Raw genomic sequence first — 115343 nt, 5'->3', positions numbered from 1 at the left:
ATTCTCTATCTTCTAAAAGATAAATGTCTCTTGTGTAGCTAATTATTGCTGGTATATCTGAAGCAATAAATGTTTCATCCTTTCCAAGACCTACAATTAACGGACTATCTTTTCTTACAGCCACTAGCTTGTCTGGTTCTGCTCCGCTTACTACACCTAGAGCATAACTACCTTCTAGTCTTTCAGTAGCTTTTACAACTGCTTTAAAAAGATCTCCTATTTCTTCGTAATAATAATGAATCAAATTTGGTATTACTTCTGTATCTGTTTGAGATATAAATTCATATCCTTGACCTTTAAGCCATTGTCTAAGTTCTATATAGTTTTCTATAATTCCATTGTGAACTACAGTAATATCTCCTTTTGAACTTTGATGTGGATGTGAATTAATATCAGATGGTTCTCCATGAGTTGCCCATCTAGTATGGCCGATACCAAGTGTTCCCTCAGCTTTGCCTTCTCCTAAATTATCAGTTAAATTAGTAAGACGGCCTTTGTGCTTTTCGATGCTTACCTTACCTTCATTAACTACTGCTATCCCTGCTGAGTCATAACCTCTATACTCTAACTTTGATAATCCATCTACTAAAAAGGATTTCGCTGATTTACTTCCAAAATATCCAACTATTCCGCACATATTTATTCTTCCTCTCTTTTTCGCATATTATTTAATTTTTATTCTCCTTTTAATTTCATCCTAGCAAAACAAAAAAGGGCATAATAATCCTAGAAATTAAAATTAAAAGAAAGGTTTTAACACCAGACTGAATTTGTGCTGCAAATTGCTTTACAGTTTTACCAGCCGTTTACGGTAGTGCGATACCGTGGGGCACCCGCCGAAGTTTCGATACTCCCCAACCTCGTCAACTTAAGTGAAAACCTAAATCTTTGATTTAGTAGTTTGAACTTACCCAGTATAATCGGGCAAGTGAGACTCCAAATCTATGATTTGGTCAGTCGAACTTACTCAGCGAACGAATGTGAGTCGAGTTTCCTTTAAAAAGATTTACTTAGATCTTCATGTAACTTTAAAGAAAAGATTACTTCCATCTAAATTCTTTTTCAAAAAACTAAACCACCAAAAGTTCACTTACCTTCAAACTTCACTTAGTCCTGGCGCTTTTTTTTCAATTTATAGCTTTAACTTTTCCTATATCATCGCCTCCATTTTTCCTTTTTTTATGCCTCTTTGACTATTTTATCATATATTTTTTAATTGTCTATATTTATATATATTTTAATTCTTACTTTTTAGTTACAAAAATATTATTATACAAAAATACTTAAGTAATTTACTAAAACCACTTAATTTATTTAACTTAAACAATCTAAGGCGGATTTTTTTTACCCGCCTTAGATGAAACTTTTATAATTTTAAAACATCTTCATATGCTTTTTCTATCTTTTCTAGTAATTCACTATCATCTATATTAGCAATTTCTGAAATAGCAGCTTTTATTCCTTTTTCCTTGATTAATTCTTGCAATTTTACACTCTGTGCATCTTCAGGATTATTGTAATGAAGAGCTGATCCTACACCTAATAATAAATTATCTATACCTAGATTAAATCTCTTAGCAGTCATTAATGGCTTGATTAATCTATCACTATCGCTTAATTTTCTAAGTGGTTCTCTTCCAACTCTTGATACATCATCTTTTAAATATGGATTTTTAAATCTTTTAATGATTTTATCTATATATTTAAAATGAGCATCTTTATCTAAATTATGTTTTTCTACTAATCCAAGTCCACTTTCCTTCATTGCACTTTTTACAATATTATATATCTTTTCATCAGCTATACTTTCATCTATTGTACTATATCCTTTTAAGTTACCTATATATGCTGTAATTGCATGACCAGTATTTAATGTGAATAGTTTTCTTTCTATATATGCCATTAAATTATCTGCTAAGTTCATTCCTTCTATTGATGGAATTGTTCCTTTAAATGCTTTTTCTTCAACATTCCATTCATAGAATTTTTCAACTACTACATCTAAAATATTTTCACTCTTAACTGGTGGAACTATTCTATCCACAGAACAATCTGGGAATCCAACAAACTCTTCTAAATAAGCTTTTTCATCTTCATTTAAGCATTTTTCAACTTCAGCTTTTAATTGAGAACTTGCCTTTATAGCATTTTCACATGCAATGATGTTTAGTGGTGCCTTAATTCCAGCCTCTTTTCTAAGTTGTATCCCCTTAGCTATTGTTGGTGCTATTCTTGGTAATACAACAAGACCTACGGCTGTTGTTATAATTTCTGCTTCCTTTATCTCATTTAAAACTTCATCATTTATTGAGATAACTCCACTTATATTTTCAACTACTACATCTTCACATTCTACATCCATAACATGTATTGTATATGTTTTATCAACATTTATTTTATCGATTATTTCTTTATTTACATCGGCAAAAACTACATGATATCCTGCTTTTGAAAGTAATGCACCTATGAACCCTCTTCCTATGTTTCCTGCTCCAAATTGAATTGCTTTCATATTACATCTCTCCTTCTTCTATAATTTCTATTATTTCTTCTGGAGTCTTTGCATTTCTAAGTCTCTCAACATTTTCTTCATATTGAACTGTTAGTGCTATCTTTGATAAAATCTCCATATGTTCATCGCCTTTTCCAGCTATCCCAATTACTATATATGCAGTATTTCCTTCACCGAAATCAACACCATTTGGGTATTGAGCTATAACTATTCCAGTTTCAAGGATTTCCTTCTTATATTCATTCATACCATGTGGAATTGCTACACCATTCCCCATGTAAGTTGTTACTTCCTCTTCTCTAGCTTTCATTCCCTCTATATAATTTTCTTTAACATAACCTCCATCTATTAAAAGCTTCCCAACTCTTTCTATTGCCTTGTCCTTAGATTCTGAACTTACATTTAATACTATTCCTTGTTTTACTAAGATTCCTTTTTCCATTTATTCTTCCTCCTCATTATTAATGATGTTAATTAGAAACTCTCTAATCTCCACCGCACTGCTAAATTTTAATACTTCAATAAATTCTTTTTTTTCTATTAATGAAACACTTATTTTGCCGAGAATCTTAAGTATATAATTACTTTCAGCATTCCTTGCAAACATGACTATAAACGTGTCTACATCCTCTACTGAAAATCCTATACTTCTCATAGCTAAAGGTTTATTTATTCTATATACTCCTACAAATGGTTCACTGATTTCATCACTTCTAGTGTGTATAAGAGCTACATTAGTTCCTGGAACAACTACATTTCCATTTTCCTCACGTTTAAAAATGAGTTTTCTTATGACTTCTCTATTTTTTCCAATATTTATTTTGTGAATATCTTCTACTATGAAATTTATTAAATCTGTGAAAGCTTCACTATTACATTTATTTACTTTAAGATTTTTAACCATAGTATTAGCCAGCTCATATTCCTCATCTGTAACTGTATTGTCAGGAGCTTCAGCAAATAATTTTAATTCTTTTTCATTATTAGCTTTAAACTCAGATATAAACTCACTGATTTTTTCCACATCTTCCTCATTCATGAAATGTGAAACTACAATTATATTATCTGCTTCTAAACTTACAGGAACTGTTGCTAAAATCAAATCATATTCGTTCCTTTTAACTAAATTATTTATATCATGCAAAGACACCACATCAATAGTTTTTATATCATTAAAGAGAGTTTTTACTTTATTGCATAATATTCTTGAAGTACCTATACCACTTGGACATACAACCAGCACCCTAATATCCTTAGACATTACCTGCCGTTTTTGTATAGCCACAACAATATGCATAGTTATGTACCCCACCTCCTCTGGAGGAATTTTAAAATTATATCTTGAAAATATTAGCCTACAAGTACTATTAATAATCTTATATATGTCTCTATAGTTTTCTTTTATTTCATTTATAAGTGGGTTTATTACTTTTAGCCCCAAGTTCAGCATGTAAAAGGTTTGTTTAAAATGTTGAGCAAGATCTTTTGTTAATTGCTCATCCCCTGTAATATCCACATTCATTTTTTTTGATACTTCTTCAATGACTTCTTTCGATATATTCTCATAATCAATATCTGATTCTATACGATACTTATTATTAAACAAATACTTATAATCACTCAGATATAAACATAAATAAACTAATTCATCCTCTGATATAAATATATTATTCTTCTCTAAGCTCTCGCCCAAATATTGTATTCGTTTGTATTCATCTACAGCTAAGATATTCGTTTTAATTTCCTTAGGTAAATATATACTTTCTCCATTTTGAGTCTTTTTTATTGATAGGAGTACTTGTATAAATAAACTTAGGTATTTTATATCGTTGTTTTTAAAATAATCTAATTCTTTATCCTTCAATACATTCTTTACTGAATTAATAATTTCATTTCCAAAAATAATATTAAAAAATACCTTAACCAACTGATCGACTTTTTCATCATAAAGAAATGCTAATAAGTCTTCGAAAGGTTTAAAATCAAAGAACAATTCTACTATGGCATTTCTCTTATTCCACTCTGATCCCTGAATACTTATTCCATAACTTCTCTTTCTGATAACGCATAGATTCTTTGAAATAAGCCTTTTTTCGATATTATCTATATCTAGACTTATGCTTCCCATTACTACATTAAATTTATGGCAAAAATATGATGCTTTTAAGGGCTCCTTACTAACCAAAAGTTCACACATAATTATGATTTGTCTTTGCTCCTTGCTAAATAACCAAGGAATCGGAATCATCTCTAAAGAGCTTTTGATTTCTTCTAGATTTTCCTTATTACCAGAAATACTTAAATTCATATCTTCATCATTAAATATAACTATACTACTTTTTTTAAGTTCTTTATTAATAGCATTTATTTCCCTTAATATGGTTCTTTCACTTACATCAAGGTCTTTACTTATGCTCTTTATATTAGAAGTACCTTCATTTAAGATTGTACTTAATATAAATTGCTGCCTAGGAGTTAAATTATTCATATACTTCACCCGATTTACTTTATTATTTTTTATGCACTTCTTAGGTTATCGCATCTTTTAGTAATGTAAAATCTTTTAAGATGAATTATCATTATATAGTCATTAATTTTTATAATTTAGAACTTTTCAAAAATAGGTTTTCCTATTGTCTAAGATTAAATACGATACTAAAATAAAGAAGTATTATAACTAGTTATTTTTATTTTAATAATAAGAATCGTTAATACCCATTATTAATTTTTAGTAAACGTTACCACTCCTTTGAATATTTGCATTTTTTTGCATATTCCTAATTATGGAGTTAATTGTCTTAATGTAAATTTTAATATGTTATTTATCAATATTGAATATTATTGTTTCTTTCACTTATTATCTTATACTACGTATAATACGTTTTCAATTTAAACAAGTTCAAAACTGTGGTGACTTTTCAATGACAAATTTAAAGTTCAAAATTAATTATTATTGCATGAATATATTAGTTATAAATCACAAAAAATAGTCTGGCTTTAAAAAATTTTTAAATATATTCATATAAACCACAATAAAGGACAATTAAACTCATTGTCCTTTATTGCTATTTCATGTTTATTGTAACTTAATTATTTTAATGTGTTTATAAAATCATCATATTTACTACGATCTAAGAAATTTTTAACTGTAATTATATTAGCCGATGCTGATGCTGAGCTTCTTGCTCTTTCAACTAAGTTTTCTTGAGTAAATATTACATTAGCTTCTTTTGGAATGCTGTCAACTGATGAATGTTTAACTTCTATCCCATTAATTCCAGCATCTTTTAGAGCCTTTTTAAGAATTGATTCTCCCATTGCTGAAGATCCCATACCTGCATCGCAAGCAAAAACTATTAATTTAACATCATCTTTTGATACATTAACAGCTGTTTCTTCAGTCTTTGTACCTTTGCTCTCTGCCTTCATATCTTTCATTTTAGCTTGAGCTTCATCAAGGTTTGCTTCCCCACTATCTTTTGATGCTTTAAGAATTATTGATCCAACTAAGAAAGATACAATTGTAGCTACTGCAACTCCTGCTAAAACAGATGCGTAATTACCTCTTGGTGTCATAGCCATTACTGCAAATATACTACCTGGTGAAGCTGGTGCTGCAAGTCCAGCATGAGTTAATACAAAAGTTAAGTCTGCACAAATTCCTCCAGCTATTGCTGCTAATATTAACATTGGTTTCATTAAGATATATGGGAAATATATTTCATGTATTCCTCCAAGGAAGTGAATGATTATAGCTCCTGGAGCTGATTGCTTTGCATTTCCCTTACCATAGAATGTATAAGCTAAAAGTATACCAAGTCCTGGACCTGGATTTGCTTCAAGTAAGAAGAATACTGATTTACCTACTTCTTGTGCTTGTTGTATTCCAAGTGGAGATAATATTCCATGGTTAATTGCATTATTTAAGAATAATACCTTTGCTGGTTCAATGAATATATCTATTAAAGGTAATAATCCCATGTTTGTAACTATTGTAGCTAAACTACCTAATGCATTTGAAAAACCTTGAACTACTGGTTCAATGCAAGTAAAACTTATAAGTGCTAAGATTCCTCCAAAGATTCCAGATGAAAAGTTATTAACTAACATTTCAAAACCTGTTGGAACTTTTCCTTCAAAGAATTGATCCACTTTTTTAATTACATAACCACCAACTGGTCCCATAATCATTGCCCCTAAAAACATTGGTATAGAAGCACCGATTACAACACCTATTGTTGCTATTGCACCAACTACTGCTCCCCTTTGACCATATACAATTTTACCACCTGTATATCCAATAAGTAATGGTAATAAATATTTTATCATAGGATCTACCATAGTGCCTAAATATGCATTTGGCATCCATCCTGTTGGAATAAATAAAGCCGTAATTAAACCCCAAGCAATAAATGCACCGATATTAGGTAATACCATACCACTTAAGAAGCTGCCTAGTCTCTGTACTTTTCCTTTTAGAGATGTTTTTTCCCCTGTATTAACAGTTTCCATAATAAAACCTCCTATTTATTCAATAAATTATTTTAGTATTAGTTCTTTCATTTATCATCTTAAACTATCGTGAATACCTTTTCAATTTAAACAACTTCAAAATTGTGCTACGTTTTCAATGACAAATTTAAAGTTTGAGTATAACCATTGATAATTCACATTTTTATTATGTTTTTTTCAGCAATAAAAAATACCTAATAGATAAAAGATATCTATTAGGCTCTTTCACATTTGTGCCATTCACAATTATTTAAATACAAAATTTCATATTAATACATTATTTTAACAATCACGATTACTTCTCCATAGCTTCTCTAAATGATTCAATTAAATCATCTATATCTTCTAATCCTACAGATACTCTTATTAATGTATCTGTAATTCCAAGTTCTTCTCTTTCTTCTTTTGGAATCGATGCATGGCTCATTTTAGCAGGATATGACACTATAGTTTCTACACTTCCTAAGCTAACTGCTACGGCTACATTCTTAACATTATTTAAAAATGTTTTAGTCCTTTCAAAAGTTTTAAACTTAAAGGATAAGACTGCGCCAGCGCCATATGCTTGTTCTAAATGCAATTCTCTTCCTTCCATAGAAGATAATCCAAGATAATATACTTTTTCCACTTCTTCTCTTGTCTCAAGCCATTCAGCCAATTTTTGAGCACTTTTTTGAAGTGCATCTAGTCTAACCTTTAAGGTTTTAATTCCTCTAACAAGAAGCCATGAATCTTGAGGCCCAAGTACAGCTCCAAAAGTGTTTTGTATTTGATAAATTCTATCTCCAAGCTCTTTCGTCTTCGTTACAACAAGACCTGCAATTACGTCACTATGTCCACCTAAAAATTTAGTCGCACTATGAAGAACTATATCCGCTCCTAATTCTAATGGCCTTTGAAGATATGGTGACATGAAAGTGTTATCTACTATTGTAATTGCATTATTCTCTCTAGCTAATTTGCTAGCAGCCCTTAGATCTGTAACCTTTAACAACGGATTTGATGGAGTTTCTAAATAAAGTCCTTTTGTATTTTGTTTAAAAGCCTTTTCTATTTCTTTAATATTTGATGCATCTACAAATGTAAAGTCAATATTAAATCTTGAAAATAATTTTGTAGCTGCTCTATAAGTTCCCCCATAAACATCTCCACAAATTATAATGTGATCTCCTGCTGAAAATATTGATAACACAGAACAAATTGCTGCCATTCCTGAAGCAAATGCAAAGCCACACTCTCCCCCCTCGAGTTCTGCTATTATTTTTTCTACTACATCTCTTGTTGGGTTTCCTGACCTTGCATAATCATATTTTCCGAAGTTCTCTATATCAAATTGATGAAATGTTGATGTTTGATATATTGGAGTACTTACAGACCCTGTTGTAGGGTCTATATCTCCACTTGCATGTATTAATTTAGTTCCAAAATTCATAATTACACCCCTCTTATTCAGTTAACAGTTAGCAATTAACAGTTAACAATTATTGATTAATTTGCTACGTAAATTCTTTAAATTTTAAAATTATGTTTTTGAAAAGCCGTCAGCTTTTCTTCCTAAACTCTTAATTATTAACTCTGAACTTAGTTAATTGCGTTGTCTAAGTCACCTATTAAGTCATTAATATTTTCTATTCCTACTGATAATCTTAATAGATATTCATCTACACCTAACCTTTGCTTTATTTCTTCTGGAATCTCTGAATGAGTTTGAGTAAATGGATATGTTATTAAGGTTTCCACTCCTCCTAAACTTTCTGCGAATCTTATGACTTTAACACTCTCTAGGATTTTAGGAACTAATGCTTTGTCCTTGACTCTAAAAGATAGTGTTGCTCCAAAACCTGTTGATTGTTTCTTATTTATCTCATATCCTTCTGAACTCTCTAAACCAACATAATAAACTTTTTCTACTTTAGAACTTTTCTCTAAAAATTTTGCTATCTTTATTGCATTTTCTTGAGATCTATCTAATCTTATATGTAATGTCTTTAATCCTCTTAAGACCAACCATGAATCAAATGGAGATAATGTTGCTCCTGTTGACATATGAATCTTTCTAAGCTTTTGCAAAATTTCTTCATCATTTCCAACTATAAATCCTGCCAATAAATCATGGTGTCCACCCAAAAATTTTGTTCCACTATGAATTACTAAATCAGCACCTAATTCCAATGGCTTTTGATAATAAGGTGTTAAAAAAGTATTGTCCACAATTAATAGTAGATTTTTTTCCTTAGTTATTTCTGCTACTGCTTCTATGTCTGTCACCTTCATCATTGGATTCGAAGGAGTTTCTATAAAAACAGCTTTTGTGTTTTCTCTTATAGAGTCTAATATATAATTAATGTTTGTTGTATCAACAAAAGTTACTGTTATCCCAAAATCTCTATAAATGTCATCAAACAACCTATATGTACCTCCATATAAGTCATCAGATAAAATTATATGATCCCCAGATTTAAATAAGTGTATACAGGCATTAACCGCTGCAACTCCTGACGAAAATCCTATTGCTGATTCCCCACCTTCTAAAACAGCTAGTGTTTTTTCGGCTTCTTCGCGTGTTGGATTTTGAGCTCTTGAATAATCATATCCTGTACTATTATTGAGTCCATGATGCTTAAATGTAGCTGACTGATATATTGGAAAACTTATTGCTCCGGTAACTTTGTCCCCACCTGATACCCCACTTACTGCAATTGTTTCAAAAGATTTTTTTAGTGCCATTTTCTTGCCTCCTTAAATTTATATCTTACTTAATGCTTTATTAGTTATTATTTAATATTTATTTATAAGTTATAACTTATCAGCTAATAATATTTTTATTATTTTATAGTAATAAAAAAAGTCACTTCTCAAACAAGAAGTGACTGCATAGTCATAAGTTCTAATAAGACTTAATTCCTCTCATTTTTCAAGATATTCTCTTGCAGGATTTAGCACCAACGAAAAAATTCATTTTAAAAATTTTCTCAGGTTGCCGGGCTTCAAAGGGCCAGTCCCTCCACCGCTCTTAATAAGATTAACTTATATAAATATTCTTTTATTAATATTAATTATACATAGTTAAAAATCCTTGTCAATAAATATCAGTAAATTTATAAGTTTTCTGTAAAATAAATTTTTAAAAGATGATCTTTTAAAAATAATTATTGAATTACTCTCAAAAATCACCTTTTATACATATATTCTAAACTTCTATTCATATCTTAAAGCTTCAATTGGATCAAGACTAGCTGCCTTTTTAGCTGGATAATATCCAAAAAATACACCAATTGCCATTGAAAATGTGAAACTTATTAAAATTGTTGGAATTGATATTGATATTGGTGAATTTAATACTATACAAGCAATTATCCCCATACTGATTCCAAGTACTATTCCTATTGCACCACCTATTGAACATATTATAACCGATTCAGTTATAAACTGCATTTTTATGTGGCTGCTTTTTGCACCAAGGGCTTTTCTTGTTCCTATTTCTCTTGTTCTCTCCGTAACCGATACAAGCATTATATTCATTACTCCTATCCCACCTACAAGTAATGCTATGGCCGCAATTACAGATATTCCCATAGATATCATTCCTAGTACTGAAGTAATTGATTCCGCCTCATTTTTAAGGTTAGAAACTTGTAACTCCCAATATTTATTACTCTTATACAATTTATCCGTGTATTTCTTTATATCTTTAACTAGTTTATCTGAATCAGCATTAGGACTAGGTTTAATCATAAAATAAGAATAATTTTTATTTGTTTGATTAACCTTGGCCGTTGTTACAGGAATATATACATCTGTCTGTATATCTTTTTCAGTTGCTGTAGATCCACCTCCCTCTAAAAATGATGGCGGTTCATACTTGTACACCCCAACAATAACATATGTTTCAATATCATCTTGTATATAAACCTTAATTTCTTTACCTAAAGGATCTGACTTTCCCTTAAATATATTATTAACAAGCTTTTCAGAAACTACAGCACTCTTTTTTATTCCTTTAACATCTTTATCTGAAATGAATCTTCCACTAAGCATCTTTATATTATTTACATCCTTAAAACCATCGTTTACTCCAACAGTTGTTACATTCGCATATAGATATCCATCCTTTACTTTACCACTTCCTTCTTGGGCTGATATACTTATACTGCTTATTCTATCAAAGAATGCATCATGAAGTGCATTTATTTGATCTAGAGATACAAGATCACTATCATCAGGCCTCTTGCTCGAACCACCTTGACTAGAACCGTCTATACTTTTTTCCCTTACATAAACCTGCATATTATTAGCACCTAACTTATCTAGTTCTCCTGATACCTTAGCAGTGATTGCACTTCCAATAGAAACAATGCCTATAACAGCGGATATTCCTATTATTATTCCAAGCATAGTTAATAAAGAACGCATTTTACTTGATTTTATTCCTGCTATTGCAAGCAGTATATTCTCTTTTATGAACATATCTCTTCACCATTTGGAAATCTCTTAATATACTTATCATTATGTCTTTCTGATACTATCTTTCCATCCCTTAATGTTATAATCCTTTCTGTTTCTTCTGCAAGTTCATAGTTATGTGTTATAAATACTATTGTCTTTCCTTCAACTTCATGAACCTTATGAAATAAATCCATAACTAATCTTCCTGTTGCTGAATCAAGAGCGCCTGTGGGTTCATCTGCTAATATGATACTTGGATCATTAGCCAAAGCACGTGCAATTGCAACCCTTTGTTTTTGTCCTCCAGATAATTCATTTGGAAGATGCTTCATTCTATCTTTCATCCCAACAAGTTCTAAGAGCATTTCTGCCCGATCACACCTCTCACGCTTATTCATTCCATAATAAAGCATTGGTAATTCAACATTTTTTAATGCTGAACTTCTTGGAATTAAGTTATAAGTCTGAAACACAAAACCTATTTGCCTATTTCTAACCTCTGATAAACCATTATCTGTTTTTTCATTAACATTTGTGCCATCTAAAATATAAGTCCCAGAGGTTGGCCTATCAAGTGCCCCTATAATATTCATTAAGGTACTTTTTCCAGAGCCTGATGCACCTACAATAGCTACGAACTCACCCTTATTTATTGTTATATCAATGTTTTTAAGAATATTTAACTGATTAGGAGTATTAACATAAAAACTTTTCACAATATTTTTCATCTCTATTATACTTTCACCCAATATACTCACCTCTGATCTATTCGTACTTTCTCCCCGACCTTGCAGACCGTAGGATCATTGATTACCATAACTCCATCCATAATTCCATCACCTGAAATTTCTACATTAAAATCAGATTCAAGCCCTATATTTATTGGTACTTCCCTAACTATATACTCATTTGGTTTTTTACCGCTTTTTTCTGCTATATATATACTTTTGTTGCCATTCTTTTCAACTATACTTTCTGATGAAACTGCATAAATATCAGATTTTTCACTTGTAATAATATTTACCCTTGCACTCATTCCAACCTTTATATTTTCATTTGCATCGTTTATTTTAACTTTTGCTTCAAAATCTCCATCAGAACTTGTTTGATCACTTTGAGAATCAGATTTATTCTGAGTTTGAGGTATACTTCCTTTTTGTGCTACCGGACTAACACTTATCACTTCTCCTGGAATAACTTCCTCTCCTGTTGCATCTGTTTTTATTTCTACTCTTTGTCCAGCCTTTACATTTGCTATATCAACTTCCTTAATAGGAGCTGTTATTTCTATATTATCTAGATCTTCGATTTCAAATAGTATTCCATTCCCTGAATTTCCTACAACAGCATTCACTCTTGTAACGGTTCCATCAGTAGTTGCTTTAATTGTACATGCTTCTAATTGCTGCTGCTGCTTTTCAATTCCAATGCGTTTACTTCTATCGCTGCCTTTAGCCTGTGCTGTTTCATAATTACCTTTAGCTGTGTTTAACTCTTCGTCTGCTTTGGTTTTAGTACTTTCTAGCGCTACTTTTGCTTTTTCATACTCTGAATTTGCAGTATCAAAATCTATTTTTGCTTTATCAAAATCACTTTCTGTAATTGCTCCTGAATTAAATAATGTCTCATTCTTTTCATATGTCTTTTTTTTATCATCAAGATTAATCTTTGCTACATTTAAAGCCTCTTCTGCATCTTTTACATCCGAATTCAAGTTATTATCATGTAAGTATAACTCTTCCTCATAGGTTTTTTGCGTGGTATCCGTCTGTGTTTTATCACTAGCTTCTTCCGCATCAGCTGCTGCTATTGACTGTTCAATATCCTTCTCTAAATCTGCTGAATCTAATATTGCTAATACATCCCCTGCTTTAACTTTATCTCCTTCTTTGACTTTTACATCTTTAATTGAGTTATTCATTGTACTATATATATTAGTGGAATCTTGACTCTTTATTTCTCCTAAAACACTTACACTATTTATCACTTCTCCTTTTGATAAAGCTGTACATTTAATAGCTACTGCTGGTTTAGGTATAACAAATTTCCATATTACTATAGCTACAGCTATTACAAATATTGTACTTAACACTACTATTTTTTTACTTGGTTTCTTTTTGAGCTTTAATCCTTTAAGGCTAATACCTTTAGGCCTTAAATTTTTAATATCTAACTTTGGCATCCTTTACTTCCCCCAAACTTTTACTCCATGAATAATAATTAATAGGAAGCTTCATTCCTTTTACTTACAATTCATGTATTTTACCCTTATCTTTCATCACATAATGCTTGTATATAATTTCCATGCGATGCCTTTAGTATATCATTGCCAATCTAATATAAGCCTTAACAAAACATTAAATTTTTCTTAAATTACAGAGGACTATCTTAAAATAAATTTTGTTTATTTTAAGATAGTCCTCTGTAATTACTTTACTATTTATTAATCTCTTATTTTATGTAAAAAAAATCATCCTTGATGCCATCATTTAGACTTGGTGATAACTTATTTAACGTTTCTAATATGTCTGTTCTATTTTCACCAGTTGCTAAAGTTGGGATATAATCATTTTTATCATTTCTTGAAGAAATCATGGCTGGAATAACTTTATACTCGAAGTTTATTAATCTATCATTCTCTATATTAGCCTTAAGTTGAAGTATAAATGTTCTTTTATCCGATGGATTTGAATTTCCACCAAAGCAGAAATTCCCCATTGAATATGCTATAAGCCTCCCCTTATAATTTTCCATGCTTTGAATCACATGAGGATGTGAACCTATAACAGCATCTGCACCACTATCAATAGAAAATCTGGCTAACTTTTGTTGAACATCATCTGGCTCATATACCCTTTCAATTCCCCAATGAAAATATGGAATAATTACAGTTGCCCCTTTAGCTCGCAATTCATTAATATCATTAACAATTTTTGCTTTTAATTCATCTGAATACTGCCAGCCAGTATATCCTATAAAACCAAATTTAACACCTTTTATGTCTCTTAAAATTTTATAACCCTCTCCACAAATATCAATATTATTTTCTTTTAATGTATTTATAGTATCATTTATCCCTTGACTGCCATAATCATAAATATGATTATTAGCTATTGTAACGCCATCGATATAACCATTTGTAAGAATCTTAGCATACTCTCTAGGCCCCTTAAAATTATAATATACTTCTCCTTGTTTAATAGTCTTAATATTAGAATCTGTAAGTGTAGTTTCTAAATTTACTAAGGTATAATCGTCCTTACTAAATACAGAAGATACATTTTGCATAAAATACGAATAATCTTTCCCACTATTTATAAATGCAGCTGGTAAGCTTCCATCATATGCAAATTTAGAATCTGTCCCTAATGTAAAATCTCCAGCAAAAGAAATTGTAATCTCCTTTTTTATTGGCTCTTCTTTAATATTTTCTTCTGTTAAATTAGTAATCTCATCATCGATTTCAACATGGGAATCATTACTTTTAACTCTTTGCATCTTCAAATAGTATCCTACTCCGCTTATGATTAATACACTTAAACAAATTAATATAGCATTTATTAAATAATTCTTCTTTCTATATCTTTCACTTCTTTTCCTCATAATATTATCCCCCAAATTTTTAGCTTTGAGTTATCTTTATGCAAATACTAACATATTATACGTCCTACTTCCATAAGTTGATGTATTATTTTGAACTATGGCAAATATTTTTTATTTATATATCCACTTATTGCAATCGATTGCGTTATTCTTGTCAATGAATACCGTAAGTTTACATTTATATGTAATTTAAAATGATGATCTTCTTATAAGTTTAGACTCAATAATATAATGATTTGTTGATGTTTCGTTATTCTCTAGAAAATCAATTAGAATCTTTGCAGCATAATACCCAAGTTCCGAAGCATTAATATCTACCGATGATAATGGAGGTGTTTGAAACTCAGCTAAGGGACTATTGTTAAATCCCACCACATCAATATTTTCAATTTTTCTTTCCTTAAGAACTTTAAGTGTCCCAAATGCTAGTACATCATCTTCTACTATTATAGCTGTTGGAATCATATTTTTTAATAATTTTATAGTTCCATTTCTACCCTCTTGCTCATTGAAATCATTAGCCATTATAACGCTTTTATTTTGAATTTTAATTCCATTAACTTCACATGCAGCTTTAAATCCTTTATATCTATCTTTTGTCACATTCCACTCTTTCTTAGCTCCAAAAAAGGCAATAGACTTATGTCCTTTTTTTATTAATTCATTTACTAAATTATACGTCGCCTGAAAATTATCATTATCCACCCATAGTAAGCTTTCTGATTCTTCTGGTCTTCCTATTACCACAAATGGAAACTCAGCATCTTTAAGGTATTTAATGCACTTATCATCTGTCCTTGCTCTCAATAAACATATACCATCAACTAAATTGCTTGTAATAAAATTATTTATATATTCTATTTCTGATTTTTCATCTTCACTAAATGCGTATGAAATATAATACTTTTTATTTTGAGCATAAAGGCTCATTCCTTTCATTGCCTGAATGAAAAATGTATTGGTTATTAAATCTTGAGCTTCACTTGGTAAAACTACGCCTAAAATTCTGCTTTTCTTGTTAGCTAAACTTCTAGCAATTGCATTTGGCTTATATTTTAATCTATTTATTGCATCTCTAACCTTCTCCTTAGTCTCCTCACTTATTTGTGAGCTATCCGATATAACCCTTGATACCGTCGATGGAGATACATTTGCTTCCTTTGCTACTTCCTTAATCGTAACCTTCATAATTCTCCCCTATTCTATCTTAATAATTTTAATATTAGCATATTTAATATAATGTTACAAATAATACATTAATTAGTATAATACTCTCATAAATAATGAATTTTCTACCTTATGGATGAGTAGCTCAAGGACTTGATTTGTTACTTGTGATTTTTAGATCATGCTATACTCAATTATAAGTTATGAGCTCAAGATGAAATCCTACCTTATAAGAATTTTAAATATATATATTTTTGAAAAGCCTATGGATCTTTTTCCAAAACTCATAACTTATGACTTTTAACTCATAACTAATTAAAGGTTTTTCTTTAGTCTTCCATAAATCTTAGTAACTCTATAAATCTTTTCAGCTAAATCATTTGTAAATAGGCCTGATTTTGCCCTCCAACGCCAATTCTCCCCAAGAGTAGATGGCAAATTAATTCTTGCTTCATTACCCAAATCCAAAAAATCCTGCATTTGAGCTATTGCTACATCTGCAGTGCTACTCCAAGCTCCCCTTATAAATCCCCAGTTATAGCCTTCTTCTTTATTCAAACCCAAATACTCTATTGCCTTTTTAACTTGTTCCCTTGGAGCACTTGTTTCCATCCAGCCTCTAACTGTATCATTATCATGAGTTCCTGTGTAAACAATGAAATTTCTTTGATAATTGTGAGGTAAAAAAGGATTTTCACTATCTGAATCAAATGCAAATGTTAGTATTTTCATTCCTGGAAAACCAGTATAATTTCTAAGTTCTATAGTTTCTTCTGTCAAAGTCCCCAAATCTTCTGCAATTATATTTACCTCTCCTAGTTCAGCCTTAATTGCATCAAATACTTTTCTCCCAGGGCCTTTAACCCACTCTCCCCTCTCTGCTGTTGGATCTCCATAAGGAATTGACCAATATGATTCAAAACCCTTAAAGTGATCTATTCTGAGTACATCATATAAATTCAAACTTTGCCTTATGCGATCTATCCACCATTTATAATCTGTCCTCTCCATATAGTTCCAATCATAAATAGGATTTCCCCATAATTGGCCTGTAGCAGCAAATATATCTGGCGGACACCCAGCAACCTTCAGCGGCTTCATGGTCTTTTTATTAAGAAGAAATGCTTCAGAATTTGCCCAAACATCTGCACTATCTTCTGCTACATATATAGGCATATCTCCTATTATTTCAATACCTAGTTTATTTACATATGACTTTAACTCAGTCCATTGTTTATAAAACTCATATTGCAGAAACTTCCAGTAATTTATTTCATCACTTAATAAATTCCTATATTTATCTATAGCTTCCGACTCTCTCACTCTTATATCTTCATCCCATGTTTGCCAGCTTTTTAAATTAAACTCCTTCTTTACTGCCATATACAGCGCATAATCCTCGAGCCAATATGCTTCTTTTTCCTCAAACCCTTTTAAATTCGTACTCTTATTTAATTTAAAATTCTCATATGCTTTTCTTAGCACCTTAAACTTTTCTGTGAATATTGTTCCATAATCTATCTCTTCTACATTCTTTCCAAAATCTATGGCGTTATAATCTTCTTCTTTTAGCAATCCTTCTTCTTTTAAAATGTCAAAATCAATAAAATAAGGATTTCCAGCAAACGCTGAAAAAGATTGATATGGAGAATCTCCAAAGCTGGTAGGCCCAAGAGGCAGTATTTGCCAATACTTTTGACCTGCTTTTTTAAGAAAATCTCCGAATTCATATGCTTCTTTACCAAAGGTTCCTATTCCATATTTTCCTGGCAGAGAAGCAATATGCATGATAATTCCACTACCTCTGTTCATACCTTCCTCCTATTATCCACCTCTTGCTTTTAATATGTTTTGCACTATTATTTCCATCTTAATTTACTGTATTTAGTAATTGCTTACATAAAACATCAAGGCACAGTTTTTATTTATAAGTATTATATTCCGTTAGTATCTTTAATGATTATTGTAATTTTCTAACAAACTATTTTATTGAACCTTGAACAATTCCTGCTATAATCTGCTTTTGAACAAAGAAATAGAATATTATTATTGGAATTATGGCCATGATTAATGCGGCCATAGCTAATTCCCATTGTTTTGAAAATGCTCCAAAGAAATTATTCATAGCTAGTGGTATAGTATTTATTTTCCCGTTTATAGTTAAAAAAGGTAACAAAAAATCGTTCCATATCCAAATACTATTTAATACTGCTACTGTAACGGTAGTTGGCTTTAATAATGGCAGCAAAACTTTTACATATGTCTGCCATTTGCTACATCCATCTATAATTGCGGCCTCTTCCACTTCTTTAGGGATTCCTTTAATAAATCCATGATACAAAAATATGCTCATACTAACACCGAATCCTATGTACATAAATATGAGCCCATAGTGTGTTCCTAGCATTTGAAATGGTCCAAAATGGATTAATCCCATCCATTTTACAAGTGGTAACATTACTGCCTGGAATGGAACAATCATTCCTGAAGTAAATATATAAAATATTATCTTGCTCTTTTTTGACTGGTCCCGCACCAATACCCATGCTGCCATTGATGAAAATAGAAGTATTAATACTACACTTCCAACGGTTATTATAATAGAATTAGCAAATGCACTTATTACATGCATTTTATCCATAGCATCTAGATAATTCTTAAAATTCCACGTCTCTGGTAATCCTGTAGTATTAGAAAATATTTCTCTTCTTGATTTAAATGAATTTATTATCATCAAATAAAACGGTGTCATATATACTACTAATAGCAACCATGCAAACACTTCTAATATTTTTAACTTGCCAGTGTAGCTGCCTAATGTCTTCAATTTTTTGCTTGATTTAGTTTTCTCTATATCATTAACAACTTTACTTGTTTCCATTATACTTCTACCTCCTTCTTCTTATTAAAGTAAACTTGAGTTAAAGAAATAGTAGTTACAAGTATAAAAAATACAATAGCTTTAGCTTGTCCTATCCCCATATTATTTACTATAAATGCTTCATTATATATGTTTAGTGCTAACATTTCAGTTGTTTTTACAGGTGTAAGAGAGAAATTTAAGTCAAACAACTTAAATGAATTTGCTAAAGTTAAAAATAAGCAAATTGTTATTGCTTGTCTTACCATCGGTATTGTTATATTTTTAAATGTATGCCATCCATTAGCTCCATCAATATGCGCTGCTTCTATTAGATCCGTAGGAACATTTTCAAGGGCTGCTACATAAATAACCATTATGTACCCAGCATACTGCCATGTTGAAACTATTAGCATTGCAAGCATCGCTGTAGTTGGCTGCTGCAAAAGTGATGTTCCAAGTATTTGAGAACCTAAAGTTTTTCCTATTGATGTGAATACGGAATTAAACATGAATTGCCATATAAATCCTAAAATTAATCCTCCAATTAAATTTGGCATAAAAAATCCAGTTCTTAAGAAACTGCTGGTTTTTAATTTCCTTGTAACTGCATATGCTAGTCCAAACCCAACTAAATTAATAGTTATTACGCTGGCTATTGTATATAGAACCGTTATTTTTAAAGAGTAAATAAATTGTGTATCCTTTGGAAGATTAATGTAGTTCTTTATTCCTACAAAATCATATTGTGGGTTAGCGCCATTCCAATTTGTAAATGTATAATATATCCCAATTATAAAAGGGATTATTACCACTACTGTTATTGCAAATAAGGCTGGCCCTACAAAAATCCAAAAATCTTTGCTATCCTTTAATTTTTTACTCATACTCTTACTCTCCTTTCATAATAACTTTTGGAACTTCATCCTAAAATATTTTAAAAAATTCATGAGAAGATATATCCCCTCATGAATAGAATTTTATCTAGTGCTATTTAGCTTTTGTTGCATCTTGAATTCCTTGCAACATATCTTTCTTAGCCTGCTCTCCCATATCAGTATTAATAAACTTAGAGAATAAAGGTGCTAAACTATTCTTGTTAAATCCATCTGGTAGATTAGTAAATGCCCAAGGAAGAGTTTTTCCTGCTTTATTATATTCATTTATTGATTTGTTCAATGGATTATCACTTTGAACTGTAAAGTTTGTAAATGCAGGAATCATGTCCATATCCTTAACTAATGATTCTTGACCAGCTTGACTGCTAACCATCCAATCTAAAAATTCTCTAGCTTCCTTATTAACCTTAGAATCTTTATTAACTACCCAGTACATTGGAACTCCTACTGGAATAGATCCACTCATCTTTGGATCATCATTTATTGCAAGTGGAACAAATCCCATATCAAATTTAGCATCTAAGTTCTTTAAATCTGAAGCAATCCAGTTACCTTGATGTATAAATGCAGTTTTTCCAAGAGCGAAATTACCAACTTGAGTACTATAATCTATGGTGTCTAAATTCTTTCCACCACCATATTTACAAAGTAATTCAACTAGATTCATCCAATCGTTAAATTGCTTATTATTAACTATATCAGCTTTACCTGCAAGGTAATCCTTAGTAAATTGAGTCGGATTATCTTGAGTTGCGAGTGGTATATTAAATGTATGATTTCCTGTAACCCAGAATTCTTTTGTTGTATAAGATACAACGTTATCAATACCTAATTCAGCTTTTTCACTATCTAATTTTTCAAAGGCTGCTTTTAATTTATCAAAAGTATCTATAGACTTGGGATCGATACCAGCCTTGTCCAAAATTTCTTTGTTGTATAATAATCCATAACCTTCTGTAGCAGCTGGCATACCATAAACTTTTCCATCAATAGTTACTGTATCTAGAGTTCCTTTAACTGCATTGTTCACCCATTCTTCTGAGCTTAAATCATCAATTTTATGTTTCCAAGTTTCGTAATCCCCAGCACCCTGAATCATGAATATATCAGGTTCAGTTCCTTTTTGAAACTCTGCCTTTAAAGATGCACCATAATCAGCTCCTCCACCAACTGAAGTAACTTCAACTTTTACACCTTTTTCTTTCTCATATTCTTTAGCAAGTTCTTGAAGCTGATCATTGATTTCAACCTTTAGTTGATAAACTCTGACTGTCTTTCCACCTCCAGAATCACTAGAATTTTGTGTACTTGTAGTAGTCGATGCTTGTCCGCATCCTGCCATAGTCCCCACTAATAATGCAGAAGTCAAAATTCCTGATAATAACTTTTTTGTTTTCATGTGAATACCCTCCATTAGAATTCATTTAATTTTTTGATTTTTCCAAAGCCTTAAATGATATATTAATATAACATATGCCTAAAATATTAATTTTAGATATATGATATTTATCACATAATTAAAGATTTCATTTATGCAAGCGTTTGCGAAAGCTGCTAAAAAATTTAGTCTTATAACATTTTGCGTTATTTAGACTATCTTCGAACCTCCACTTGGGTATTTTGTATTATATTTACAGTATAGCAGTATAAGAAAACTTTTACAAGTAATTTTTTTACTTTTTTAGTAGTTATCACACTTTCTCTCTAGAGTAACAACTTATCAATTTTAATTTTTCTTTCCTCGTTAATCTTTTTATTGCATATTCCCTTTTCATTGCATCATTTTTATTCTCAAATATTTCATGATAAATCAGCTTAACTGGGCCTCTTCCTCTAGTATACTTTGCTCCAATTCCCTTTGAATGCATTTCAACTCGTTTTTCTAAATTATTTGTCCATCCTGTATAGAGTGTACCATCTGCACATTCTAAAATATATACATAATTCATTATATTCTCCTAATTATTCTTCTATTATATTTAATTATATATCTATTTTATATTATAGGGCATATAAAAATGAATAATAAGGCAAAGATATATCTCAAATAAAAAGAATCAGGTATAAAGTATTTTCACATTTTACACCTGACTCATGCTATATTTTACACGGCTAATATATAATTATATACAGAATTAATACTACTATATAAATGCTTTTATGGCATTCGTTTTTGATATATAGCTTTCATTATCATCATTAAACAATGCTGATGTTCCCAAGACATATATATCAATATATCTATTCTTTAATGCTTTTAATGTAGTTTTGTTTATGCAGCCATCAACTTCTATTAACGGCCTTTTCTCAAAATTTTTTAAATACTCATTTAGCTCATCTATTTTATCTACTACTCCATAATTAAACTTTTGTCCTGAAAATCCTGGATCTACTGTCATAATAAGAATCATATCAATCTCTGAAATGTAAGGCTTTATTCTTTCCAATGGTGTTAATGGACTTATAGCAATAGAAGCTTTTATTCCTCTAGATTTAATAGCATCTATGTTTTTCTTTACATCCTTGCCAGCTTCTACGTGAAAAGATATATATTCCGGTTTTAAATAACTATACATATCTATATACTTATCTGGATCAATTGTTGCTAAATGTATATCAAGAGGTATGCTAGTGGTGCTCTTTATTTGCTCTAATACATATGGCCCCATGGCAAGATTGTTAACAAAAACACCATCCATTACATCACAATGTAATAAATCAATTTTCGCCTCTTCTAAATTTTTGAGTTCAGTACGTAAATCTATCTGATTTGCACACATTATTGATGCTGCTATCTTCAAAATTAACTCCTCCAAACAAATATATTTATTTTGATATGTCCTCTAGTTCTTCATATTTTTTTAAAAATAAAATTAATTTTTCCAGCATCATATTTGTTCCATTATCCGAATCTGACTCTACATTCAATGCTAATACAGGTTCATGTAATGATAATCTTAATAAAAACCATCCATCACCGCTTTTTTTATTACAGTTTATCCTTACGCCTTCATAATTTTGTGGTTCAATTGTCCAGCCTTCTATTTGTTCTACGTATTTTTTTAAACCTTCAATTATCATTTCCCCATATGTTCTAAAATCTGCTCTTTTTATATTTATTCTTATATCTCTGCTCTCTTTTGGGTATTTAAGATTTTCTATAAGACTAGAAACATCCTTTCCCTCTTCTTTTAACTTAGCCATTTTTATCAATATTTTAGCAACCAAATATGCACCATCATCTAAGAAATAATTTTCTTTCAATGCAGCATGCCCAGATGTTTCTATCGCTAAGTTGCTCTCCGAACCCTTTTCATTTAATCTCTTTGCTTCATTTATAACATTTTTATATCCTCTTTTAAATCTATGATGAATTCCCCCTAAGTTTGTTATAAATTCAGCAAGCCCTGATGAAGTTACCGAGTCTGTAACAATAGTAGAATTTGGAGTCTCCTCTAGTACTATAGCAGATATCAATGCTATAAGTGCATTCTTATTTATCTCCGTTCCATCACTGCTTACCACTGCTGCCCTATCCACATCTGTATCAAAAATTATTCCTAAATCTGCGTTATTTTCAAGGACTGCCCTCTTTATAGATTCCATGGCCTCTTTGTTTTCTGGGTTTGGTATATGATTAGGAAAGTTTCCATCAGGTTCTGTGAACTGACTTCCTTCTATATCAGCTCCAAGCTTTGATAAAACTTTATGCGCAAAAAATCCTCCTGCTCCATTTCCTGCATCAACAATTATTTTTTTTCCTTCTAGAGGAAATTCATAATTTATTTCTGAATTTACGCTTTTCCTTATTTTATTGACTAATATATTTGAGTAAACATCTATAAAGTCAATATTTTCTACTGATCCACCAGCACAACTCTTTCCCTCTAAACAGGAGTATTCTATTATTTCTACAATATCTTCTTTTTCACATCCACCTTCCTTAGTAAAAAATTTCAATCCATTATAATAATATGGAAGATGACTCGCTGTTATCATTATAGCTCCATCACAGGAGTAGTCTTCTAAAATAGTCGTCATAAACATGGCAGGAGTTGTACACATTCCACAATCATAGATCCTGCAGCCAGAATTTAAAAAAACTTTAATTAAAGCCTCTTTCAATTCTGGACCTGACAATCTTGAATCTATACCAACAGCTATTTTTATACTACCTTTATCTATGTTTTTATTGTTTTTGAGCCATTCCACAAACCCATTTCCTAAGGCTCTTACTAAATCTGGTGTAAGATTTTTAATTCCATTATATTCAGTCGCTATCCCTCTTATATCCGTTCCACTTTGCAACTTTTTAAGTTCTTGTAGCATAATAATTCCTCCCAAAACTAAAGTATATACTAGTAAGCATCTTGCAATATCTTCTTATTATTAAAGTGATTAACAAAATAATTAAATTAATTTTAGCAAAATTTATCTTTTTTCTATTTCTTCTATCAATGCAAGTCTTTCTGCGTGTCTTCCGCCTTGAAATTCTGAATTCAACCATGTATTTACAATTTCAAGAGCTAATCCTTCTCCTATAACTCTTTCCCCTAAACATAAAACATTTGTATCATTATGCTCTCTAGTAGCTTTTGCAGAGAAACAATCACCAACAACTGCGGCTCTTATCCCCTTGTATTTATTGGCTGCAATCGACATTCCAATGCCTGTCCCACAACATAATATTCCTAAATCACATTCTTTTGATACTACTGCTTCTGAAACTTTTAATGCATAATCTGGATAATTTACACTCTCACTGCTATTAGTACCGAAGTCAATAGCTTCTATATTTTTAGCTGAAAGCTCTCTCTTTATTGCATTTTTTAAATTAACTCCACCATGGTCACATCCTAAAGCTATTTTCATCTATATCATCCTTCCTATTATTTACTCATTGAATCTTAATATCTCTCGTAGTATAATTATCTTTAAAATAATAGGAGAATACTCGCAATATTCTCCTGTTATTTAAGCATGTATAATGAGTTATGGGGTATTGTCGATGTTTATTATCTTTTGATTGAATAGATCAATGTTTTCCGCTAAACCGTCATTAAATAATGAAGAACCTATTACAATATCTCTAGCTCCTGCTTTAATTACATTTTCTATATTGTATAAATTTATTCCACCGTCTACTTGAATAGTGAAACCATAATTGTTCTTTGCTTTGACTTCATTAAGCTGACTTATTTTATCTAAAGCAAAAGGAACGAATGCTTGTCCGCCAAACCCTGGTTCTACAGACATTATCAAAACTCTATCTAAAAGAGGATACACATATTCTAGGCAGCTTATTGGTGTTGCTGGATTTAAAGCTACTCCTGCCTTTATACCAAAGCTTTTTAAATAATGTATGCTTTTATATAAATGAGTTGCAACTTCTGAATGTATCGTAATACTGTTTGCTCCTGCCTCTACTAAAGCTTCAACATATTCATCTGGATTTGTTACCATTAAGTGAACATCAAATTCTGCTTTTGTCAGCTTTCTTAAAGCTGCTACTTGACCTAATCCTATTGAAATATTAGGTACATAATGTCCATCCATAATGTCTATATGAATAACCTTAATATCCTTTTCATTAAATATTCTAAAGTCTTCTGAATAATTACATACATTTGCTGATAACAGTGATGGTGAAATTATTACTTCCATCTCCAATCCCCCATTCTTACTTCATATATAACTTTATTTTATATTATTTCTTTAAATTCTTTATTAATTTATCTTCAGTTAAATTATATTATCCTAGCGTGGTTTTAGTTTATTGAGAAAATATATATTAGAGATTTAATCTTTAAAATGATTTTACAGTTTCAACTATATGCTCTGCTGTTAAATTGTATTTTTCTAGTAGAACTTCTGCGCTTCCTGACTTTCCGAATTCATCGTTTATTCCAATTCTTTTAACTTTTGTTGGATGCTCTTCGCTTAAAAGTTCTGAAACTGCTGAACCTAATCCGCCTATTATACTATGCTCTTCTACAGTTACAATTTTCTTTACTCTCTTTGCAACATCAACAATTAGCTCATTATCAAGAGGCTTTATTGTTGATATATTTACAACAGTTGCATTTATTCCGCTTTCGCTTAATGCTCTTGCTGCATCTAAAGCTTTTGCTACCATTATTCCTGTTGCAATTATTGCTACATCATTTCCACTTGAGAATAAAATTTCACCTTTTCCAATTTTAAATTCATAATTTTCATCATGTATATCTGGAGTTGCAGCTCTACCTAATCTTATATATACTGGTCCATAATATTCTTTAGCGGCAAATATTGCTTTTTTAGCTTCAACTACATCTGCTGGGCTTATTACAACCATATTAGGTATGCTTCTCATTAATGATATATCTTCAAGTGCCTGATGGCTTCCTCCATCTTCTCCAACTGTTATACCTGCATGAGTTGCCACTACTTTAACATTTAGATTAGGATATGCTACTGAATTTCTTATTTGCTCAAATGCTCTTCCTGCTGCGAACATTGCAAATGTACTAGCAAATGGAATCTTTCCAGCTGCTGCAAGACCAGCTGCTGTACCAATCATGTCTCCTTCTGCAATTCCCATATCAAAGTATCTTTCTGGTGCTACTTTTTTAAACTCCATACTCTTAGTTGCTTTACCTAGATCCGCCTCTAATGCCACAACATTTTTGTCTTCTGCTAGTACTTTTAAAGCTTGTCCGTATGCTTCTCTTGTTGCTGCTCCCATTAGTTTACGCCTCCTTCTAACTCAGCTAATGCTTTCTTTGTTTCTTCTTCATTTGGTGCTGACCCATGCCATGCAACGTTATTTTCCATAAATGAAACGCCTTTTCCTTTTACTGTCTTACAAACTATCATTGTTGGTTTTCCTTTTACAGCTGCTGCTTCATCTATAGCTTTAGAGATTTCTTCAAAGCAGTGTCCATTTATAGTTAGAACATTCCAACCAAAAGCTTTGAATTTTTCATCAACTGGACCTATATTCATTACTTCTTCATTTGAACCATCTATCTGTAAGCCATTTAAATCAAGGAATGCAGTCAAATTGTCAAGTTTATAATGTGCTGCGCTCATTGCCGCTTCCCATATCTGTCCTTCTTGTACTTCTCCATCTCCTAATACTGCGTAAACTCTATAATCTGCATTATCTAGTTTTGCAGCTATTGCCATTCCATTTGCTGCTGATAATCCTTGTCCTAGTGATCCTGTTGACATATCAACACCTTCAACTTTTTTCATATCAGGATGGCCTTGTAACTTAGATCCATATTTCCTTAAGCTTAAGAGTTCCTCTTTAGGGAAATATCCTCTCTCTGCCAAAGTAGCATATAATGCTGGTGCTGAATGTCCTTTTGATAATACAAGTCTATCCCTCTTTGGATCTTTTGGATTTTTAGGATCTATATTCATTTTTTCAAAGTATAGAACAGTTAGGATATCTGCAATTGATAATGAACCTCCTGGATGTCCTGATTTTGCTGCCGATACACTTTTAACAATGCTTATTCTTATGTTACTTGATATTTTCTTTAAATTTTCATTCATAAACGATTCTTCCTCCCAACTAATTAAGATCTAATTACTACTTTAAGCTCACTACCTTCCATAGCTGCTTCTATTCCAGTTCTCCAATCCTCAAGTTCTACAATTTTTGTTATTAATGTTTCTGGATCTACCTTCTTAGCTTCCATCAATTCTAATGATTTTATCCAAGAGCTTGGCTTTTGGGATCTAGATCCAATATATTTAATTTCTCTTTGAATAATGGCTTCTTGATCTATTGAATTCTTAACATTTGCGAATAATCCAACTTGTACAAATTCGCCCTTTTTCTTTGTAAGTCTCAATCCTTGATTTACAGCTGGAACTGCACCAGAGCAATCAAATACCTTATTTACTCCATATCCATTAGTCTTTTCCATCACTATTTTTTCTAAATCTTCTTGAAGAGAGTCAACTACTCTATCTACGCCCATATTCTTTCCAAAGTCTAGTCTTTCTTTATCCTTAGTTACTCCACTTAAAATTACATAAGCACCTTGTGATTTAACTACTTGAGCTAAAAGTAATCCTATTGGTCCTGGTCCTAATATTAGAACTACATCATCTTTTTCTATTGTTGTTTTTTCTAAAGCAGCATGCACACAACATGCAAGTGGTTCAGTTAATGATGCTGCCAAGAAACTTACATTTTCGGGTAATACGTGTACACTTTCTTCTCTTGATAGAACATATTCTGCAAAGCTTCCATTTGCCTGAGTCCCAATTCCTTTTCTTGAAGAACATAAATTATAATCTTTGCTCTTACAAAAATCACATGTTCCACAAGTCTCAAAAGTCGTTTCACTTGTTACTCTATCTCCAACTTTAACTGTTTTAACATCTTCTCCTACTTCAACGACTACCCCGGAAAATTCGTGTCCTAAAACTACAGGGGTTTTTATGTTTCCATATTCACCTTTGAATGAATGTAAATCTGATCCACAAATTCCGCTGTATTGAACTTTAATCTTCACTAAATTTCTTTCAGCTTTGGGTTCTGGGATATCTAATAACTCCATGTTGTCATATCCTGGTTTAGTCTTTGTTAATGCCTTCACTTTCAACTCCCCCTTATTCTTGAACAATCATTATCTTGTTATACTCTTCTTTTCTATCCCTAATCATTTCAAATGCTTTTGCTGTATCTTCTAAAGAGAATCTATGTGATATAAGTTCCTTAAGTCTTATTTTCTTTTGTTTTACATATTCAATACTCTTGATCCATTCTTGTCCTGGAAATGGGGCTGAATATGAATTCCAAAATCCTTGTAAATTTAATTCTTTTCTAAATATTCCTTCAAAAGCAGTTTCTGATAATTCTATACCTGCATGTCCAATGCCTTGATATCCAATCTTTCCTTTTTTCTTAGTTATTAAAAGACATTGTTCTTGAGTTATTTTAGATCCTGCACTTTCAATACAGATATCTACTCCTGCTCCGTTTGTTAATTCCATTATCTTATCTACTGGATTTTCTTTTAATGCATTTATTCCAACGTCAGCACCAAGATTTAGTGCTTCTGATATTTTTTTATCTGAAATATCTACTGCAATAATTTTTTCAACTCCTGTAACTTTAAGCCACTGAATTGTAAGTTGTCCTATTGTTCCTGCTCCAAGTACTGCTACCACGTCTCCTAATTGAGGCTTAATATTAAGTACTCCATGTAATGCTACTGCAAGTGGTTCTATCATAGCTGCTTCCTCGTAATCAATATCTCCAATTTTTAGCACATTTGTCGCTTTTACATTAACATATTCTGCAAATCCTCCAAAGGATTGAGCTCCTAACATGCCATAATTTTCGCATAATGAAAATTGTCCCTTTTTACAATATTCACATTCATTACAAGGCTCGAATGGAATAGCAACTACTCTATCTCCTATCTCCACATTCTTAACATTTTTCCCTTTTTCAACTATATAGCCTGAGAATTCATGGCCTAGAATAGCTGGTACAGGATATTTCCAATTTTTTAATGCTCTTGGAGGATCTGACCCACATATCCCTGCTGCCATAACCTTTATTTTGACTTCATCATCTCCATAAGGTTTTATTTCAATATCTTCATACCTTATATCTCCTACTGAGTGCAATACTGCTGCTTTCATTTTCTTCTCCTCCTAAATAACTAAAATATTTTATATTTTTATGGTTTTTACTTTAAAATTAGCTGAAGAAAGGTCCTACTATTTGCGCAAATTTTAAGATTATCCAGTTAAGGAAGTTACCACCCATATCTAAACTTGAAATTTGAGTAGCTCCACCTGGTACTTGGAAGCTTGCACCAGACATCATTGCAGTGTGTACTGTTGCAAAGTCTGTTGCCATAAGTAGTGAGAATGCAAGTACTATTGTTCCTGTAATTACTGAATGAACAATATTTCCTTTTCTTGAACCAACCACGAATGCAACATAGAATGGTATTGTAGCTAAGTCACCAAATGGCAATACTTTGTTTCCTGGTATAATTACTGCTAAAATTAATGTAATTGGTACTAGTATTAAAGCTGTAGCCATAGTTGCTGGGTGTCCTACTGATACGGCTGCATCAATACCGATATATAATTCTCTTCCAGCATATTTAGCTTGAAGTTTTTCTTTCATCGCATCTGAAATAGGAATTAAACCTTCCATTAATATCTTAACCATTCTAGGTAGTAAGAACATAACTGCTGCCATGCTAACACCAGCTTTAAATATTGATCCTGGGTCGTTTCCTGCAAGTATTGCAAGTACGCAACCTAAGATTAATCCCATCATCATAGGTTCCCCAAATATACCAAATCTCTTTTGAATTGATTCAGGATCTGCATGTAACTTATTTAATCCTGGAATTTTCTCTATTAAATATCCAATTGGAATCCCTACTAATCCAAATGCAGCAGTAGAACCTGTTGGAAGTGATATACCTTCTAAATCATAAAAATTTGCAACCATTGGAGCTGTTCTATCAGCAATAATTAATACCATAACTTCATATAATATTGCACAGATAATTGCAAACATCCAACTGCCTGTAACTATATAACCAGTTGCTCCAGCCGCTATAAAGTGCCAGTAATTCCAAATATCAACGTCTAAAGTTTTTGTTAATTTAAAGAAGATCATTACTAAGTTAACAATTAAACATACTGGTATTAAGATAGCTGCTACTGGTGTCGCCCAAGCTGCTGCTGCCGCTGCTGGCCAACCGCTATCAATTACGTTTAAACTTAATCCGAATCTTTTTACCATTTCTTGTGCTATCGGTCCTAATGTACTTGATAGCACACCACAAACTAAGTTTATTCCAACGAAACCAATACCTATTGTAATACCAGATTTAAATGCCTTAGTTATTCCTGTTCCAGCTATTAATCCTATTATCAATATTGCTATTGGTAAAATTGCTGTCGGCCCAATTCCTAAAATGTACTGAACTACTCCCATAAGTTGATCCATATTATTATTCCTCCTAACAAATTATAAAAATTATTTATAAAATTTTTATTTAAATTGTCCTAATAATTATTAGGACAATATAAATCTTATTTAAAGAAATCTAATATTTGTGCATCTAGTTTATCCATACCAATTCCAGTAACATATGCTGTAGCTTTTATTGCTGGAATTTCGTAAGTAGTCGGCAAAATAGTAGTTGAAATTATTAAATCAGCGTCCTTTGCTTTAGCTGCTACTTCAGCTATCTTACATTGAATAATTTCTGCTGGAATACCATGTGCTTTTAATAATTTTTCAACCTTGTCACAAACCACTGTTGATGTTGCTATACCTGCCCCACAAGCTATTAATACTCTTTTTTTATCATTCATTTTTAATTCCTCCCATAAAATAATTTATATTTTTATATGTTATTTAAAATATTTTGAATTTCATCTTTACTCTTAGATTCTACAATTTTTTTTACTATGTCTTCCCTTTGTATAAGGCCCATTAACTCTTTTAATACTTCTAACTGACTATGAGGTTTATTTAAACCTAACATAAATATGAGATTCATATTTTCATGTTGAGTTTCATCCTCCATTAATTTAAAATCAACTGGGGTTTCTGGTGTTATTACAGCAATAAATTCTTCTTTAACATGAATTGCATCTGTATGAGGTATTGCGACATTATATTTAGTTAATTTCAAACCTGTTGGAAAAACACTTTCTCTTGACTTTAATCCATCTAAAAAGCTTTCTTCCACATATCCATACTTAAATGCTTCATCATGCATAATTTGAAATAATTCATCTCTGCTTTTGCACGGTAAATTTACTTTTATTAAATTCTTCTTGATAAATTTAAGTAGTTCCACTATTGCTTCTCCTTTCACTGCTATTTTTTTTACTTAACTTTTATGACATTTATTATCGCAAGACCTATGCCAAGTTTTCGGAATATTTTGTTTTTATGAAAACATTTTCTTTATTTCTTCTGATGATTTACTTAAACGTATTCTATTTACTAAGTTTTTTTCTCTGACTAAATAAAATAATTTTTTTATTTCTTCTCTGTTATCATCTTTTAATGCCAACATAAAAACTATATCTACCATTATTTCTTGATTCCATTGAATTGGTTTCTTTAGTTTTGCTATAACAATAGCAGGTTTAATTACATTTTCAGGAAGCCCATGAGGTATAGCTACTTCGCTATTGAATACTACATTCCCCATTGATTCTCTTTTATATAAATTCAACATAAATTTATTATTAACAAATCCTTTTTCTTCAAGCAATTCTGCCATTTTATCAATGGCTTCTTCTTTAGATAGACAATCTAGGTTTAATAACATTAATTCTTCTGAGACTAAGCTGTTTAAATTTCCATAAATCATCTCATCATTTAAATCGTTTTCAGTTTCTATAAGCTTAATTAGTTTATTAATTCCAATACCATTTAACATACTTTCATAATCAATAAATGGTATATTATCAACTTTAATTCTTATAGTTCCACATACTGCTAAAATATCATATTCATTAGATAATTTTACGATTTCATCTTCTATATCTCTTTTATTTATGAAGCCCATTGCAAGTATTTCTATATTACTAATTTGTTGTTCTAAGTGCTTTTCAATATATTTCTTAATACTTAATGCGCTCCCCTCTCCAGTTAGACATACTGTTACTATTGCTTTCTTTTTAATATTTTTCTTATAATTTATTTCTGATTTAAATGTACCATTGTACTCTTTCACCGCTTGTAACATTTCAACAATATTATCTAAATTAGCTCCTTCTATTGAAGCCTTTCTAACTGCTTCCAATGCTAATAAAGTATCAACCCTTGATAGACTTCTAGTTTTGATTCCAGTTCTTTCTTCAACCATTGATGAAAACATACCTAAAGATCCCATATCTACGAGTAATAAACAGCCTCTCCCCTCGTCACTTGCTTGAACTAGTTCAATAGTTCTTTCTAATCCTTTCTCTGGAGATTCATCTAAAGCAATTTCTAATCCTAATGCATCTTCTACACCTAACAATTGATTAACAATGTCTGCAATACCACAAGCAACATGCCCGTGGGTTATAATAATCACTCTAACTTTCGGTTCTGAATTAAATACATCCGAGCAAAACTTCTTTATATAAATAGCAATATACATTGTTTCTCTCTTGGGAATCTTTAAATTAGTAGCCCTTTCTATCATTAATCTGATTTTTTCAGCAATTTTCATTTCTTGAATCATAGTGTTTTTATCCATATGAATATTAGACTTCGTTAAGACCTTTCCAGTCATAACTCTTTCAATTGTAAAATTAATATGAATAGCCAATGCAATAAAAAAGCTGTTATTAATAAATTTATATTTTCCTCTTACTAGTTCTAAAATTCCTTCAGTTATACTTATAACTTCTGGCCTTACTATAGTTTTTAGTTCATTTATATTTAATAATTTTGTTATTTTTTTATTGTCAATTATTTTTCCTAACTTGTTTTCTACCTTTTCTAAAAGAACTTTATCTATCTCATCCTCCTCTATTCCCTCTAACTCAAGTTTTTTAAATTGTTCTTCTATGTAATGATATATTTCATTTTCATTAACGTAATTCTTTATTTCATCCTTATTTTTTTGTTCATTTCTTATGTCTATATATAAGTCATCTATACCAAGATTCCTAACTTGCTTACTATTTTTTTGTCCTTCTAAAACAGTACTTTTAATTGAGATACTTACGTCTTCCATATCAATAACTACTTCATCCGCATTCTTAAACATGTATTTTACGTAACCTTTTGCACATATGACTTGAATATCACTCTTAAGCTGACCTATATTTGCCTTACAATTATATAGCATTAAACATGTTAATACTTCTTTAGTTACTAAAAGATTTCTATTTATTCTCTGAGCCTCTCTAGTTAAAAACATTATTATAACTTCAAGTCTTTCAGACAAAGGTCTTTCTGTTAATTTAGGTAATTCAATAAGCATAGGTATCCTTCTTCTAAACGTTAAAAGTAAGTTAGATTCCGGATTTTCTGTAGTAGCTGCCAATATAAGAACGTTTACTTCCCTTTCAACATTTGTTTCACCTAATCTTCTATATTTACCTTTATCTATTAAATAGAATAATATTTCCTGTCCTTCTGATGGAAGTCTATGAATTTCATCCAAAAATAAAATACCTCCATTTGCCCTCTCAACTAACCCTTCCTTATCTGCATTGGCTCCTGTATATGCCCCTTTAATGACTCCAAATAATTGAGCAATAAGAAGGTTTGGATTTTCTGCATAATCTGCACAGTTGAAGATTATAAACGGTGCATTCTTAGGTTTCGCTCCACTAGATGTTGCAAATTCATACATACATTCTGCCAATTCACTTTTTCCTACTCCTGACCCACCATAAATTAATGTATGAAGACCATTTGGCGGATATAGTATTGCTGCCTTTGCTAAATCTATTTTATTTTTAAGACTTCCTCTATATCCAATAAGCTTTTCAAATCCCTCTTCACTCTTATCTTCTGATTCATCCGATACAATAATATTTTCTTCTTCAGCTATTACGCAACTGTTTTCTCCTTTAAATTCCTGAATCACTTCTTTTATGTTTTTGCTTATAATACTTCGAGAAATATTATAGCCTCTTTTTACCATTAGCTCCGTTACTTTTCTTTCCGATAAGCTCATATTTTTTTGTAATATATCTCTTAAGTCAGCCAGCAATAATTCTTTTCTTCTATCTCTAGAGTCTGGAATATTTAGTTCGTTTCTCATTTGTATTACTTTTAGTCTTGGAATAGATAAGAATCCCGCAAGTTCTTGATCTGTATAAGGATTTTTTTTATCCTCAGAATTAATAAGCTCAATTAATCTTTGCATCAAATCCCTCCATTTTAATAAAATTACTTCGTCAAAATTTAATATTGTTCTTACTTGTTTCCATACTTTTTATTCCATAGCAATATATAAAGCAATATTTATGCCACTATACATTTTGTGCCAAATAAGACCTTTTTATTTACGTACTATCTCCTTCCCCTGTAAGTTTCATTTTATATACAAAAAAACTCGCAAGTAAAAAGATTTTTAAACTGCGAGATTTTTTTATATTAATATGTTATACTATATCCTTCTTTTTGTATATCGTTTTTACTTCAAATTTGGACAATAATTTTATATTTAAGGTTAAAATATGTTTGTATATAATGTTAATTGTCCTATATTTATCTATTGTAATCATTATATGAGATAATTCTTAAAACAAGTATAACACAATTAAATTATCACAAAAAAATAAAGGTGGTCGAATCAAAATCGACCACCTTTACTTTTATATTATAATATATTAATCAACTTTAGCTGTATCAATCCAGCTCATCATGCCTCTTAATTCTTTACCTACTTTTTCAATTGGATGCTCTGCTTCCATTCTTCTTCTTGCATTAAATCCTGGTCTATTTGTTTGGTTTTCTAATAACCAGTTCTTAGCAAATGTACCATCTTGAATTTCAGTAAGAACCTTTTTCATTTCTTTCTTTGTATCATCAGTGATTATTCTCTTACCGATTTGATAATCTCCATATTCAGCAGTATCTGAAATTGAATATCTCATCATGCTTAATCCACCTTGATATAATAAATCAACGATTAACTTCATTTCATGCATACATTCAAAATAAGCATTTTCTGGTGCATATCCAGCTTCTACTAAAGTTTCAAATCCAGCCTTAATAAGCTCTGAAACTCCACCACAAAGTACTGCTTGTTCTCCAAATAAATCTGTTTCTGTTTCGTCTTTGAAAGTTGTTTCAAGAACACCAGCTCTTGCTCCTCCAATTCCATTTGCATAAGCTAAAGCATATTGTTGTGCCTTTCCAGAAGCATCTTGATGTACAGCTATTAAGCATGGTACCCCAGCACCTTCTGTATATGTTCTTCTTACTAGATGTCCTGGTCCTTTAGGTGCAACCATGAATACATCAACATATGCTGGTGGCTTAATTTGACCAAAATGAATGTTAAATCCATGAGCAAATACTAATGCGTTTCCTTCTTCTAAATTTGGAGCAATTTCTTCATTATATATTTTAGCTTGTTTTTCATCTGGTAATAATACCATTACTAAATCAGCTGCTTTTGCTGCTTCTGCAACAGTTGCAACTTTTAATCCAGCTGCTTCAGCCTTTTCCCAAGACTTACTTCCATTGTACAATCCAACTACAACATCTACTCCACTTTCGTGTAAGTTTAGTGCATGAGCATGACCTTGGCTACCATAACCTATTACAGCAACCTTCTTTCCTTTTAATAAATTTAAATCTGTGTCTTTTTCATAATACATTTTTGGCATTTTTATGACCCTCCTAATTATTATTAATTGTTATTAATATCTTCTTCACTTATTATTTGATTGATTGGTGCACCAGGTGCAACCATAGGAAAAACTTTTTTATCAGTATTAATTAAATAATCTATAAGAACTGGACCCTGTGAATCCAGAGCTTTTCTTAAAACGTCATCTATTTCTTCTACTTTAGATATTCTAAATGCTTTAGCTCCAAAGGCTTCAGCAAGTTTCACATAATCTGTTGGTCTATCTAGTGTTGTTTCAGAATATCTTCCTTCATAAAATAAACTTTGCCACTGTCTAACCATTCCTAAACAATTATTATTCATAATGACTTGTATTAAAGGAAGTTTATTTTTAACTGCAGTAACTAATTCATTACAATTCATTCCAAAGCTACCGTCTCCAGCAATATTAAATACTCTTCTATCTGTTCTGCCTATTTGTGCTCCTATTGCTGCACCAAGGCCATACCCCATAGTTCCAAGACCACCTGAAGTTATAAGAGTTCTTTCATTTCTAAATTTAAAGTATTGAGCTGCCCACATTTGATGCTGCCCAACTTCAGTAGATATTATAAAACTTCCATCATTTAATTCGTTTAATTTATTGAAAAATAATTCCGGTGTCAGTTCATCATTAGTTATATTCAATCTCTTGGATTCTTTTAAACTGTTTACTGTTTCAATCCATTCTTGGTCTTTCTTTGTCTTAACTAATGGTATAAGTCTATCTAGAACTTCCTTTAAATCTCCTACAATACATGCATCAACTTTTATATTCTTGTTTATTTCTGCGGGATCAACATCAATCTGCAATACTTTAGCATTCTTAATATGATTTTGATTACTTATAACTCTATCACTAAATCTAGCTCCAAGGGTTATCAACAAATCACATTTAGTTGCTGCAATATTTGATGCTTTTGTTCCATGCATCCCTATCATTCCAGTATATAACTCATGATCATTCGGGAATTCTGACATGCACATTAGTGATGTTGATACAGGTGAATTTATCTTTTCTGCAAAATTAATGAGTTCATCTGTTGCTCCAGATATTCCTACACCTCCACCTGCATATATAAATGGCTTTTTGCTTTGATTTATTAACTCTACTGCTTCCTGCAACGAGCTTTCTGTAATATATTTTGACTTTCTAATTACTTCCCTTGGAATCAATTTAGTATACTGTGTCTTATCTGCAGTTACATCCTTAGGAATATCTATTAATACTGGTCCTGGTCTCCCATCCTGAGCTATATAGAAAGCATCTCTAATTATATCTTGAAGATCATTAACATCTCTTACAATATAGTTATGCTTTGTTATTGGCATTGTAATTCCTGTGATATCAACTTCCTGGAAGCTATCTTTTCCAAGTAATGACTTAGCTACATTTCCTGTGATAGCTACCATTGGAATTGAATCCATGTATGCTGTGGCAATACCGGTAACTAAATTAGTCGCTCCTGGCCCCGAAGTTGCAAGACAAACTCCAACTTTACCGGTAGCTCTTGCATATCCATCAGCTGCATGTGCTGCACCTTGTTCATGACAAGTTAGAACGTGATGGATTTTGTCTTTGTATTTATATAATTCATCATATATATTTAATACTGCTCCACCTGGATATCCAAATATAGTATCTACGCCTTCATCAAGTAGAGACTTTATCAGAATTTCAGCTCCAGTTAATAACATTTTATTCACTCCTTTGCTGATAAAATGATTGTAAATTTGCAATGCACAATTGTAGAAAATAAACTTAAGATTTCAAAATCATATTATTTTTTTCTTATTGCTCATCGCACATTGGAAACTGGAATTATAATTATTTTGCTTGTAATTTTTCACAAACTAATTTGCCCATTTCAACCGTTCCAACTTTTTTCTTACCTTCTGTCATTATATCTCCAGTTCTATATCCATCTTCAAGAACCGCTAATACTGCGTTTTCAATTGCCTTTGCTTCTTCCTCTAAAGAAAAACTGTATCTAAGCATCATTGCTGCTGAAAGTATAGTTGCTAATGGATTTGCAATTCCTTGCCCTGCTATATCAGGAGCACTTCCATGAATTGGTTCATACATACCAAGTGTTCCGTCTCCAAGAGATGCTGAAGGCAACAATCCTATTGATCCCGTAACCATACTAGCTTCATCTGATAAGATATCTCCAAATAAATTTGACGTTACTATTACATCAAATTGGTTTGGATCTCTCACTATTTGCATTGCTGCATTATCAACATATAAATGATTTACTTCTACTTCTGGATAATCCTTAGCTATTTCGTTAACTACACTTCTCCAAAGTTTTGAACTATCTAAAACATTAGCCTTATCAACACTTGTAAGCTTTTTGTTTCTCTTCATAGCTATTTCAAATCCACTTTTAGCAATTCTAGTTATTTCATTTACATTATATCTTTCAGTATCATAAGCACTCTTTACACCATCAACTTCTTCTGTTCCTCTTTGACCAAAGTAAATACCACCAGTCAATTCTCTTACTATACAGATATCTATTCCATCTTTAACAATACTATCTTTAAGCGGTGATTCATTTTTTAGTGGTGCATATAAAACTGCTGGTCTTAAATTACAATAAAGATTCATTCCACTTCTTAACTTAAATAACCCTTGTTCTGGTCTTACTTTCCCAACATCCCATTTTGGTCCTCCAACAGCTCCTAGTAAGACCGCATCACTTTTCTTACATATCTCTAACGATGCATCTGAAAGTGGTGTTCCCTCTTTATCTATAGCGCATCCCCCTGCTAGCACATATTCGTAATCAAATCTATGTCCAAACTTATCACCAATAACTTTTAAAACTTTTGTAGTTTCTTCTATTACTTCTGGACCTATTCCATCTCCTGGTATTACAGCTATATTATATTTCATTACAAAACCCCCGTTTAATCAGTTTACAGTTTACAATTTTCAGTTAACAGTTATGGATAAAATCACTTTATAATTTCTTTAAATTTTCAATAATATTCATTATCCCAACTGTCAACTAACCAACTTTAATTCTTACTGTTATTATTACTTATTATTTATTGCTTTCATTTTATTATTTACTTATTGTTTAATTGGTTTAATTTATACTATTAGTTATTATTCTGATTATCTATTTCTTATATACCCAATTAATCCATCATTATCAATAATTTTTTGCATGAATTCTGGGAATGCTTCTCCTTGATACTCTTGATTCTTTGTTAAATTTTTTATAAGTCCTGTTGAAAAATCAACTTCTAATTCGTCTCCGGCATCAATGCTCTTCACAGCTTCATCACATTCTAATATTGGCAATCCAATATTAATTGCATTTCTATAAAATATTCTTGCAAAAGTCGATGCTATAACGCAACTTACTCCAGCAGTCTTAATTGCAAGTGGTGCATGCTCTCTTGAAGAACCGCATCCGAAGTTTTTATTAGCAACAATTATGTCCCCATCTTTTACATTTTTAACAAAATCAACATCTATGTCTTCCATACAATGTGCTGCAAGCTCTTTAGCATCTGATGTGTTTAAATATCTTGCTGGAATTATTACGTCTGTATCTACATTATCCCCATATTTGAATACTTTACCTTTTACTCTCATTACTAAATACCTCCTAGACTAATTCTGGATCAGTTATCTTTCCAGTTAATGCAGATGCTGCTGCAACTGCTGGACTTGCAAGATATACTTCAGATTCAACGTGCCCCATTCTTCCTACAAAATTCCTGTTTGTTGTTGATACACATCTTTCATCTTTTGCTAAAATTCCCATATGTCCACCTAAACATGGCCCACAAGTTGGTGTTGAGAATACTGCTCCTGCTTCAACTAAATCTTTTATTATGCCTTCTTCTAAAGCTTGTAGATATATCTTTTGTGTTCCAGGAATAACTATGCATCTAATTCCTTTTTTAACTTTCTTTCCTTTTAATATATCTCTGGCTATTCTTAAATCAGAAATTCTACCATTTGTACATGACCCTATAACTACTTGGTCAATTACTACTTCTCCGGTATCATCAATTGTTCTTGTGTTATCCGGTAAGTGAGGGAATGAAACTGTTGGTCTTAGTGCACTTAAATCAATCTCAAATACCTTATCATATTCTGCATCTTCATCTGCTTCGTAAGCAGTCCATTCTTTAGTTGAATGTTCCTTTAAATATTCAATAGTTTTATCATCAACTGGGAAGATTCCATTTTTTCCGCCAGCTTCTATAGCCATATTCGCCATTGTAAATCTATCATCCATTGAAAGATATTGTAAGCCATCACCTACAAATTCCATTGATTTATATAATGCTCCATCAACACCAATCATACCGATTATGTGCAATATAACATCTTTTCCACTTACCCATTTAGCTGGTTTATTCTTAAGAACAAACTTTAAGGCTGAAGGTACTTTAAACCAGCATTTTCCTGTTGCCATTCCAGCTGCCATATCAGTTGATCCTATACCTGTTGAAAAAGCTCCAAGAGCCCCATATGTACAAGTATGTGAATCAGCTCCTATAACTACATTTCCTGCAACAACTAAGCCTTTTTCAGGAAGCAGACAGTGTTCTATTCCCATTTCCCCAACTTCAAAGAAATTTTCTATTTCCATCTTTTGAGCAAATTCTCTAATGTATTTAACTTGCTCTGCAGCTTTTATATCTTTATTAGGAGTAAAGTGATCTGGAACTATTGCAATCTGACTTTTACTAAATACTTTATCTGTTCCAAATTTTTTGAACTCATTTACAGCCACTGGAGTTGTAATGTCATTTCCTAAAACTAAATCAAGGTTTGCTTCAATTAATTGCCCCGCTTTTACACTTTCAAGTCCTGCATGTACTGCTAAGATTTTTTGCGTCATTGTCATTCCCATTTCTAATCATCTCCTTAAAAATATGCTTTTACTTTTCTTTCAATATCTTTTATTAATTTATATTCTATTGAATCCACTAAGGCTATCCAGCTAGCTTGAATTACATCTCGAGATACTCCAACAGTACTCCAAGTATCAATTCCATCTGTTGATTCAATTAAAACTCTTACCTTTGCTTCTGTTGCACTTTCTGAATCTAAAACTCTAACCTTATAATCTACAAGTCGTGCCTGCTTTAGCTCTGGATAAAAGATCTCAAGAGCTTTTCTAATAGCCTTATCTAGTGCATTTACCGGACCTTCTCCCTCTGCTGCTGTCATTTCATTTTGTCCATCAACTGTAATATTTATTAATGCTGTTGAGCTGAACTCTTCACTGCCATAAGGTTGTTCTCCAATAATTTTGAAATGATTTAATTTGAAAAAAGGTTTATACTTGCCTATAATTTTTCTTATTACTAATTCTACTGTTCCTTCTGCCCCTTCAAATTGATATCCTTCGTATTCCAATTCTTTTAATCTATCTGTAATTTTTTGAACTGAACCATCATTCTTAGATATATTAGGAAATATTTTTTTAATTTCCTGCAGTATTGTGCTTTTTCCACTTACTTCGGAAACTAAAAATCTTCTCTTATTTCCAACTGCTTCTGGTTCTATATGTTCATATGATCTTGAGTCTTTAGTTACCGCATCTATATGCATTCCACCTTTATGAGCAAATGCTGAATTTCCTACAAATGGGTTTTGCTCTGTTAATGTAATATTACATATTTCAGCAATGTATCTGGCTGTTTTAGTTAAATTTATCAATTCAATATTGTTTAACACCTTATATTTTAGTTTTAACTTTAATGTAGGTACTATTGCACTTAAATTGGCATTTCCACATCTTTCACCAATTCCAATAAATGTTCCTTGAACTTGAAGCGCCCCAGCTTCTACTGCCATTACTGAATTTGCTACTGCCATTCCCATATCATCATGACTGTGAATTCCAATATTTATTGATACTTGCTTCTTTACTTCTTTAGTTATATCATATATCTCTTGAGGCAATGAACCTCCATTTGTATCACATAGTACAACTACTTGTGCTCCAGCTTCTTCTGCCGCTTTTAGAGTTGCCATTGCGTAATCCTTATTAGCCTTGTATCCATCATAAAAGTGCTCTGCATCAAAAATTACTTCTTTTCCTTTTCCGTGTAGATATTTAATTGTATCTTTTATCATTTCAATATTCTCATCCAAAGAAGTTCTGATTATATCTAAAACTTGAAAATCCCATGCCTTTCCGAATATAACAATTGTATCTACTCCAGATAACATTAAATCTCTGAGATTTTTATCATCTTCTGTATTAATATTAGGTCTTCTAGTTGATCCAAACGCTACTATCTTCGCAGTCTTAAGTTCCACATCCTTAAGCCTTTTAAAGAATTCCATATCTTTTGGATTTGATCCAGGGTTACCAGCTTCAATATAATCAATTTTCATCTCATCTAAAGCTCTCACTATTTTAAGCTTATCTTCTAATGAAAATGAAATTCCTTGTCCTTGAGCTCCGTCTCTCAAGGTAGAATCAAATATCTTTACCTGATTCTGAACCATATATTTTTATCCCCCTTTTTATCATTTATTGCCATTGCTTACATTCACTTTGCACTAATAACTTTCAATAGAATTCCTTATGGTTTTTTCTCCCCGTTGAAGTGCTGTAACTCCAGTTCTCACCAGCTCTTCTATGCCATACTCCTCCATCAAATTTATCAATGCTGATATTTTATCTTCATCCCCAGTTAACTCTATAGTCAGCGTATCAGTAGATAAATCAATTATCTTACTTCTAAAAATATTTACAGTTTCATTTATCGCTGCCCTGCTTTCTGCATTTGCTCTTACTTTAATGAGTACTAATTCTCTGTAAACTGATTCATTTGCTTTAAAGTTAATGACTCGTATTACATCTTCTAATTTGCTTAATTGCTTTTTTACTTGTTCTAATACATTATCATCATCTATAAGCGTAATTGTCATTCTTGAAATTAAAGGATCTTCAGTTCTGCCAACTGTTAAGCTATCAATATTGTATCCCCGCCTTGAAAACAGTCCGCTAACTCTACTCAAAACACCTGATGAATTCTTTACTAGAACAGATAGCACATGCTTTTCCATAAATTTCCCCCTAGATATTTTTTATTATATGCCCTAAAAATGGTTAAAAAAATCCACCCTTAATGATATAAATCATAAGAAGTGGGATAATATTCCGCCTTATATAATATCACTAGGTTCTAACAAACCCTTGCATATAACGGATGCACACCGGACATCTTTTACTCGAAAAATACTTTTTCTTTCTGGATTCTGCTCAGGAGTGATAATTATAAAGCTAAAGTATCGATTCTCACCAACCATCGACTCTCTGCAACTTATCTGCAAAACAATTGTCTCCATCTCAGCATTTAATAACCTAAGGACCTATTCAATTTTCTTGTTAAACTAAATTTTACTCTGGGTTTTTACTATTGTCAATATTTTAGTAATATATTTTTCATTCTCTTTTTTTTGATAATTTTAAGCTTATATAAATTGCTTGTTTTTCAATATATATATTGTTTTTTTATCAAATTATCATTATTTTTATTTTTAAATTAATTATATAAAGTTTTTTAAAGTTAATAATTAATAATCTTAATTTTCTCTCCTTATTCTATTAATTCAAATTAATAGAAATTAATTCCTATAATTTACTTAGATGATCTCCAAAATCCTCCATACTCTCGACTTCTTGAACATCTGCTAAAATTTCATCTAAACCATACTCATATATATTAAAATTTACTTTTGCTTCACATAGTTTAGAAATTATTTCTTCTTTATCTTCCTCGAAAATCAAATCTTTATTAATTGCTTCAATAAATGCTTCTGTCTTATATATTTCGCATTTCGCTCCTTCTTCTGCTCCTAATTGAGTAAATACCTCAAATCTGGGCTGATCTCCTCCAATTTCTGTCGCATCAACAAATCCATCTTTGTGAATTACATCATCGAACCGCCATTCATAATATATGTTTATATATGCCTTTGCTCCCTCTATATCATTAAAGCCTTTACAATTACCAGTTGGCATAACTACTAAGTATTCGTTATAAGGTTCTTTATCCATATAATTTCCTCCTCTTTTGCAAACTCATTGTTTATTATTTTATTTATCCCCTTATTAATCATTTGTTATGCATTAATAACTGTAATGTGGTCTTGAGAAATTTATTTTAAAAATACATAACTTAAACTATATTTACATCTTTCATTTATAAATATCCAAGTAGAGAGTTTGATATATACAGTGGCATAAGAACTATAAATTTAAAAACTTACCTAAATGTTATAAGTCTATTTCTTATTTTGAAATCTATAAAATTATAATAGCAGAGTATAAAAAGAAGTCTACTCCAAACTCCTTTTTACACTCTGCTATTATAAAGCTTTATTTAATTAATATATAGTTAATTGTATTTCTTTTCAATTAAATTTGCTAAACTATGAGCCATTTTATCTATTTCTGCTTGATCTTCACCTTCAAGCATTACTCTAACTAATGGTTCTGTTCCAGATGGTCTTATAAGAACTCTTCCAACACCATTTAAAGCATCTTCTATTTTCTTTATTTCACCTTGTATTTCATCATCTGTTAAATATAGGTCTTTCTTATCATTTGGTATTGTCGCATTTGCTAATACTTGTGGTAATTCTTTCATTATTGAACATAGCTCTGATAAAGGCTTTTCTTTCTTCTTAACTATACTTGCAATTTGAAGCGCTGTAACTAAACCATCACCTGTTGAATTATAGTCTAAGAATATAACATGTCCTGATTGTTCTCCACCTAGAACATATCTGTTTTTAACCATTTCTTCTAAGACGTATCTATCTCCAACACAAGTTTTCGCAAGATTTATCCCTTCTCTTTTACATGCAATGTCTAATCCAAGATTACTCATTACAGTTACTACTAAAGTATCATCTTTTAGCTTTCCAAGTTCTTTTAAATACTTAGCACATAACATTAATATAAAATCACCATTTATTAAATTACCATTTTCATCAACAGCCAAACATCTATCTGCATCGCCATCAAATGCGAATCCTAAATCACATTTCTTTTTAACTACATAATCCATTAGTTCTTCTGGATGTGTTGATCCACAATTTTCATTTATGTTTGTTCCATCCGGATTATCGTTTATTACAAATACATCTGCACCTAATTCTCTAAATGCCTTTACTGATGATTTATATGAAGCTCCATTTGCACAGTCTAAAGCTATTTTTAATCCCTTTAAATTATAAGGTATAGTTTCCTTAGCAAATTCTATATAATCATCTAAAGCGGATACTTCAATTGTCTCTCTTCCAAGATCTATTCCAACTGGACTTGGTACACCTTCAAAATCACTTTCAATAACTCTTTGAATCTCATCCTCTAAATCGTCTGAAAGCTTGTATCCTTTATCATCAAAGAATTTTATGCCATTATATTCTACTGGATTATGTGATGCAGAAATCATAACACCTGCATCAGCTCCATATTTTCTTGTTAAATATGCAACAGCTGGTGTTGGTACTACTCCAAGCACTACCGCCTCGGCTCCAACTGATAATATTCCCGCTATTAATGCTGATTCCAACATATCTCCAGATATTCTTGTATCTTTTGCAACTAATATCTTAGGCTTATGAGCTGCTTCTGTTAAAACATATGCCCCTGCTCTTCCAAGGTTATATGCAGTTCTTGCTGTTAATTCTGTATTTGCAACTCCTCTAACGCCATCAGTTCCAAACATTCTACCCATAATTTTACCTCACTTTTTTATTCTGTTATAACCACTTAATTAATTTACAGTTGTGACCAAAAAACTTACGACTTTTCATAAATAGAACTTTTTTAAATCCGCATATGAGTTTTATCACAAACTCATACCCCTTAACTCATAACTGTCTAAATGGCTCACCTTAAATAGTATAATATTTTTAAGCCCTATTTACAATCATGTCTTTCGGGCTTTCTATTATTTTTCGATTTTATATGCAAATTAAATCTTCAACATTTACTTATATTAGTCTATTTTTCCACTTTCTAATCTTTCTAGTACCATTTTATAACCATCACTACCATAATTTAAGCACCTATTTACTCTACTAATAGTGGCTGTACTAGCACCAGTAATTTCTGCTATTTCCGAATAAGTTTTTTTAGCCTTAAGTAATTCAGCTACATGTAATCTTTGCGCCAATGCCTTAACTTCATTTATAGTTGCCACATCTTCAAAAAACTTATAACATTCATCTATATCTTTCAATTCTAAAATTCCTTTAAAAAATAAATCTAATTCCTTGCTTTTAATTTTGGATTCTAAAGAACTCACCTTATCACCTCGCAGTATAATCATAAATATACTTAATCATACTTATTATAGCATACTTTACAACTTTAGTATGCTAGAGTTCATTATTCATCTTCTTCAATAACTTCAGACGAAAACTTATTTTCTAAGTTTGCTTCTTTCAATCTTAAATCTTTATATATATTTTTGGTTGGTACCAGCCAAACTTCACCTGTACCTCTGTACACGCTAACTAGTCCTTCTCCACTGACGGCAGTTCCAATAAGGGATTTTGATGATTTCTCTATTGAAAACTCAATATTTCCAGTCCTTAAAATCGCAAAATTTCCATCTACTCTTAATGTATCATTAATTAATACGCATTTAAATATTTCACTTTCTGGAACTGGAACCCTAAGTGCAACTATTCCATATCCTTCTAGTCTTGTTTGATATAAGCCGTCACTTCCTAAAAGGGCTGCTGAAAAAGTTTTTTGCATTGTTGCATTAATCTCTATGCTCTCTTCGCATGCACAGAACATATCATCACTTACTATTATTTCATCATCTTCTAGTTCTATAAGTGCAAAATGATCAAAAGATGGCTCTAAAAATATTTCTCCACTCCCACTATATACTGGCTTGAATGCAGTCTCTCCAGTTAACTTGCTTGATATTATTTTTTTCCCAAATCCTATAAGTCCACCTGATTTACTTCTTATGTCTATATCACCCTTCATATAACTCAAAGTACCCGGCTCTAGTTTTACTGAACTTTCATTTATTATTATTCTTATTTGCTTTAGTTTGACTCCACTTTGTCTAATCACATTAATTCCAAAGGCAGTTTGAACATCTGTAGCCCCGTCTAAATTCTCATATTCTAATATTTGAAATTTAGATTCCCCCTCCATTTCTGATAACATACTTAACTTATTTGTAAATTTCAGTGAACTCCTCATAAAATCACTCCCATCTTATAACATATTATTTTATTAGTTATTTGAACTTAATTCTTCTAGCAATGTAAATATTCTTTTATTAAGTACAGGATGCATAAGATATGGTGCTATTTCATTTAGCGGCTTTAATACAAATTCTCTCTCATGCATTCTAGGATGAGGAAGAATTACCTTTTCATTAGAAGATATTAATTCATCATACATAATAATGTCTAAATCAATGGTTCTAGGCCCCCACTTTATTTCTCTTTTTCTATCAAACTCCAACTCAATTTCAAGCAATAAATCCATAAGTTCTTCGGCTTCAAGTATTGTTTCTATCTCCACCACTGCATTTAAGAAATCTTCTTGATCTAAATATCCCCATGGTTTTGTTACTATAAATGACGATTGTTTTTTAATTTCAACATTTTTTTCTGCACATATCCTATTAATTGCTTCTTTTAAATAATTCTCTTTATCTCCAATATTAGATCCCAGTCCTATATATGCCTTATGTCTTTTTCTTTCAATCATTATTTCCACAGTATCTAAATGTTTTTTTATTGGCGCCCACGGCTTTTTTAAAAATACTTTAACACCATATATTACCTTATATTCACTCAGAATAAAATCTGCTAAATTTAAAGCTGCAGTTTCTATAAGTTCATGGCTATCCCTCTTAAATTCTTCTTCAATTTTGTCGCATAATTCACCATAATGGACTGATTTAAGCAAATCCCCAGTTTTTCCTGCGGATTTTAAATCTAAATCTATCTCTAACGATAGTATAAATTTCTGTCCCAGTCTTTTCTCTTCTTCAAAAACTCCATGAAAAGCAAATAATTCTAAGTCCTTTATATACATTTTATCCATAATTTATCCATCCTATCCTCTTATGCCTATAAAAAAACACTAATCCAAACATGCAGCACTGCATAACCTAAAACATGCTAACTATTTGTCTATTATTTTTTAATTTCGCCTTATTATTGCATCAGTCATCTTTGCTGCCCTTGAATTTTCTAACACATCGTGAACTCTTACAAAATCACAGGCGTCTTTCATTATTCCAATTACAGTTGTCGCAACTGTTCCTTCTACTCTTTGCTCTACCGGTAGGTCCAATGCAATACCTATCATAGACTTTCTTGATGTTCCAAGAAGTATTGGATATCCCAATTCTTTAAGCCGCTCTAAATTATTCATAGTTTCTAAATTTTGCTCATAAGTCTTTGCAAAACCTATTCCTGGATCTAAGATTATATTTTCATCTTTTACCCCTGCATCCTTAGCTATTTTTATACTTTCTTTCAAATCTTCTAGTATATCGTCCATTAAATTTTTGTAATCCTTATTTTCTCTGTTATGCATTAAACAGCAAGGAACATTATATTTAGCTGCAACTTTTGCTATATCTTTTTCTTTCTTAAATCCCCATACATCATTAATAAGATTAGCTCCTGCTTCTATAGCTTTTTCAGCCACCTTTGCTTTATATGTATCTATAGATATAGGAATATCGAAATTTTCTCTTATAGCCTTTATTATAGGAATAACCCTGCTTATTTCTTCATCTTCTTCTACTGGTGTGTGATTGGGCCTTGTGGATTCTCCTCCTATATCTATTATGTCGGCACCATTTTCTATCATCTGTTTAACATGCACTATAGCTGCATCTATATCATTAAATTTTCCACCATCAGAAAAAGAATCCGGTGTAAAATTTAAAATTCCCATAATATATGTTCTTTCACTAATTTTAAATTCCTTATTTCCTATTTTCATTACAACTAATGCCTCCTAATAGTATATCTTCAAATTCTTTTTTTCATCGCTCCAATTACATTCAGTTAATGCCTTACATGTAATACACTGTCTTGAAAGTTTATCTGCTCTATATATAAGCAAAGAAAATCCTTTACTCTTCTTATTTCTATGTCCTAATATTCCTTGCTTTATCAATTCAATTTCTTCATCATTAAATTTATAATCCTCTAAAATTGTTTTTGCAATTTCCCACGAAGCCATTTCATGTGGAATTCCATCTTCATATTGAAATGATTTTCCTATATCATGTAAAATTGCAGTTGTATATATAATTTCTCTTTCAAAACCCAGACTTTCCTCCAAATTTATCAAATGTGCAATTCTTGCTACATCTAAGAAATGTTTTAGATTATGCTTGCAAAACTTTCTACCCTTCTCAAGCTTTTTATTTTTCTTTAAATAGTGTATATATTTTTCATCATTTAAAATACAGTTGAATCTCTCCATATATTTTTTACCCCAACAGCTTTCATATTTACTAATCTATATACTTATAATCATCGCATGATTATTTATTATTATATCATTTGCTCATGATTTTAAGGTACAAATAGATAAATTTTTATTTATGCTTTAGATAATACTTTACCTTGAGAGATTCTTACATCCAAGTGGCTCTATCACTAGATGTAACATTTCTTAATAACAAAAAAACATCTTGAAATAACTTAAAAGTCATCTCAAGATGTTCCTTCTACATTTTAATAAATTTTAGCTTGTTCTTCTCCATCAAGTACCCTTATAGCGCCTTGAGCTAATGCTAATAACTCATCTTCACCTGGGTAAACTGTTACTGGCGCAATCCATTCAACCTTTGCTTTAAGATCTGGTACAAGAGTTGGCGAATATGCTATTCCTCCTGTAAAGATAATTTGATCTACTTTCCCCTCTAATACTACTGACATTTCTCCTATTGCTTTTGAAATTTGATAAACGAATGCTTTGTAAATTTTCTCGCATTCTTTATCTCCGGCTTCCATTTTATCTATAACACCTTTTACATCATTTGTATTTAAGTATCCGACAAATCCGCCTTTTCCAACTGTCTTGCCATATACTTCTGCTTCACTATATTTTCCACTAAAACACATTTTGATTAAATCACCGATTGGAACTGATCCAGCTCTCTCTGGTGAAAATGGGCCATCTCCATCTAGAGCATTGTTGACATCAACAACTCTACCATGCTTATGAGCCCCAACTGAAACTCCACCGCCCATATGTACAACAACTAAATTTAGATTTTCATATCCTTTTCCAGTTTCCTTGCCATATCTTTTAGCTACTGCTTTTTGGTTTAACGCATGGAATTTACTCTTTCTTGGAAGCTCTGGTACTCCTGATAATCTTGCTACATCAGCTAACTCATCTGTAACAACTGGATCTACTATATAGGAAGGTATGTTTAATTCATCTCCTATTGACTTAGCAATTATTCCACCAAGATTTGAAGCATGAGGTCCTTGAACTCCAACCTTTAAATCTTCTACCATTGCATCATTAACAGCATAAGTTCCGCCTTCTACAGGTTTAAGCATTCCTCCTCTGCCAACAACAGCACTTAAAGTTCTTATATCAAAGTTTTTCTCCTTAAGAACATTTAAAATAACCTCTTTTCTAAATCCAAATTGATCATATATTGTTTCATATCTCTTTATTTCCTCATTTGTGTGTCTTAATGTTTCCTCAAATAGTTCCTTTTCATTTTCATAAACACCAATCTTTGTTGATGTTGAACCCGGATTAATTATTAACAGCTTATATGACATTTTGAATCCCCCTCTGATTTAATGCATTTAGAATGCAGTAACAATAAAATAAATTATTATGAATTTAATCTTTAATCGCCCTTTATGGTTTATGAACTGCTTAATTACTTATTTTTTGCTGCAACTAATGCTGCTAGAGCTATTGAATTAACTTTTGTTTCAAAAGAATCTGCTCTTGAGGTTAAAATAACTGGTGCAGAAGTACCTACTAGAAGTCCACCATTTCTTGATTTAGCGAAATATGTTAGTGTTTTATACATTACATTTGCTGTTTCAATATTTGGTAATAATAGTATGTCTGCTTTACCTGCAACTTCACCTTTAACACCTTTATGGTGAGCTGCTTCTTCTGATATAGCATTATCTAATGCAAAAGGTCCGTCAACAACGCATCCTTTAAATTGTCCTCTGTCACTCATTTTTGCTAATAATGCAGCATCAACTGTTGATGACATATTTTCATTTACAACTTCAACTGGACATACAACTGCTACATTAGGAATTTCTATTCCACATGAATGTGCAACTACTACTGCATTATTTATCATACCTGCTTTATCCTTAAGTTCTGGGTATGTGTTAAATGCTGCATCAGTTAAGAATAATAATTTATCCCATCCTTCTATATCAAAAACTGCAACATGCGACATTAATTTTCCTGTTCTAAGTCCTACTTCTTTATTTAATACGCTTCTTAAAAATGTAGCCGTATCCACTAATCCCTTCATAAGCATATCTGCATGCCCACTTGAAACTAACTTTACTGCTTCTAATGTAGCTTTCTTTGGATCTTTAATATCCATTATTTCATAGTCTGATAAATCTAAGTCTATCTTTTTAGCAATTTCGTGTATTTGTTGCTTATCTCCAACTAATATCGCCTCTGCTATATTATTTTCTGTAGCCTCTTTAATAGCTTCTAAAACCGGCTCATCTTGTGCCACTGCTACAGCAACTTTTTTGATTGGAACTTCCTTTAGTCGTGATAGTAAATCGTCAAAATTTTTGCTCATCTTTACACCTCTTACATTTCATACTATTTTTGCTTGTTATTAATTTAATTATCTTGTTAAATTTCTGTCAATCACTGGTATAAGAATTTCTTTCATCTATCATTGTAACAAAAAATAATTGTAAATGTTAAATTTTCAGAAAATTGTTTTTATTATTTTATAGAAATTTATTTTAATATAAATTATATTATAAGTCATGATTTTTCTTATATGCATTCAAAAAAACTCAATTTAAATGCATATTTATTGTAAATCAAGTAATTTCACAAAAATTAATCATATTATATAAAAAAAATAACAGACAATTGTATTAGTCCATTATTTTTTAATTATTACTTAATTCATTAGTTACAATACATCGAATTTTTGAATTATATGTTCAGCAACCTTTATACCATCTACAGCTGCTGAAATTATTCCTCCTGCAAATCCAGCACCTTCGCCCGTTGGATAAAGCCCACATACATTTATGCTTTCAAGTTTTTCATTTCTATTGAGCCTAACTGGTGCTGATGTTCTAGTCTCTATACCTGTTAAAACTGCATCTTCATTAGCATAACCCTTTATTTTCTTGTCAAAATTTGCAATTCCTTCTTTAAGTGCTTCCACAACATAATCTGGCAAGCAATTCTTTAACTCTCTAAATTCATATCCCGCAGTATAGCTCGGTACAACCTGGCCTAACCCCGTTGATACCCTGTCTTTCATAAAGTCCCCTACTAGCTGCACCGGTGCCTTATAATTTCCACCACCTAACTTAAATGCTAAATTTTCATAATATCTTTGAAATTCCATTCCTCTAAGAGGGGAATTTCCTTCAAAATCCTCTGGTGAAACTGTTACTACTAATGCTGAATTAGCATTTTTTAAGTCTCTTGCATGATAACTCATACCATTTGATACAAGCCTACCTTCCTCTGAAGCTGCCGCAACCACTACTCCGCCTGGGCACATGCAGAATGAATATATTCCTCTTCCTAATCTCTCACTTTGGTAAGTCAGCCTATAATCAGCAGCTTGTAATTTCGGATGATTGTGACTCTCTCCATATTGACTAATATTTATCAATTCCTGAGGATGTTCAATTCTTACTCCTATTGCAAATGCTTTTGCATCCATTGAAACTTTTTCTCTATATAACATTTCATATGTATCTCTTGAACTGTGACCTATTGCAAGCACTAATGCTTCACATGAAATTTCTTTTCCATTAACTATTATGCTTTCTAATTTACCATTCTCATATGTTATTCTCTCTAACTTGGAATTGAAATTAACCTCGCCTCCAAGATTTTTAATTTCTTCTCTTATATTCTTAACTACACCTTTTAATAGATCAGTCCCTACATGAGCTTTGCTCTCATACTTAATTTCTACTGGTGCTCCTGCCTTTATCAATTCATCAAGTACAAATACACATCTATGATCTTTAATTCTTGTGGTAAGCTTTCCGTCTGAGAATGTACCCGCTCCACCTTCCCCAAATTGAACATTAGATTCGAGATTAAGTTCTCCAGTACTCCAAAACTTTTCCACAGTCTCTGTTCTTTTATCCACATCTTCCCCACGTTCATACACAATTGGCCTATATCCCTGTCTTGCTAAAGTTAATGCAGCAAAAATTCCTGCTGGCCCAAACCCTACTACTACTGGCCTAAAATTAAGTTTTTGTGTTCCTGACTTTATAGTTTCTATTTCCTTTACTTCTTCAAGTTTTATATCTTTATCATGAATTTTAGATAATATCTTTTTTTCTTTTTCGCAGAATACATCAACACTATAATTAAATTTTATATCATTTTTTTTCCTTGCATCTACGCTTCTTTTTATTATACTTATTTTATTAATATTTCCATTAGATATATTTAACCTTTTACAAACCTTCTTTTCTAGAACTTCTAATTCATCGTCTAAACCTAAATTTATATTATTTATCCTTATAGCCAAAATTTATTCACCATATCCTTTCAAAGTCAAAGCATGATTTCGCTTTGTACTTATTATATCCTTCATTGAACTACTCCAAACTAAGTTAAAAAAATTATATCATAAAAAGTCACAGTACTCATTATACTGTGACTTTTTATTATTCTTTCTTTTTAACTACTATATGAACACTTCCAACCTCTGATATTGTTACATTATCAGCTCCAACAAGTGTGGCTTGTGGCGTATAATCAAAAGTTCCTTCCGCTTGTACTTTCGATAAATCCAATATAACATTTATATTCTGAGCCGCTACTTTATCTAATGCATCCTGACTTCCTGTCACCTTTACATTTGTTGTTAAATTCTGTGTTTCTACTGAAAGTGCATCATTTAAGTTTTTGTATTGAACGTTGCACACTAAATTCTTTGTTGTATTTTCTTCCTTTGTTACTTTAAATTTAACTTTAACTGTATTTTCATTATTCAGAATGGAAATTCCCTGTGGCAGATTAAGCTTAACATCCATTTCGCTGTCAGCTTGTAATGCTGACATATCCACGGGTTCAGTATCTATGGCTTTTACTTTGTCTAAATTTTGAATATCCCCAAGGACATTCACGTAATTTTTACTTAGTTCATATCCTCCAAAAGTAAATCCCTGAGGAACGCTTCCTGAAGTTATTAAATTTATTGGCACCGACTTCCCATTTACTACTGTGATCGATAACTTTGCAGTTTGAATATTAGATTGAACATTGCTAATTTCATTACCTGATGAATCTACAAATTTTATATCATAATCCTTCTCCATATTCTTATCTACATCTTTTTCTTCGCCATTTAAGGTAGCAGCGTCAATTTTTTCTATAGAGCTTTTTCCTCCTTTTACAGTCACAGTTTGAGGGCTTATTGATTGTCCCTTTTCATAAATATTTTCTTTATATGAAACTTTTATATTTGACTTTATTGGTATATCCTTTTGAACCAGCTCTTCTAAACTTACTTTAACACCCAAAAAGCCATTATTCTTTATATCTATGTTTTCAGGGGCGCTTACAACTTGAACTGGTATAGTATTATCTCCTGTTTTTAACGCATAAGCTGACATATCGGCTACTATTTTAAAGTCCTCTTTTTTTACTTTTATCATTTCACTCGATGGGCCTTCTAACTTTAAATCCACCGTAAATTGCTGCTTATCTGCAATTGCAAGTTTTGAATCCGTTAATGAATCCTCATTAATTAGTTCTACAGGAACATTTTTCAGGTCATATGTTCTAAGCGGATTCTCAACATTTGAGACATATAGCCATAAACCTAATGATAATAGTAAGCATACAATCTTGACTATTAACGTTCTGTTTTCACTCTTATCCATGACCTAACCCTCTCTCCTGCTGATTTTACCTTCTTTTCATTTCTATTTTCTATTATTTTAGTTAATACAATTTTTAATCTATCTTTATCATAGCCTCTTGTAATCCTTCCATTGATAGCTAATGATATGACTCCTGTCTCTTCAGACACAATTACGACCAATGCATCTGATACTTCTGACAATCCCATTGCAGCTCTATGCCTAGTTCCTAATTTTTTGCTAATTGTATTGTTATCCGTTAACGGCAAGACACATCCTGATGCTAGAATTCTATTATTCCTTATTATTGTTGCTCCATCATGAAGTGGTGTATTAACTACAAATATATTTTCTAAAAGATTTGAAGTCACATTCGCATCCAATAATGTTCCCTGCCCAATTATTTCATTCAGACCTGTACTCTGCTCTATTACAATTAATGCACCTGTTTTGCTTTCAGATAAATTTTGTACAGCTGTTGCAATTTCGTTGATTGTAGAATTAAAAGCTTCCTTATTGTTTTGATAGTGTTTATCATCAAAAGCACTTCTTCCTAGATGTTCTAAAGCTCTTCTAATTTCCGGTTGAAAAATTATAATTACAGATAATACCCCGATAGTTAATGTTTTATTTAATATAAAATATAACATATCTAATCTTAATAAATAGCTAATTGGAATAAGTGCTATTATTAGCAATATTCCTTTTAATAATTGTTCTGCTCTTGTTTCTTTTATTAACATATATCCTTTATAGAATATGAAAGATACAACTAATATATCCAATACAGACCATATTGACATATTAGAAAAACTTTGTACTAGCATCGATAAAAGTTCATTCAAATGTCTCACCTCTCTTCTAATTAAAATTATACAACAAATGATATACTCATACACATATAGAGTATTATAATTTTATTACTTTTTAATTATTTTTATAATAATTTTTTATTAATTCTTCTGGCTTTTCTAGTTTAATATCGTTAGAAAACCCTATAAATGATTATAAAAATAAATAGTGTATATAATTACTTTCTTTGGCAATAATATTACTTGTTGCACTATACCGAAGGAGGTTTTTTATGAAAAAGAAATATAGTATTTTTGTAATTGCTTTAATACTATATCTTTCCGTTATTAATGTAAATCCAACTTTCGCCAAAACATTAGGTGAAACTTGTAGTGAAACTAAGAATGTCCAAATAAATGAGAAAACTACTGAAAATAACATAAACGCTAATTCACAATTCAGAGAAAATCGTGATGAAGTTCTACAAGTATTTAATCATGATACTCAAAAATTATATATAACGGGTGAAGATATAGATTTAATGGCAAAGGTTGTTTCTGCCGAAAGTCGTGGTGAACCATATGCAGGAAAGGTGGCTGTAGCTTCTGTGGTATTAAATCGTACCATTGACCCTCATTTTCCAAACACTATAAAAGAAGTTATTTTCCAAAAAAATGCATTTTCCTGTGTTAAAAATAGTCAAATAAATGCTAGTGCAGACCAAGATTGTTATGATGCAGTATACGATGCAATTAGAGGTATTGATCCAACAAATGATGCCCTGTTCTTTTATAATCCAGCCATAGCAACATGTAACTGGATGAAAGAAACTCAAAAAATCAATGAAACAACCATAGGACATCATACTTTCTTTAAAGTAAAAGCTTAGTTTTAAATATCGTAAAAAAATCAGGAGTTATATCAAAAATTTGATTTAGCTCCTGTTTCTTATTTTTAGGCACCATCAAATAAATAACAAGTCAATTTGCCAGCCTATTTTCCATTAGAGGAAGCTCGACTCGCTACGCTTGCTGAGTAAGCGATTCACACCAAATCAGAGATTTGGGTTCTCTGCTCATCGGAAAATTGACCTAATAGCCCCACTATAAGGTCAATTTATCTCCTTGCCTGATTAAAAATATTCCTGGCAACCTTGGACCTGCTATTTATTTTCATGTGCCTAAATTAATAATTAGCACTTCATAGATATACTTTTATACCTTAAATTAGTTATAAATAATTCTAATTTACGAATTATATCTGCTTGCAGCGTTTTTATACTCCGATGGATTTTTTCCATAATATTTTTTAAACAGTTTTGAAAAATAATTTATATCCCTATATCCAATTTTATATCCAATTTCATAAGTCCTTAACTGAGTATTAATAAATAGGTACCTAGCTCTTGCCATTTTCACCATTGTTATATAGTCATTAAACCTCATTCCAGTTTTTATAGCAAAAGTATTACTTAAGTACGTATTGTTTATATAAAACTTTTTAGATATTATCTTTAATTTTAGATCGGAATCAGAATGACTCAATATATATTCACTAATATTGTTTATCAATTCATCGGAAGCTTCAAGATAAAATTTCTTTAAGAAAGTCAAAAGATAGGATATTTTCCCACAATAATACTCTGTAAAACCGTTAATATTTTCTTTATTAACATAGTCTACGGTTTCAAAAAATTCAATATTAATATAGTTATTCAGCCAGTTATACTCTTCATATACTGCTTTAATAACATTATAATATATTTTTTTTATTATGATGTCTGCCTTAATTATATTATCTGATGATACATTATAAATACTTTCTGCTGTCCTATTAAATAGTTCAATTGCATGATCTTCCTTCTTGATTAAATAGCTAATGATTTGTTTTTCATCAGAAGTAGGATATATCCATTCAGCATCGACTTCTATTAATTGCATAGTATCATCTATCAGATTGTCTTTATCACTATATATATTATCCAGGTATACTTTCGTTCTTTGGAGTAATTGAAACATAGTTTCTTCACTTGCAGGTTTTACAATATAATCAAATGCCCCTAATATAATTCCTTGTCTTGCATAGTTAAATTCACTATATTCACTTAGAAACACCACACATGGGCATAAATTATCTCGTTTAATTTCCTTAAGCAATTGTAGTCCATCTATTATAGGCATTCTAATATCAGTTAATACAAGATCATATGAGTTCTTATTTAATAATTCAAGAGCTTCTTTCCCATTCAAGGCTATATCTACAATTTCAAATTTAGATTTTTCTCCCCATAATTTTAGTCTCTTTAATTCAACCAAAAAAATTTCTCTGTCATCAACTGCAAGAATCTTATACACCTTGTATCACCTCCGCCTTTAATATTTATTTTTTATTTTAATATGTTTTGCTCATTAATAGTGAAGTAAGTGCAGGCACCCTTTCCAACTTCTCCTGTAATCCATACCCTGCCTTCAAATTTTTGAATTATCTTCTTTACAATGGCGAGCCCAACTCCGCTACCCTCAAATTCATTTTCAGAATGCATCCTCTCAAAAATCCCAAAAAGTTTCTCTGAAAACTTCATGTCAAATCCAACTCCATTATCTTTAATGTAAAATATATTTTCATTATTTATATATACATATCCAACAGTAATAATTGCAGAATCCTTTGTACAAGTAAACTTAAGAGAATTCGATATTAAATTAATTATGACTTGCTTCATTAGAATATTATCACCTAATATAATTGGTAATTCGCTTTCAAATTTCAATTGAATTTTATCCTTATTTGTATACCCAACAGTTAATTCATTAAATGTTTCTTCTATTAACGTTTTTGTATCAATTATTTCTTTTGTAGGCTCCATATCTGCAAATTTCACATACTCTAAGAGCTTATTTATAAGAAGCAGTGTATCGCTACAAATATTTCTTATATTCTCTATAAGTATAACTCCCTCCTTGTCAACTTGCGTTCCGTAGTCTTCAATAAAAATTCTGGCGTATCCATCTATAGCACGAACGGGCGCTTTAATTTCATGGGAGATTGTGTAATTAAAAGCTCTAAGCTCATCATTGGTGTTTTGGAGCTTCTCTGTTTTTTCTTTAATATCTTCTATATTATTATTTGATATGTTAGACGTATTAATGACTATCACCCCAATATTAATAATTACTTAAAATTTAAAAATGCCCCTAAATTAATTTTACTCTTCCTCTAATATGATTAATTTTTCTTTAGTAACTATATTATCTTTAATAACAAAACTGTTAAGTACGATATTATTCCTATCTGCTAAAGATAAAATTGCATAACTTAAATTAGGATCAAATGCTAATCTAATATCTTCCTTTGAGGGTCTAGATGGAGTTTCAGGATGACTATGAAAATTTCCAATTAAGCTCCAACCATTTTTTCTAATATCAGCTATTACCTTAAATTGTTCCCGAACATCCATTGAAAAATGCTCTGGGCTTTCATCAATATTTTTTAATAAATATATTTCTTGAATGATTTTATTATTACTGCTATCAATTATTCCAGCCAAAAGCCCACAAGCCTCATTTGGCAAACATTTCTTACAGTGGTCACTTACCTCTTTAAATTGCTCTTTTGAAAATATAATCATAAATACAACCTCCTATCAATCTTTTCATATTAACCTAATAGGATTACTATGAATTAAGTATATAGCAATTTCTTCTATTAGTCAAAAATTATTCATTATTCTTTAAATTTTATTTCACAGAATACATAAATGAAAATATTCCCTATGAGATAATATTTGCTTAGATTTTACCATAGCACGATTTAAAGTCAATTAAGAATAATTCATTTCAAAATAAATTCCAATATAATACTAAACATAGTCACATTGTAATCAAAAGTTACTCCATTCTATAATTAAATATATCAAATATTATATTAGGAGGTATAAAATGGATGAATTAAAATACAAAGAACTCAAAAAAGGCGGCTTTATGAGACAAATTCAATATGAAAAGTTTTCTTTACGTCTTAGAGGTGCAGGGGGACAAATTAAAGCTGACCAGCTTAAGAAAGTAAGTGAAATTGCTGAAAAATATGGTCATGGCTATATTCATCTTACATCAAGACAAGGTATAGAAATTCCATTTATAGATTTTAAAGATATTAATACTGTTAAATCTGAACTTGCTACTGTCGGTTTAGAACCAGGTGCCTGCGGTCCTCGTGTAAGAACTGTTACGGCGTGCCAGGGTAATACCATTTGTGGTAGCGGATTAATTGAAACTAGTAATTTAGCAAAGGAACTTGATGCAAAATATTTTGCTAAAGATTTACCACATAAATTTAAAATCGGAATTACAGGTTGTAGAAATAACTGCTTAAAAGCTGAAGAAAATGATCTAGGTATAAAAGGTGGATTAAAGCCTAAATGGAATACAACTTCCTGTACATATTGTGGTGTTTGTAAAGCTGTATGTCCCTCAAAAGCTATAGAAATAAATAAAAATACTAATGAACTTAAATTTGATGAAAGTAAATGCATATATTGTGGAAAGTGCGTTAAATCCTGTCCTACCGATGCTTGGAATGGAGACAGTGGTTATATTACTTCATTTGGTGGTTTATATGGCAACAACATTGCTTTTGGACAAAGTTTAATTCCTTTAATAGAGGATAAAGAAACCTTATTTAAAGTTGTTGATGCCACAGTGGAATTTTTCAAAGAAAATGCAAATGCAGGTGAGCGTTTTAGATTTACTTTAGATAGAATTGGTATAGACAATCTTAAAGCAAAATTAGAGGAGGTCCTATAATGAGTGAAATTAAAGCGGATTCTTTCGTGGACATTACTGATGTTGTTTGTCCTGTAACCTTTGTAAAAGCAAAAGTTGCACTTGAAGAACTTGATAATGGACAAATCCTTGAAATAAAATTAAACGATGGAGAACCAATACAAAATGTTCCTAGAAGCTTGAAAAATGAAAAGCATAAAGTTTTGAATGTAAATAAAAATGATGATGGAACATATACAATTGCAGTTGTAAAGGGTGGTTTACTTGAAATTTAATACTACTCTTTTGCATGGTAATTTTAATCATGATAGCAAAACTGGTGCTACCCTTTCACCAATTTATCAATCTAGTGCCTTTGTTCATGAGACAGCTGAAAAGCTTGAAGATGTGTTTAGCAATCACGCACCTGGTTATTCTTATACAAGAATAAATAATCCAACAATTGAATCTTTTGAAAAAAGGATGGCCTTATTAGAGGGTGGAATCGGTGCTATTGCTTGCGCTTCTGGAATGGCAGCAATATCTAATTCATTATTAAACATTCTAAAAAGTGGTGATGAAATTGTTTCAAGCAGTGCTCTTTTTGGCGGCACAATAGGATTATTTCAAGATTTTCAGTCCTTTGGCATAAAAACAAAATATGCCAAAGATGATTCTCCAAATAGTTTTAAAACATTAATAAACGAAAATACCAAGGCAGTTTTTATAGAAACTATAGGTAATCCAATGCTAAATGTCCTTGATATAAAAGCAATTGCAGATATTTCACATTCTCACAATATCCCTTTAATTGTTGATAATACCGTTGCAACTCCTTTTCTTATTAAACCAATTGAATTCGGAGCAGATATAGTAATACATTCCTCATCAAAATACATTAATGGAAGCGGAAATTCAATTAGCGGAGTTATTATTGATAGTGGAAATTTCAAATGGGATTTTGGGCGATATCCCAATTTAGCTCCATCAAAAAAATTTGGTCGTTTTGCTTACCTTTCAAAGCTTAGAGGCGGATTATTTAGGAATCTAGGTGCCTGCCTTGCTCCATTAAATGCATTTTTAAATAGCCTTGGTCTTGAGACTCTTGGTATCAGAATGGAGCGCCTTTGTACAAATGCTTTAAAGCTTGCAGAATTCTTAGAAAGTAATCCTAAGATTGAAAATGTTAATTACCCAGGACTTAAAAGCAGCAAATGGAATTTTATATCCATTAACCAGTTCAATGGATACTTTGGTGCAATCTTAACCATGAGAGCCGGTTCTAAGGAAAATGCTTTTAAAATAATTAATAATCTAAAGTATGCAGTTAATGCCACAAATATCGGAGATACAAGAACTCTTGTAATTCATCCTGCTTCAACTATTTATATAAATAGTTCATATGAAGAAAAAGAAAATGCTGGTATTTTTGATGATTTGATTAGGATTAGTGTTGGACTTGAGGATATTGAGGATTTAATTACTGATTTTGAAAATGCAATCAGTAAAATTTAGTTAAGGAGATTATGATGAAAAATATACGTGTTCTTATCATTGAAGAATTTAAATATATTGCTGACTTAAATGTCCTTGAACTAAAACGAGGTGGATTTGAGGTTAATAGCCAGCATATATACTGTGAAGAAGCCATGAGAAATGCATTAAAAGAAAATGAATTTGATATTATTCTATCTGATAATTCAACACCTCACTTTAATGCTATCCAAGCTCTTTTTATAAGAAATGAACTTTCTCCAAAGACACCTTTTATTATTGTATCAGAAGATGTTTCACCAGAAAGTATTAAATTTGCAATGAAAAATAAATGTTGTGCATATCTATTAAAAGAAAACTTACATCAACTTGCTATTTTAGTCAGAAACATTATAGCAAGGTAAATAAATTTACAAGGAGTGATAAATTATGAATTTTACTAATGAGCAGCTTGAAAGATATTCAAGACAAATCATTTTAGATGATGTCAGCGTTAAAGGTCAAGAAAAAATACTAGATAGTAAAGTTCTGATCATTGGTACAGGCGGACTTGGTGCACCAGCTGCAATGTATCTTGGAGCTGCTGGAGTTGGAACTATTGGACTTGTTGATGCTGATACTGTTGATTTATCAAATCTTCAAAGACAAATAATTCATTCAACTCAGGATGTTGGAAAACCGAAAGTTATCTCTGGAAAAGAAACCATTAATGCAATAAATCCAGATGTTAATGTTGTTACATATCAAGAACGTGCTACAGCTTCAAACATTCTAGATATTATAAAAGATAGAGATTATGATTTCATTATTGATGGAACAGATAACTTTCCTGTTAAATTCTTAATCAATGATGCTTGTGTTATGCTTAACAAACCATTTTCACATGCTGGAATCATTAGATTTCAGGGACAAACCATGACATATGTTCCTGGGCAAGGTCCTTGCTATCGTTGTGTTTTCAAAAATCCACCACCACCAGATGTAGTGCCAACTTGCCAGCAAGCAGGAGTTCTTGGAGTTATGGGAGGTATAATTGGTTCCATCCAAGCTAGTGAAGCTTTAAAATATATTACAGGGGTTGGTGAATTATTAGCTGGAAAGTTGCTAACATTTGATGCAAAAAAAATGAATTTCAGAACAATTGATATTCATCATGATAAAAATTGTGCAATTTGCGGTGAAGCACCAACTATTAATAAACTAATTGATTATGAGCTAAATACATGTGGCTAAATTCAAAACTTATTTTAAAATTTAGGCACCTGAAATAATTCTAGGAGGAAATATTTATTATGAAAGTAATTATTAATGGAAAAGAAACTATTTTAAACAACGAAGCATCAATAAAAGAGCTTTTAGAAAAAGAATATGTTGAAATGCAGGAATATGTAACAGTTCAAGTAAACGAAGAAATTATCTCTAGAACTGATTTTGAAACACATATTATAAAAGATGGTGATTCTATTGAGTTTCTTTATTATATGGGCGGAGGAAGCAATTAAAAGTTCATAATTCACAATTACGATTGAAATCATTACAGGATTTCTTAAAATTTAATTATTATCAATGTAGAATTGTAATCAGAACTTAAATAAATTAATTTATTTATTGTTCTTATTTTTAAGTGGATGTCCTAAATTGATTTAATAATCATATTGAAGGACATCCCTATTTCATTAATGAGAGGTTTTAACACATTTATTTTTATAATTCTGGCTAGGAGGATTTAGTATGTCTAATCAATATATAACAAAAGATGTTTGTCCTAAAATAATATCTTTTGATTTAGATAATAATGTTGTTCACAATGTTGCTTTTATTGGCGGAGGCTGTAATGGTAATCTCAAAGCTATCTGCAAAATTGTTGAAGGAATGACAGTCGAAGAAATTGAGGGAAATTTTAAAGGAATCAATTGTAATGGTAAGGGTACATCTTGTACTGATCAGCTTGCTACTGCTGTTAGCGAAGTATATAATAATGTTAAATCTTAATTCTAAATATCAGGAGGTATTATTATGCTACTTCAAGAAAAGTACAAGTTATTGAAAGATATAATAAGAAAAAAAGGAAGTGCTGCCATAGCCTTTTCTGGTGGTGTTGACAGTACTTTTCTTTTAAAAGTTACTAAAGAAGTATTAGGTGATAACCTACTTGCAATTACTGCAACCTCATCAACTTACCCTAAAAGAGAATTAAATGAGGCAATCAAATATGCTAAAGATATTCAGGTGAAACATGTAATCATCTCTTCAGAAGAACTAGAAATTGAAGGTTTTGCTTCAAATCCTAAAAACAGATGTTATTATTGCAAGAAAGAACTTTATACAAAAATTAACAATATTGCCTTGAATAATGGAATAAGTTATGTATTTGATGGTTCAAATCTAGATGATACTGGCGATTATAGGCCAGGAATGCAGGCAGCTAAAGAACTTGACGTAATAAGTCCATTAAAAGAGGCAGGACTTACTAAAAATGATATAAGAGAGTTATCAAAATCGCTTGGTCTTCCCACTTGGAATAAACCTTCGTTTGCTTGTCTATCTTCTAGATTTCCTTACGGAAATAAAATAACAATTGCAAAATTAAGTATGGTAGATAAAGCTGAACAGCTATTACTAGATATTGGAATAACTCAAGTAAGAGTAAGGCATCATGGTGAAATTGCAAGAATAGAAGTAGATCCCTCTGAAAGAGAAAAATTCTTCAATATAGATATAATGAATCGTATTGGTAATGAATTGAGGAAAATTGGATTTACTTATGTTACTTTAGACTTGCTTGGTTATAGGACTGGAAGCATGAATGAGACTTTATCTATTGAAGACAAAGCCTCGCCTTTGTAATGGATATTTAAGAATAATTACTTGTCATTTAAAAGATGATTTTTGCATTAAACAAAAGTCATCTTTTTAAATTTTAATAATAGTGTTTTAATTTAACGCAACTTATATACTTTTATGTTTTACATCATTTTATTTATATTTCCTTAATAATTTTATTTCTTCCCCTGCTTTTTCTTGTTTTTTCCTTTCGTAATTTAGAATCACCGTGCTTAAATCCTCAAGTAAGTTGATTCCCCCTTTAAGCCCTAAATAACTCTTGTTTAAAATTACTTTATCTATTTCTGGAAATGAAATAACTAAAAGTGGAACATTTAACTCTTGTGAAATTTCCTTTTCTAATGAACTTCCTAAAACAAATTCAACATTATTACTTTTTAATATTTCCTGAATTTCATTTAAATCTTCAGTACGATATTCATTTTCTTTAAGTATTTCATCCTCTTCCTGTATTGGGTCTGTAAAAATTCTAACTTTTGGAATTAATCCAAAAGTTTCAGATAAGAAGTTATCTATCCCTCTAACTACACTTTCATTTCCAACTATGCCGAATGTCTTTTGAAAATTGTAATCAAAATATAAATTTAATAAATTGTTTATATAATAATCTTCTTTCTCCTTTTCTTCTCTTAAAAATTTTTCTGTTTTCTCTGCATCAATATTTAATATACTGCTAACCTCTTTAACAAAACTAATTGTATCTTTAGCACCTACTGGCACAGCTTCAAAATTTATAAAAGGAATCTCATATTTTTCTTTTAAATTTTCAGCAATGCTAACTCCCCATTTTGAAAAAACTAAATTTAATGCTGCTGAAGAAATGTTTCTCCATTCCTCTATTCCTTGATTAAATCCAAATAAAGTATTAACTTTTAATCCTATTCCGTCTAAGATTCTTTTCAATTCTTCTAAATTTCCTCTCCAATGTATATCTTGGTTTGGGATTATTCCAAATATGTTAACTAAATTATTTTCCTTAGCTTTATTTATCTTGGTTATAAGTGGAAGCTGGTTTATTATTGCATTTACAACCCCTTCATAACCTAAATGAAACTTCCCCTTAAATCCAGGCGCCTTAAAATAAATTACAGGTTCTCCCTGTTCCTGAGCTTCACTTGTCATTGTAATTACATCATCTCCAACAAGTTCCGGAGCACATCCACTTAAAGTTATATATAAATCTCCATCTACAACCTTAACTGTATTTTTTATTTCCTCCCTTAACCTTGATCCTCCTCCAAAAATAACATGTTTTTCATTTATATTTGTTGAAGGAATATCAAAGCCACTATATTTGCTTGCTTTATCTCCAATCTTTTGTTGAATAGTACATCCTGCTGTTGAGTGAACTATTGGTATTACCCTGTCTATTTCTAAAATTGTACTAATTGCACCTTGAAGAATGCAGCTATTACGTGATTTTTCTACACCTTGTGACATGCTATTTCACCTCCTGCTTTATATACCAATTGGTACTCTTTTTTAACCAGCCATTCTTATATTGTAAATTACCCTTCTTACTCATATCATTAATTAATTCTTTATTTCTTTCAGCTTTTTTTATTGATTCAATTAATTTTTGCTCTCCATTAAAACCATAAAGTACTGCATTTGCTACAGATACAGGTATAATTCCAAGCTTTGATACCCATGCTGTTTTTCCTGCTTCTCCAATATATATATCTGGCTTTGTTTTGTTTAAAATATTTGCTACTTCAAAAAGTTGTCCACTTGCTACATGTACAGGAAGATCGTATTTTAATCCTTCAAATTTATTTTTATTTATTTTATCTACTTCATCTACAGTAATTCCAACAACTTCACCGCCATATTCTTTTACTAACGGTATTAAACTTATTGCTTCTGTAGTTTTTAAATCAATATATATTTTTAATCCTGTAAGTGGAGCTTCATAAATCAATTTTCTTTTCTTAGAAATTTCCCTGTCTATTATTTTCTTTACTTTATCTCCTGTGCTAAATACCTCTGCTACTTGTTGAATCCATGTGGCTGTGTTTTTACTTCCTATTGGAGACGTAGTCTCTATATATGGTACATCATAAGCTTCTTCTAAGCCTCTTCCTAAAAAGTATCCTTCATCATCATTTAGTGCAACAGATACCTTTGCCTTTATTGATTTTTTTAGGCCTTCATTATCTGCAAATTTGGGAATTAAGTTGGTTTCAATGTTAAGCTCCTTAAGTAATAATAAAATTTCCTTTATATTCTCATTGTTTTCCGATATTGATATTAAATTTAGAAAATTACTTTTTTCTTCTTCCCCATCCCCATTCCCCTTAATCAAATACTTTCCTATAGCATGAAGGGCTACATCATATCCGTTTACTGCAGCTTTAGATTTAAATCCATCCGTAAAGATCGGAACTATTTTAGCATCTAACTCTTCTTCCAATTCCAAAGCAGCTGCACTTATATCATCATTATTTATTGCTACAACTGATGTTGCTACAATAAATATAATTTTAGGCTCATGTTTTTTATGTGCTAAATAAATAGTTTCCCTTAACTTTTCATCTCCCCCTAAAATAGAATCTCTTTCAGTTAAATTGGTACTATACCAGTTAAATTTACTTCCTTCTGCAAAATAATGAAGGTTAACATTTCCGCATCCTGATGGACCATGAATTACTATAACTGAATCCTCTATAGATGCAATGGTTTCTATAGCATATATTATTTCATCAAAGGCAGCCTCTGAAAATGTTCTTATATTCTGCCTGTCTTCATCTTCTTTAAAAAGATTATGTGCAGTTCCTAAATACGCACTTAAAGTGCTTAATCTCTTTTCCCTGCCTTGAAGTTTATTACTATCAAATGCACACATTTAGATTTTCCTCCTATATTCCAAGACTTTCTTGAACAACTCCTGTTTCAGTATCATATATTCTATCTCCCCATTCTCTTGCCCAATCTCTAAGTTCACTAACTCCTAATGGGTTTGGCACAACTAATTCTTCACTTTCAGCTATATATGTTGCAAGTTGTCTGTATATATCTGCATGTTGAGATTTGGGATTAGCTTCTATAACCGTTTTCCCAAACAGCTCACTTTGTGATACTACTAAGGAACGTGGAACATACCCAACAGCTTTTGTTCCTGTTTTTGCTGTAAAATCATCAACAATCGCTCTAGAATACCCTGCTGTTAATCCATTAGCAATTATACCTCCAAGCTTTGCTCCTCCAGATGGTGCGTATTTACTAATAGCTTTAAATAAATTATTAGCAGCATAGATTGCCATAAAATCAGAAGAACTTACAACATAAGCTCTGTCAGTAATTCCATCTCTTATAGGGACTGCAAACCCACCGCAGACTACATCTCCCAAAACATCATATAGAACGTAATCTGGTTTGTATTCTTCAAAAAGCTTTAAATCCTGAAGCAAGTTTACAGCTGCATTTATGCCTCTTCCAGCACAGCCAACTCCTGGCACTGGTCCACCTGATTCAATGCAAAGCACTCCCCCAAATCCAGTTGCAGATACATCTGATAAATGAACTTTTTTACCTTCTCTCATGCTGTCTAAAACTGTTGGTAAATAACTATTTCCTCTAAGAGTATTTGTTGAATCACTTTTGGGATCACATCCTATTTGAATTACTTTATATCCTTCTTCTGCAAGTGCTGCACTTATATTTGATGTAGTAGTTGATTTACCAATTCCCCCTTTACCATAAATCGCTATATGTTTTCCTATTTTAGCCATAGAACTCTTCCTTCCAATTTTTTTATTTTTTTCAATAGTACTTCAAGGTTTATTTTCTATCTTCCGATAAAAAGTCTCCGTCTAAATCATAATAATGATCATAAATAAATTCTCCGTTATTTGCATCAAAGAATTGATCATGAGTAAAACCATACTTCTTTAAAATGTTATACCCCTTTAATTGCAAATCCTGATGCCATTCAGTTGTTGGTGATCTATGTCCTTCCAATGCTGATCCAGGGTTTGGATTCCATGGTAATGGAACTGCTATAACTCCAATTGATGCTAAATATTCTATTCCCTCAAGTATTTTTGTTTTTGGCTCTATTCCTGCTACAAAATATGATCTTACCCTGCCCTTTCCAAAAACTTCAACTTCATGCTTTAATGCATCAATCCAGTTTTGTCTTCCTCCACAAATCTGTTCCTTTCCTGGACATATAGTCTTAAATATATTTTCATCCCAAATCTCCATATTAGTTGCAATAGTTCTATATCCGGCTTCTTTATATTTATCTATAGTGGATAAATCTAAAGGTGCTCCAATGCAGGCTGTACCATTAAAATCTTCTAACCCAGTCTCTTCTTTAATAGCTTCAGCAACATCTATATAATAATCTACTTCTCTTCTTTCAGGTACAAATCCACCTGTTATAGTTACATGCTTAAAGCCTTCTTCATATGCCGCCTTAACTGTTTCTGCAATTTGTTTTGCATTCTTCCATTTTATATTTTCAGCTTCTGCATATGTGTTTTTTGTAGCATTTATATTACAAAATAAGCAATCAAGTCCTTTATCCTTTAATGCGCATTCATTACTATAAGTTACACTTATTCTACCAGACCCATTGAATTGTGCTATTGTTGACATTTTTGTTCCATCAGAGGTGTGCTTATTATAAAATTTAGGTTTCTTCTCAAAAAATATCTCATATAGTCTTGTCCCATTTTCATTTAGATAATATTTTTCTTCTTCCAATGTTATAGAATACCTTGATTTTGGATCCCATATAAAACCATTATAATAGCCACTTGGTAAACGGAATCCTGCAGGTATTTTAGATTCCAAATGAATTTTATGATTAAATTCAAAGCATGCATGTACTTGTTCTAAATAAACATTTTCAAAATCCAACCCCTTAAATAATTCAGGATCTGCATTTATGCCTTCATTAAATAATTTCTGTGCTAATTCAATTTCCTTCTTTAAATTTTCTTTTTCTATACTCATATTTTTTTCTTCCTTTCATATCATACTGTATTATTTAAAAACTGTAAGAAGTTCATCTTCTACTCTATAAAAATTATGAATAATGAATTTACCTGCTAGCAAATAATTTTTCCATTCTCTTAATACATAAAAATCCTTTCCATCCTTTTCAACATAAAATGGTGAGCTGTTATATCATATAGAGGAGCTCAGAAAAAACATTATTTTCCTAACTCATTTAGTGCTTTTTCATAATAGCTATTATCTACTAGCTCATCTATATTTACATTTTTTGAAATTAAATTTTGTTCATATAGAAATTTATTTAAATTTTTTAATTTGTTTATAGACTCATCTGTTATTTCTATATTGAAAGATTTAAATTGTCCATTATCATAACCATAAGATTCCTTTATAATATCTTCCGAGAATCCTGATTTTGCCATAACCTTATATGCTTCTTCTGGATTTTTCTTTGCAAAATCTTGTGCTCTTATAAGTGCTTTAAGAAGTGCAACGGGTACTTCAGAATTTTCTTTAATATAGTCAGTTCTGCCAACAAGAACTGACTGACTAGCAAATTCTGGTTGATCTACTGTAGTAGCTACAATTCTTCCATTCCCACCCTTAGCAAGTTTTTGTGCCATTGCATCAGTAACTACATATCCATCTGCACTTTTAGATAAAAAGGTTGATTCACCTTCTGCAACTACATTTAATACTTCTACATCTTTTTCATCTATACCATTTGCTTTTACCAAATTTCCAAAATACTGTTGATAAACTGTTCCTTTTCCAACTATTATTTTTTTCCCTTTTATATCTTTAACTGATTTAATATCTGAATCATTTTGTACAATTAAATCCATGTTTAATGATGAATTTGGAATCCCAACGATTTTAATATTTTGCCCTTTGGACTTTAATACTACTGGTGGCAAGTCACCATAACATGCAAAATCAATACTACCTCCAACAAATGCTTCATTAACTGCTGGCCCTGCTTTCGGAAAATTAATGTACTCAACTTCATATCCTATTTTTTTTAATTCCTCGTCTATATATTTATTTTCTTGTGCTATTCCAGGTAATTCTCCCATAAAATTGCTAGTTGTAGCGCTTCCTAACCTCACAACCTTTTTTTCACTTCCTCTAGCTTCTGCATTATTTTGAGAGACATTACTTTTTGTACAGCCAGCTAAAGAAAATAGAAAACTTAAAATCAATAATATGACACTTACTTTTTTTATAATTTCAATCCCCTCCTAACTGATTAAAATTTAATTAATTTATTCTTTTTTCTATATTTTCTTTAGTGAAATCTAGCATTTTTATTTTTTCAGATGATATCTTGTATATATTATTGTTTTCTTGAGTACGATATTTCTATCATATCTTTACTATGCAGAAATTTCATATTGTTCAATTGTTTCTATAATCAATATAATTGGCTTATGCTCTATATTGCCACTTTTATCAGTTATCACCTTTTGTGCATCATCATCTGCTAAATCAGAAAATGTACGTAATGCAATAAAACCAACATTTTTTTTAGTTGCTACCTGTGCTACTGCTGCAGACTCCATATCAAATGCAATAGGATTATGTTCTTTTCTAATCTTATTTTTAGTTTCTGAACTATGCAAAAAGAAATCTCCTGTTGCAATTTTACCTGTAAAATACGTAAACTCCAATTTTTTTGCAGCTTTTTCAAGAAGGTGAATTATTTCTTTAGGACTTTCATTAATACTAATTTTGTTTTCTTGTATTAATGGTGTAAAATCTACCTGGACATAATCATTACCAATAGCAACATCACCTCTTTTAGCATTATCAATCAATCCACCTGCATATCCTACATTTACAATTAGATCTGGCTGAAATTTATAAATAACTTCTGTTGTTTTATACGCAGCATTTACTTTTCCTACTCCCATAACTTGTGCTGTTACAATTATTTGTTTCTCTTTATTTTCATATGTATCTTCATCTATCTTTTGCCAGTTTTCTCTCTTTTCTAAATATTCATGTACATAATAAATTTCAACTTCCATAGCACTTACAATAGCAATTCTACTCATTATATCCCCTCTTTCCTTTTACAATCACTTATTAAATTTCCTAGCTATATATCCAATATTATTTAAATTTGATTATTTGAATTTTTTTATCTGGATTTTCTTTAGTAAAATCTAAAATCTTAATTTCACTTGGTATTATTTTATAAATATTGTGAGTTTTTTCTGTTACCTTTAATTGGGGTCTCCTTTTTGCAATAAATTTAAACCCTTCTTCAAATTGCCCCTTGCTTTCAAGTTCTTCTGCAACTCCTTTTACTTCAACATTAATAAAATTAGGTATTACTTGATTTTCATGTTGAAATATAATGGATATATTATTATTACCCTTAATATGTTCTACTTTATTAGTGTCTTTAGCTGTTGTAAAATAAATCGCTGCATCATCTATTCCAAAACCTCCAATTACCCGTAAGTTAGGACTGTTATTAAAATCTACAGTTGCTAAAATTGTATCTTTACTACTTTCTATGTATTCACCAATTTCCTTGTTTATATTTGACATTTTAATTCCTCCTGTTTTTCATTAATATTTTTCTTAATAATAAAAGGCTCTAAGAAACAATAATTATTGCCTCTTAAAACCTCTAGTTTTCTAGTCAGTTTTGATTAAATCTTATAAGTATTTTTTTATATCCTCTACCTTGCTCAATTCTTACAAAAACACCTAGTCTCTTTGTACTCAAACTATCTTCCGAAATTCCCGATAGTAAAAACATAATTAAAGCACCTATCCCTTATATTCCTGTAATTAATCCTACTTCTCCAGTATTTGCTGCAATATTTATTGCAAAAAGTTGCAATATCATCAAAGTTGTCCCAAAATACATTCATATGAAAATATTTATTATTATAAATCTTAATAATAAATATGATGCATCTATTGATAACTTAAATACCTTATTATAAAGCACACTTTTATACATCTTTCTTCTCAAATATTGATAACAAGCCTTCTTCTATTTTAAATATATCATGAACCAAAAAATCGGCGGAAGGTGAAGCATCAAAATATTGTTCATAAGTAAAACCAGCCTTTTTAAAAATTGCATAAGTCTTTTTAGCCATGTCTAAATGCCATTCTGGTTTTGGAGTTCTATGCCCTTCTAATTTTGAGCCCGGATTAGGATTCCATGCATTAGTTAAACTTAAAATTCCTTTTGATGCTAAATATTCTACTCCTTCAAGAGTCTTTTCTTTTGGTTCAATTCCTGTCACAAAGCCAGTTCTAACTCTACCAAATCCAAAAACTTTCACTGCATATTCCAGTGCATCTACCCAATGCTGCCATCCACCACAATCGCCTTCCTTACCAGGGCAAATTGTTTTAAAGATATTTTTATCCCATATTTCTAATTGAATAGCTATCGTTCTAAATCCAGCTTCTTTATATTTGTCTATTACGCTTAAATCTTTAGGCGCACCTATTACAGCAGTTCCATTAAAATCTTCAAGTCCTGTATATTCTTGAATAGCTTCTGCTACATCTATATAATAGTCAACCTCTCTTCTCTCTGGCACAAAGCCACCTGTTAGATTAACATGCTTAGCGTTGTCATTCTTAAATGCTGCTGCTACTGCTTCTCCTATTTGTTTTGGATTTTTCCAAGTTATATTTTCCTTTTCAGCATATGTATCTTTTGTTGCATTTGCATTACAGAACAAACAGTCTAACCCTTTATCTTTAAGAGCGCACTCATTACTATAAGCTATTCCGACAATTCCACCTGGTGAATGACTTGCGATATGTGACATTCTTGTACCATCAGAAGTAGTTAATTTGTAATAATTTGGTCTTTTATCAAATTCTATAGGAAAAATATCTATGTCATTTTCAGCTAAATAGTATTGTCCATCATTATACTTGATTGAAAATCTTGAGTTAACATCCCAGTTAAAGCTATACCTTAATCCATTTGGTGATGTGAATCCACATGGGAAACTAATTCCAACATGTTCATGATGATCCATCTCAAAGAGCAAATGAATTTGTTCTTGGTACTTTCCTCCTAAATCAAGATGTTTAAAAATTCCTGGATTTGCATTTATACCTTCTACAATTATTTTTGCTTTAAGCTCTAATTCTTTATATAGAATTTCTTTAATATTACTCATTTCTCTTCCTCCATATACTTTTATTTTAATATTGCTTTTTACTATTTAGCATTTTTTGCAGCCTCATAGTAACTGGTATTAATCCATTTATTGATATCTACATCATTTTTAATTAAATCATTTTTCTTTAAAAATTCTACAGTAGCTTTACCGCTATTAATAAATTTATCAGTTATTTCTACATCATATACATAGTCATTATTAGGATATAAATATTTGTATGTTTCTTCAGAATTACCTGATTTTATCCATTGTTTTAGGCTAGCCGTATTATCCTCCTGGCAAAGTTTTTTAGCTTTTATTAAAGCTTTTAATATACCTTTAATTATTTCTGGATTCTTCTCTGCAAATTCCGTTCTCGCAATAGTGTACCCACCAGTATTCCATTGCGGATTTTTCCTGCAGTCTACTAACTCCTTAGCATATCCCTTCAACACCAAGTTTCCTAAAGTTACACCACCAACAACAGCTCCATCAACATTTCCTGACATAAGTGCATCTGCTGACCCTTGAGCATTTAAGTTTACAAATTCTATATCATTCATTGTCAGCCCATTGCTTTGCAATATATTAATTAATACCTCATGCATAAAGGCACCCTTTTGTGTTGCAATTTTCTTTCCCTTTAAATCCTTAACAGAAGTAATAGTAGAATTTTTAGGAATTACTAGTGATGCACCACTGGTAAGACCATCTGAGCTAATTAACTGTGTATCTATTCCTGCTGCCTTTCCAATAATAGCTGGTACATCTCCCAAATCTCCTATATCCAAACTACCACTTGCCAATGCCTCATTTATGGCTGGCCCCGCACCAGTCATAGGCACAAACTCTGCCTTTACACCTATTTTGCTTAACTCTTCATCAATATAACCATTATCTCTTGCAATTCCCAAAGTACTTGATATTTCTCCTGTACCTGTAACATCTACAAAACCAATTTTCACTTTGTCAGTATTGGTAGTGCTGGTACTACTACTTTTCTCTTGTACTTCCGCTTTCTTATTGTTCGTGCATGATGTAATATTTAACATAAATATCACTAGTACAGCAATAACACCAAATAATCTTCTTTTCATTAATTAATACCTCCTTGTATAATCTAAAATTCAATATTTTGTATCCTTTCTTCTTAAAATAACAAGAGGCTTTAAGGAACAATATTTGTGTTTCTTAAAACCTCTAGTTTTCTAGTCAGTTTTGGTTGAGTTCTATAAATATTTTCTTATATCCTCAACCTTATTCAATTTTTCCCAAGGTAAATCAAGATCCGTTCTTCCAAAGTGTCCATAGGCTGCTGTTTGCTTGTATATTGGCCTCTTTAAATCCAAAATATTAATTATTGCTGCTGGTCTCAAATCAAACTCTTTATTTATTATATCTACGATTGCATCTTCTAAAATTTTTCCTGTTCCAAATGTATCTACTGTTATAGACACTGGCTTTGCTACACCAATTGCATAAGATATTTGTATTTCTAACTTATCTGCAACACCTGCTGCTACTAAGTTTTTAGCAATCCATCTTGACACATATGCTCCTGATCTATCTACCTTTGTTGGATCTTTTCCTGAGAAAGCTCCACCACCATGCCTTGCATATCCACCGTAGGTATCAACAATTATCTTTCTTCCTGTTAAGCCAGCATCGCCTTGTGGTCCACCTATAACAAACCTTCCTGTTGGATTAATAAAATATTTTGTATTTTCATCTAATAATTCTGCAGGAACAACTTCTTTAACTACTTTTTCTATAAGATCATCATGTATTTGCTCATTAGTGGCTTCTGGCGAGTGTTGTGTAGAAATAACAATTGTATCAACTCTTACAGGTTTATCATTATCATATTCTACTGTTACCTGTGTTTTTCCATCAGGTCTTAAATATGCTAATTCACTATTCTTTCTAACTTTAGTTAGCCTTCTTGCAAGCTTTTGAGCGAGTGTTATTGGAAGTGGCAGATACTCATCTGTCTCATTAGTTGCAAAACCAAACATCATTCCCTGATCTCCAGCTCCTGTTAATGAAAGGTTATCCTCTTCTCCATCTCTGACTTCCTTTGCAGTATCAACTCCAACTGCTATATCTCTTGACTGCTCATCTATTGCTGTCTGAACTGCACATGTTTTATAGTCAAAACCATATTCACCATTTGTGTATCCTATTTCTTTAACTGTATTTCTTACTATTTTGGGAATATCAACATATCCCTTTGTTGATATCTCTCCAAAAACATTTATAAATCCAGTTCCTGTGGTTGTCTCACAGGCTACTCTTCCATCTGGATCCTGTCTTAATATTTCGTCTAAAATAGCATCCGAGACTTGATCACATATTTTATCTGGATGTCCTTCTGTTACCGATTCTGATGTAAATAATTTTTTCATTTTCAATCTTCCTTTCAAATTAAGATAAAAAAATCGCAGGCGATTGTGGCGCCGGAGATTTTTTTCGCATCTGCCTTTCCGAACGCATGTAAGAAAAATTTGGCAGACGAATATATTTGTTTTTTATTTTTTCTATATCATTTAATTTTAGTAAAATACAATATTATAAAAGGTATACACAAATTTAATCCGTTATAATTTTATAAAGAATAAAAAAGGACTAATTACAAAACATCATTGCTATGCAGCTTATCAACCGCATTTATTTTTTGATGCCTATAATTAGTCTCCAGTCTTTCTGGTCAACTTAATATGGTTTTTAATTTTAAATAAATTATTTTTATATAATAATTTATTGTATAATTCCCATCTGTTTTCTATGATATAATTTTATTCTGAATGCTATATAATATCAACTACTACAAAACAACACCTATATTTTCACATATATAAATTCAAATAATCTCACATATCCACTTAATTTATTTTTTCTTTCTACTGTGATTCTCTATTTGATATAACACAAAAAGCATCATTTTGATTATATCCCTTAGTACCTTTAACCTGTGTTTCCTCTACTGCTCCTATAGGTTCTGATCCATTAACTCTAAAATTCTTTACATCAATTTTTTGTATTTCCACTTCAGTCTGTTTATCCAATTGTGGTATCCATTCATAAGGAACTCTATATGCTCTATAAACCATGTTCATACTTGGACCTTTGCTATCATCTTTATAAGGATTTATATATTCCCAAACTATTTCATGTTCTGCTGTTACCTCAAATATACGCCCATCTGAACCTTCTGTTATTAAAGTATTTCCATTTGGCAGTCTTTGAGCACTACTTATAAATGGACTGTAAAATCTGTTTGAATCTAATGGTTCAATAAGCCCAGCTTCCTTTGGAGTATACTGCCATACTATTTCCAGCGTAATTGGATTAATTTCTAATATTCTTGAATAATCTCTATGAGCATTTTGTCTTCCTGTTGGTGCTACTGGATTTGGACTACCATATCCTGCCCATCCACCATTATCAAAGATTAATATATTACCTTCTCCTGGTAGACCTTTTGGAATCATGTGAACATGATGTTGTCCAATTATCCACTGCAACTTTTTAAGTTCTTCACTTTCATCATAATATGGTCCAACCTTCCAGACAATTTTACCAGTCTTCTTTTCTATAATTGCTAAAATATTAGCTTCACGGCTGTCCCAAATAATATTTTCTGGATTAAATCTCTCGTCACCATTGTCATACCATTTATTAGGACCAAGTAATGACATAGAATTTATATGAAGCCAATCTCCCATTCCACCACCTGCTGGTCTCATATTAGGATCTCTATAAAGTATATTTTTAGCACTTTCATCAAAGCCAAGTTCATCAAAATGCTCATTAGGTCTCCACTCCCAAACAATCTTTCCATCCCAGGTAACTTCAATAATCTTATCATCTAAAAGTACTTTTTCAGTTATTTTAGAATTTTTAACATTTTCATGGGTAAGTATGAAAGTATTTCCCTTATCTACTAGTGGCTCTGTGCCTGGTGCATAATAGCCTGTAGTGCTGCCTTCCCTTTGATAATCATGATGCTGTCTTGCCATCCATTGAGGTTCTTCACCCTCATCAGCTATAAATTCGTTATGATCAAATTTCCAAACGATATTTCCCTTCCAATCAACTTGTACTAAATCATTCATATCCTGCATTCCATATTTAGGATTTCTCTCTCCAGTACTTCCTAAAACATATCCACCTGGAAGTATTTTATTCGGGAAGCCTTGAAGCCCCTTCCATAACTTAACTTCCTTACCGTTCATGTTAATTAATAATGCCCCTAATCCTTTAACTTGAAATATAGTGTAACCACTCCAAGCCTTCTTAGGATTATAAAGTGTTGCTCCTGTTGGATAAATAGTTGGATGTCCCATAATAATTTCCTCCTTTAAATGTTCTTCTTATTTATTAACTCTATCTACTGCCTAAATTTCTAAAGTGAATTTTGCAATTTAGATATAAAATTTTATTTATTTGCTTCTTCATAAAATGAATTATCTATCCATTTATCTGTATCAAAATCCTTTGTTATTAATTGGTTATCTAACATAAATTTTTTACTATCATTTATTTTCTTCTTAGCTTCATCATCTACTTTGAATGAAACATAATCAAATTTTCCATTATCCTTGCCATAAAGTGATTTTGTTGCTTCTTTATCTAAACCTGATTTAGTTAACACGTCATATGCTTCATCAGTGTTTTCTTTCATCAAAGTTTTAGCTTCTTTTAATGCTTTAAATAAGGCTACTGCAGCCTCTTTGTTTTCAGATAAAAATTTACTATTACCTACTATTACTGACTGTGCAGTAATATCTGGATGGTCTTTTGAGGTATCAATTGTTTTAGCTGTCTTCTTAGTTAAAACTTGTATTGCTTCTTGAGTGTCTGTTACAACTAATGCATCTATAGAGCCTCCTTGAAGTGCTGAATCGAAATCAGTAGTATTAATTAATTCAACATCACTTTGTGCTATATTATTAGCCTCTAATATTTGATATAAATATTTTTGCATATAAGTTCCCTTAGCAAATCCTATTTTTTTACCTTTTAAATCTTTAACCGAGCTTATAGGTGAATCTGCTTTTACAATGATTGCAGAAGTTATATAATTGTCTGCTATACCTATTAATGAAGTTTCAACACCCTTTGATTTACTTAAGATTCCTGGAAAATCTGCATATATTGCTATATCAATTTCTTTTGCAGTCAAAGCTTCATTTACAGCTGGGCCAGCTGCTGCAAAAGGCTTGTATTCAACTTTATATCCAACCTTTTCGAGTTCGTTTTCTATATATTTCTTTTCTTGAGCTACTCCACCTACTCCGCCCATAAAGCTTTGAGTTCCTGGGAAACCAATTCTAACTGTTTTTTCACTACTCTTGGCATTGTCTGCTTGCTTACTGTTTCCGCAGCCAACTAACATAAATACCGTAGTTGCTGCTAAAAATATTGATAATAATTTCTTTTTCATAAGTAAATTTCCCCCTATTCAAATTTAATATAATATTAATCTATATTATTTAGTTTCATTATCAAAATACTAGGGATTAAACTAAAAATTAATGCTGATAAATTATCTAAATATTGTACTCCAATGTGAGGCTTTTATCCTCAAAGAAATGTGCTAAAATTCTTTTCTTAATCCTAGCAAAATCAACACTTCCTCTATCTCTGCTTCTTCCTAAATTAACATTAACTGTTTCTTTAATTCTCCCTGGTCTTGCTGACATAACCACAATTCTATCTGCTAAATATACAGCTTCTTCTATATCATGAGTGACCATAATCATAGTTTTCTTTTCTTTTTCCCATATTTTTAATATTTCATCCTGCAATGTAATTTTAGTAAGGGCGTCAAGTGCTCCAAAAGGTTCATCCAAAAGTAATACCTTAGGTGAATTTACAAGTGCCCTTGCTATAGCTGCTCTCTGAGACATTCCTCCTGATAACTGATGCGGATATACATTTCCAAAGCCCTCTAAATCAACTAGCTTTAAATGGTCAGATATAATTTCTTCTTTCTCTTTTTTATCTAGTTTGTCTAGACCTATAGCTAAGTTTTCTTTAATTGTAAGCCATGGAAACAATCTGTGCTCTTGAAATACCATCCCTCTATCAATATCCGGTTTAGTGATTTTTTTATTATCCAAAATAACATTTCCATCATCATAATCAAGAAGCCCCGCAATAATTTTCAGCAAAGTACTCTTTCCGCATCCGCTATGACCTACAATTGCTATAAATTCACCTTCATTTATGCTTAAATTAATATCATTTAATATATTTACACTTTTACCATCAACATTAAAATTCTTATTTAAATGATTAATTACTAATTTTTCTTCCACCATATTACTTGTGCCTCCTTATTTATTATTTTCCCATGGAGTAATCTTTTTAGAAATTCTAGTTAAAATCTGATCCATTATGATTCCAATTATTGCAATTGCAAACATTCCAACAAAAACAACTTCTGGCTGCATTAAACTTCTTGCATCATTCATCCTATATCCTATTCCTGAACTTGAAGCTATTATTTCAGCTCCTACAACTGCCATCCATGATATTCCAAGACCAAGCTTTAAACCAACAAATATTGAAGGTAATGCAGATGGAAAATATATTTTTGTAAAAAGTTTCCACTTGCTCAATTTATACATATTTCCAACTTCTATTAAATTTTTATCAGTTCTTTTTATTCCATTCATTGTATTTAATAAAATTGGAAAGTAAGCTGCAATAACTATTACTATTATTTTGGAACTTTCTCCTATTCCAAACCATAAAACTATTAATGGAATCCATGCAAGCATTGGTATTTGCCTTATTGAAGTAAAAGTCAAGAAGAAAAATTTATTTATCCTTTCACTAATGCCCATAAGAACACCAAGAGTAATTCCTAAAACTGCTGCTATCATATATCCTTCTACTACCCTTATTAAGCTGACACTTATATCCTTTATAAGCTGCCCTGAATTCAATTGACTTTTTAGAGAATCCAATACTGTTGGTATAGATGGTAATATTGCAGGTGAAAATAGTTCTAGCTTAGTTGCTGTAATCCAAGCTGCTAATATCAATATTGGTAAAATTGCAATATTTATATACCCAACTATTTTTTTGCTGTTTATATTTGTTTTATTCTTTTTAAGTGAATCTGAATTTTTGATTCCTATAGTTAATTCTTCTTGTATCTTTTCCATTCCACATTTCTCCTTACATAGTTTATTAGTCACTATAACCTTACTTTAGACATATTCAAATAATAATAAATCCGCATAACAGTATATGTTTCATAATTATCGATTTTCATTCTTACAATTCCTATAAGCTTTATATGATATAATTTTATATTCGACTATAATCACTGTCAATTGATATAAACTAATCTCTATATTTTCACATGGCTATATATAAATAATTTCATATATGAAATTAAAGCAGTTGTCTACAATTTGTAAATAAACTGCTTTATTTTTATATAAAATATTTTTTCAAGTTATCTATTTGATATATTTTAAATCTTTTCTAAGCAGTTATTAAATTCATGCACTATGGATTCCTAAATGTTACAGGTAATTCAACACTTTATAAACCAGCTTGTGAAGTTGACTAGATAATGAACTTGCTTTATAAATTAAATTTTTTTTAATTAATCCAACCAGTTTTTGCAGTTGTATCAGTAGTAGTTATTGGAGAAGCATTTACATTTATACATATATAATTCTCCTCTCCAAAATTAAGATAACAAAAAGACTAATTACAAAGTATCCTCACTATGCAAATAATTAAACTTGCATTAGTTATTAATACTTATAATTAGTCTCTAGTCTTTCTAGTCAACCACTACCGATATATTCTTTTCATTTGTTTAATATTGAACCAAATTGTCATACATTATTCTTATCTGTTTAGTGTATTATTATATTATTTCAAATCATAGTATGATGTCAATTAATATAAATTTATATCTATATTTTCACATAGTTAGATATAAATAATGTCATATATAGAGTAAAAAGCAGTTATCTATTTTTTTACGAATCAACTGCTTTTTTATACCATATATACCTCAAAATATTACTTCTATAAATAGGGATAATACTATAATCTTACTATAGTAAGAATTAAATTTTAAATCTTTGAACTATATTATTAAGTTGTTTTGAAAATTCTGTTTGGCTCTCTGTAATTTTTCTAACAAGCTTCATATCGCTCACTGCATCATCTATACTGCTTTTAATTAGGCTAGTGTCTTCAGATGATTTTTGTGCAGTTGTAGAAACATTTTGGATTGCCTCATTTACTTGACTTATAGTTGCAGTTATTTCTTCTGACATTGTAAGAACATATTCTGCGTCGCTATAATATTGTGTTCCAGTATTTAGATGTTCATCAAATTGATTATTTATATTTTCATTATATTTAATCATATTTCCTGCGCTTATTTTTATCATTATTTTAATTTATATGAATATTTTAATAATTAAGATATTATTGAACACCCTCAAATTATTGAATTGTAAATTACAATTCATATTAATTTGAGGGTGCATATTCTAGTAAATGCTATTAAAAATTACTTTTCTATAAGTCTCGAACTTAACCCATTTATTCAAGAAGTCTCCTTCAGATTTTGCATCAATTTCCTTATATTCATTTAAGAAATTTATGGTTTCTTCATTAGAATTTATTTTCACTTCAAATCCTCTTCCATTAATAATTGGAACTCCTCTATAATCATAGTCGTCAATGGATTTAATATTAGTAATTATCTTACCTCTCACTTCAATAGCTACCCAGTCACGAAGAACTAATAAATCAAAATCTTCTGGATATTCATAACTTTCACCTTTTACAGGAAGTTCATCGCCTATAGTATAAGTTTGCTCTTCACGTTTATATTTAAATATAGACAAAGTTTCTGTATCATAGTAAAATTCTTCAAAGACATCTCCTCTTGCTTTTAAATCCTTATACTCAAAAGAAAATTTTACATTTTTGATATCATTATTATTAATCTCTTCTATAACACCACAGGCTGATGTCATATTTGTAATACGATCTATTAAAATAAGTTCTCCTAATTCTTTGTGATCATTAAACTTATCAACCACAACTTTTTCAGAAAGTGTGATATCGCATGCTGCTATTTCATTTTTCTTCAAAAGTCCAACTGGTAAATGTTCTCCAGTATTCACGTCAATTTTATATTTCAAATCTGTAACAATACCGGTTAACATCTTAGTTCCTACTTTTACAAAATACTCCTTACCTGCTGTTAACTCAGAATCATCCATCCAAAGAATTGTTGCACTAAATGACTTGTTAGCTGCAAGTTTTGTTTCTTTCGTAAGCACACATCCACGAGATACATCAACTTCTTTATTCAATTGTATAGTAACGGCTTGGCCTTTTGTTGCACTCTGTGATTCCTTATCTGTAATATGAATACTTTTTACTACGGCCTTCTCATTACTTGGAAGAGTTATTATTTCATCTCCTACAGCAATAGTTCCTGATTCAATCTCACCTTGAAATCCTCTAAAGGTATGATTAGGTCTGCATACTCTTTGAACTGGCATGTAGAATCCTTCCTCTACTTCACTTTCAACATCAACATTCTCAAGATATGGTAAGAGTGCTTCTCCTGTATACCATGGAATATTTTCAGATTTTTTTGTAACGTTATCTCCTTCTGTAGCCGATACTGGAATAATATAAATATTTTCTAAAGAAAGTTCTTCTTTCAATTCTTTAATCTGTTCTTCAATTTCTAGAAATCTTTCATGGCTATATCCTACTAAGTCCATTTTGTTAACAGCAAACACCAAATGTTTTATGCCCATTAGTGAGCAGATCCTAGCATGTCTTCTTGTTTGAACAAGTACTCCCTGCTTTGCATCTACTAATATAATTGCAAGCTCTGCAAAGGATGCTCCAACTGCCATATTTCTAGTATATTCTTCATGTCCTGGCGTATCAGCAACGATGAAACTTCTATTATCAGTTGTAAAATAACGATATGCAACGTCTATTGTAATTCCCTGCTCACGCTCTGCCATCAAACCATCTAATAATAGAGAATAATCTATTGCTCCGCCTCTGCTTCCAACTTTACTATCTAGTTCTAAGGCCTTTTCCTGATCTGCATACAAAAGTTTTGCATCATATAAGATATGTCCTATAAGAGTAGATTTCCCATCATCTACGCTACCGCATGTTATAAACTTCAATAAACTCTTCATCTTAGAAATACCCCTCCCTTTTTCTTCTTTCCATACTGCCTGCTGCTTCGCTATCTATAACTCTAGTTGTTCTCTCAGAAGAAACAGCACTAAGGGTTTCCTCAATAATTTCATCTAAAGTGATTGCATCAGATTCAAAGCCTCCTGTTAACGGATAACATCCCAGTGTCCTAAATCGTATCTTTTTATGTTCGATTTTCTCACCTGGTAATAGCTTTAATCTATCATCATCTACCATTATGATATTTCCATCACGTGAAATACATGGTCTTTCTTTTGCAAAATATAGAGGAACGATATCAATATTTTCACGCTTTATATATTGCCAGATATCATTTTCAGTCCAATTTGAAATAGGAAAAACTCTCATACTTTCACCTTTATTTATTTTGGTGTTATAAAGCTTCCACATCTCTGGTCTCTGATTTTTAGGATCCCAAGCCTGTGCTTCATTACGGAAGGAAAATATTCTTTCCTTTGCACGTGATTTTTCTTCATCACGACGTCCGCCACCAAAAGCCGCTGTAAAACCATACTTTGTTAATCCTTGTTTTAAAGCTTGTGTCTTCATAATGTCAGTATACGCTGAACCATGCTCAAAAGGATTGATTCCTTGCTTTATACCCTCTTCATTTGAGTGCACAATCATCTCAATTCCTAATTCCTTTGCTTTTCTATCACGAAATTCAATCATTTCTCTAAACTTCCATGTTGTATCAATATGCATGAATGGAAATGGTGGTTTTTCAGGATAAAATGCCTTCATTGCCAGGTGCAACATAACTGAGCTATCCTTACCAATTGAATATAACATTACTGGTTTTTCACATTCCGCTGCTACTTCTCGAATAATATAAATTGCTTCTGCTTCTAATTTATCAAGATGTGATAATTCACTCATAATTAATTCCTCCTATTCTTGCCTATACAAATTTAATATTGATTGGAATCTTTACGATTTATATTGATTGAATGTTCTGTTCCATTGCTTTCTTCAACCTTCCAATGTGCTATATTCTCTTGAAGCTTAACTGTAAGCTTACTGCCTCTTCCTCCAATATCTGCTCCTAGATATAGTGAAATTGCACTTTTAGGGCATTCTTTTATGCAGGAGCTGCATCCCCAGCAATCTCTAGGATATTTAATATACGTTTTTCCGTCATCACCTAATTTAATAAGGCTTCCTGGGCAAACATATAGACATTTCTTACATCCAATGCATTTTTGTTTGTCAATTGCTATGCTCATAAACTTCGCCTCTTCCTACTAAATCTCTATGCAAAATTTTAAGTTCTCCATTTACAAGTTTTGAATTTACATATTTAAGCCATTCATCACTCTTCTCTGGATAATCCAAATTCTCTGCAAAACTATGCCATCTAGTTTCTTTTCTCGCTTTTAAATGGGCAATAACAGATTTACAAATTGTAAGTCTTTCTTTTAGCTCATATATAAACATCAATTCATGCATATCTTCTGCATGTAGACTGTCACTTAATTTTTCAATTTGTTCAATTTTCTCAATTGCCAGTTTTAACTGCCTTTCATTAAACTGATAATTGCTTCCAATTCCACCTGCATAGGTATCCATTACCTTCTGCATAGCTTCTTCTAACTGTTCTACATTGAATATCTGATTTTCGAAGTTTAATACTTTCTCAACTTCTTCTTTTTTTATCTCTATAAGGAAATCTTCTTCACTTCTTGATAAAGTATTATTATTCTCATTATTATTTATTGCTTCTACCACTGCTTTTGCTGCAATCTCACCTTCTACTAATGCACCTGTTACATATTTTTGTGGACATCCTCCTGCAACATCTCCTGCTGCAAAAAGTCCATTAATTGTTGTTTCACGCTTAGTATCTACCCAGTATCCGCTCGCAGTATGTCCGCCTACTATGTATGGCTCCGTCCCTTCAATTTCTACATTTTGTTCGCTTGGATTTTTACCGGCCTCTATCCATTTAAGTGTCTGGCTAGGTGCCATATTTAAATATGCTTTCTTAAGTTCTTCATCTTGTGCAGATGTAATACCTTCCGTTCTTAAATAACAAGGTCCTCTGCCCTCTTGATTTTCTTTTACTGTTCCATAAACTCTCTCTGATGTAGTAATACCATACTTTGTCTCATATACTTCACCTTTTGAATTAACCTGCTTTGCTCCAACTCCCTGAGCAATTGTACCTGTAGGCGCTATAGTATCTTTACATCTTAATGCTATAAATCTCATTTCAAAGGTAGTCATCTCCGCACCTGCTTTTATTCCCATAGCATATCCTGCTCCAGTATTAAATGGAGGATACCACATTTTATGTCTCGAAAAGCCTGGATTATTTGGTTTATATAACCCTGCTGCTCCTCCTGTTGCACATATAACTTTTTCAGCTCTGATTTCATAAAGAATTTCTTCTTCAACACCAACTGCAAATGCTCCAAATATCTGATTATCCTTTACGATATAATCAATTACATTAATCTTATTCATAACTGTTACATTAGGAAGCTTTTGAACTGCATCTGCTAAAATAGGTTTTATATTTTCTCCATTAATTTTTATATTTCTATTTCCTCTAGCTACATACTCACCATTTTCATCTTTTAAAATGACAAGTCCTAAATCCTCTAGCCTTTTTGTCACTTTATTCAATCCTTGTGACATAGTAAGTAGTAAATCTTCCCTAACAATATTATCTGCATCTTTTTTTGCATAATCCACATAATCTTCTGGAGTTCTACCTTTTACTATATATGCGTTAATAGCATTTACTCCAGCTGCCAGGCAGCCACTTCTTTTGATATTAGCTTTTTCAATAATCAATACGGCTGCATCTGAATGCTCTCTTATAGTAATAGCTGCATAGCATCCGGCTGTACCTCCACCAATTATCAACACGTCTGTTTCTAATTGCTTTACTTCAACTTTCTTATTCATACATATCTCCTTTTTCTAAGGTCAATATTTATTAAATAAATACAGAATTATTATCTTTAATTGCTGAATTTTCAAGTGCATAGGCTCTATTTTCATCAAATACATATAAACGGTAAATCAAGACCTTTACTTTTTCTCCTTTTTCAACAGGCGCTTCTTCTAGAGAACGCGTTGCTGTTAAAATAACATCTTTCACATTTATCCTTAATTCTAGATAACTTCCTCTAAAAGATATTTCCTCTACTGTTCCTTCTTCTACTGCACTGTTATATTGAATAAATTCGCCTTTCTTAATTACGTTTATAAACTCTGGGCGAATTACAGCTTTCTTGATGGCATTTAATCCTTCAAAACCTTTTAGCTTTTCATAATTTTCTACTACTACAGATTTCCCAATAAATTGTGCAACAAAAGGCGTTGATGGATTCTTGTATATCTCCAGCGGCGAACCTTTCTGCTCAATAACCCCATGATTTGAAATGATAATCTCATCAGCTACCTCAATAGCTTCATCCTGATCATGAGTAACAAATATACTTGTAACACCGACCTTTTCAATCATTTCTTTAAGCCAGCTTCTAAGCTCTTGTCTAACTTTTGCATCAATAGCTGCAAATGGCTCATCGAGCAATAAAAGCTGTGGATTTGGTGCTAAAGCTCTTGCAAAAGCCACCCTCTGTCTCTGACCTCCTGAAAGCTGGCTAGGATATCTTTTTTCCATTCCCTCTAATCCAATTAATTTAATTAGTTCTAATACTTTATCTTTAATTTCCGACTTGCTCTTCTTTTGGACTTTAAGACCAAAAGCTATATTATCAAATACTGTCATATAGCGAAATAAAGCATAATTTTGAAACACAAAGCCTATACCTCTTTTAGATGCTGGAATGTCATTTACACGAACACCATCAATAATAATATCTCCTGAATCAGGCTGCTCAAGCCCCGCAATCATACGAAGAATTGTTGTCTTTCCACTTCCACTTGGCCCAAGCAACCCTATTAATTTTCCTTTTTCAATTCCAAAATTCACATTGTCAGATGCTTTAAAATTACCAAAAGTTTTATTTATATCTTTTAATTCTACATACATTAATTTTCACCAGCCCTTTTTGCTTTATGCTCCACGATATTTCTTATAATAAGAATGATTACAGCTAGAATCATTAAGATTGATGATACTGCAAAAGCATCTGTTGTTTTAAATTGGTTATATAATATTTCAATATGGAGAGGAAGTGTATTGGTTTTACCCCTTAAATGACCAGATATAACAGATACAGCTCCAAATTCTCCCATAGCTCTTGCTGTGCATAACACAACTCCATAGATTAATGCCCATTTAATATGAGGCAAAGTTATTTTTCTAAATATATTAAAACCACTTGCTCCCATAATCGCTGCTGCTTCCTCTTCATCAGTTCCCTGTGCATTTAATACCGGAATTATTTCTCTTGATACAAATGGAAAAGTAACAAAAATTGTTGCTAAAATAATTCCTGGAACTGCAAAGACTATTTTTATATCATAAGCCTGCAAAAAACTATTAGCCCAACCAATTCTTCCAAAAGTTAAAATAAACACCAACCCAGCAATAACTGGAGATATGGCAAATGGAATATCAATTAATGTTGTTAAGAACTGCTTTCCACGAAACTTAAACTTTGTAATCGCCCACGCTGCAAATACTCCAAAAAAAGTGTTTACAGCAACTGCTGATACAGTAGCTAAAACAGTTAAATATAATGCCTTCAAGGTATATTCATCAAAGATAGCATCCTTGTAAGCTTCAAATCCATCCTTCAATGAATTCAAAACTAATACGGCTAGAGGTATTATAAGCATTACTACAATAAATAGAATACTAATCGTAATCAATATTATCTTGGTCGCATTTGTTTTTTTATTTTTCTGTAAAGCTCTATTACTCATAAATTCCCTCCTCTAGTTGCTTGCAATTCTAGTTACGCGTGACTGTATTACATTAATCAAGAATAAAATAATAAAAGCTACCACTAACATAACTAATGCAATTGCTGTTGCATCAGCATACTTATATTGTTCTAACTTTGTCATAATAAGAAGTGGTGCAATCTGAGTTTCATATGGAATATTTCCTGCGATAAATACCACACTGCCATATTCTCCAATGCCTCTTGCTAATGCTAATCCAAAACCAGTGAGCAAACTTGGAAATATCTCTGGAAATATAACTTTAAAAAAAGTTGTTGTTCCACTCGCTCCAAGCATAGCTGCTGCTTCTTCATATTGTTTATCCATTTTTTCTAATACAGGCTGTATAGCCCTCACCACAAAAGGTATTCCTATAAAAATCATTGCAATAATTATCCCTGTTTTTGTATAAGCAATTTTAATACCAATTTTCGCAAACTCACTTCCTATCCACCCCTTATCAGAATATAAATATGCTAAAGATATACCAGCTACTGCTGTAGGAAGTGCAAATGGAAGTTCGATTAAACCATCTAAAATTTTCTTACCTGGAAATTCATATCTTACTAATACCCATGCTAAAATAACTCCAAATATGCTATTGACTAATGCCGCTATTACCGCACAAGAAAAACTCACCTCATATCCTGCTACTACATCTTTTGCAGATATTATCTTCAAAAATTCACTAAAACTGAGCCCTGAAGCGCAAATTACTATAGACGCCATTGGTATTAATACAATAAGACTCAATAAAGTAAGGGCTATTCCAATAGAAATGCCAAAGCCTGGAATTACTCTTTTACTTTGCTTAATTCTAGTTGCATTTTTCTTTTTCTCCATTAAAACAAATCCTTCCATCTATCTTTGTATCTATTATTTCTTAGTATATATTTGGTCAAATATAGCTCCATCGTTGAAGAAATCTTCATAGGCCTTATCCCATCCACCAAAGTCATCAATAGTTACTAGATTCATATTTAAATTAAATTTATCTGCACATTGATTTAATATTTCTTTATTTCTAGGTCTGTAGAAATTATCCGCTGCAATTTTTTGACCCTCATCTGAATATAAATAGTCTAAATATGCCTTGGAAACTTCTTCTGTTCCATCTTTCTTTGCATTCTCATTAACTACTGCAACAGATGGTTCTGCTAAAATACTAATGCTTGGTGTAACAATTTCATATTTGTCAGGATTTTCTTTCATAGATAAATAAGCATCATTTTCCCAAGCAACTAATACATCCCCTTGTCCATTTTGAACAAAAGTATTTGTAGCCCCCCTAGCTCCTGAATCCAATACTATTACATTGTTATACAGCTCAGTCATAAATTCCTTAATCTTATTTTCATCTCCATTATACTTATTCTTTGCATATGCCCATGCCGCAAGGAAATTCCAGCAAGCTCCACCTGATGATTTAGGATTCGGATTAATAATTTGAACTCCTGGCTTAACTAAATCATCCCAATCTTTAATATTTTTTTCATTTCCTTTACGGACTAGAAATACAATTGTAGATGTATATGGCGAACTATTTTGATCAAAATTATTTATCCAGCCTTTATCAATTAATCCTGCCTGCTCAATTGCTGTAATATCATGAGCTAAAGCTAAGGTTACTACATCTGCGTCGTTTCCTTCAATTACAGAACGTGCTTGAGCACCAGATCCACCATGAGATTGTGTAATCTCAACATCTTGGCCAGTTTTTTCCTTCCAATACTTTGCAAACGCTGGATTATATGCCTCATAAAGTTCCCTTGTTGGATCATATGAAACATTTGTTATCTCTATAGTTTTACTACTACTTGAATCTGTTTTTTTACCGCTACCGCAGCCAGCTAATGCCCCAACTAAAAATACTATTGTCAATCCTAGTGCTACTATCTTTTTTTTATTCATAAATATCTCCCCAATCTCTTATTTTTATATAGAGAAATCTATATTTTTTATTATTGCTTTTGCATCGCCTATTATTCATATCAATTTGCTATGGTATTATATTATTGTCAATTCTATGAAATGTCAATTAATGATATATAATATCTGTATTTTGACATGGTTAAATATAAATAATTTCATGTATTAGTTGTTTAATTAATATTGTCCGACTATCAAAAATCATATTTTGTTACGAAAATGTAAAAAAGCCTAATACATTACAGTATTAGACTCCTTTAAATTTTTATACAAATATTGTTATTCTATTTCAATGATGCGAATACTTCTTACATTAAATTTCTCTTATCTATTCAAAAAAACCCTTAACAATAACCTCCCCATCTTCCATCATTTTTCTCCCTTTTGCAATAACCGTATCTATATCCAAAGAGTTTTCATCAACCATTACAAAATCTGCATCTTTTCCATACTCTATAGTTCCTTTATTCTCAAACTTTAATACCTTTGCTATATTTGAGGTAACTACTCTAATTGCATCTTCTATTGGAACCTTTTCTTCCTCAATTGCAAATTTAACCTCTCTATATAAAGTTGATACGGAGCAAACTTTATAACCAATTAATTTTCCTTTGTCATCAAATTCTGGCATACTTCCATTTCCATCTGAAGAAAAGGTTATGTGTTCTATAGGTAAGTTTTTATCTATGTATTTTTTCAAACCCTCACCAGCTCTAAGCTCTCCTTCGCTTAGGTTATTCAAATCGCAGCTCGTCGTCAAGTCTATAAAACCACCTTTTTTTACATACTTTATCCCTTGTTCAAAAAGTTTTCCATTTCTGTTAATATGAGTTGGCAGCAATTGTGTTGCAGGAATTTCTGTTTTATCAACCAAATCAAAAACATAATCTAATCCTCTATCTCCTTCTCCTAAATGAATATTAACAATTCCAGCTTTATTTGACAATAATCCTCCAACTCTACTTTGCGCAGCTAAATTCGCAAAACTTTCAAAACTAGGCTGAGAACTTCTATTATCTGAGAGAGCAATTTCGCCAACACCAATTATTTCTTCAATCAACATTATATCTTCCTTTATTGAACCAGTTACTGTTTTCACTGGCACATCATAAGAACCTGTAAAACAATACGCTGAAACTCCGTCTTGTCTCAAAGCTTTTACTTTGGCTATTAATGCTTTCCTGCTTCTACATACTCCATCTGTTCCAATACAACCAACCACTGTTGTTATTCCAGCTTTAATCAAACTTGATAAAGAAACTTCAGGTGTTCTTGTATTATATCCTGCCTCACCTCCAGCTCCTATAATATGAACATGGCAATCTATAAATCCTGGAAAAACTAACTTATTTTCCCCATCAATAATTTCAATATCAATTAATTCATTTTGAATATTTAATTCATCATATATTCCGCCAATCTTATCTCCAACTATTAGTATATCTTTTACTCCAAGATATTTTGGTGCGTATATTTTACCACCTTTAATTATTGAAATCATATTCTCACCTATCCTTTTAATTAAAATTCTCTTAAAATATTATTAACTTCATATTTATCTTATCCTAATATTTAAGTTAATATAAAAAGAATTATACTTTTAAATTCTTTTAAAAGCATAATTCAATTCATAAAAAATTATTATTAACTTTTTAATATATCACTAATTTTATCATTAACATATATAGAGTGTGGAAAATCAGTCATTAATTTATTCGCATAAACTTTACTCTTTTCTTTATCTGTAGAATTACTTATCAATGCTAATTCATATAATGCTTCCTCAGTATAGACTCCTTTGGGATACTGTTTGTAATACTCCTCCAGTTGAGCTATTGCACTCTCATTATCCGATAAATTATATGAAGTACTTCCTCTATAAAATAAAATATGTTCTTTTATACTACTTCCTTCACAATATGTATATGCTTTATCAAATGAAACCTTAGCAGATGAATAATTGCCTTGATTAAAACTGCTTAATCCATCTTCATAAAACTTTCCTATTCCTTTATCCCTTATTAAATGGACAGCTTTATTATAAACATCCATATCATCAGTACTTAATGACTCTTTTTCAACATTTCTTAATTGCTCATATAATCCATCAAAATCATTACTGGCAATTGATATATTTAATTTTTCTATATCAAAATTTGTATCTGGCTCACTCTTTGCTGAATCTACAATATTTTGTTCATTTTGTGTATCTTTTTCGTTATTTTCTTCTAGCGCTATACTGGGTTTATCTTCTTGCACAATACCAGATAAGTTTCTATTTTTATATTTTGATATAAATAAATATCCTCCAACCGAAATTATTAAAATTAAAAATATTATTATTCCTATGCTAATACTTTTGGGGAACCCTATTGAGTTCATGTCTATTCCATCATCTTTTAATTCTTTTTCAATAACTTTTGCTGTAACTTCATTTTTATCAACACTCAATGCCTTATCCAAGTATTCCTTTGCTTTTATAAATTCGCCCTTCTTCTGATAACACATTGCAATTCCAATATTCACCTTAATTAAGTTAAAATCACTTTCTGCACATATTTTAAATAACTATAAGGCTTTATCAACTTTAAATTGTTCCAGCGCTTCTTCTCCTCTTTTATATAGCTCTAATCTATTCTCATCAGTTATACTATCCTCTATATAACTCCTTGCAATATCATCATTATTTAAATCAGAATTTATTTTCCATACTGTAACTGCATCACTTAAATTACCCATTTGATACAGTAACAGTCCCTTAAAATTTAATACTAATGGACTATCTAACCCTTCTGATAATATTTCCTCACATAATTCTAACGCCTTATCTATTCTCCCCTGCTCATAATAATTCATAGCCTTATCATAAGTTTTTCTAGATTTTTTTTCCATAAATATATCCTTACCCCTGTTAATATTAAATATTACTTACTTTCTAGTATATTACATTATGTATATACTTTACAATTAAATATTAAAATAAAAGGCTATCTTAACTAATTAAGATAACCTTTTATTTTAATATTTATATTATTCTTGCTCTATCATTATTTTCTTAGCATTTAGGATTGATGTAGCACTCATTGAGAATTCATCTAATCCATATTCAACTAATGTAGCGATAGCTGCTTCATCTCCAGCCATTTCTCCACACATTCCAACCCATTTGCCATGCTTATGAGCTCCATCTATAGTCATTTTTATTAGTCTAAGTACAGCTGGATGCATTGGATTGTAAAGGTATGAAACCTTCTCACTCATTCTATCAGCAGCTAATGTATATTGAATTAAATCGTTTGTTCCTATTGAGAAGAAATCAACATGTTTAGCTAATTCATCTGCATAAACTGCCGCTGCTGGAATTTCAACCATGATACCCCATTGGATACTTTCTGAGTATTCCTTACCTTCTGCCTTTAATTCTGCTTTACATTCTTCAACAACTTCTCTTGCTTGTTCAAACTCTTGCAATCCTGAAATCATTGGGAACATAACTGCAAGATTTCCAAATACTGAAGCTCTAAGTAAAGCTCTTAACTGAACCTTAAATATGTCTTTTCTATCTAAACAAAGTCTAATTGCTCTATAACCTAAAAATGGATTCATTTCTTGTGGTAATGGTAAGTATGGAAGTGTTTTATCTCCTCCGATATCTAAAGTTCTTATAACAACTTGTTTGCCTTCCATTTTCTCTAAAACAAATTTATAAGATTCAAATTGTTCTTCTTCTGTTGGAGCACTGTCTCTATCCATATATAAGAATTCTGTTCTAAATAATCCTACACCGTCTCCACCATTTGCTAAAACTCCAAGAACATCTTCTGGTTTACCAATGTTACCACAAACTTCTATTCTTCTACCAGACTTTGTAGTTGTCTTAACATCTATTAATTTCTTTAATTCTTCTTGTTCTGCTTGGAATTTTTCTTTTTTAGTTTTATATTCTGCTAAAACTTCATCTGAAGGATTTATTATTACGTCTCCTGTTAACCCGTCAACTATAACTGTATCCCCTGTTTTTATAGAAGTTGTTATATCTCCTAATCCAAGTACAGCTGGAATTTCTAATGTTCTAGCCATTATAGCAGCATGTGAAGTTCTTCCACCTATGTCTGTTATAAATCCTACAACCTTAGTTCTATCTAATCCTGCAGTATCAGATGGTGTTAAATCGTGTGCTACAACTATTGTATTACTTTCTGTAATTGCAAAAGCATCTCCACCTTTACCTGCAAAGTTTGAAAGAATTCTCTTAGATACATCTTTAATATCTGCAGCTCTTTCTCTCATATATTCATTATCCATAGATTCAAATATAGCAACGAAAGTGTTTGTAACGCTTTCAATAGCTTTTAATCCGTTTACATTATTGTTTTCAATTTCTGTCATCATTGCCCCAGTAAACTCTGGATCATCTAATAGTGTTATATGTGCTTCAAACACAGCTGCCTTTTCCGCACCCATTTCTTTTTCTGCCTTAACCTTAATAGCTTCTAATTGATCTCTAGAATCGTCTAGTGCCTTTTGCATTTTTTCTTTTTCTGCACTTATATCACTAATTTTAACATCACTAATAACGATTTCTTCACTTTCTTGCAAAAATGCCTTTCCTATTGCATAACCTTTAGAAGCAGCAATACCTTTTTTCATAATATGGAACTCCTCCTTGATTGTAAATTTTATTATAAAATGATATTATTTACATTTTACTATGTTTATTATCATATTTTTAGTATTAACCTTTTATATTATAACATAATTAGTGAAAAATTTAACGTATTAAAATTATTTTTTTATGATTTTTACTAAAAAAATATAACCATATTTATTTTTCATCTGTTTTTTCCATTTTTCTAGCTTAAAGATCATCGACTAAACTTGCAACTTTTGCGTACGCAGTAGATCTTGCTTCAAAGAAATCTGTTTTAACAGAGTTTGCATTCGATGAAGCATCTACCCATAGAGCTGGATTCTCATTATATCCATCAAACAAAGGCTCTAAATTTATTTCTTTTAATCTCTTATTACCTAAATATTTTATATAATTTTCAATTGTTTTTTTATTTATTCCGCGTATAGCATCACCTATAACATAATATCCCCATAATATTTCTTGCTCCACCCCAACTTTCATCATTTGTCTTAATTCATTTTTCATTTCCTGTGTAAATAACTCTGGGTTTTCACCCTGTAATTCCTTTATGATATTTCTAAACAACCAAAGATGGGTATTTTCATCTCTATTTATATATCTAATTTCCTGAGCTGACCCTGGCATCTTACCATTTCTCTCTAAGTTATAAAAGAACATAAAACCAGAATAAAAATAAATACCCTCCAAAATATAATTAGCCATCAATGATTTTAACAAATTATGCTCTGTTGGATTATTTATAAATTCATTGTACAGATCTCCTATGAATCTGTTTCTGTTTAATAAAACTTTATCGTCCTTCCACTGATAAAGTATTTCATTTCTTTTTTCAGGAGCACATATACTGTCAAGCATATAGCTATAGCTCTGTGAATGTACTGCTTCTTGAAAACTTTGTATTGTTAAACAAAGATTTATTTCACTTGCAGTGATGTAATTATTTATATTACTTAAATTCGCTGTTTGAATAGAATCTAAAAATATTAAGAAAGATAATATCTTATCATATGCAGTTCTCTCTTCATCCAATAAATTTTGATAATCCTTTATATCCTGTGAAAGATTAACTTCTTCTGGTATCCAGAAATTATTCATTCCTTGCCTATACCAATCAGCTGCCCAGGTGTACTTCATATTATTAAAATCATTTAAATTTGTAGTATTTCCATTTATAAGTCTTTTTTTGCCGATTTCTCTATCCCCTAGTTCATTAAATAATAGTTTTTTATTTATACTCATATAGTTTCTCCTATTCTATATTTATTCAAAGAACTTATCTAATACGCTTATACTTTTTATAATTCTTAAATAAATCTGACTCGCATTCGCTCGCTGAGCAAGTTCGAGAGGCCAAATATAAAATTTGGACTCTATAAAGGAAACTCGACTCGCATTTGCTCGCTGAGTAAGTTCGAGTTGCCAAATGTAAAATTTGGACTCTCACTTATCACTTAGGCTGAACAAGTTTCACATTCTGTTACTTCAAGAGATTTTGATCTTACATAATAGATTGACTTAACACCACTTTTGCAGGCCTCTATATATAAATTCATAATCTGTCTCATTGTATAATTACTTGTTATATATAAATTGAATGATTGACCTTGATCTATATGTCTTTGACGTATTCCATTTATTTTAACTGACCATGTCTGTTCTATATTATATGCTGAATTATAGTACCAATAGTTATCTTCTGAAAGATTTGGCGCTGTTTTAGGAATTATGCTTCCTTTTTTCTCTTCTAAATAAAATCGGGCCATAATTGGATCTATTCCTTCTGAGGTTCCTGCAATAGTTGCCGTTGATCCATTTGGTGCAACAGCAATTAAATAACCGTTTCTCATGCCAAATTTTTTAACATCAGCTTTTAATTCATTCCATTTATCATCATTGTAGTTTCTAAGTTCAAAATAATCACCATTTTCCCAATCAGAACCTTCAAATACCTTATAGACGCCCTTTTCCTTTGCTATTTTCATACTGGATTTTATTGCGTAATAATTAATTCTTTCATAAACTTGATCCACAAACTTTTTATGTTTTTCCTCTGTCCAATGTATCCTATTATTAACAAGCATATGATGATATCCGCTTGTTCCAAGACCTATAGCTCTATATTTCTTATTTGTAATTTCAGCAAAAGGAACTGAATAATAATTTAAATCAATAACATTATCCATTGCTCTTATCTGAGTTTCTATAACAAACTCCATCTCCTCATTGTCTAGTACATCAACATTACCGAGTACAATTGAAGAAAGGTTGCATACAACAAAATCTCCAGGCATTACTTTCTCAACTACACTATATTCATCATTTTCACTTAATATTTCACTTTTCTGTATTTGAGCTGGGCTCATATTTTGCATTATTTCAGAACACAGATTTGAAGAATATATCATGCCTTTATGTTTGTTAGGATTCATCCTATTTGCAGTGTCTCTATAAAAAGCAAATGGTGTTCCTGTTTCGGCAACACTTTTTATTATTAGTCTTACTAGATCTTTTACTGATATTACTCTTTTTTCTATTCTATTATCATTTACACACTCATAATATTTCTCTTCCCACTCTGAGCCATAAAAATCTTCTAATGCATATCCTTTAACATTCTTAATTTCATACGGACACATCATATACCAATCAGCATCTATATTATTTTCAGCAAGTCTCCAAAATAGATCTGGATAACATATACCTGGAAATACATCATGTGCTTTCTTTCTATCGTCTCCATTATTAGTTCTTATCTGAAGAAATTCTGGAATATCCTTATGCCATGCATCAAGCCATATGGCAACAGAGCCATTTCTAACTCCTAATTGATCTACTGCTATTGCCGTATCATTAAATAATTTCACCCATGGTATTATTCCTCCTGATGCTCCTTTGAATCCTCTAATTGGAGAGCCTAATGCTCTAATTTTTCCCATATAGATTCCCATTCCTCCACCAAACTTAGATACCTTTGCAAAGTTATCAAGAGATTTATATATGCCTTCCAAACTATCCTCTACAGAATCTATAAAACACGAACTTAACTGATAGAATGGTTTTCTTGCATTAGACATTGTTGGTGTTGCCATAGTTGCTTTAAGTAAACTCAACACATTATAAAACCTTTTTGCCCAATATACTCTATTTTCTTGCTTTTCTGGAATTGCAAGATGCATTGCTATTCCCATAAACATTTGCTGAGGAAGCTCTATAGGATTTCTATCATAATCTTGAATTAAATATCTCTTTGCCAAAAGACTTATTCCACTATAGTTAAACAAAAAGTCTCTGTCCGGCTTAATTTCTTTTTCTAATTCTAAAATCTCAGCTTTAGAGTAATTCTCTAAAATATATTTTCCATAAAGCCCTTCGTCCGTTAATTTCTTAATAAATTCATAGAAATTATTATATAATTCACTCTCATTAGCTAATTTTCTGGTACTTTTAACCCTTTCATAGAGAGTGTGAGTATACACTCTACTTGCTGCATACTGCCAGTCAGGCTCCATATCTGTAGTTAATTCCAATGAAACTTGAACTAATGCATCTCTTATTTCATTAGTACTCATTTCCTCTTTTATAAGATCACTTAAAGCTGTCATTAACCTCTTCTCAGTATAGATTCCATCCCTGTCTTCAATTTTACTTATAGCATCCTTACACAATTGTTCTAATGCCGACATTTTTCATTCCTCCACCACATATTGTATCTTTTGCATATAAAGCAAACCTTATACACAATATATTGTATATTATAATTCTTGAACTATTAATTTGTAAAACTCTAAAATTTATAGATATGCATAAAAAAAGCAGTTAATCTTAATTTTTCATAGATTAACTACTTAATTGATATATTTTATTCATTAAGATTTATTATCCCTTATTTATAGGAAGTATTAGATAAATTTTAAACATATCTCCTTCTTTTTTTATGTTAACTTCCCCACCATGAAGTTCAACTATACTTTTTGTTATTGCTAGACCTAATCCAGAGCCTTCAACCTTTGAATTTCTTGACTTATCACCCCTTGCAAATCTTTCAAACATTTCATCTTCTCTAAAATTCATTTCATAATTTGCAATATTTTTTACGCCAATCATAACATAATCATCTTCCATATCTACATCAATGTATACTCGGGTATTATCCAATGAATATTTAATTGCATTAATTATTATGTTCTCTATGGCTCTGGACATCATCTTTCCATCCAGTTCCATATATACAGCATCTTCTTTACTTGTCACTTTAAAAGAAATATTTTTTTCTTCATATAATGTACTATATTCCCCTACCCCTTGATGTATTAATGATAATATATCTATCAGCTCTCTATTTAACTTAATCTTTCCGCTATTAATTTTGGACATTTCAAATAGATCTTCAATTAAAACTTTTAACTTCAAAGATTTTCTTTCTAATATTGATAGATATTCTTCCCTCTCCTCTTCTGTTATATGACCATTTTTTAATATATTTACGTAATTTATTATAGACGTCAATGGTGTTTTTAAATCGTGAGATACATTAGATATCAGCTCAGTCTTTAGTTTCTCATTATGTACACCATTTTCTAGAATTTCTTTATATCCTGCTTTTATTGAATTAATGTTTTCAGCTAATTCCTTTACTGCTGGAGATCCATCAAATTTAATATCCTCTTGCAAATTTCCTTCACTGACTTTTTTAAGCGCATCATTGACAACTATTATATCTAATGTCTTTTTTAATGCGTACATTATGGTAAAGAAAAGTATTATGATTACAAATACAGTTCCTTTGAAAGGATATGTCTGAAAAAACTTTACAAATATATTGTTTGTATAACCGCCAGTTGCAAGAAAATACAAATAAGTTATTAGTAATATTAATGCTACAGTTATAGATATTAGTAAAGCATTTCTAGTTTCTTTATAATGAAATCCATTTTTAATTACAAAAATCATATTTTTAGCAAAATTAGATTGGATTTTTGGTGACTTTGGATTCTTCTTTATTATAAAGACAATCTTAGTAATAAAACTTACATATACAATAAGTGATATTATTAAATTAGGTTGATTATTTCTAATCTCATTAATCGCTAACTCATGCTGCACTCTATTTATCTGTATATAGTCACCTAAAGCTGAAAATAAGATTAATGTTATTAATACTACAATTATTATATCAATGGAATAAATACCATTAATATATTCCTTAATCTTCCTTTTCAATCTTGTATCCAATTCCCCACACCACCTTAATATATTCAGGCTCTTTTGTGTTTATTTCTATTTTTTCTCTTATTCTTCTAATATGCACTGTAACAGTATTTTCACTTTTATAGAATATCTCTTCCCATACATTTTCATATATCTCTTTTATGGAGAATACCTTTCCTAAGTTTGAAGCTAATAAATGAAGTATTTTATATTCTGTAGCAGTCACTTTGATTTCTTCTCCACGCAAGGTAATTTTTTTAGCAATAGTATCAATAACTAAGTCCTTGACTTTAATTATATCTTTTCCTTCTTCAACGCTTAGTGGTTTTTCATATCTTCTTAATTGTGATTTTACTCTAGCAACTAATTCTAAGTGATTAAATGGTTTTGTTATATAATCATCCGCGCCAACATTTAACCCCAATATCTTATCCGAGTCTTCACCTTTTGCAGATAACATTATTATAGGAAGGTTTTGGCTTTCCCTAATTTTTAAACAAGTTCTTATTCCGTCAAGCTTAGGCATCATTATATCTAATATGATTAAATGTATTTTTTCTTGTTCAAGAATATCTAATGCTTCTAAACCATCTTCTGCTTTAAATACTTTTAAATTTTCTCCCCTTAAATATATTTCAATAGCATCTCGTATTTCCTTTTCATCATCAACTACCAATACGTTAAACATATCAATTCCTCCTAAAGTCCATCACCTTAATATTATAATCTATTATTTCTATGAACTTATCCTTTTAATTATATACTGCCTTTTTAAACTCTTCTGAATTTTTAACTGGATCAAAATCATGCTCAGTCTTTGCCACTTCTTTCACTCCTGTATCCATCTGCATCGCTTTATTTAAATAGGTCATTGTATTTATTACGTCACCTTTCCTCCCATAAATAGATGCAATACCATAATAAGTCCACTCATAATCCTCAACTTCCAAATCTTTATTATACCATTCTAATGCTTTATCAAAATTTTCATATAACTCATATGTAAGTGCTTTATTAAATCGTGCATAACCATAATTACTATCAATACTTAGGGATTTATCTATATCTTTCATCCCACCATCATAATCTCCATTATAGGCTTTTGCAATTCCTCTTATATTATATCCCATTGCATTGCTAGGGAACTCGTTTATAAGTAAATCTGCCTTATTAATTGCATCTGCGTAGGTATGAGAAAAAAATGAAGTATATGCTTCATTATATAATTCATTTTCTCTATCTGAATATTTTTCTTTTTCATCTTTTGCAGCATTATTATTTATTTTATCACTATCGTCACTAATTTTCTCAACATCATCATTAATTTTTGTTTCTCCCATATTAGAAGGTGATATTATTTCTTCTTGCTCTTCTTTTTTATTTCCTAAATTCTCTTTATTCATTCTTTCTAACTTATCATAAACTATTACTACTATTGCCAGTACTATCAAAACTGCCAATAGTATTCTCTTATATTTGTCTTTTCCTGGCAACTTAATTCCAAACATATAGTACTCCTTCTTTTTAGAAACCTTATCTGAACTTCCTATTTACTCGAGTCTAGATACTCCTGCTGTCCAATCTCATATAAATTGTTTCCTTCTGCATCTATAATAACAACTAATGGCATATCTTTTACTTCCATCTTTCTTATAGCTTCAGCACCTAAGTCCTCATATGCAATTACTTCAGACTTTACAATACTCTTCCCAATTAATGCAGCTGCTCCACCTATAGCACCAAAGTAAACTGCTTTATTTCTCTTTATTGCCTCTATTACCTCAGCATTTCTTGCACCTTTACCAATCATTCCTTTTAACCCTAGGTCCAGTAACGTTGGTGCATAAGCATCCATTCTATAACTAGTTGTAGGCCCTGCTGAGCCTATTACCTTTCCTGGTTTTGCTGGTGAAGGTCCAACATAATATATAGTCTCATCCTTTATATCTAAAGGTAGCTCTTTTCCATCATTCAATAATTCTATCAGTCTTTTATGTGCGGCATCTCTAGCAGAATAAATTACTCCACTTAATAAAACACTATCCCCTGCCTTTAAGTTTAATATCTTATCTTCTGTAAGAGGTGTTTTTAACTTAATCTCCATTACTATCTTCCTCCAATATTATAGTTATATTATCACTTCTTTATGTCGTGTAGCATGGCAATTTATATTTACTGCAACAGGTAATCCTGCTATATGTGTCGGGTAAGTTTCAATGTTTAATCCTAATGCGGTAGTTTTTCCTCCAAATCCTTGTGGTCCTATACCTAATTCATTTACTTTTTCTAATAATTCAACCTCTAATTTTTTATAAAACTCATCTTTATTTCTTATATTAATAGGTCTAAGTAATGCCTTTTTAGCAAGATAAGCAGCCTTATCAAAGGTTCCCCCTATTCCAACACCTATAACCATTGGCGGACATGGATTAGGTCCTGCTGCTCTAACTGTATCTATTATAAACTTTTTAACACCATCTAATCCATCAGATGGCTTTAACATTCCTATTTTACTCATATTCTCTGATCCAAAACCTTTTGGCGCTAAGGTAATCTTAACTTTATCTCCATCTACTATATCATAATAGATTATAGCTGGTGTATTATCTTTTGTGTTTACTCTCCTTAGTGGATCTTCTACAACTGACTTCCTTAAAAAGCCTTCCTCGTATCCTCTTCTCACACCTTCGTTAATAGCATCTTCAAGTCTTCCTCCGATTAAATGTACATCTTGTCCTACTTCAATGAAAACACATGCCATTCCTGTATCTTGGCACATTGGCATTTCTTCATTACTTGCAATTTCGGAGTTAATAATTATTTTATCTAAAACTTCAGTTGCAAGTTTCCAAGTTTCTTCCTTCTTAGATTTCAATAATGCCTCTTTAATATCTGTCCCTAAAAAATAATTTGCTTCAATTGCTAATTTTTTCACTGCATCTCTAATAAGTTCAACATTAACTTCTCGCATCACTAACAGCTCCTCTTTCCATTACTTATCGTTATTGCTAGAGCTATTTTTATAAGATCATATTCTTATCGTAGCTCTACTCTTATTACTACATATAAGTTTAAAAGTATTCCTTGTTATTTACAACCCCAAATAGATTTATTTGTATTTAAAATATATATTGTAAGCTTAAAACTGAAATTATATGTTAATTCAAGCTATATGTAGATAAATATTACACTATAATTTCATATTAAATTATATTTTTATAATACCAGCTTTCATATTTATTCCTTCTTAATACTATACTTTAATATAAATATTTATATCGCAAAGAGGTGAAATTATGAATAATAATTATTTAAATAAAATCCTTACAACTATCATTTATTTCTTAACTATTATCCTAATATGTTTAATTTTATATAATCTATTTTTAATAATAGACAAACTTTATTATTCATCTCAATCACCTCGAAATAGCTTGCAGGTAAGCCCTATTCATATGAAATCAAGAGATTAAGAACTAAGAACTTTTACTTTCAAAGTACTTATTAACACCACTTGCTATACCTTTTGCAATTTTAATTTGATGATCATCTGTTTTTAATCTCTGCTCCTCCTCATAATTAGATAAAAAACCACATTCAACAATGACGCAAGCTCCTTCATATCCATCTCTCAATATTCTATATTGTTTTTCAGCCGCCTTAGCAACTCTTTTGTTTTTATCATCTATTGTATCTTTCAATGAATTTTGAATATTTTCTGCTACAAGCTTACTATTATCATTAGCTGCATACCAAACTTGTGCTCCAAAGCAGCTACTTTGTGGAAACATATTCTGATGTATAGAAATAAATACATCACACTTAGTATCTTTCTTCATCTGACATCGTGCATTTAAATCCTTAACCTTTTTAGCATCTAACTCAGTATCTCCTTCCCTTGTTAAGTAAACTACATATCCTGAATCTTCTAACTCTTTTTTTAATTTTTCAGATATCATCAAATTTATATTTTTTTCTATAGTTCCATTTTTAGATCTTGCTCCTCCATCAATTCCTCCATGGCCTGGATCTATTAATATTATCTTTTGTTCTTTAGTTTCTTCTGAATTAGCTTTCATTGGAACTCCAAATATCAAACAACATATGCAAAATAATATAACTACCTTTTTAATTCTCATTAATTTTCTCCTCCAGATTATTAACATCATTTACTCTATATTGTTTGCTATATAATTCTATTTATTCAGATTAATTTTTAATAATTTAACCTACTTTATTCTTTATTATTTTTCATATATATATGTTACAATGCACATTCCACAACTAAAAATTACAGCTAAAATTCTTACAATATTTCTAGAATTATAATTAAGAATTATTTTTGCAACATATATAAAATCAGAAGCATCCGTAAAAAAAGGTTGGTAGCTCTGCACATCTAAGGTTTTGTTCTTATTATTACTTCCTGTCTTTTCCGTAATTATCTACATAATAAAAAGCCACTAATTTTTACTTACTAGCAGCTTAAAACTTATTTCTCTTTAATCCCATCTTCTAATTCTTGAACTAATGCTTTTTTATATTTATAGTATTATTTCTGGCAATGCCTTATTTAATACTATTGATATATAGGATTTGAATTGACTATCAGTAACTTTTAATTCTTTTTGTAACAACATCATTTTTAATACCTATAATTTCATCTGCAATATATTTTAATTCTCCTAATGTAAATAACTTACATACAATATCACTTTCATTGGTACACGGAAATGTCTTTTTAAGTTTTGGATCTTTTAAATCTGGTTTCACTACACAATTAAATACTAATTCTTTAAATGCTGCCACCATGTCCTTTTTTACTAACGCATCAATTTTACGTTTCACTTCTGAATTTGGTTCTATTATTGAAACACCTATTCCTAATCTAGATATATATATTTCTTCCACAATCTTTGCCCTCCTAAAGTCACACTAATCTATTTAATTTAATTATTTTTTCTTCCAATATATTCCACATCATTAAATTATATATATTTTTTTCACAGAATGCAACCTATATGTCTATTTCAACAATGTAGCATACTTTATTTCACTTTACAGGTTCATCCTGTTTCTATTAGATCTAAAACAAAATGATTCAGTGTAAAACTGGCTCATCATATACTATAGTTAATATCCTGTGATATTATATTACGTCTACGGAAGGTAATATAATCATGTAAATTGCATCGTAAAAGAAGAAAAAAATAAAGCTATAGACATAGAAAACAAGATTATGATAAGCTAAATAAAAACAGAATCGAAAAAATACAATAATACCTTTAAGTAAAAAATAGTACTCTTAATAGAAAAAGGAATAAGTAATGAGTTTTAATATATTTTTACATAAAAAAATCCCACAAATACTTGATTTGTGGGATTTCTGAAACTCCAAATATTATCTCTTTGAGAATTGTGAAGCTTTTCTTGCTTTTTTAAGACCGTATTTCTTTCTTTCTTTCATTCTTGAATCTCTAGTTAAGAATCCAGCCTTCTTTATTTCTGTCTTTAAAGCTTCATCAGATTTAACTAGTGCTCTAGCAATACCGTGTCTGATAGCTCCTGCTTGACCTGTAAATCCACCACCGTGAACATTTACTAAAACGTCAAACTTATCCTTAGTTCCTGTTAGAACTAATGGTTGGTTTACGATAACTCTTAATGTTTCTAAACCAAAAAATTCTTCTATTTCTCTTTTATTTACAACAACCTTACCATTTCCTGGTACAAGTCTTACTCTTGCAACTGATTTCTTTCTTCTTCCAGTTCCCATGTATTGAACTTTTGCCATTTCTTATTCCTCCTCCCGAGATCGTATTAGTATCTTAATTCTAGTACTTCTGGTTTTTGAGCTGCATGATTATGTTCAGCACCTCTATATACGTTTAGTTTCTTTAACATTTGTCTTCCTAATACACCATTTGGAAGCATTCTTCTAACAGCTTCTTCAAAAGCGAATTCAGGTTTCTTATCTAATACTACTCTATATGGAGTTTCTTTTAATCCGCCTGGATAAAGACTATGCTTTCTCATTAATTTTTGATCTAACTTCTTACCAGTTAAAACTACTTTTTCTGCGTTAATTACGATAACGAAGTCTCCGCAGTCAACGTTAGGTGTAAATATTGGCTTATTTTTACCTCTTAAAATTGAAGCAACTTGGCTAGCAACTCTACCTAGTGGCTTACCAGCAGCATCAACAACATACCATTTTCTTTCGATTTCACTTGCTTTAGCAATGTATGATTTCATCTGTTTCCCTCCCTGAACTTACATTAATTCTTTACTTCTTATAAGTAAAATTTTTTATGTCAAGACCCGGGGCTAGTGGATCTTATATACATAAACGATTTAACAAACAAACCTAATTATAATACACGGATGCGGGTGTGTCAACATCTTTTTAATAAAAAACTTTTTCTAGTATTAATCCATTTGGCGGCACACACATTCCTGCACGTTTTCTATTTCCTTCTATTATTATATCTTCTATATCTTCTACTTCTAATTTCTCATTTCCGACCTTTATTAAGGTTCCTACTATTATTCTTACCATATTATATAAAAAACCATCAGCTGTTATAAATATCTTTATTTTTTCTCCGTCTTGTTCTATATAAAGTTCTGTAATTGTTCTTATAGTAGTTTTTATAGAACTCCCCGGAGACATAAATGCCTTAAAATCATGCTTACCTATAAAATAATTACAGGCTTTTCTCATTTTATCTACATCTAACCTATACTTATAATGATATAAGTATTGATGCCCCAAAGATAATCTTTCACTTCTATTCACAATTGTATATGAATATGTTTTACCTTTTGATGAGTATCTAGCATGAAACTCTTGATCCACTTCTTCTGATTTGATTATAGATACATCCTCTGGTAACCTTGTATTTATAGCCTCTCTAAACTTATCTCCAGGTATTGTGCTATCAGTGAAGAAATTTGCAACCATTTCCCTTGCATGGACTCCTGCATCAGTTCTAGAACTTCCATTAATCTGAATTTCTTCGCCTGTTGCTTTATATATAGCTGTTTCTATTACCTTCTGAACAGTTCTTCCCTTAGGCTGCCTTTGCCATCCACAAAAGTTACTCCCATCAAATTCAATTATTAATTTTATATTTCTCATTTATATCCCTTAATCCTATGTTAATATAAATCTAACTGTCAAGCACCATAAAAACAGTAATCCGGATATAGCAAATGATATTGTATCCCTAGATGAAAACTTTAATACTTTCATTCTAGTTCTTCCTGCTCCACCTCTATATCCTCTTGCTTCCATAGCCATAGCTAACTCATCAGCTCTTCTAAACGAACTTATAAATAACGGTACTAATAATGGTACTAAACTCTTAGCTTTCTTTATGATTCCACCTGATTCAAAATCAGCGCCTCTAGCCTTCTGTGCCTTCATTATCTTATCCGTTTCATCAATTAATGTAGGGATAAATCTTAATGCTATCGTCATCATCATAGCTAATTCATGCGCTATTTCTTTTCCAATTGGCTTAAGTAGCTTTTCAATTCCATCTGTTAATTCAATAGGAGATGTAGTTAATGTTAGTAATGATGTTCCTACTATTAATAAGACTAATCTTATAGCCATAAATATTGCTGTATTCAATCCTTCTGGATATACTTTTAAGAAACCCATACTAAATATTTCAGTTCCTTCTGCACCTCTAACCATAAATATATTTAAAATAGCAGTTAGAGCAATCAATAAAAAAACAGGTTTTAATCCATTAAAAATAAACCTAAATGGAATTTTTGCTACTAGAATTATCGCAAGCAAAAATACAACTATAGCCGTATATCCAATAAATTTGTCTATAATAAATAGGCACACAATAAAAAATATAGATATTAAAATCTTCGTTCTAGGATCTAACTTGTGAATAAACGATTCACCCGGCAAGTACTGCCCTATTGTGATATTCTTCAACATAGTCTTGTCTACTCCTCTCTTACCTTATTTTTATTTAGAATGGACAAGAGTTCTTTCTTAGCTTCTTCTATTGTAAATACATTATCTGAAATATTAAAACCCTTCTTCCTTAACTCCCTAACCAAATATGTTACCTGCGGTACACCAAGACCTATTTCTTCAAGCATATCAATTTCCTTAAATACTTCTGCCGGTGTTCCTTGTAATGCTACTCCGCCATGATTCATTACAATAACTCTTTCCGCAATTTTTGCAACATCCTCCATACTATGGCTGACTATAATTATTGTCATATTATAGTCTTTATGTAACTTACTTATTTGATTTAAAATATCGTCTCTACCTTTAGGATCTAGGCCTGCTGTAGGCTCATCTAAAATTAAAGTTGTAGGTTTCATAGCTATTACACCAGCTATGGCAACTCTTCTTTTTTGACCTCCGCTCAAATCAAATGGCGATTTATCCTTATATGTTTCGTAGTCAAGACCAACCATTTTCATAGATTCAATCACTCTATCTTTAATTTCTTCATCAGAGAGTCCCAAATTTTTAGGTCCAAATTCAATGTCTTTAGCTATAGTCTCTTCAAAAATCTGATATTCTGGATATTGAAATACTAATCCAACTTTTTTCCTAATATCAATTAATTTAGCGCTCTTACTTGTAATATCTACTCCATCTACAATTATTTTTCCGCTAGTAGCTTCTAATAATCCATTAAAATGCTGAATTAATGTTGATTTACCTGAACCAGTGTGCCCAATTAGTGCCACAAATTCCCCATCTTTTATCTCTAAAGATACATCATTCAAGGCAATCTTTTCAAAAGGGCTTTTAGGCGCATATATATGTGTTAAATTTTCTACTTTAATTGACATAATTCATTCACCATCTCATCTACATTTAATATTTTTTCATTTATATTTATTCCTGCCTTTTTTAATTCATAAGCTAATTCTGTTACCTGCGGAACATCTAATCCTATCTTTTTCATGCGCTCTACCTGTGGGAATATTTCTCTTGGCGTACCTTCCATCATAACACTTCCACCATCCATTACTATGATTCTATCTGCTTGTGCAGCTTCATCCATATAGTGAGTTATTAGAACTATAGTAATACCATGTTTCTCATTAAGATCTCTAATAGTTTTTAGAACCTCTTTTCTTCCTAGTGGATCTAACATGGCTGTTGGTTCATCAAAAATTATACATTCAGGTTGTATGGCAAGAATTCCTGCTATTGCAATTCTTTGCTTCTGTCCTCCAGATAAAAGATGTGGTGCATGCTTTTTATACTTGCTCATCCCAACTTTTTCTAAACTTTCATCAACTCTTTTTCTTATTTCTGATGGCTCAACTCCTAGGTTTTCAGGTCCAAAGGCTACATCCTCTTCAACTATTGTAGCAACTAATTGATTATCTGGATTCTGAAATACCATTCCAGCTTTAGACCGAATATTCCATACATTATCTGGATCAGTTGTATCGAGTCCATCGACAACTACTGTACCTTCTGTAGGTACTACCAATGCATTCATATGCTTAGCTATTGTTGATTTTCCTGATCCATTATGCCCTAATATAACTAAAAATTCACCTTTTTTTACACTTAAATTGACATCCTTTACTGCATACTTTTCTTCTTTAACTCCATCTGAGTCTTTTATATATTTAAAAGATACATTTGTGCATTTTACCATTGCATCACTCATAGTAACCCTCCATGATGTTTTATTGTTAATATATTATACAAATGTCTTATACCAATGTATAAATTACTACATTAATAGTTTAATTATATATCAAAATTTCATACGTTCAATAAAAAGCGATTTTTTTAATAAACTAATAAAAAACCTCTCTATAATATATTAATCTCATTTTTATTTTTATATGTCAAAATAGGGATTAAGTCTAAACCTAATCCCTATTAGAAATTGTATTATACTAATTCAAGTATTACTATCTCAGCTCCGTCCCCTCTTCTAGGACCTTTTTTAATCATTCTTGTATATCCGCCATTTCTTTCAGTATACTTTGGAGCTACATTATCAAATAAATTCTTAACAACTAATTCTTCTTGAACATAAGATAAAACTTGTCTTCTAGCATGAAGATCTCCTCTTTTTCCAAGAGTAATCATTTTTTCTGCTATTGATCTAGTTTCTTTAGCTCTTGTTTCAGTTGTCTCGATTTTACCATGTTTTAATAGACTAGTAACAAGATTTCTTAGCATAGCTCTTCTTTGGTCTGTAGGAAGACCTAATTTACGATGACTTGCCATGGATTTACCTCCTTACTCCTCGGTTAGTTTTAGGGCTAAACCTAATTCTTTAAGCTTTCTTTCAACTTCTTCTAAAGATTTCTTTCCTAGATTCCTTACTTTCATCATATCATCCATAGATTTTGTAGCAAGTTCTTGGACTGTATTAATTCCGGCTCTCTTTAAACAGTTATATGATCTAACTGATAAGTCAAGTTCTTCTACAGTCATTTCTAGGACTTTTTCTTTCTTATCGTCTTCTTTTTCTATCATTATTTCAACATCATTGGTATTATCTGTTAATGACATGAATAATTTAAAGTGTTCAATAAGTATTTTTGCTGATAAACTAATGGCTTCATCTATTTTTATAGTTCCATTAGTCCAAATTTCTAAAGTTAATTTATCATAATCAGTAATTTGACCAACTCTTGTATTATCAACAGTAAAATTAACTCTTTTTACTGGTGTATAAATAGAATCAACTGCTATAGCTGAAATTGGTAATTCTTCACTCTTATTTTTATTTTGAGTGACATATCCTCTTCCCTTATTAACTGTTAATTCCATATAAAGTCTTCCATCGTTATCTAAAGTTGCAATATGTAAATTCTTATTAACAACTTCAACATCTCCATCAGTCTTTATATCAGCTCCAGTAACTTCACCTGGTCCTTTAGCATCAATATAAATAACTTTTGGACCTTCACCATTCATTCTTAGAGCTAATGATTTAATGTTAAGAATTAATTCAGTAATGTCTTCTTTAACTCCTTGAACGGTAGAAAACTCATGAAGTACTCCATCAATTTTGACAGAGGTTGCTGCAACTCCAGGAAGAGATGATAATAATATTCTTCTTAGGGCATTTCCTAATGTAATACCATATCCTCTTTCTAGTGGCTCAACAACATACTTACCATAAGTACCATCTTCATTAGCTTCTATACATTCTATTATTGGCTTTTCGATTTCTAACATTGACAAACCCTCCTTATATTATAAATGGCAACCTTATTATGAGGGCAACTGATTCTATATTTGCATATATTGTGATAAATTTCTCTAACAAATATAAATATATTATTTACTGTATAACTCAACAATAAGTGTTTCGTTAACAGGCACATCTATATCTTCTCTTGATGGCTCTGCAACTACCTTTCCTTCATAGTTATCAACATTAGCTTCTAACCATTTTGGTAAAGTCTTTGGATTTTCAACAAAAGTCTTGAACTTTTCACTTGATCTGCTCTTTTCGCATACAGTAATTACATCATTAACTGAAACATTGTATGAACAAATATCAACTTTCTTACCATTTACTAAGAAATGTCCATGAGTTACTAATTGTCTAGCCTCATTTCTTGATGCACCATAACCTAATCTATAAACTACGTTATCAAGTCTCATTTCTAGTAATCTAAGTAAGTTTTCACCTGTAATACCTTTTATATGCTCAGCTTTTTCATAATATGTTCTAAATTGGCCTTCTAATATGCCATAAATTCTTCTTGCTTTTTGCTTTTCTCTTAATTGAACACCATAGTTCGATACTTTCTTTTTGTTTGACCCATGTTGCCCTGGTGCATAGCTTCTTCTAACAAAAGCACATTTATCTGTAAAACATCTATCACCCTTAAGGAAAAGTTTCATACCTTCTCTTCTACATAATCTACATGTAGCGCCAGTATATCTTGCCATTAAATTACACCTCCTATTACTACGGTTATATTAGACTCTTCTTCTCTTTGGTGGTCTACAACCATTATGTGGTATTGGAGTAACATCTTTTATTAAAGTTACTTCTAATCCTGCTGCTTGTAAGGATCTTATAGCTGCTTCTCTTCCTGAACCAGGTCCTTTAACATAAACCTCTATACTTTTTAAGCCGTGTTCCATTGCTACTTTAGCTGCAGTTTCTGCTGCCATTTGAGCTGCAAATGGTGTACTCTTTCTTGATCCTCTAAAGCCTAGTGCTCCTGCACTTGACCATGATAAAGCATTTCCTACTGCATCTGTTAAAGTAACTATTGAATTATTAAAAGTTGACTTAATGTGTGCAGCACCATGCTCAACATTTTTTCTTTCTTTTCTTCTTCTAGTCTTCTTTACTTTTTGAGCTGCCATTATCTTCCCTCCTTACTATTTCTTCTTATTAGCTATAGTTTTCTTAGGACCTTTTCTAGTTCTTGCATTAGTCTTAGTTTTTTGTCCTCTTACTGGAAGACCTCTTCTATGTCTAATTCCTCTATATGATCCTATTTCTACTAATCTCTTGATATTTAAAGCGACATCTCTTCTTAAGTCACCTTCAACCATTAAATTTTTGTTGATATAAGTTCTGATTTCGTTAACTTCATCTTCTGATAAATCCTTAACTCTTGTATCTGGATTAATTCCTGTTGTAGCTAAGATTTTTTGTGAAGTTGATAATCCTATACCATATATATAAGTTAAACCTATTTCAACTCTTTTTTCTCTTGGTAGGTCAATACCTGATATTCTTGCCATTAAAATTTACACCTCCTGATAATTGAAATGTATAACAGATTTTATATTTTTATATTTATAATAAAATTCTAGGTCAATAGAACCATTCCATTGCCAGCCGCCCTAAAATTTATTTTTGATTAATTAAACGACTATATAATCATATTTGACTTTTGCTGAAATGTCAATATTATTTACATTTATTTTAATGCAGATAATATTGTAAGTTGATCATTAGCCTTGTTTTTGCTTGTGCTTAGGATTTTCACAGATTACCATTACTTTTCCTTTTCTTCTGATTACTTTGCACTTTTCACAAATAGGCTTAACTGATGGTCTTACTTTCATAGCTAACCCTCCTCATATTACTTTTGTAGTAGATCTTAAATGTAAGTTATATCTACTTTATTTTGCTCTCCACGTAATTCTACCTCTCGTTAAATCATAAGGAGAAAGTTCCACTGTAACTTTATCTCCTGGTAAAATTCTTATGAAGTTCATTCTTAATTTACCTGATATGTGTGCTAGAATCTTATGGCCACTCTCAAGCTCAACTTGAAACATAGCATTTGGTAAAGATTCTAGGACTGTACCTTGCATTTCTATAACATCATCTTTTGACATAAGGTAATCAACCCTCCTTAACAATGCCTCTAAGTTTTAGGAATCTCTTAATCTTTAAATCAGTACTCTTATCGCATAATTGTATTAATGAAAACAATTCATTATCTACATCTTCTAAAATACTTAAGTGTTTAATCTTTTTCTTCTTAGGCATATCAATTAACTTTGTATCCCCATTTGCTAGTAATACATAATTATTATCTATCTGCCTAACAACAACATATAAGTAATCTCTATCTCTTCCTGCTTTTGAAAGTACTACTTTTCCAATCAAGTCATTGTTTTGCAAATTTTTCACCTCTATGATTACCTTAGTATAAATTAACACTACCACAATGGTATTATGCAAATTTATAACTAAGCAACACTCTTTTTTCTACTTAATCAGTGTTAATATTTCAGGTCCATCTGATAAAATTGCAACTGTATTTTCATAATGCGCTGATAAAGAAGAATCTGCGGTTACAACTGTCCATCCGTTTTTCAACGTTTTTACCTTATAGGTACCCGCATTAATCATAGGCTCTATTGCTAATACCATACCTTTAAGCAACTTTGGCCCCTTACCAGACTTACCGAAATTAGGTACATTAGGATCTTCATGAACCTTTCGCCCAATCCCATGCCCTACAAA

Annotated in this window: 111 protein-coding genes and 1 riboswitch (2 of these 112 cut by a window edge); of the genes, 9 read left to right on the top strand and 102 right to left on the bottom strand. The window is 31.1% G+C overall.

Annotated elements, in window-relative coordinates:
• From glmS to cdaA, 48 genes are all read right to left on the bottom strand, one after another.
• Positions 1-637 carry the start of a glutamine--fructose-6-phosphate transaminase (isomerizing) gene (gene glmS / locus CDLVIII_RS02790; protein ID WP_009167940.1) on the bottom strand. 1196 nt of this gene lie to the left of the window's left edge, so only the first 637 of its 1833 coding nucleotides appear in the window; it begins with the start codon at positions 635-637; its stop codon lies off the left edge, out of view.
• A gap of 729 nt (positions 638-1366) precedes the next feature.
• Positions 1367-2512, bottom strand: coding sequence for a mannitol-1-phosphate 5-dehydrogenase (locus CDLVIII_RS02785; protein WP_009167939.1), 1146 nt, complete (start codon positions 2510-2512; stop codon positions 1367-1369).
• Position 2513: 1 nt separating this feature from the next.
• Positions 2514-2954 (bottom strand): PTS sugar transporter subunit IIA, encoded by a 441-nt coding sequence (locus tag CDLVIII_RS02780; RefSeq protein WP_009167938.1) that lies wholly within the window; start codon positions 2952-2954, stop codon positions 2514-2516.
• A complete protein-coding gene (locus tag CDLVIII_RS02775; RefSeq protein ID WP_009167937.1) occupies positions 2955-5000 on the bottom strand; it encodes a BglG family transcription antiterminator in 2046 nt (681 codons plus the stop codon).
• A gap of 602 nt (positions 5001-5602) precedes the next feature.
• Positions 5603-7024 carry a PTS mannitol transporter subunit IICB gene (locus tag CDLVIII_RS02770; RefSeq protein ID WP_009167936.1) on the bottom strand — a complete coding sequence of 474 codons (1422 nt, stop codon included), beginning with the start codon at positions 7022-7024 and terminating at the stop codon, positions 5603-5605.
• Positions 7025-7319: 295 nt separating this feature from the next.
• The gene (locus CDLVIII_RS02765; protein ID WP_009167935.1) at positions 7320-8456 is read right to left on the bottom strand and encodes an aminotransferase class I/II-fold pyridoxal phosphate-dependent enzyme; all 1137 of its coding nucleotides are present in this window, start codon (positions 8454-8456) and stop codon (positions 7320-7322) included.
• Positions 8457-8605: 149 nt separating this feature from the next.
• On the bottom strand, positions 8606-9751 hold the full coding sequence (locus CDLVIII_RS02760; RefSeq protein ID WP_009167934.1) for a PLP-dependent aspartate aminotransferase family protein: 1146 nt from the start codon (positions 9749-9751) through the stop codon (positions 8606-8608).
• 177 nt (positions 9752-9928) lie between these two features.
• Positions 9929-10047: riboswitch (SAM riboswitch) on the bottom strand.
• Between the two features lie 175 nt (positions 10048-10222).
• A complete protein-coding gene (locus CDLVIII_RS02755) occupies positions 10223-11491 on the bottom strand; it encodes an ABC transporter permease (protein WP_009167933.1) in 1269 nt (422 codons plus the stop codon).
• The gene (locus CDLVIII_RS02750) at positions 11482-12219 is read right to left on the bottom strand and encodes an ABC transporter ATP-binding protein (RefSeq protein ID WP_009167932.1); all 738 of its coding nucleotides are present in this window, start codon (positions 12217-12219) and stop codon (positions 11482-11484) included. The genes CDLVIII_RS02755 and CDLVIII_RS02750 overlap by 10 nt, the downstream gene beginning before the upstream one ends.
• A 5-nt stretch (positions 12220-12224) precedes the next feature.
• A complete protein-coding gene (locus tag CDLVIII_RS02745; protein WP_009167931.1) occupies positions 12225-13652 on the bottom strand; it encodes an efflux RND transporter periplasmic adaptor subunit in 1428 nt (475 codons plus the stop codon).
• 269 nt (positions 13653-13921) lie between these two features.
• Entirely contained in the window at positions 13922-15073 is a 1152-nt protein-coding gene (locus CDLVIII_RS02740; protein ID WP_009167930.1) for a CapA family protein, read from the bottom strand.
• Between the two features lie 189 nt (positions 15074-15262).
• Positions 15263-16261: a LacI family DNA-binding transcriptional regulator gene (locus CDLVIII_RS02735; RefSeq protein WP_009167929.1), complete on the bottom strand. Its 999-nt coding sequence runs from the start codon at positions 16259-16261 to the stop codon at positions 15263-15265.
• Positions 16262-16555: 294 nt separating this feature from the next.
• Positions 16556-18052, bottom strand: a complete 1497-nt coding sequence (gene malQ, locus CDLVIII_RS02730; protein ID WP_009167928.1) for a 4-alpha-glucanotransferase — start codon at positions 18050-18052, stop codon at positions 16556-16558.
• Between the two features lie 169 nt (positions 18053-18221).
• The gene (locus tag CDLVIII_RS02725; RefSeq protein WP_009167927.1) at positions 18222-19121 is read right to left on the bottom strand and encodes a carbohydrate ABC transporter permease; all 900 of its coding nucleotides are present in this window, start codon (positions 19119-19121) and stop codon (positions 18222-18224) included.
• Positions 19121-19987, bottom strand: a complete 867-nt coding sequence (locus tag CDLVIII_RS02720; RefSeq protein WP_009167926.1) for a sugar ABC transporter permease — start codon at positions 19985-19987, stop codon at positions 19121-19123. The genes CDLVIII_RS02725 and CDLVIII_RS02720 overlap by 1 nt, the downstream gene beginning before the upstream one ends.
• A gap of 103 nt (positions 19988-20090) precedes the next feature.
• Positions 20091-21398 carry an ABC transporter substrate-binding protein gene (locus CDLVIII_RS02715; RefSeq protein WP_009167925.1) on the bottom strand — a complete coding sequence of 436 codons (1308 nt, stop codon included), beginning with the start codon at positions 21396-21398 and terminating at the stop codon, positions 20091-20093.
• 292 nt (positions 21399-21690) lie between these two features.
• Positions 21691-21948, bottom strand: coding sequence for a GIY-YIG nuclease family protein (locus CDLVIII_RS02710; RefSeq protein WP_009167924.1), 258 nt, complete (start codon positions 21946-21948; stop codon positions 21691-21693).
• A 195-nt stretch (positions 21949-22143) separates the two neighbouring features.
• Positions 22144-22800, bottom strand: a complete 657-nt coding sequence (locus tag CDLVIII_RS02705) for a ribulose-phosphate 3-epimerase (protein ID WP_009167923.1) — start codon at positions 22798-22800, stop codon at positions 22144-22146.
• Positions 22801-22825: 25 nt separating this feature from the next.
• A complete protein-coding gene (locus tag CDLVIII_RS02700) occupies positions 22826-24328 on the bottom strand; it encodes a phosphoglucomutase (RefSeq protein WP_009167922.1) in 1503 nt (500 codons plus the stop codon).
• A 102-nt stretch (positions 24329-24430) separates the two neighbouring features.
• Complete coding sequence (gene rpiB / locus CDLVIII_RS02695; protein ID WP_009167921.1) at positions 24431-24871, bottom strand: ribose 5-phosphate isomerase B; 441 nt, start codon at positions 24869-24871, stop codon at positions 24431-24433.
• A 120-nt stretch (positions 24872-24991) separates the two neighbouring features.
• Entirely contained in the window at positions 24992-25663 is a 672-nt protein-coding gene (gene rpe, locus CDLVIII_RS02690; RefSeq protein WP_009167920.1) for a ribulose-phosphate 3-epimerase, read from the bottom strand.
• Between the two features lie 142 nt (positions 25664-25805).
• Positions 25806-26726: a transketolase family protein gene (locus CDLVIII_RS02685; RefSeq protein WP_009167919.1), complete on the bottom strand. Its 921-nt coding sequence runs from the start codon at positions 26724-26726 to the stop codon at positions 25806-25808.
• Entirely contained in the window at positions 26726-27544 is an 819-nt protein-coding gene (locus CDLVIII_RS02680; RefSeq protein ID WP_009167918.1) for a transketolase, read from the bottom strand. The genes CDLVIII_RS02685 and CDLVIII_RS02680 overlap by 1 nt, the downstream gene beginning before the upstream one ends.
• Before the next feature lie 23 nt (positions 27545-27567).
• Positions 27568-28599, bottom strand: a complete 1032-nt coding sequence (locus CDLVIII_RS02675) for a zinc-binding dehydrogenase (RefSeq protein WP_009167917.1) — start codon at positions 28597-28599, stop codon at positions 27568-27570.
• A 13-nt stretch (positions 28600-28612) separates the two neighbouring features.
• A complete protein-coding gene (locus CDLVIII_RS02670) occupies positions 28613-29653 on the bottom strand; it encodes a galactitol-1-phosphate 5-dehydrogenase (RefSeq protein WP_009167916.1) in 1041 nt (346 codons plus the stop codon).
• Positions 29654-29711: 58 nt separating this feature from the next.
• The gene (locus CDLVIII_RS02665; RefSeq protein ID WP_009167915.1) at positions 29712-30986 is read right to left on the bottom strand and encodes a PTS transporter subunit IIC; all 1275 of its coding nucleotides are present in this window, start codon (positions 30984-30986) and stop codon (positions 29712-29714) included.
• 86 nt (positions 30987-31072) lie between these two features.
• Positions 31073-31357: a PTS sugar transporter subunit IIB gene (locus CDLVIII_RS02660; protein ID WP_009167914.1), complete on the bottom strand. Its 285-nt coding sequence runs from the start codon at positions 31355-31357 to the stop codon at positions 31073-31075.
• Between the two features lie 32 nt (positions 31358-31389).
• Positions 31390-31848 (bottom strand): PTS sugar transporter subunit IIA, encoded by a 459-nt coding sequence (locus CDLVIII_RS02655; protein WP_009167913.1) that lies wholly within the window; start codon positions 31846-31848, stop codon positions 31390-31392.
• 93 nt (positions 31849-31941) lie between these two features.
• Positions 31942-34872, bottom strand: a complete 2931-nt coding sequence (locus tag CDLVIII_RS02650) for a sigma 54-interacting transcriptional regulator (RefSeq protein ID WP_009167912.1) — start codon at positions 34870-34872, stop codon at positions 31942-31944.
• Positions 34873-35338: 466 nt separating this feature from the next.
• Positions 35339-36343, bottom strand: coding sequence for a ketol-acid reductoisomerase (gene ilvC / locus CDLVIII_RS02645; protein WP_009167911.1), 1005 nt, complete (start codon positions 36341-36343; stop codon positions 35339-35341).
• 23 nt (positions 36344-36366) lie between these two features.
• Complete coding sequence (ilvB, locus tag CDLVIII_RS02640; protein WP_009167910.1) at positions 36367-38043, bottom strand: biosynthetic-type acetolactate synthase large subunit; 1677 nt, start codon at positions 38041-38043, stop codon at positions 36367-36369.
• A gap of 130 nt (positions 38044-38173) precedes the next feature.
• Positions 38174-39247 (bottom strand): 3-isopropylmalate dehydrogenase, encoded by a 1074-nt coding sequence (gene leuB, locus CDLVIII_RS02635; RefSeq protein ID WP_009167909.1) that lies wholly within the window; start codon positions 39245-39247, stop codon positions 38174-38176.
• Positions 39248-39472: 225 nt separating this feature from the next.
• The gene (leuD, locus tag CDLVIII_RS02630; protein WP_009167908.1) at positions 39473-39958 is read right to left on the bottom strand and encodes a 3-isopropylmalate dehydratase small subunit; all 486 of its coding nucleotides are present in this window, start codon (positions 39956-39958) and stop codon (positions 39473-39475) included.
• A gap of 13 nt (positions 39959-39971) precedes the next feature.
• The gene (leuC, locus tag CDLVIII_RS02625) at positions 39972-41231 is read right to left on the bottom strand and encodes a 3-isopropylmalate dehydratase large subunit (protein WP_009167907.1); all 1260 of its coding nucleotides are present in this window, start codon (positions 41229-41231) and stop codon (positions 39972-39974) included.
• A 14-nt stretch (positions 41232-41245) separates the two neighbouring features.
• Positions 41246-42841, bottom strand: a complete 1596-nt coding sequence (cimA, locus tag CDLVIII_RS02620) for a citramalate synthase (RefSeq protein WP_009167906.1) — start codon at positions 42839-42841, stop codon at positions 41246-41248.
• A gap of 54 nt (positions 42842-42895) precedes the next feature.
• Positions 42896-43405 carry an acetolactate synthase small subunit gene (ilvN, locus tag CDLVIII_RS02615; RefSeq protein ID WP_009167905.1) on the bottom strand — a complete coding sequence of 170 codons (510 nt, stop codon included), beginning with the start codon at positions 43403-43405 and terminating at the stop codon, positions 42896-42898.
• A 568-nt stretch (positions 43406-43973) separates the two neighbouring features.
• Positions 43974-44399 (bottom strand): hypothetical protein, encoded by a 426-nt coding sequence (locus tag CDLVIII_RS02610; protein WP_009167904.1) that lies wholly within the window; start codon positions 44397-44399, stop codon positions 43974-43976.
• Between the two features lie 340 nt (positions 44400-44739).
• On the bottom strand, positions 44740-46086 hold the full coding sequence (glmM, locus tag CDLVIII_RS02605; protein WP_009167903.1) for a phosphoglucosamine mutase: 1347 nt from the start codon (positions 46084-46086) through the stop codon (positions 44740-44742).
• A 264-nt stretch (positions 46087-46350) separates the two neighbouring features.
• Positions 46351-46659 carry a YerC/YecD family TrpR-related protein gene (locus tag CDLVIII_RS02600; protein WP_009167902.1) on the bottom strand — a complete coding sequence of 103 codons (309 nt, stop codon included), beginning with the start codon at positions 46657-46659 and terminating at the stop codon, positions 46351-46353.
• A gap of 83 nt (positions 46660-46742) precedes the next feature.
• Positions 46743-47579 (bottom strand): AIM24 family protein, encoded by an 837-nt coding sequence (locus tag CDLVIII_RS02595; RefSeq protein ID WP_009167901.1) that lies wholly within the window; start codon positions 47577-47579, stop codon positions 46743-46745.
• Positions 47580-47612: 33 nt separating this feature from the next.
• Positions 47613-48434, bottom strand: coding sequence for a 2-amino-4-hydroxy-6-hydroxymethyldihydropteridine diphosphokinase (gene folK, locus CDLVIII_RS02590; RefSeq protein WP_009167900.1), 822 nt, complete (start codon positions 48432-48434; stop codon positions 47613-47615).
• 99 nt (positions 48435-48533) lie between these two features.
• Complete coding sequence (gene folP, locus CDLVIII_RS02585) at positions 48534-49346, bottom strand: dihydropteroate synthase (protein WP_009167899.1); 813 nt, start codon at positions 49344-49346, stop codon at positions 48534-48536.
• A 15-nt stretch (positions 49347-49361) separates the two neighbouring features.
• Complete coding sequence (locus tag CDLVIII_RS02580; protein ID WP_009167898.1) at positions 49362-49835, bottom strand: HD domain-containing protein; 474 nt, start codon at positions 49833-49835, stop codon at positions 49362-49364.
• Between the two features lie 254 nt (positions 49836-50089).
• Positions 50090-51157: a butyrate kinase gene (gene buk / locus CDLVIII_RS02575; protein ID WP_009167897.1), complete on the bottom strand. Its 1068-nt coding sequence runs from the start codon at positions 51155-51157 to the stop codon at positions 50090-50092.
• Between the two features lie 104 nt (positions 51158-51261).
• Positions 51262-52170: a phosphate butyryltransferase gene (gene ptb, locus CDLVIII_RS02570; RefSeq protein WP_009167896.1), complete on the bottom strand. Its 909-nt coding sequence runs from the start codon at positions 52168-52170 to the stop codon at positions 51262-51264.
• 348 nt (positions 52171-52518) lie between these two features.
• Positions 52519-54117, bottom strand: a complete 1599-nt coding sequence (locus CDLVIII_RS02565) for an FAD-dependent protein (protein WP_009167895.1) — start codon at positions 54115-54117, stop codon at positions 52519-52521.
• A gap of 139 nt (positions 54118-54256) precedes the next feature.
• Positions 54257-55477, bottom strand: coding sequence for a CdaR family protein (locus CDLVIII_RS02560; protein ID WP_009167894.1), 1221 nt, complete (start codon positions 55475-55477; stop codon positions 54257-54259).
• On the bottom strand, positions 55450-56301 hold the full coding sequence (cdaA, locus tag CDLVIII_RS02555; RefSeq protein ID WP_009167893.1) for a diadenylate cyclase CdaA: 852 nt from the start codon (positions 56299-56301) through the stop codon (positions 55450-55452). Before cdaA ends, CDLVIII_RS02560 begins: the two co-directional genes overlap by 28 nt.
• Positions 56302-56540: 239 nt before the next feature.
• Here cdaA and CDLVIII_RS02550 point away from each other — a divergent pair, with 239 nt between their 5' ends.
• Positions 56541-57137, top strand: coding sequence for a cell wall hydrolase (locus CDLVIII_RS02550; protein WP_009167892.1), 597 nt, complete (start codon positions 56541-56543; stop codon positions 57135-57137).
• 358 nt (positions 57138-57495) lie between these two features.
• Here the strand turns inward: CDLVIII_RS02550 and CDLVIII_RS02545 are convergent, their stop codons facing one another.
• The 3 genes from CDLVIII_RS02545 to CDLVIII_RS02535 are packed head-to-tail and all read right to left on the bottom strand — an operon-like array spanning position 57496 to position 59876.
• On the bottom strand, positions 57496-58602 hold the full coding sequence (locus CDLVIII_RS02545; protein WP_009167891.1) for a response regulator: 1107 nt from the start codon (positions 58600-58602) through the stop codon (positions 57496-57498).
• A gap of 32 nt (positions 58603-58634) precedes the next feature.
• Positions 58635-59405, bottom strand: a complete 771-nt coding sequence (locus CDLVIII_RS02540; RefSeq protein WP_009167890.1) for an ATP-binding protein — start codon at positions 59403-59405, stop codon at positions 58635-58637.
• Between the two features lie 48 nt (positions 59406-59453).
• Positions 59454-59876 (bottom strand): M67 family metallopeptidase, encoded by a 423-nt coding sequence (locus CDLVIII_RS02535; protein WP_009167889.1) that lies wholly within the window; start codon positions 59874-59876, stop codon positions 59454-59456.
• Between the two features lie 310 nt (positions 59877-60186).
• Here CDLVIII_RS02535 and CDLVIII_RS02530 point away from each other — a divergent pair, with 310 nt between their 5' ends.
• The 8 genes from CDLVIII_RS02530 to larE all read left to right on the top strand — a co-directional run bounded on the left by CDLVIII_RS02530 (position 60187) and on the right by larE (position 65349).
• A complete protein-coding gene (locus tag CDLVIII_RS02530) occupies positions 60187-61050 on the top strand; it encodes a 4Fe-4S binding protein (RefSeq protein WP_009167888.1) in 864 nt (287 codons plus the stop codon).
• Positions 61050-61304, top strand: coding sequence for a sulfurtransferase TusA family protein (locus CDLVIII_RS02525; protein WP_009167887.1), 255 nt, complete (start codon positions 61050-61052; stop codon positions 61302-61304). The genes CDLVIII_RS02530 and CDLVIII_RS02525 overlap by 1 nt, the downstream gene beginning before the upstream one ends.
• The gene (locus CDLVIII_RS02520; protein ID WP_347462162.1) at positions 61285-62523 is read left to right on the top strand and encodes an aminotransferase class V-fold PLP-dependent enzyme; all 1239 of its coding nucleotides are present in this window, start codon (positions 61285-61287) and stop codon (positions 62521-62523) included. Before CDLVIII_RS02525 ends, CDLVIII_RS02520 begins: the two co-directional genes overlap by 20 nt.
• Before the next feature lie 14 nt (positions 62524-62537).
• On the top strand, positions 62538-62906 hold the full coding sequence (locus CDLVIII_RS02515) for a response regulator (protein ID WP_009167885.1): 369 nt from the start codon (positions 62538-62540) through the stop codon (positions 62904-62906).
• A gap of 25 nt (positions 62907-62931) precedes the next feature.
• On the top strand, positions 62932-63735 hold the full coding sequence (moeB, locus tag CDLVIII_RS02510; RefSeq protein ID WP_009167884.1) for a molybdopterin-synthase adenylyltransferase MoeB: 804 nt from the start codon (positions 62932-62934) through the stop codon (positions 63733-63735).
• 59 nt (positions 63736-63794) lie between these two features.
• Positions 63795-64004 carry a sulfur carrier protein ThiS gene (gene thiS, locus CDLVIII_RS02505; RefSeq protein WP_009167883.1) on the top strand — a complete coding sequence of 70 codons (210 nt, stop codon included), beginning with the start codon at positions 63795-63797 and terminating at the stop codon, positions 64002-64004.
• Positions 64005-64233: 229 nt separating this feature from the next.
• Entirely contained in the window at positions 64234-64494 is a 261-nt protein-coding gene (locus CDLVIII_RS02500) for a TIGR03905 family TSCPD domain-containing protein (RefSeq protein WP_009167882.1), read from the top strand.
• 24 nt (positions 64495-64518) lie between these two features.
• Positions 64519-65349, top strand: coding sequence for an ATP-dependent sacrificial sulfur transferase LarE (gene larE, locus CDLVIII_RS02495; protein WP_009167881.1), 831 nt, complete (start codon positions 64519-64521; stop codon positions 65347-65349).
• Positions 65350-65478: 129 nt separating this feature from the next.
• Here larE and CDLVIII_RS02490 read toward each other — a convergent pair whose 3' ends face one another.
• The 51 genes from CDLVIII_RS02490 to map all read right to left on the bottom strand — a co-directional run.
• Positions 65479-66786 (bottom strand): nitrogenase component 1, encoded by a 1308-nt coding sequence (locus tag CDLVIII_RS02490; protein WP_009167880.1) that lies wholly within the window; start codon positions 66784-66786, stop codon positions 65479-65481.
• Between the two features lies 1 nt (position 66787).
• Complete coding sequence (locus tag CDLVIII_RS02485) at positions 66788-68191, bottom strand: nitrogenase component 1 (protein WP_009167879.1); 1404 nt, start codon at positions 68189-68191, stop codon at positions 66788-66790.
• 13 nt (positions 68192-68204) lie between these two features.
• Positions 68205-69077: a nitrogenase iron protein NifH gene (locus tag CDLVIII_RS02480; protein WP_009167878.1), complete on the bottom strand. Its 873-nt coding sequence runs from the start codon at positions 69075-69077 to the stop codon at positions 68205-68207.
• 49 nt (positions 69078-69126) lie between these two features.
• Positions 69127-70308, bottom strand: a complete 1182-nt coding sequence (locus CDLVIII_RS02475) for a radical SAM protein (RefSeq protein ID WP_009167877.1) — start codon at positions 70306-70308, stop codon at positions 69127-69129.
• 200 nt (positions 70309-70508) lie between these two features.
• A complete protein-coding gene (locus tag CDLVIII_RS02470) occupies positions 70509-71513 on the bottom strand; it encodes an ABC transporter substrate-binding protein (RefSeq protein WP_009167876.1) in 1005 nt (334 codons plus the stop codon).
• A gap of 174 nt (positions 71514-71687) precedes the next feature.
• The gene (gene mtnN / locus CDLVIII_RS02465; RefSeq protein WP_009167875.1) at positions 71688-72368 is read right to left on the bottom strand and encodes a 5'-methylthioadenosine/S-adenosylhomocysteine nucleosidase; all 681 of its coding nucleotides are present in this window, start codon (positions 72366-72368) and stop codon (positions 71688-71690) included.
• A 58-nt stretch (positions 72369-72426) separates the two neighbouring features.
• A complete protein-coding gene (locus CDLVIII_RS02460; protein WP_009167874.1) occupies positions 72427-72870 on the bottom strand; it encodes a pyridoxamine 5'-phosphate oxidase family protein in 444 nt (147 codons plus the stop codon).
• 413 nt (positions 72871-73283) lie between these two features.
• Positions 73284-74480, bottom strand: coding sequence for a radical SAM protein (locus CDLVIII_RS02455; RefSeq protein WP_009167872.1), 1197 nt, complete (start codon positions 74478-74480; stop codon positions 73284-73286).
• 41 nt (positions 74481-74521) lie between these two features.
• Positions 74522-75559 (bottom strand): aliphatic sulfonate ABC transporter substrate-binding protein, encoded by a 1038-nt coding sequence (locus CDLVIII_RS02450; RefSeq protein WP_009167871.1) that lies wholly within the window; start codon positions 75557-75559, stop codon positions 74522-74524.
• A gap of 132 nt (positions 75560-75691) precedes the next feature.
• Complete coding sequence (gene metK, locus CDLVIII_RS02445; protein ID WP_009167870.1) at positions 75692-76867, bottom strand: methionine adenosyltransferase; 1176 nt, start codon at positions 76865-76867, stop codon at positions 75692-75694.
• A 495-nt stretch (positions 76868-77362) separates the two neighbouring features.
• Positions 77363-78808, bottom strand: coding sequence for an aryl-sulfate sulfotransferase (locus CDLVIII_RS02440; RefSeq protein ID WP_009167869.1), 1446 nt, complete (start codon positions 78806-78808; stop codon positions 77363-77365).
• A gap of 92 nt (positions 78809-78900) precedes the next feature.
• Entirely contained in the window at positions 78901-79908 is a 1008-nt protein-coding gene (locus CDLVIII_RS02435) for an ABC transporter substrate-binding protein (RefSeq protein ID WP_009167868.1), read from the bottom strand.
• 106 nt (positions 79909-80014) lie between these two features.
• On the bottom strand, positions 80015-80788 hold the full coding sequence (locus CDLVIII_RS02430; protein ID WP_009167867.1) for an ABC transporter ATP-binding protein: 774 nt from the start codon (positions 80786-80788) through the stop codon (positions 80015-80017).
• Positions 80789-80803: 15 nt separating this feature from the next.
• Positions 80804-81640 carry an ABC transporter permease gene (locus tag CDLVIII_RS02425; protein WP_009167866.1) on the bottom strand — a complete coding sequence of 279 codons (837 nt, stop codon included), beginning with the start codon at positions 81638-81640 and terminating at the stop codon, positions 80804-80806.
• A 924-nt stretch (positions 81641-82564) separates the two neighbouring features.
• The gene (locus tag CDLVIII_RS02420; RefSeq protein WP_035301636.1) at positions 82565-82870 is read right to left on the bottom strand and encodes a methyl-accepting chemotaxis protein; all 306 of its coding nucleotides are present in this window, start codon (positions 82868-82870) and stop codon (positions 82565-82567) included.
• A 126-nt stretch (positions 82871-82996) separates the two neighbouring features.
• Positions 82997-84685 carry a GTP-binding protein gene (locus CDLVIII_RS02415; protein WP_009167865.1) on the bottom strand — a complete coding sequence of 563 codons (1689 nt, stop codon included), beginning with the start codon at positions 84683-84685 and terminating at the stop codon, positions 82997-82999.
• A gap of 1 nt (position 84686) precedes the next feature.
• Positions 84687-85586, bottom strand: coding sequence for a sulfate adenylyltransferase subunit CysD (gene cysD, locus CDLVIII_RS02410; protein WP_009167864.1), 900 nt, complete (start codon positions 85584-85586; stop codon positions 84687-84689).
• A 32-nt stretch (positions 85587-85618) separates the two neighbouring features.
• Positions 85619-85933 carry a ferredoxin family protein gene (locus CDLVIII_RS02405; protein WP_009167863.1) on the bottom strand — a complete coding sequence of 105 codons (315 nt, stop codon included), beginning with the start codon at positions 85931-85933 and terminating at the stop codon, positions 85619-85621.
• On the bottom strand, positions 85917-87620 hold the full coding sequence (locus CDLVIII_RS02400; protein WP_009167862.1) for an adenylyl-sulfate reductase subunit alpha: 1704 nt from the start codon (positions 87618-87620) through the stop codon (positions 85917-85919). Before CDLVIII_RS02400 ends, CDLVIII_RS02405 begins: the two co-directional genes overlap by 17 nt.
• Before the next feature lie 31 nt (positions 87621-87651).
• On the bottom strand, positions 87652-88713 hold the full coding sequence (cysA, locus tag CDLVIII_RS02395) for a sulfate ABC transporter ATP-binding protein (RefSeq protein ID WP_009167861.1): 1062 nt from the start codon (positions 88711-88713) through the stop codon (positions 87652-87654).
• The gene (gene cysW / locus CDLVIII_RS02390; protein WP_009167860.1) at positions 88713-89552 is read right to left on the bottom strand and encodes a sulfate ABC transporter permease subunit CysW; all 840 of its coding nucleotides are present in this window, start codon (positions 89550-89552) and stop codon (positions 88713-88715) included. Before cysW ends, cysA begins: the two co-directional genes overlap by 1 nt.
• A gap of 12 nt (positions 89553-89564) precedes the next feature.
• A complete protein-coding gene (cysT, locus tag CDLVIII_RS02385) occupies positions 89565-90416 on the bottom strand; it encodes a sulfate ABC transporter permease subunit CysT (RefSeq protein WP_009167859.1) in 852 nt (283 codons plus the stop codon).
• 33 nt (positions 90417-90449) lie between these two features.
• Positions 90450-91484 (bottom strand): sulfate ABC transporter substrate-binding protein, encoded by a 1035-nt coding sequence (locus CDLVIII_RS02380; protein WP_009167858.1) that lies wholly within the window; start codon positions 91482-91484, stop codon positions 90450-90452.
• 346 nt (positions 91485-91830) lie between these two features.
• Positions 91831-93003 (bottom strand): beta-aspartyl-peptidase, encoded by a 1173-nt coding sequence (iadA, locus tag CDLVIII_RS02375; RefSeq protein ID WP_009167857.1) that lies wholly within the window; start codon positions 93001-93003, stop codon positions 91831-91833.
• A gap of 143 nt (positions 93004-93146) precedes the next feature.
• Positions 93147-94028 (bottom strand): tetratricopeptide repeat protein, encoded by an 882-nt coding sequence (locus CDLVIII_RS02370; RefSeq protein ID WP_242835814.1) that lies wholly within the window; start codon positions 94026-94028, stop codon positions 93147-93149.
• A 42-nt stretch (positions 94029-94070) separates the two neighbouring features.
• The gene (locus tag CDLVIII_RS31790; RefSeq protein ID WP_242835813.1) at positions 94071-94394 is read right to left on the bottom strand and encodes a tetratricopeptide repeat protein; all 324 of its coding nucleotides are present in this window, start codon (positions 94392-94394) and stop codon (positions 94071-94073) included.
• A gap of 138 nt (positions 94395-94532) precedes the next feature.
• The gene (ptsP, locus tag CDLVIII_RS02365; protein WP_009167856.1) at positions 94533-96152 is read right to left on the bottom strand and encodes a phosphoenolpyruvate--protein phosphotransferase; all 1620 of its coding nucleotides are present in this window, start codon (positions 96150-96152) and stop codon (positions 94533-94535) included.
• Positions 96153-96360: 208 nt separating this feature from the next.
• The gene (locus tag CDLVIII_RS02360) at positions 96361-97395 is read right to left on the bottom strand and encodes a ribonucleotide-diphosphate reductase subunit beta (RefSeq protein ID WP_009167855.1); all 1035 of its coding nucleotides are present in this window, start codon (positions 97393-97395) and stop codon (positions 96361-96363) included.
• Between the two features lie 212 nt (positions 97396-97607).
• The gene (locus CDLVIII_RS02355) at positions 97608-99839 is read right to left on the bottom strand and encodes a ribonucleoside-diphosphate reductase subunit alpha (RefSeq protein ID WP_009167854.1); all 2232 of its coding nucleotides are present in this window, start codon (positions 99837-99839) and stop codon (positions 97608-97610) included.
• Positions 99840-100032: 193 nt separating this feature from the next.
• Positions 100033-101388, bottom strand: a complete 1356-nt coding sequence (locus CDLVIII_RS02350) for a HAMP domain-containing sensor histidine kinase (RefSeq protein ID WP_009167853.1) — start codon at positions 101386-101388, stop codon at positions 100033-100035.
• Entirely contained in the window at positions 101360-102052 is a 693-nt protein-coding gene (locus CDLVIII_RS02345) for a response regulator transcription factor (protein ID WP_009167852.1), read from the bottom strand. Before CDLVIII_RS02345 ends, CDLVIII_RS02350 begins: the two co-directional genes overlap by 29 nt.
• Before the next feature lie 64 nt (positions 102053-102116).
• Positions 102117-102872 (bottom strand): hypothetical protein, encoded by a 756-nt coding sequence (locus CDLVIII_RS02340; protein WP_009167851.1) that lies wholly within the window; start codon positions 102870-102872, stop codon positions 102117-102119.
• A gap of 38 nt (positions 102873-102910) precedes the next feature.
• The gene (locus CDLVIII_RS02335) at positions 102911-103468 is read right to left on the bottom strand and encodes a Fe-S-containing hydro-lyase (RefSeq protein WP_009167850.1); all 558 of its coding nucleotides are present in this window, start codon (positions 103466-103468) and stop codon (positions 102911-102913) included.
• A 24-nt stretch (positions 103469-103492) separates the two neighbouring features.
• A complete protein-coding gene (locus tag CDLVIII_RS02330) occupies positions 103493-104335 on the bottom strand; it encodes a fumarate hydratase (protein ID WP_009167849.1) in 843 nt (280 codons plus the stop codon).
• A 505-nt stretch (positions 104336-104840) separates the two neighbouring features.
• Positions 104841-105503 carry an N-acetylmuramoyl-L-alanine amidase CwlD gene (cwlD, locus tag CDLVIII_RS02325; RefSeq protein ID WP_009167848.1) on the bottom strand — a complete coding sequence of 221 codons (663 nt, stop codon included), beginning with the start codon at positions 105501-105503 and terminating at the stop codon, positions 104841-104843.
• A 469-nt stretch (positions 105504-105972) separates the two neighbouring features.
• The gene (locus tag CDLVIII_RS02320; protein ID WP_009167847.1) at positions 105973-106275 is read right to left on the bottom strand and encodes a hypothetical protein; all 303 of its coding nucleotides are present in this window, start codon (positions 106273-106275) and stop codon (positions 105973-105975) included.
• 490 nt (positions 106276-106765) lie between these two features.
• Complete coding sequence (rpsI, locus tag CDLVIII_RS02315; RefSeq protein ID WP_009167846.1) at positions 106766-107158, bottom strand: 30S ribosomal protein S9; 393 nt, start codon at positions 107156-107158, stop codon at positions 106766-106768.
• A gap of 26 nt (positions 107159-107184) precedes the next feature.
• A complete protein-coding gene (gene rplM, locus CDLVIII_RS02310; RefSeq protein ID WP_009167845.1) occupies positions 107185-107619 on the bottom strand; it encodes a 50S ribosomal protein L13 in 435 nt (144 codons plus the stop codon).
• A 151-nt stretch (positions 107620-107770) separates the two neighbouring features.
• The gene (gene truA, locus CDLVIII_RS02305; protein WP_009167844.1) at positions 107771-108505 is read right to left on the bottom strand and encodes a tRNA pseudouridine(38-40) synthase TruA; all 735 of its coding nucleotides are present in this window, start codon (positions 108503-108505) and stop codon (positions 107771-107773) included.
• 15 nt (positions 108506-108520) lie between these two features.
• Positions 108521-109327, bottom strand: coding sequence for an energy-coupling factor transporter transmembrane component T (locus tag CDLVIII_RS02300; protein ID WP_009167843.1), 807 nt, complete (start codon positions 109325-109327; stop codon positions 108521-108523).
• Between the two features lie 8 nt (positions 109328-109335).
• Positions 109336-110205, bottom strand: a complete 870-nt coding sequence (locus CDLVIII_RS02295) for an energy-coupling factor transporter ATPase (protein ID WP_009167842.1) — start codon at positions 110203-110205, stop codon at positions 109336-109338.
• On the bottom strand, positions 110190-111041 hold the full coding sequence (locus CDLVIII_RS02290) for an energy-coupling factor transporter ATPase (protein ID WP_009167841.1): 852 nt from the start codon (positions 111039-111041) through the stop codon (positions 110190-110192). The genes CDLVIII_RS02295 and CDLVIII_RS02290 overlap by 16 nt, the downstream gene beginning before the upstream one ends.
• A gap of 230 nt (positions 111042-111271) precedes the next feature.
• Positions 111272-111613: a 50S ribosomal protein L17 gene (gene rplQ / locus CDLVIII_RS02285; protein ID WP_009167840.1), complete on the bottom strand. Its 342-nt coding sequence runs from the start codon at positions 111611-111613 to the stop codon at positions 111272-111274.
• A gap of 12 nt (positions 111614-111625) precedes the next feature.
• Positions 111626-112573 carry a DNA-directed RNA polymerase subunit alpha gene (locus CDLVIII_RS02280; protein WP_009167839.1) on the bottom strand — a complete coding sequence of 316 codons (948 nt, stop codon included), beginning with the start codon at positions 112571-112573 and terminating at the stop codon, positions 111626-111628.
• Positions 112574-112675: 102 nt separating this feature from the next.
• Positions 112676-113296, bottom strand: coding sequence for a 30S ribosomal protein S4 (rpsD, locus tag CDLVIII_RS02275; RefSeq protein WP_009167838.1), 621 nt, complete (start codon positions 113294-113296; stop codon positions 112676-112678).
• Between the two features lie 30 nt (positions 113297-113326).
• Complete coding sequence (rpsK, locus tag CDLVIII_RS02270) at positions 113327-113722, bottom strand: 30S ribosomal protein S11 (protein WP_009167837.1); 396 nt, start codon at positions 113720-113722, stop codon at positions 113327-113329.
• Between the two features lie 15 nt (positions 113723-113737).
• Positions 113738-114106 carry a 30S ribosomal protein S13 gene (gene rpsM, locus CDLVIII_RS02265; protein ID WP_009167836.1) on the bottom strand — a complete coding sequence of 123 codons (369 nt, stop codon included), beginning with the start codon at positions 114104-114106 and terminating at the stop codon, positions 113738-113740.
• Between the two features lie 213 nt (positions 114107-114319).
• On the bottom strand, positions 114320-114433 hold the full coding sequence (gene rpmJ, locus CDLVIII_RS02260) for a 50S ribosomal protein L36 (protein ID WP_003156543.1): 114 nt from the start codon (positions 114431-114433) through the stop codon (positions 114320-114322).
• 57 nt (positions 114434-114490) lie between these two features.
• Positions 114491-114709 (bottom strand): translation initiation factor IF-1, encoded by a 219-nt coding sequence (gene infA / locus CDLVIII_RS02255; RefSeq protein ID WP_002582630.1) that lies wholly within the window; start codon positions 114707-114709, stop codon positions 114491-114493.
• A 7-nt stretch (positions 114710-114716) separates the two neighbouring features.
• Entirely contained in the window at positions 114717-114998 is a 282-nt protein-coding gene (locus tag CDLVIII_RS02250; RefSeq protein WP_009167835.1) for a KOW domain-containing RNA-binding protein, read from the bottom strand.
• An 87-nt stretch (positions 114999-115085) separates the two neighbouring features.
• Positions 115086-115343, bottom strand: the 3' end of a protein-coding gene (gene map / locus CDLVIII_RS02245) for a type I methionyl aminopeptidase (RefSeq protein WP_009167834.1). The gene runs 492 nt beyond the window's last position; 258 of the gene's 750 nt are visible here — the last part of the coding sequence; its start codon lies off the right edge, out of view; the stop codon is at positions 115086-115088.

This window comes from Clostridium sp. DL-VIII, from assembly GCF_000230835.1.
Classification (GTDB): domain Bacteria; phylum Bacillota; class Clostridia; order Clostridiales; family Clostridiaceae; genus Clostridium.
This window is presented reverse-complemented; position numbering and strand designations above follow the sequence as displayed.

Bases quoted from the DNA above. Each gene is read 5' to 3' on its own strand.
- CDLVIII_RS02785 (WP_009167939.1), bottom strand. From the start codon at position 2,512: ATGAAAGCAATTCAATTTGGAGCAGGAAACATAGGAAGAGGGTTCATA.
- CDLVIII_RS02780 (WP_009167938.1), bottom strand. From the start codon at position 2,954: ATGGAAAAAGGAATCTTAGTAAAACAAGGAATAGTATTAAATGTAAGT.
- CDLVIII_RS02775 (WP_009167937.1), bottom strand. From the start codon at position 5,000: ATGAATAATTTAACTCCTAGGCAGCAATTTATATTAAGTACAATCTTA.
- CDLVIII_RS02770 (WP_009167936.1), bottom strand. From the start codon at position 7,024: ATGGAAACTGTTAATACAGGGGAAAAAACATCTCTAAAAGGAAAAGTA.
- CDLVIII_RS02765 (WP_009167935.1), bottom strand. From the start codon at position 8,456: ATGAATTTTGGAACTAAATTAATACATGCAAGTGGAGATATAGACCCT.
- CDLVIII_RS02760 (WP_009167934.1), bottom strand. From the start codon at position 9,751: ATGGCACTAAAAAAATCTTTTGAAACAATTGCAGTAAGTGGGGTATCA.
- CDLVIII_RS02755 (WP_009167933.1), bottom strand. From the start codon at position 11,491: ATGTTCATAAAAGAGAATATACTGCTTGCAATAGCAGGAATAAAATCA.
- CDLVIII_RS02745 (WP_009167931.1), bottom strand. From the start codon at position 13,652: ATGCCAAAGTTAGATATTAAAAATTTAAGGCCTAAAGGTATTAGCCTT.
- CDLVIII_RS02740 (WP_009167930.1), bottom strand. From the start codon at position 15,073: ATGAGGAAAAGAAGTGAAAGATATAGAAAGAAGAATTATTTAATAAAT.
- CDLVIII_RS02735 (WP_009167929.1), bottom strand. From the start codon at position 16,261: ATGAAGGTTACGATTAAGGAAGTAGCAAAGGAAGCAAATGTATCTCCA.
- malQ (WP_009167928.1), bottom strand. From the start codon at position 18,052: ATGAACAGAGGTAGTGGAATTATCATGCATATTGCTTCTCTGCCAGGA.
- CDLVIII_RS02725 (WP_009167927.1), bottom strand. From the start codon at position 19,121: ATGGAAACAAGTAAAGTTGTTAATGATATAGAGAAAACTAAATCAAGC.
- CDLVIII_RS02720 (WP_009167926.1), bottom strand. From the start codon at position 19,987: ATGAGTAAAAAATTAAAGGATAGCAAAGATTTTTGGATTTTTGTAGGG.
- CDLVIII_RS02715 (WP_009167925.1), bottom strand. From the start codon at position 21,398: ATGAAAACAAAAAAGTTATTATCAGGAATTTTGACTTCTGCATTATTA.
- CDLVIII_RS02710 (WP_009167924.1), bottom strand. From the start codon at position 21,948: ATGAATTATGTATATATTTTAGAATGTGCAGATGGTACACTCTATACA.
- CDLVIII_RS02700 (WP_009167922.1), bottom strand. From the start codon at position 24,328: ATGCTACAAGAACTTAAAAAGTTGCAAAGTGGAACGGATATAAGAGGG.
- rpiB (WP_009167921.1), bottom strand. From the start codon at position 24,871: ATGAAAATAGCTTTAGGATGTGACCATGGTGGAGTTAATTTAAAAAAT.
- rpe (WP_009167920.1), bottom strand. From the start codon at position 25,663: ATGGAAGTAATAATTTCACCATCACTGTTATCAGCAAATGTATGTAAT.
- CDLVIII_RS02685 (WP_009167919.1), bottom strand. From the start codon at position 26,726: ATGGGAGCAGCAACAAGAGAAGCATACGGACAAGCTTTAAAAGTACTA.
- CDLVIII_RS02680 (WP_009167918.1), bottom strand. From the start codon at position 27,544: ATGAATGAAAATTTAAAGAAAATATCAAGTAACATAAGAATAAGCATT.
- CDLVIII_RS02670 (WP_009167916.1), bottom strand. From the start codon at position 29,653: ATGAAAGCAGCAGTATTGCACTCAGTAGGAGATATAAGGTATGAAGAT.
- CDLVIII_RS02665 (WP_009167915.1), bottom strand. From the start codon at position 30,986: ATGGATCAACTTATGGGAGTAGTTCAGTACATTTTAGGAATTGGGCCG.
- CDLVIII_RS02660 (WP_009167914.1), bottom strand. From the start codon at position 31,357: ATGAATGATAAAAAAAGAGTATTAATAGCTTGTGGGGCAGGTATAGCA.
- CDLVIII_RS02650 (WP_009167912.1), bottom strand. From the start codon at position 34,872: ATGCAAAGATTAATTGAGCTTATTAATTCTGAGGATAAAAAAAATCCT.
- ilvC (WP_009167911.1), bottom strand. From the start codon at position 36,343: ATGCCAAAAATGTATTATGAAAAAGACACAGATTTAAATTTATTAAAA.
- ilvB (WP_009167910.1), bottom strand. From the start codon at position 38,043: ATGTTATTAACTGGAGCTGAAATTCTGATAAAGTCTCTACTTGATGAA.
- leuB (WP_009167909.1), bottom strand. From the start codon at position 39,247: ATGAAATATAATATAGCTGTAATACCAGGAGATGGAATAGGTCCAGAA.
- leuD (WP_009167908.1), bottom strand. From the start codon at position 39,958: ATGAGAGTAAAAGGTAAAGTATTCAAATATGGGGATAATGTAGATACA.
- leuC (WP_009167907.1), bottom strand. From the start codon at position 41,231: ATGGGAATGACAATGACGCAAAAAATCTTAGCAGTACATGCAGGACTT.
- cimA (WP_009167906.1), bottom strand. From the start codon at position 42,841: ATGGTTCAGAATCAGGTAAAGATATTTGATTCTACCTTGAGAGACGGA.
- ilvN (WP_009167905.1), bottom strand. From the start codon at position 43,405: ATGGAAAAGCATGTGCTATCTGTTCTAGTAAAGAATTCATCAGGTGTT.
- CDLVIII_RS02610 (WP_009167904.1), bottom strand. From the start codon at position 44,399: ATGGATAAAGAACCTTATAACGAATACTTAGTAGTTATGCCAACTGGT.
- glmM (WP_009167903.1), bottom strand. From the start codon at position 46,086: ATGGGTAGAATGTTTGGAACTGATGGCGTTAGAGGAGTTGCAAATACA.
- CDLVIII_RS02595 (WP_009167901.1), bottom strand. From the start codon at position 47,579: ATGAGGAGTTCACTGAAATTTACAAATAAGTTAAGTATGTTATCAGAA.
- folK (WP_009167900.1), bottom strand. From the start codon at position 48,434: ATGGATAAAATGTATATAAAGGACTTAGAATTATTTGCTTTTCATGGA.
- folP (WP_009167899.1), bottom strand. From the start codon at position 49,346: ATGAAAATAGGAAATAAGGAATTTAAAATTAGTGAAAGAACATATATT.
- CDLVIII_RS02580 (WP_009167898.1), bottom strand. From the start codon at position 49,835: ATGGAGAGATTCAACTGTATTTTAAATGATGAAAAATATATACACTAT.
- buk (WP_009167897.1), bottom strand. From the start codon at position 51,157: ATGTCATATAAGCTGTTAATAATTAATCCGGGTTCAACATCAACAAAG.
- ptb (WP_009167896.1), bottom strand. From the start codon at position 52,170: ATGAGCAAAAATTTTGACGATTTACTATCACGACTAAAGGAAGTTCCA.
- CDLVIII_RS02560 (WP_009167894.1), bottom strand. From the start codon at position 55,477: ATGGATAAGAGTGAAAACAGAACGTTAATAGTCAAGATTGTATGCTTA.
- CDLVIII_RS02550 (WP_009167892.1), top strand. From the start codon at position 56,541: ATGAAAAAGAAATATAGTATTTTTGTAATTGCTTTAATACTATATCTT.
- CDLVIII_RS02535 (WP_009167889.1), bottom strand. From the start codon at position 59,876: ATGATTATATTTTCAAAAGAGCAATTTAAAGAGGTAAGTGACCACTGT.
- CDLVIII_RS02530 (WP_009167888.1), top strand. From the start codon at position 60,187: ATGGATGAATTAAAATACAAAGAACTCAAAAAAGGCGGCTTTATGAGA.
- CDLVIII_RS02525 (WP_009167887.1), top strand. From the start codon at position 61,050: ATGAGTGAAATTAAAGCGGATTCTTTCGTGGACATTACTGATGTTGTT.
- CDLVIII_RS02515 (WP_009167885.1), top strand. From the start codon at position 62,538: ATGAAAAATATACGTGTTCTTATCATTGAAGAATTTAAATATATTGCT.
- moeB (WP_009167884.1), top strand. From the start codon at position 62,932: ATGAATTTTACTAATGAGCAGCTTGAAAGATATTCAAGACAAATCATT.
- thiS (WP_009167883.1), top strand. From the start codon at position 63,795: ATGAAAGTAATTATTAATGGAAAAGAAACTATTTTAAACAACGAAGCA.
- CDLVIII_RS02500 (WP_009167882.1), top strand. From the start codon at position 64,234: ATGTCTAATCAATATATAACAAAAGATGTTTGTCCTAAAATAATATCT.
- larE (WP_009167881.1), top strand. From the start codon at position 64,519: ATGCTACTTCAAGAAAAGTACAAGTTATTGAAAGATATAATAAGAAAA.
- CDLVIII_RS02490 (WP_009167880.1), bottom strand. From the start codon at position 66,786: ATGTCACAAGGTGTAGAAAAATCACGTAATAGCTGCATTCTTCAAGGT.
- CDLVIII_RS02485 (WP_009167879.1), bottom strand. From the start codon at position 68,191: ATGTGTGCATTTGATAGTAATAAACTTCAAGGCAGGGAAAAGAGATTA.
- CDLVIII_RS02480 (WP_009167878.1), bottom strand. From the start codon at position 69,077: ATGGCTAAAATAGGAAAACATATAGCGATTTATGGTAAAGGGGGAATT.
- CDLVIII_RS02475 (WP_009167877.1), bottom strand. From the start codon at position 70,308: ATGAGTATAGAAAAAGAAAATTTAAAGAAGGAAATTGAATTAGCACAG.
- mtnN (WP_009167875.1), bottom strand. From the start codon at position 72,368: ATGAGTAGAATTGCTATTGTAAGTGCTATGGAAGTTGAAATTTATTAT.
- CDLVIII_RS02460 (WP_009167874.1), bottom strand. From the start codon at position 72,870: ATGTCAAATATAAACAAGGAAATTGGTGAATACATAGAAAGTAGTAAA.
- CDLVIII_RS02455 (WP_009167872.1), bottom strand. From the start codon at position 74,480: ATGAGTAATATTAAAGAAATTCTATATAAAGAATTAGAGCTTAAAGCA.
- CDLVIII_RS02450 (WP_009167871.1), bottom strand. From the start codon at position 75,559: ATGAAAAGAAGATTATTTGGTGTTATTGCTGTACTAGTGATATTTATG.
- metK (WP_009167870.1), bottom strand. From the start codon at position 76,867: ATGAAAAAATTATTTACATCAGAATCGGTAACAGAAGGACATCCAGAT.
- CDLVIII_RS02440 (WP_009167869.1), bottom strand. From the start codon at position 78,808: ATGGGACATCCAACTATTTATCCAACAGGAGCAACACTTTATAATCCT.
- CDLVIII_RS02435 (WP_009167868.1), bottom strand. From the start codon at position 79,908: ATGAAAAAGAAATTATTATCAATATTTTTAGCAGCAACTACGGTATTT.
- CDLVIII_RS02430 (WP_009167867.1), bottom strand. From the start codon at position 80,788: ATGGTGGAAGAAAAATTAGTAATTAATCATTTAAATAAGAATTTTAAT.
- CDLVIII_RS02425 (WP_009167866.1), bottom strand. From the start codon at position 81,640: ATGGAAAAGATACAAGAAGAATTAACTATAGGAATCAAAAATTCAGAT.
- CDLVIII_RS02420 (WP_035301636.1), bottom strand. From the start codon at position 82,870: ATGATTAAATATAATGAAAATATAAATAATCAATTTGATGAACATCTA.
- CDLVIII_RS02415 (WP_009167865.1), bottom strand. From the start codon at position 84,685: ATGAAGAGTTTATTGAAGTTTATAACATGCGGTAGCGTAGATGATGGG.
- cysD (WP_009167864.1), bottom strand. From the start codon at position 85,586: ATGAGTGAATTATCACATCTTGATAAATTAGAAGCAGAAGCAATTTAT.
- CDLVIII_RS02405 (WP_009167863.1), bottom strand. From the start codon at position 85,933: ATGAGCATAGCAATTGACAAACAAAAATGCATTGGATGTAAGAAATGT.
- CDLVIII_RS02400 (WP_009167862.1), bottom strand. From the start codon at position 87,620: ATGAATAAGAAAGTTGAAGTAAAGCAATTAGAAACAGACGTGTTGATA.
- cysA (WP_009167861.1), bottom strand. From the start codon at position 88,713: ATGTATGTAGAATTAAAAGATATAAATAAAACTTTTGGTAATTTTAAA.
- cysW (WP_009167860.1), bottom strand. From the start codon at position 89,552: ATGAGTAATAGAGCTTTACAGAAAAATAAAAAAACAAATGCGACCAAG.
- cysT (WP_009167859.1), bottom strand. From the start codon at position 90,416: ATGGAGAAAAAGAAAAATGCAACTAGAATTAAGCAAAGTAAAAGAGTA.
- CDLVIII_RS02380 (WP_009167858.1), bottom strand. From the start codon at position 91,484: ATGAATAAAAAAAAGATAGTAGCACTAGGATTGACAATAGTATTTTTA.
- iadA (WP_009167857.1), bottom strand. From the start codon at position 93,003: ATGATTTCAATAATTAAAGGTGGTAAAATATACGCACCAAAATATCTT.
- CDLVIII_RS31790 (WP_242835813.1), bottom strand. From the start codon at position 94,394: ATGGAAAAAAAATCTAGAAAAACTTATGATAAGGCTATGAATTATTAT.
- ptsP (WP_009167856.1), bottom strand. From the start codon at position 96,152: ATGAAAAAAGGTATTGCTGCTTCTAAAGGTTATGCAATAGGAAAGGCA.
- CDLVIII_RS02360 (WP_009167855.1), bottom strand. From the start codon at position 97,395: ATGAGTATAAATAAAAAACTATTATTTAATGAACTAGGGGATAGAGAA.
- CDLVIII_RS02355 (WP_009167854.1), bottom strand. From the start codon at position 99,839: ATGTCGGCATTAGAACAATTGTGTAAGGATGCTATAAGTAAAATTGAA.
- CDLVIII_RS02345 (WP_009167852.1), bottom strand. From the start codon at position 102,052: ATGTTTAACGTATTGGTAGTTGATGATGAAAAGGAAATACGAGATGCT.
- CDLVIII_RS02340 (WP_009167851.1), bottom strand. From the start codon at position 102,872: ATGTTTGGAATTAAGTTGCCAGGAAAAGACAAATATAAGAGAATACTA.
- CDLVIII_RS02335 (WP_009167850.1), bottom strand. From the start codon at position 103,468: ATGGAGATTAAGTTAAAAACACCTCTTACAGAAGATAAGATATTAAAC.
- CDLVIII_RS02330 (WP_009167849.1), bottom strand. From the start codon at position 104,335: ATGCGAGAAGTTAATGTTGAACTTATTAGAGATGCAGTGAAAAAATTA.
- cwlD (WP_009167848.1), bottom strand. From the start codon at position 105,503: ATGAGAATTAAAAAGGTAGTTATATTATTTTGCATATGTTGTTTGATA.
- rpsI (WP_009167846.1), bottom strand. From the start codon at position 107,158: ATGGCAAAAGTTCAATACATGGGAACTGGAAGAAGAAAGAAATCAGTT.
- rplM (WP_009167845.1), bottom strand. From the start codon at position 107,619: ATGAAATCATACATTGCTAAAGCAAGTGAAATCGAAAGAAAATGGTAT.
- truA (WP_009167844.1), bottom strand. From the start codon at position 108,505: ATGAGAAATATAAAATTAATAATTGAATTTGATGGGAGTAACTTTTGT.
- CDLVIII_RS02300 (WP_009167843.1), bottom strand. From the start codon at position 109,327: ATGTTGAAGAATATCACAATAGGGCAGTACTTGCCGGGTGAATCGTTT.
- CDLVIII_RS02295 (WP_009167842.1), bottom strand. From the start codon at position 110,205: ATGTCAATTAAAGTAGAAAATTTAACACATATATATGCGCCTAAAAGC.
- CDLVIII_RS02290 (WP_009167841.1), bottom strand. From the start codon at position 111,041: ATGAGTGATGCAATGGTAAAATGCACAAATGTATCTTTTAAATATATA.
- rplQ (WP_009167840.1), bottom strand. From the start codon at position 111,613: ATGGCAAGTCATCGTAAATTAGGTCTTCCTACAGACCAAAGAAGAGCT.
- CDLVIII_RS02280 (WP_009167839.1), bottom strand. From the start codon at position 112,573: ATGTTAGAAATCGAAAAGCCAATAATAGAATGTATAGAAGCTAATGAA.
- rpsD (WP_009167838.1), bottom strand. From the start codon at position 113,296: ATGGCAAGATATACTGGCGCTACATGTAGATTATGTAGAAGAGAAGGT.
- rpsK (WP_009167837.1), bottom strand. From the start codon at position 113,722: ATGGCAGCTCAAAAAGTAAAGAAGACTAGAAGAAGAAAAGAAAGAAAA.
- rpsM (WP_009167836.1), bottom strand. From the start codon at position 114,106: ATGGCAAGAATATCAGGTATTGACCTACCAAGAGAAAAAAGAGTTGAA.
- rpmJ (WP_003156543.1), bottom strand. From the start codon at position 114,433: ATGAAAGTAAGACCATCAGTTAAGCCTATTTGTGAAAAGTGCAAAGTA.
- infA (WP_002582630.1), bottom strand. From the start codon at position 114,709: ATGTCAAAAGATGATGTTATAGAAATGCAAGGTACAGTCCTAGAATCT.